The 114,595-nt window shown below is 45.1% G+C and carries 116 protein-coding genes, 1 pseudogene and 4 riboswitches (2 of these 121 running past the window's edge); of the genes and pseudogenes, 88 read left to right on the top strand and 29 right to left on the bottom strand.

Annotation, left to right across the window (positions count from 1 at the left end; translation table 11 throughout):
- The 3 genes in view from tsaB to tsaD are tightly spaced (each overlapping or abutting the next) and all read left to right on the top strand, a layout consistent with a single transcriptional unit that may run on beyond the window.
- Window positions 1–619, top strand: the 3' portion of a protein-coding gene (tsaB, locus tag LCL89_RS10415) for a tRNA (adenosine(37)-N6)-threonylcarbamoyltransferase complex dimerization subunit type 1 TsaB (protein ID WP_224810046.1). The gene continues 68 nt to the left of window position 1, outside the view; 619 of the gene's 687 nt are visible here — the last part of the coding sequence; the start codon falls outside the window, past its left edge; it ends in the stop codon at window positions 617–619.
- A complete protein-coding gene (gene rimI / locus LCL89_RS10410) occupies window positions 620–1,069 on the top strand; it encodes a ribosomal protein S18-alanine N-acetyltransferase (protein ID WP_224810045.1) in 450 nt (149 codons plus the stop codon). It begins immediately after the preceding gene.
- On the top strand, window positions 1,062–2,099 hold the full coding sequence (gene tsaD, locus LCL89_RS10405) for a tRNA (adenosine(37)-N6)-threonylcarbamoyltransferase complex transferase subunit TsaD (RefSeq protein WP_224810044.1): 1,038 nt from the start codon (window positions 1,062–1,064) through the stop codon (window positions 2,097–2,099). The genes rimI and tsaD overlap by 8 nt, the downstream gene beginning before the upstream one ends.
- A 325-nt stretch (window positions 2,100–2,424) precedes the next feature.
- On the opposite strand, the gene LCL89_RS10400 is transcribed toward tsaD, so the two are convergent.
- Window positions 2,425–4,359, bottom strand: a complete 1,935-nt coding sequence (locus tag LCL89_RS10400; protein ID WP_263620690.1) for an ABC-F family ATP-binding cassette domain-containing protein — start codon at window positions 4,357–4,359, stop codon at window positions 2,425–2,427.
- A 167-nt stretch (window positions 4,360–4,526) separates the two neighbouring features.
- On the opposite strand from LCL89_RS10400, the gene moaC reads away from it, so the two are divergent.
- From moaC to LCL89_RS10380, 4 genes are all read left to right on the top strand, one after another.
- The gene (gene moaC, locus LCL89_RS10395) at window positions 4,527–5,015 is read left to right on the top strand and encodes a cyclic pyranopterin monophosphate synthase MoaC (protein ID WP_224810043.1); all 489 of its coding nucleotides are present in this window, start codon (window positions 4,527–4,529) and stop codon (window positions 5,013–5,015) included.
- 14 nt (window positions 5,016–5,029) lie between these two features.
- Window positions 5,030–5,677 (top strand): redox-sensing transcriptional repressor Rex, encoded by a 648-nt coding sequence (locus LCL89_RS10390; RefSeq protein ID WP_197318160.1) that lies wholly within the window; start codon window positions 5,030–5,032, stop codon window positions 5,675–5,677.
- Window positions 5,678–5,910: 233 nt separating this feature from the next.
- A complete protein-coding gene (locus LCL89_RS10385) occupies window positions 5,911–6,291 on the top strand; it encodes a hypothetical protein (RefSeq protein WP_224810042.1) in 381 nt (126 codons plus the stop codon).
- Window positions 6,292–6,468: 177 nt separating this feature from the next.
- Window positions 6,469–7,869, top strand: coding sequence for an MDR family MFS transporter (locus LCL89_RS10380; RefSeq protein ID WP_224810041.1), 1,401 nt, complete (start codon window positions 6,469–6,471; stop codon window positions 7,867–7,869).
- 54 nt (window positions 7,870–7,923) lie between these two features.
- On the opposite strand, the gene LCL89_RS10375 is transcribed toward LCL89_RS10380, so the two are convergent.
- Both LCL89_RS10375 and LCL89_RS10370 read right to left on the bottom strand, forming a co-directional pair.
- Window positions 7,924–8,124, bottom strand: coding sequence for a YdiK family protein (locus LCL89_RS10375; RefSeq protein WP_197318157.1), 201 nt, complete (start codon window positions 8,122–8,124; stop codon window positions 7,924–7,926).
- A 1-nt stretch (window position 8,125) separates the two neighbouring features.
- Entirely contained in the window at window positions 8,126–8,836 is a 711-nt protein-coding gene (locus LCL89_RS10370; protein WP_197318156.1) for a CPBP family intramembrane glutamic endopeptidase, read from the bottom strand.
- 293 nt (window positions 8,837–9,129) lie between these two features.
- On the opposite strand from LCL89_RS10370, the gene groES reads away from it, so the two are divergent.
- From groES to LCL89_RS10355, 3 genes are all read left to right on the top strand, one after another.
- Window positions 9,130–9,414 carry a co-chaperone GroES gene (gene groES, locus LCL89_RS10365; protein ID WP_197318155.1) on the top strand — a complete coding sequence of 95 codons (285 nt, stop codon included), beginning with the start codon at window positions 9,130–9,132 and terminating at the stop codon, window positions 9,412–9,414.
- 54 nt (window positions 9,415–9,468) lie between these two features.
- Window positions 9,469–11,100 carry a chaperonin GroEL gene (groL, locus tag LCL89_RS10360; RefSeq protein ID WP_197318154.1) on the top strand — a complete coding sequence of 544 codons (1,632 nt, stop codon included), beginning with the start codon at window positions 9,469–9,471 and terminating at the stop codon, window positions 11,098–11,100.
- A 229-nt stretch (window positions 11,101–11,329) separates the two neighbouring features.
- A complete protein-coding gene (locus tag LCL89_RS10355) occupies window positions 11,330–12,079 on the top strand; it encodes an SDR family NAD(P)-dependent oxidoreductase (protein WP_224810040.1) in 750 nt (249 codons plus the stop codon).
- A gap of 75 nt (window positions 12,080–12,154) precedes the next feature.
- Here LCL89_RS10355 and LCL89_RS10350 read toward each other — a convergent pair whose 3' ends face one another.
- Together LCL89_RS10350 and LCL89_RS10345 are read right to left on the bottom strand one after the other, a co-directional pair.
- Window positions 12,155–13,597 carry a sodium:solute symporter family protein gene (locus tag LCL89_RS10350; protein ID WP_224810039.1) on the bottom strand — a complete coding sequence of 481 codons (1,443 nt, stop codon included), beginning with the start codon at window positions 13,595–13,597 and terminating at the stop codon, window positions 12,155–12,157.
- A gap of 33 nt (window positions 13,598–13,630) precedes the next feature.
- Entirely contained in the window at window positions 13,631–14,728 is a 1,098-nt protein-coding gene (locus tag LCL89_RS10345) for an NAD/NADP-dependent octopine/nopaline dehydrogenase family protein (protein ID WP_224810038.1), read from the bottom strand.
- A gap of 176 nt (window positions 14,729–14,904) precedes the next feature.
- Between LCL89_RS10345 and LCL89_RS10340 the strand changes: the two genes are divergently transcribed.
- Window positions 14,905–15,594: a FadR/GntR family transcriptional regulator gene (locus LCL89_RS10340; RefSeq protein WP_224810037.1), complete on the top strand. Its 690-nt coding sequence runs from the start codon at window positions 14,905–14,907 to the stop codon at window positions 15,592–15,594.
- A 96-nt stretch (window positions 15,595–15,690) separates the two neighbouring features.
- Here LCL89_RS10340 and LCL89_RS10335 read toward each other — a convergent pair whose 3' ends face one another.
- The 3 genes from LCL89_RS10335 to cudC form a co-directional block, all read right to left on the bottom strand.
- Window positions 15,691–15,888: a cold-shock protein gene (locus tag LCL89_RS10335; protein WP_197318145.1), complete on the bottom strand. Its 198-nt coding sequence runs from the start codon at window positions 15,886–15,888 to the stop codon at window positions 15,691–15,693.
- A 301-nt stretch (window positions 15,889–16,189) separates the two neighbouring features.
- Entirely contained in the window at window positions 16,190–17,089 is a 900-nt protein-coding gene (locus LCL89_RS10330) for a glycine betaine ABC transporter substrate-binding protein (RefSeq protein WP_224810036.1), read from the bottom strand.
- Window positions 17,090–17,250: 161 nt separating this feature from the next.
- Window positions 17,251–17,802, bottom strand: a complete 552-nt coding sequence (cudC, locus tag LCL89_RS10325; protein ID WP_224810035.1) for a choline uptake/conversion transcriptional regulator CudC — start codon at window positions 17,800–17,802, stop codon at window positions 17,251–17,253.
- A 321-nt stretch (window positions 17,803–18,123) separates the two neighbouring features.
- On the opposite strand from cudC, the gene betB reads away from it, so the two are divergent.
- Window positions 18,124–19,596, top strand: a complete 1,473-nt coding sequence (betB, locus tag LCL89_RS10320; RefSeq protein ID WP_224810034.1) for a betaine-aldehyde dehydrogenase — start codon at window positions 18,124–18,126, stop codon at window positions 19,594–19,596.
- A gap of 137 nt (window positions 19,597–19,733) precedes the next feature.
- Window positions 19,734–21,422 (top strand): choline dehydrogenase, encoded by a 1,689-nt coding sequence (betA, locus tag LCL89_RS10315; protein ID WP_224810033.1) that lies wholly within the window; start codon window positions 19,734–19,736, stop codon window positions 21,420–21,422.
- A gap of 140 nt (window positions 21,423–21,562) precedes the next feature.
- On the opposite strand, the gene ppdK is transcribed toward betA, so the two are convergent.
- The 3 genes from ppdK to LCL89_RS10300 form a co-directional block, all read right to left on the bottom strand.
- Entirely contained in the window at window positions 21,563–24,238 is a 2,676-nt protein-coding gene (gene ppdK / locus LCL89_RS10310) for a pyruvate, phosphate dikinase (protein WP_224810032.1), read from the bottom strand.
- Entirely contained in the window at window positions 24,238–25,056 is an 819-nt protein-coding gene (locus LCL89_RS10305) for a pyruvate, water dikinase regulatory protein (protein ID WP_224810031.1), read from the bottom strand. The genes ppdK and LCL89_RS10305 overlap by 1 nt, the downstream gene beginning before the upstream one ends.
- 404 nt (window positions 25,057–25,460) lie before the next feature.
- Window positions 25,461–26,876, bottom strand: a complete 1,416-nt coding sequence (locus LCL89_RS10300; protein ID WP_224810030.1) for a hypothetical protein — start codon at window positions 26,874–26,876, stop codon at window positions 25,461–25,463.
- Between the two features lie 234 nt (window positions 26,877–27,110).
- On the opposite strand from LCL89_RS10300, the gene LCL89_RS10295 reads away from it, so the two are divergent.
- From LCL89_RS10295 to rlmD, 4 genes are all read left to right on the top strand, one after another.
- The gene (locus LCL89_RS10295) at window positions 27,111–27,542 is read left to right on the top strand and encodes a MarR family winged helix-turn-helix transcriptional regulator (RefSeq protein ID WP_224810029.1); all 432 of its coding nucleotides are present in this window, start codon (window positions 27,111–27,113) and stop codon (window positions 27,540–27,542) included.
- A gap of 13 nt (window positions 27,543–27,555) precedes the next feature.
- A complete protein-coding gene (locus LCL89_RS10290; protein ID WP_224810028.1) occupies window positions 27,556–28,191 on the top strand; it encodes a nitroreductase family protein in 636 nt (211 codons plus the stop codon).
- A gap of 218 nt (window positions 28,192–28,409) precedes the next feature.
- A complete protein-coding gene (locus LCL89_RS10285; protein ID WP_224810027.1) occupies window positions 28,410–28,739 on the top strand; it encodes a hypothetical protein in 330 nt (109 codons plus the stop codon).
- Window positions 28,740–28,921: 182 nt separating this feature from the next.
- On the top strand, window positions 28,922–30,358 hold the full coding sequence (rlmD, locus tag LCL89_RS10280) for a 23S rRNA (uracil(1939)-C(5))-methyltransferase RlmD (RefSeq protein ID WP_224810026.1): 1,437 nt from the start codon (window positions 28,922–28,924) through the stop codon (window positions 30,356–30,358).
- Window positions 30,359–30,480: 122 nt separating this feature from the next.
- Here rlmD and LCL89_RS10275 read toward each other — a convergent pair whose 3' ends face one another.
- A complete protein-coding gene (locus LCL89_RS10275; protein WP_224810025.1) occupies window positions 30,481–31,044 on the bottom strand; it encodes a general stress protein in 564 nt (187 codons plus the stop codon).
- Window positions 31,045–31,351: 307 nt separating this feature from the next.
- Here LCL89_RS10275 and LCL89_RS10270 point away from each other — a divergent pair, with 307 nt between their 5' ends.
- Window positions 31,352–33,724 (top strand): DEAD/DEAH box helicase, encoded by a 2,373-nt coding sequence (locus LCL89_RS10270; RefSeq protein ID WP_224810024.1) that lies wholly within the window; start codon window positions 31,352–31,354, stop codon window positions 33,722–33,724.
- Between the two features lie 147 nt (window positions 33,725–33,871).
- Complete coding sequence (locus LCL89_RS10265) at window positions 33,872–34,501, top strand: 2OG-Fe(II) oxygenase (protein WP_224810023.1); 630 nt, start codon at window positions 33,872–33,874, stop codon at window positions 34,499–34,501.
- Window positions 34,502–34,939: 438 nt separating this feature from the next.
- On the opposite strand, the gene aceA is transcribed toward LCL89_RS10265, so the two are convergent.
- The 4 genes from aceA to LCL89_RS10245 form a co-directional block, all read right to left on the bottom strand.
- The gene (gene aceA / locus LCL89_RS10260; RefSeq protein WP_224810022.1) at window positions 34,940–36,235 is read right to left on the bottom strand and encodes an isocitrate lyase; all 1,296 of its coding nucleotides are present in this window, start codon (window positions 36,233–36,235) and stop codon (window positions 34,940–34,942) included.
- 13 nt (window positions 36,236–36,248) lie between these two features.
- Window positions 36,249–37,841 carry a malate synthase A gene (aceB, locus tag LCL89_RS10255; protein WP_224810021.1) on the bottom strand — a complete coding sequence of 531 codons (1,593 nt, stop codon included), beginning with the start codon at window positions 37,839–37,841 and terminating at the stop codon, window positions 36,249–36,251.
- 71 nt (window positions 37,842–37,912) lie between these two features.
- A complete protein-coding gene (yhfH, locus tag LCL89_RS10250) occupies window positions 37,913–38,032 on the bottom strand; it encodes a protein YhfH (RefSeq protein ID WP_197318128.1) in 120 nt (39 codons plus the stop codon).
- Window positions 38,033–38,411: 379 nt separating this feature from the next.
- Window positions 38,412–38,744, bottom strand: a complete 333-nt coding sequence (locus LCL89_RS10245) for a winged helix-turn-helix transcriptional regulator (RefSeq protein ID WP_224810020.1) — start codon at window positions 38,742–38,744, stop codon at window positions 38,412–38,414.
- A gap of 119 nt (window positions 38,745–38,863) precedes the next feature.
- Here LCL89_RS10245 and LCL89_RS10240 point away from each other — a divergent pair, with 119 nt between their 5' ends.
- The 3 genes from LCL89_RS10240 to LCL89_RS10230 all read left to right on the top strand — a co-directional run bounded on the left by LCL89_RS10240 (window position 38,864) and on the right by LCL89_RS10230 (window position 42,926).
- Complete coding sequence (locus LCL89_RS10240; protein WP_197318125.1) at window positions 38,864–39,358, top strand: lactoylglutathione lyase family protein; 495 nt, start codon at window positions 38,864–38,866, stop codon at window positions 39,356–39,358.
- A 123-nt stretch (window positions 39,359–39,481) separates the two neighbouring features.
- A complete protein-coding gene (locus LCL89_RS10235; protein WP_224810019.1) occupies window positions 39,482–40,666 on the top strand; it encodes an alanyl-tRNA editing protein in 1,185 nt (394 codons plus the stop codon).
- Window positions 40,667–40,784: 118 nt separating this feature from the next.
- Window positions 40,785–42,926 (top strand): type IA DNA topoisomerase, encoded by a 2,142-nt coding sequence (locus LCL89_RS10230; RefSeq protein WP_224810068.1) that lies wholly within the window; start codon window positions 40,785–40,787, stop codon window positions 42,924–42,926.
- A 59-nt stretch (window positions 42,927–42,985) separates the two neighbouring features.
- Here the strand turns inward: LCL89_RS10230 and LCL89_RS10225 are convergent, their stop codons facing one another.
- The gene (locus tag LCL89_RS10225; protein ID WP_206760757.1) at window positions 42,986–43,387 is read right to left on the bottom strand and encodes a cell wall hydrolase; all 402 of its coding nucleotides are present in this window, start codon (window positions 43,385–43,387) and stop codon (window positions 42,986–42,988) included.
- Between the two features lie 309 nt (window positions 43,388–43,696).
- Here LCL89_RS10225 and LCL89_RS10220 point away from each other — a divergent pair, with 309 nt between their 5' ends.
- From LCL89_RS10220 to LCL89_RS10200, 5 genes are all read left to right on the top strand, one after another.
- Window positions 43,697–44,347, top strand: coding sequence for an SDR family oxidoreductase (locus LCL89_RS10220; RefSeq protein WP_224810017.1), 651 nt, complete (start codon window positions 43,697–43,699; stop codon window positions 44,345–44,347).
- A gap of 136 nt (window positions 44,348–44,483) precedes the next feature.
- Window positions 44,484–46,112, top strand: coding sequence for an FAD-dependent oxidoreductase (locus LCL89_RS10215; protein WP_318245619.1), 1,629 nt, complete (start codon window positions 44,484–44,486; stop codon window positions 46,110–46,112).
- Between the two features lie 116 nt (window positions 46,113–46,228).
- Complete coding sequence (locus LCL89_RS10210; RefSeq protein ID WP_224810015.1) at window positions 46,229–46,654, top strand: hypothetical protein; 426 nt, start codon at window positions 46,229–46,231, stop codon at window positions 46,652–46,654.
- Between the two features lie 377 nt (window positions 46,655–47,031).
- Window positions 47,032–47,976: a ribose-phosphate diphosphokinase gene (locus LCL89_RS10205; RefSeq protein WP_224810014.1), complete on the top strand. Its 945-nt coding sequence runs from the start codon at window positions 47,032–47,034 to the stop codon at window positions 47,974–47,976.
- A gap of 123 nt (window positions 47,977–48,099) precedes the next feature.
- Window positions 48,100–48,828, top strand: a complete 729-nt coding sequence (locus tag LCL89_RS10200; protein WP_224810013.1) for a TspO/MBR family protein — start codon at window positions 48,100–48,102, stop codon at window positions 48,826–48,828.
- A 103-nt stretch (window positions 48,829–48,931) separates the two neighbouring features.
- Here the strand turns inward: LCL89_RS10200 and LCL89_RS10195 are convergent, their stop codons facing one another.
- Entirely contained in the window at window positions 48,932–49,474 is a 543-nt protein-coding gene (locus LCL89_RS10195; RefSeq protein WP_224810012.1) for a hypothetical protein, read from the bottom strand.
- Window positions 49,475–49,907: 433 nt separating this feature from the next.
- On the opposite strand from LCL89_RS10195, the gene LCL89_RS10190 reads away from it, so the two are divergent.
- Complete coding sequence (locus LCL89_RS10190) at window positions 49,908–50,324, top strand: hypothetical protein (RefSeq protein ID WP_224810011.1); 417 nt, start codon at window positions 49,908–49,910, stop codon at window positions 50,322–50,324.
- Between the two features lie 170 nt (window positions 50,325–50,494).
- Window positions 50,495–51,055, top strand: coding sequence for a CotY/CotZ family spore coat protein (locus tag LCL89_RS10185; protein WP_224810010.1), 561 nt, complete (start codon window positions 50,495–50,497; stop codon window positions 51,053–51,055).
- Between the two features lie 74 nt (window positions 51,056–51,129).
- On the opposite strand, the gene LCL89_RS10180 is transcribed toward LCL89_RS10185, so the two are convergent.
- Both LCL89_RS10180 and LCL89_RS10175 read right to left on the bottom strand, forming a co-directional pair.
- Window positions 51,130–51,498 (bottom strand): hypothetical protein, encoded by a 369-nt coding sequence (locus LCL89_RS10180; RefSeq protein WP_224810009.1) that lies wholly within the window; start codon window positions 51,496–51,498, stop codon window positions 51,130–51,132.
- A gap of 12 nt (window positions 51,499–51,510) precedes the next feature.
- A complete protein-coding gene (locus LCL89_RS10175; protein ID WP_224810008.1) occupies window positions 51,511–52,701 on the bottom strand; it encodes a ParM/StbA family protein in 1,191 nt (396 codons plus the stop codon).
- Window positions 52,702–52,833: 132 nt separating this feature from the next.
- On the opposite strand from LCL89_RS10175, the gene LCL89_RS10170 reads away from it, so the two are divergent.
- The 3 genes from LCL89_RS10170 (at window position 52,834) to LCL89_RS10160 (ending at window position 56,377) form a co-directional block, all read left to right on the top strand.
- Window positions 52,834–53,655, top strand: coding sequence for a CsxC family protein (locus tag LCL89_RS10170; RefSeq protein WP_449768876.1), 822 nt, complete (start codon window positions 52,834–52,836; stop codon window positions 53,653–53,655).
- A gap of 281 nt (window positions 53,656–53,936) precedes the next feature.
- A complete protein-coding gene (locus LCL89_RS10165; RefSeq protein WP_224810006.1) occupies window positions 53,937–54,698 on the top strand; it encodes a CsxC family protein in 762 nt (253 codons plus the stop codon).
- 71 nt (window positions 54,699–54,769) lie between these two features.
- Complete coding sequence (locus LCL89_RS10160; protein ID WP_224810005.1) at window positions 54,770–56,377, top strand: hypothetical protein; 1,608 nt, start codon at window positions 54,770–54,772, stop codon at window positions 56,375–56,377.
- 39 nt (window positions 56,378–56,416) lie between these two features.
- On the opposite strand, the gene LCL89_RS10155 is transcribed toward LCL89_RS10160, so the two are convergent.
- Window positions 56,417–57,169, bottom strand: a complete 753-nt coding sequence (locus tag LCL89_RS10155; protein WP_224810004.1) for a CsxC family protein — start codon at window positions 57,167–57,169, stop codon at window positions 56,417–56,419.
- 214 nt (window positions 57,170–57,383) lie between these two features.
- On the opposite strand from LCL89_RS10155, the gene LCL89_RS10150 reads away from it, so the two are divergent.
- The 3 genes from LCL89_RS10150 to LCL89_RS10140 all read left to right on the top strand — a co-directional run bounded on the left by LCL89_RS10150 (window position 57,384) and on the right by LCL89_RS10140 (window position 60,092).
- On the top strand, window positions 57,384–57,833 hold the full coding sequence (locus LCL89_RS10150) for a VOC family protein (protein ID WP_318245618.1): 450 nt from the start codon (window positions 57,384–57,386) through the stop codon (window positions 57,831–57,833).
- Between the two features lie 79 nt (window positions 57,834–57,912).
- A complete protein-coding gene (locus LCL89_RS10145) occupies window positions 57,913–58,527 on the top strand; it encodes a PH domain-containing protein (protein WP_224810003.1) in 615 nt (204 codons plus the stop codon).
- 575 nt (window positions 58,528–59,102) lie between these two features.
- On the top strand, window positions 59,103–60,092 hold the full coding sequence (locus tag LCL89_RS10140; RefSeq protein WP_224810002.1) for a ring-cleaving dioxygenase: 990 nt from the start codon (window positions 59,103–59,105) through the stop codon (window positions 60,090–60,092).
- Between the two features lie 31 nt (window positions 60,093–60,123).
- On the opposite strand, the gene LCL89_RS10135 is transcribed toward LCL89_RS10140, so the two are convergent.
- Complete coding sequence (locus LCL89_RS10135) at window positions 60,124–60,273, bottom strand: aspartyl-phosphate phosphatase Spo0E family protein (protein WP_224810001.1); 150 nt, start codon at window positions 60,271–60,273, stop codon at window positions 60,124–60,126.
- A gap of 551 nt (window positions 60,274–60,824) precedes the next feature.
- Between LCL89_RS10135 and LCL89_RS10130 the strand changes: the two genes are divergently transcribed.
- The 17 genes from LCL89_RS10130 to LCL89_RS10050 all read left to right on the top strand — a co-directional run bounded on the left by LCL89_RS10130 (window position 60,825) and on the right by LCL89_RS10050 (window position 74,753).
- A complete protein-coding gene (locus tag LCL89_RS10130) occupies window positions 60,825–61,790 on the top strand; it encodes an AAA family ATPase (protein WP_242057594.1) in 966 nt (321 codons plus the stop codon).
- On the top strand, window positions 61,787–63,052 hold the full coding sequence (locus tag LCL89_RS10125; RefSeq protein ID WP_224810000.1) for a DUF58 domain-containing protein: 1,266 nt from the start codon (window positions 61,787–61,789) through the stop codon (window positions 63,050–63,052). The genes LCL89_RS10130 and LCL89_RS10125 overlap by 4 nt, the downstream gene beginning before the upstream one ends.
- On the top strand, window positions 63,052–65,259 hold the full coding sequence (locus LCL89_RS10120) for a DUF4129 domain-containing transglutaminase family protein (RefSeq protein ID WP_224809999.1): 2,208 nt from the start codon (window positions 63,052–63,054) through the stop codon (window positions 65,257–65,259). The genes LCL89_RS10125 and LCL89_RS10120 overlap by 1 nt, the downstream gene beginning before the upstream one ends.
- Window positions 65,260–65,290: 31 nt before the next feature.
- A riboswitch (purine riboswitch) is annotated at window positions 65,291–65,391 on the top strand.
- A 339-nt stretch (window positions 65,392–65,730) separates the two neighbouring features.
- The gene (guaA, locus tag LCL89_RS10115) at window positions 65,731–67,269 is read left to right on the top strand and encodes a glutamine-hydrolyzing GMP synthase (protein WP_224809998.1); all 1,539 of its coding nucleotides are present in this window, start codon (window positions 65,731–65,733) and stop codon (window positions 67,267–67,269) included.
- A gap of 82 nt (window positions 67,270–67,351) precedes the next feature.
- Window positions 67,352–67,454: riboswitch (purine riboswitch) on the top strand.
- Between the two features lie 215 nt (window positions 67,455–67,669).
- Window positions 67,670–69,004: an NCS2 family permease gene (locus tag LCL89_RS10110; RefSeq protein ID WP_224809997.1), complete on the top strand. Its 1,335-nt coding sequence runs from the start codon at window positions 67,670–67,672 to the stop codon at window positions 69,002–69,004.
- A gap of 143 nt (window positions 69,005–69,147) precedes the next feature.
- Window positions 69,148–69,519 (top strand): VOC family protein, encoded by a 372-nt coding sequence (locus tag LCL89_RS10105; RefSeq protein ID WP_197318100.1) that lies wholly within the window; start codon window positions 69,148–69,150, stop codon window positions 69,517–69,519.
- 170 nt (window positions 69,520–69,689) lie between these two features.
- Window positions 69,690–70,034, top strand: a complete 345-nt coding sequence (locus LCL89_RS10100; RefSeq protein ID WP_224809996.1) for a hypothetical protein — start codon at window positions 69,690–69,692, stop codon at window positions 70,032–70,034.
- 644 nt (window positions 70,035–70,678) lie between these two features.
- Window positions 70,679–70,849, top strand: a complete 171-nt coding sequence (locus LCL89_RS10095; protein WP_224809995.1) for a hypothetical protein — start codon at window positions 70,679–70,681, stop codon at window positions 70,847–70,849.
- A gap of 121 nt (window positions 70,850–70,970) precedes the next feature.
- Window positions 70,971–71,135 carry a hypothetical protein gene (locus LCL89_RS10090; RefSeq protein ID WP_224809994.1) on the top strand — a complete coding sequence of 55 codons (165 nt, stop codon included), beginning with the start codon at window positions 70,971–70,973 and terminating at the stop codon, window positions 71,133–71,135.
- A 36-nt stretch (window positions 71,136–71,171) separates the two neighbouring features.
- On the top strand, window positions 71,172–71,480 hold the full coding sequence (locus LCL89_RS10085) for a hypothetical protein (protein ID WP_224809993.1): 309 nt from the start codon (window positions 71,172–71,174) through the stop codon (window positions 71,478–71,480).
- A 59-nt stretch (window positions 71,481–71,539) separates the two neighbouring features.
- A complete protein-coding gene (locus tag LCL89_RS10080) occupies window positions 71,540–72,016 on the top strand; it encodes a GNAT family N-acetyltransferase (RefSeq protein WP_224809992.1) in 477 nt (158 codons plus the stop codon).
- 33 nt (window positions 72,017–72,049) lie between these two features.
- Window positions 72,050–72,496 (top strand): hypothetical protein, encoded by a 447-nt coding sequence (locus LCL89_RS10075; RefSeq protein ID WP_224809991.1) that lies wholly within the window; start codon window positions 72,050–72,052, stop codon window positions 72,494–72,496.
- Between the two features lie 125 nt (window positions 72,497–72,621).
- Window positions 72,622–72,999, top strand: coding sequence for a VOC family protein (locus LCL89_RS10070; RefSeq protein ID WP_224809990.1), 378 nt, complete (start codon window positions 72,622–72,624; stop codon window positions 72,997–72,999).
- A 35-nt stretch (window positions 73,000–73,034) separates the two neighbouring features.
- Complete coding sequence (locus tag LCL89_RS10065) at window positions 73,035–73,613, top strand: type 1 glutamine amidotransferase family protein (RefSeq protein ID WP_224809989.1); 579 nt, start codon at window positions 73,035–73,037, stop codon at window positions 73,611–73,613.
- Between the two features lie 68 nt (window positions 73,614–73,681).
- Window positions 73,682–74,248: a DUF4256 domain-containing protein gene (locus LCL89_RS10060; RefSeq protein ID WP_224809988.1), complete on the top strand. Its 567-nt coding sequence runs from the start codon at window positions 73,682–73,684 to the stop codon at window positions 74,246–74,248.
- Window positions 74,249–74,320: 72 nt separating this feature from the next.
- Window positions 74,321–74,536 carry a hypothetical protein gene (locus LCL89_RS10055; protein WP_224809987.1) on the top strand — a complete coding sequence of 72 codons (216 nt, stop codon included), beginning with the start codon at window positions 74,321–74,323 and terminating at the stop codon, window positions 74,534–74,536.
- Between the two features lie 31 nt (window positions 74,537–74,567).
- The gene (locus LCL89_RS10050) at window positions 74,568–74,753 is read left to right on the top strand and encodes a hypothetical protein (RefSeq protein ID WP_224809986.1); all 186 of its coding nucleotides are present in this window, start codon (window positions 74,568–74,570) and stop codon (window positions 74,751–74,753) included.
- A gap of 61 nt (window positions 74,754–74,814) precedes the next feature.
- On the opposite strand, the gene LCL89_RS10045 is transcribed toward LCL89_RS10050, so the two are convergent.
- The gene (locus LCL89_RS10045; RefSeq protein ID WP_224809985.1) at window positions 74,815–75,243 is read right to left on the bottom strand and encodes an Hsp20/alpha crystallin family protein; all 429 of its coding nucleotides are present in this window, start codon (window positions 75,241–75,243) and stop codon (window positions 74,815–74,817) included.
- Between the two features lie 147 nt (window positions 75,244–75,390).
- Here LCL89_RS10045 and LCL89_RS10040 point away from each other — a divergent pair, with 147 nt between their 5' ends.
- The 14 genes from LCL89_RS10040 (at window position 75,391) to purD (ending at window position 89,088) form a co-directional block, all read left to right on the top strand.
- Window positions 75,391–75,969, top strand: a complete 579-nt coding sequence (locus LCL89_RS10040; RefSeq protein WP_197318090.1) for a DUF2179 domain-containing protein — start codon at window positions 75,391–75,393, stop codon at window positions 75,967–75,969.
- Complete coding sequence (locus LCL89_RS10035) at window positions 75,929–76,138, top strand: NETI motif-containing protein (protein ID WP_224809984.1); 210 nt, start codon at window positions 75,929–75,931, stop codon at window positions 76,136–76,138. The genes LCL89_RS10040 and LCL89_RS10035 overlap by 41 nt, the downstream gene beginning before the upstream one ends.
- A gap of 82 nt (window positions 76,139–76,220) precedes the next feature.
- A riboswitch (purine riboswitch) is annotated at window positions 76,221–76,321 on the top strand.
- A gap of 89 nt (window positions 76,322–76,410) precedes the next feature.
- Window positions 76,411–76,902: a 5-(carboxyamino)imidazole ribonucleotide mutase gene (gene purE / locus LCL89_RS10030; protein ID WP_224809983.1), complete on the top strand. Its 492-nt coding sequence runs from the start codon at window positions 76,411–76,413 to the stop codon at window positions 76,900–76,902.
- Window positions 76,892–78,016 (top strand): 5-(carboxyamino)imidazole ribonucleotide synthase, encoded by a 1,125-nt coding sequence (gene purK / locus LCL89_RS10025; RefSeq protein ID WP_224809982.1) that lies wholly within the window; start codon window positions 76,892–76,894, stop codon window positions 78,014–78,016. The genes purE and purK overlap by 11 nt, the downstream gene beginning before the upstream one ends.
- Before the next feature lie 21 nt (window positions 78,017–78,037).
- Complete coding sequence (purB, locus tag LCL89_RS10020) at window positions 78,038–79,330, top strand: adenylosuccinate lyase (RefSeq protein ID WP_224809981.1); 1,293 nt, start codon at window positions 78,038–78,040, stop codon at window positions 79,328–79,330.
- Window positions 79,331–79,411: 81 nt separating this feature from the next.
- Window positions 79,412–80,131: a phosphoribosylaminoimidazolesuccinocarboxamide synthase gene (gene purC / locus LCL89_RS10015; RefSeq protein WP_318245617.1), complete on the top strand. Its 720-nt coding sequence runs from the start codon at window positions 79,412–79,414 to the stop codon at window positions 80,129–80,131.
- A complete protein-coding gene (gene purS / locus LCL89_RS10010; RefSeq protein WP_197318084.1) occupies window positions 80,119–80,364 on the top strand; it encodes a phosphoribosylformylglycinamidine synthase subunit PurS in 246 nt (81 codons plus the stop codon). The genes purC and purS overlap by 13 nt, the downstream gene beginning before the upstream one ends.
- Window positions 80,365–81,048 carry a phosphoribosylformylglycinamidine synthase subunit PurQ gene (gene purQ / locus LCL89_RS10005; RefSeq protein WP_224809979.1) on the top strand — a complete coding sequence of 228 codons (684 nt, stop codon included), beginning with the start codon at window positions 80,365–80,367 and terminating at the stop codon, window positions 81,046–81,048.
- Window positions 81,032–83,260, top strand: a complete 2,229-nt coding sequence (purL, locus tag LCL89_RS10000; protein ID WP_224809978.1) for a phosphoribosylformylglycinamidine synthase subunit PurL — start codon at window positions 81,032–81,034, stop codon at window positions 83,258–83,260. The genes purQ and purL overlap by 17 nt, the downstream gene beginning before the upstream one ends.
- Window positions 83,236–84,648 carry an amidophosphoribosyltransferase gene (purF, locus tag LCL89_RS09995; protein WP_224809977.1) on the top strand — a complete coding sequence of 471 codons (1,413 nt, stop codon included), beginning with the start codon at window positions 83,236–83,238 and terminating at the stop codon, window positions 84,646–84,648. Before purL ends, purF begins: the two co-directional genes overlap by 25 nt.
- An 18-nt stretch (window positions 84,649–84,666) precedes the next feature.
- Window positions 84,667–85,689 carry a phosphoribosylformylglycinamidine cyclo-ligase gene (gene purM / locus LCL89_RS09990; protein WP_224809976.1) on the top strand — a complete coding sequence of 341 codons (1,023 nt, stop codon included), beginning with the start codon at window positions 84,667–84,669 and terminating at the stop codon, window positions 85,687–85,689.
- Window positions 85,686–86,264, top strand: a complete 579-nt coding sequence (purN, locus tag LCL89_RS09985) for a phosphoribosylglycinamide formyltransferase (protein ID WP_224809975.1) — start codon at window positions 85,686–85,688, stop codon at window positions 86,262–86,264. Before purM ends, purN begins: the two co-directional genes overlap by 4 nt.
- Window positions 86,261–87,793 carry a bifunctional phosphoribosylaminoimidazolecarboxamide formyltransferase/IMP cyclohydrolase gene (purH, locus tag LCL89_RS09980; protein ID WP_224809974.1) on the top strand — a complete coding sequence of 511 codons (1,533 nt, stop codon included), beginning with the start codon at window positions 86,261–86,263 and terminating at the stop codon, window positions 87,791–87,793. The genes purN and purH overlap by 4 nt, the downstream gene beginning before the upstream one ends.
- Before the next feature lie 17 nt (window positions 87,794–87,810).
- Window positions 87,811–89,088 (top strand): phosphoribosylamine--glycine ligase, encoded by a 1,278-nt coding sequence (gene purD / locus LCL89_RS09975; RefSeq protein WP_224809973.1) that lies wholly within the window; start codon window positions 87,811–87,813, stop codon window positions 89,086–89,088.
- On the opposite strand, the gene LCL89_RS16885 is transcribed toward purD, so the two are convergent.
- Window positions 89,053–89,157 carry an EYxxD motif small membrane protein gene (locus LCL89_RS16885; RefSeq protein WP_328515420.1) on the bottom strand — a complete coding sequence of 35 codons (105 nt, stop codon included), beginning with the start codon at window positions 89,155–89,157 and terminating at the stop codon, window positions 89,053–89,055. The two genes, purD and LCL89_RS16885, sit on opposite strands and share 36 nt — an antisense overlap.
- A 685-nt stretch (window positions 89,158–89,842) precedes the next feature.
- Window positions 89,843–90,103 (bottom strand): YgaP family membrane protein, encoded by a 261-nt coding sequence (locus tag LCL89_RS09970; protein ID WP_224809972.1) that lies wholly within the window; start codon window positions 90,101–90,103, stop codon window positions 89,843–89,845.
- A gap of 72 nt (window positions 90,104–90,175) precedes the next feature.
- Between LCL89_RS09970 and LCL89_RS09965 the strand changes: the two genes are divergently transcribed.
- From LCL89_RS09965 to LCL89_RS09925, 9 genes and pseudogenes are all read left to right on the top strand, one after another.
- On the top strand, window positions 90,176–91,921 hold the full coding sequence (locus LCL89_RS09965) for an adenine deaminase C-terminal domain-containing protein (protein WP_224809971.1): 1,746 nt from the start codon (window positions 90,176–90,178) through the stop codon (window positions 91,919–91,921).
- 39 nt (window positions 91,922–91,960) lie between these two features.
- Window positions 91,961–93,010: a DUF3048 domain-containing protein gene (locus tag LCL89_RS09960; protein WP_224809970.1), complete on the top strand. Its 1,050-nt coding sequence runs from the start codon at window positions 91,961–91,963 to the stop codon at window positions 93,008–93,010.
- 19 nt (window positions 93,011–93,029) lie between these two features.
- The gene (locus tag LCL89_RS09955) at window positions 93,030–93,332 is read left to right on the top strand and encodes a YerC/YecD family TrpR-related protein (RefSeq protein ID WP_197318188.1); all 303 of its coding nucleotides are present in this window, start codon (window positions 93,030–93,032) and stop codon (window positions 93,330–93,332) included.
- A 341-nt stretch (window positions 93,333–93,673) separates the two neighbouring features.
- Window positions 93,674–94,279: a YitT family protein gene (locus tag LCL89_RS09950; RefSeq protein WP_197318072.1), complete on the top strand. Its 606-nt coding sequence runs from the start codon at window positions 93,674–93,676 to the stop codon at window positions 94,277–94,279.
- 151 nt (window positions 94,280–94,430) lie between these two features.
- Window positions 94,431–94,835 carry an Hg(II)-responsive transcriptional regulator gene (merR, locus tag LCL89_RS09945; RefSeq protein ID WP_224809969.1) on the top strand — a complete coding sequence of 135 codons (405 nt, stop codon included), beginning with the start codon at window positions 94,431–94,433 and terminating at the stop codon, window positions 94,833–94,835.
- A gap of 15 nt (window positions 94,836–94,850) precedes the next feature.
- Window positions 94,851–95,078 carry a mercury resistance system transport protein MerF gene (gene merF / locus LCL89_RS09940; RefSeq protein ID WP_224809968.1) on the top strand — a complete coding sequence of 76 codons (228 nt, stop codon included), beginning with the start codon at window positions 94,851–94,853 and terminating at the stop codon, window positions 95,076–95,078.
- 17 nt (window positions 95,079–95,095) lie between these two features.
- Window positions 95,096–96,683, top strand: a pseudogene (gene merA / locus LCL89_RS09935) (mercury(II) reductase).
- Between the two features lie 282 nt (window positions 96,684–96,965).
- Window positions 96,966–97,265, top strand: a complete 300-nt coding sequence (locus LCL89_RS09930; RefSeq protein ID WP_197318068.1) for a rhodanese-like domain-containing protein — start codon at window positions 96,966–96,968, stop codon at window positions 97,263–97,265.
- Window positions 97,266–97,442: 177 nt separating this feature from the next.
- Window positions 97,443–98,228 (top strand): sulfite exporter TauE/SafE family protein, encoded by a 786-nt coding sequence (locus tag LCL89_RS09925; protein ID WP_224810065.1) that lies wholly within the window; start codon window positions 97,443–97,445, stop codon window positions 98,226–98,228.
- Between the two features lie 78 nt (window positions 98,229–98,306).
- Here LCL89_RS09925 and LCL89_RS09920 read toward each other — a convergent pair whose 3' ends face one another.
- A complete protein-coding gene (locus LCL89_RS09920; RefSeq protein ID WP_224809967.1) occupies window positions 98,307–98,765 on the bottom strand; it encodes a metal-dependent hydrolase in 459 nt (152 codons plus the stop codon).
- 282 nt (window positions 98,766–99,047) lie between these two features.
- Between LCL89_RS09920 and LCL89_RS09915 the strand changes: the two genes are divergently transcribed.
- Window positions 99,048–100,472 (top strand): sodium/glutamate symporter, encoded by a 1,425-nt coding sequence (locus LCL89_RS09915; protein ID WP_224810064.1) that lies wholly within the window; start codon window positions 99,048–99,050, stop codon window positions 100,470–100,472.
- A gap of 50 nt (window positions 100,473–100,522) precedes the next feature.
- On the opposite strand, the gene LCL89_RS09910 is transcribed toward LCL89_RS09915, so the two are convergent.
- Window positions 100,523–101,032: a DoxX family membrane protein gene (locus LCL89_RS09910; RefSeq protein ID WP_224809966.1), complete on the bottom strand. Its 510-nt coding sequence runs from the start codon at window positions 101,030–101,032 to the stop codon at window positions 100,523–100,525.
- A 246-nt stretch (window positions 101,033–101,278) separates the two neighbouring features.
- On the opposite strand from LCL89_RS09910, the gene LCL89_RS09905 reads away from it, so the two are divergent.
- The 3 genes from LCL89_RS09905 to LCL89_RS09895 all read left to right on the top strand — a co-directional run bounded on the left by LCL89_RS09905 (window position 101,279) and on the right by LCL89_RS09895 (window position 102,973).
- Window positions 101,279–102,067 (top strand): GNAT family N-acetyltransferase, encoded by a 789-nt coding sequence (locus LCL89_RS09905; protein WP_224809965.1) that lies wholly within the window; start codon window positions 101,279–101,281, stop codon window positions 102,065–102,067.
- Between the two features lie 90 nt (window positions 102,068–102,157).
- Window positions 102,158–102,261: riboswitch (guanidine-I (ykkC/yxkD leader) on the top strand.
- A gap of 56 nt (window positions 102,262–102,317) precedes the next feature.
- On the top strand, window positions 102,318–102,659 hold the full coding sequence (locus LCL89_RS09900) for a DMT family transporter (RefSeq protein ID WP_224809964.1): 342 nt from the start codon (window positions 102,318–102,320) through the stop codon (window positions 102,657–102,659).
- Window positions 102,659–102,973, top strand: a complete 315-nt coding sequence (locus tag LCL89_RS09895; protein ID WP_224809963.1) for a DMT family transporter — start codon at window positions 102,659–102,661, stop codon at window positions 102,971–102,973. Before LCL89_RS09900 ends, LCL89_RS09895 begins: the two co-directional genes overlap by 1 nt.
- 112 nt (window positions 102,974–103,085) lie before the next feature.
- On the opposite strand, the gene LCL89_RS09890 is transcribed toward LCL89_RS09895, so the two are convergent.
- Entirely contained in the window at window positions 103,086–104,081 is a 996-nt protein-coding gene (locus LCL89_RS09890; protein ID WP_224809962.1) for a DUF4003 family protein, read from the bottom strand.
- Window positions 104,082–104,564: 483 nt separating this feature from the next.
- Between LCL89_RS09890 and LCL89_RS09885 the strand changes: the two genes are divergently transcribed.
- The 3 genes from LCL89_RS09885 to LCL89_RS09875 all read left to right on the top strand — a co-directional run bounded on the left by LCL89_RS09885 (window position 104,565) and on the right by LCL89_RS09875 (window position 106,992).
- Window positions 104,565–105,335, top strand: coding sequence for a GNAT family N-acetyltransferase (locus LCL89_RS09885; RefSeq protein ID WP_224809961.1), 771 nt, complete (start codon window positions 104,565–104,567; stop codon window positions 105,333–105,335).
- 94 nt (window positions 105,336–105,429) lie between these two features.
- A complete protein-coding gene (locus LCL89_RS09880) occupies window positions 105,430–106,470 on the top strand; it encodes a serine hydrolase domain-containing protein (protein WP_224809960.1) in 1,041 nt (346 codons plus the stop codon).
- 84 nt (window positions 106,471–106,554) lie between these two features.
- Entirely contained in the window at window positions 106,555–106,992 is a 438-nt protein-coding gene (locus tag LCL89_RS09875) for a GNAT family N-acetyltransferase (RefSeq protein ID WP_224809959.1), read from the top strand.
- Between the two features lie 140 nt (window positions 106,993–107,132).
- Here LCL89_RS09875 and LCL89_RS09870 read toward each other — a convergent pair whose 3' ends face one another.
- Window positions 107,133–108,083: a glycerophosphodiester phosphodiesterase gene (locus LCL89_RS09870; protein ID WP_318245615.1), complete on the bottom strand. Its 951-nt coding sequence runs from the start codon at window positions 108,081–108,083 to the stop codon at window positions 107,133–107,135.
- A 469-nt stretch (window positions 108,084–108,552) separates the two neighbouring features.
- Here LCL89_RS09870 and LCL89_RS09865 point away from each other — a divergent pair, with 469 nt between their 5' ends.
- The 6 genes from LCL89_RS09865 to ligA form a co-directional block, all read left to right on the top strand.
- The gene (locus LCL89_RS09865; RefSeq protein ID WP_224809958.1) at window positions 108,553–109,386 is read left to right on the top strand and encodes an STAS domain-containing protein; all 834 of its coding nucleotides are present in this window, start codon (window positions 108,553–108,555) and stop codon (window positions 109,384–109,386) included.
- Window positions 109,387–109,533: 147 nt separating this feature from the next.
- Window positions 109,534–109,881 (top strand): DUF4260 domain-containing protein, encoded by a 348-nt coding sequence (locus LCL89_RS09860; RefSeq protein ID WP_224809957.1) that lies wholly within the window; start codon window positions 109,534–109,536, stop codon window positions 109,879–109,881.
- Between the two features lie 202 nt (window positions 109,882–110,083).
- Entirely contained in the window at window positions 110,084–110,539 is a 456-nt protein-coding gene (locus LCL89_RS09855) for a GNAT family N-acetyltransferase (RefSeq protein ID WP_224809956.1), read from the top strand.
- Window positions 110,540–110,790: 251 nt separating this feature from the next.
- Entirely contained in the window at window positions 110,791–111,486 is a 696-nt protein-coding gene (locus LCL89_RS09850; protein WP_224809955.1) for a heptaprenylglyceryl phosphate synthase, read from the top strand.
- 12 nt (window positions 111,487–111,498) lie between these two features.
- Complete coding sequence (pcrA, locus tag LCL89_RS09845) at window positions 111,499–113,733, top strand: DNA helicase PcrA (protein ID WP_224809954.1); 2,235 nt, start codon at window positions 111,499–111,501, stop codon at window positions 113,731–113,733.
- Between the two features lie 15 nt (window positions 113,734–113,748).
- Window positions 113,749–114,595: the start of an NAD-dependent DNA ligase LigA gene (ligA, locus tag LCL89_RS09840; protein WP_224809953.1), read on the top strand. The gene runs 1,157 nt beyond the window's last position; the window shows 847 of its 2,004 coding nt (coding positions 1–847); its start codon is at window positions 113,749–113,751; its stop codon lies beyond the right edge, outside the window.

Below are 114,595 nucleotides of genomic sequence, written 5' to 3'. Positions count from 1 at the left end.
AGCTGGTGAATATATCACCAATATCAAAAAAAATCATTCGATTCGTTTGATGCCTGCGATCGATCAAGTTATGAAAGAGACGGGTACGGTACCTGAAGACTTGGACCGGATCGCTGTTGCTCATGGTCCCGGGTCCTACACAGGGGTCCGGATCGGGATGACTACGGCTAAAACGATGGCCTGGACGCTGGGGATCCCTGTTGTCGGGGTATCAAGTCTTGAGGCTGTTGCCAGGCAGGGAGTATTTTTCAATGGATATGTCTGTCCATTTTTCGATGCGCGTCGTGGACTTGTTTACACAGGGTTATACGACTCTCAGATGGAACTGGTGAAAGAGGAGACCAATGTCTTGATGGAAGAGTGGCTGCATCAATTGAAAGCTTTGAGAAAGCCGGTCTTGTTCTTGAGTCAGGATATGCACGTCCACGAGTCGATGATCCGGGATATTCTTGGGGATAAAGCATGGATTCCTGATGGCCCCTACCAATATGCGAGACCATCTATCATCGCTCAAGTTGGTGAAACGATGAATCCGGATCCACTTCATGAATTGGTGCCAAACTACTTGAGAATACCAGAAGCTGAGGCTAAATGGCTGGAGCAGCAGGGGAAGAAGTAAATGCCACACGTACGTAAAATGGTCCGGGATGATATTGAAGACGTGATGTGGGTGGAGCGTGCTTCATTTGCCGTCCCCTGGACCGAAAAGACATTCATCAATGAAATTGAAGAAAATCCTTATGGGAATTATTATGTGATTGAAGTCGAAGGACAAGTGGTCGGTTACTGTGGATTATGGTTGATCATAGATGAAGCGCATGTCACAAACATCGCCATACATCCAGAGTATCGAGGAAACCAATACGGCGCAGAACTTTTCCGCTATGCCTGTAATCAAGCCATCGAGAATGGTGCAATCCAGTTGTCCTTGGAAGTCAGAGTATCGAATACGGCAGCGCAGCATTTATATCGGAAATTCGGACTGGTACCTGGTGGTGTCCGTAAAAGGTACTATTCCGATAATGGAGAAGATGCGTTAGTCATGTGGGTGGGTTTAAAAGATGAGTAATGATCAATATATTTTAGCGATAGAAACGAGCTGTGACGAAACAGCAGTAGCCATAGTGAAAAATGAACGTGAGTTGATTGCCAATGTGGTAGCTTCTCAAATCGAGAGCCATAAACGATTCGGTGGAGTCGTCCCGGAAATCGCATCCAGGCACCATATCGAGCAGATTACGATCACGCTGGAGGAAGCTTTGCAGCAATCCGGACTTACCATGGATGATATGGATGCCATTGCTGTAACCGAAGGGCCCGGCCTTGTAGGTGCGCTTTTAGTCGGAGTGAATGCAGCTAAGTCGATTGCCTTCGCAAATCAAAAGCCTTTGGTGGGCGTCCATCACATTGCAGGACATATTTACGCCAATCGTTTGGAAAAGGAATTTGAATTTCCTCTTCTTTCCTTGGTGGTCTCTGGAGGCCATACGGAGCTGATTCTGATGAAAGAACACGGTTCCTTTGAAGTGATTGGAGAGACGCGGGACGATGCAGCAGGAGAAGCTTATGATAAAGTCGCTCGGACTTTGAAGCTGCCTTATCCCGGTGGTCCACAAATCGACCGTTTGGCAGCGGAAGGTGAAGTGACGATCGACTTTCCTCGAGCATGGCTTGAAAACGGATCCTATGACTTCAGTTTCAGCGGATTGAAGTCCGCAGTTATCAACAGGCTCCATAATGCAAAGCAAAAAGGGGAAGTTTTACGCAATGAAGATGTAGCTGCAAGCTTTCAGGAGAGTGTCGTTGATGTGTTATCCACAAAAGCTTATCAAGCAGCGAAAGAATACGGCGTCAAACAGATGATTGTTGCTGGAGGGGTAGCTGCGAACAAAGGGCTTCGCGCTGCGCTTCAAGAGAAGTTTGAAGATTTAGATACAGAACTGCTTATCCCTCCGCTTCATTTGTGTACAGACAATGCCGCGATGATCGCAGCTGCAGGGGCTGTCGCTTACAATCAAGGGCACCGTGCAGGCTGGGATTTGAATGCAAACCCGGGGCTTGATCTTGAGATGTACGGAGCAAGAAAAAGGCCAGAGTGATTCAATAACCTTCTACCACTAACAGGTAGGAGGTGTTTTTTTGTCCAAAACTTATTCACAGATGTATAAACATACAGTGGATAAATTATAAACCTACCGTAAAAAAGGTAAAGAAATCGTTAACAAAAATGTGGATAAGTCTGTGGTCAAATGTGGATAATGTGAATAAACCTGTTAAGAACTGAAATAACGGTGCACAGGTTTTGGATAACGTGTGGATAGTGAATAGTCATATATACACCTATATGCAAGGATGATAAAGGAAAAATAGCACCTCAAGTTTTCCAGTATGTGGATAACTTGAGGTGCTATTAGATTCATTCATTTACTCATGCAGGGATTCCCATTCTTCCATGAGGGCTTCAATGCGTCGCTGGTTCTTTTCATTCGATTCTGTGAGTTCCAATGACTTTTCATGGTCCTGATAAATCTCAGGGTCACAAAGCAATTCATCGTTCTCTTCTAATTGAGCTTCAAGCTCCTCGATCTCAGCTTCGATTTCCGCAATTCGGCGGTTCTTCTTACGTTCTTCACGCTTGGCCTCTTTATCCTGTTGGAAACTATTTTTAGCTTGTGGTTCTTTATCCACAGACTGTTCTGCCTGTCTCTCCGCTTCTTCAATTTGCTGCAGTTCGTATTCCTCTTGTTTCTTTTGTGCGTAGTAGTCATAGTCTCCGAGGAACATGCGTGTCTCCTCAGGAAGCATTTCCACGACCTGTGTTGCAATTTTGTTGATAAAGTATCTGTCGTGGGAAACGAAAAGCAGGGTCCCCGGATAATCCACAAGGGCTGCTTCGAGCACTTCTTTACTATCGAGATCCAAGTGGTTGGTCGGTTCGTCCAAAATCAGGAAGTTCGCTTCCTGCATCATGAGTTTGGCAAGGGAGAGTCGAGCTTTTTCCCCACCACTGAGGGCAGATACCGGCTTCAACACATCTTCACCAGAAAATAAGAAATTCCCTAGCACGGTGCGGATATCTTTTTCGTTTTTCATCGGGTAGTCGTCCCAAAGTTCGTTGAGCACTGTTTTCTTGGAGTTGAGTTTCGTTTGTTCCTGATCGTAATATCCGATTTGGACGTTCGTACCGATCATCTTCGTCCCTTTGGATTCCTGTAATTCCCCGACGAGTGTCTTGAGAAGTGTCGTTTTTCCGACACCGTTCGGACCGACGAGAGCGACGGAATCGCCACGGCTCAAGTCGAGGTTCAAACCGTCGAACAGATATGGAGAACCGTCGGAGTACTGGAATGCAAAATCGCGGAGCTTCAACACATCGTTTCCGCTTTTCTTTGCCGTTTGGAAACTGAACTTCGCCGATTTGTTATCATCTTTCGGCTTATCGAGCTTTTCCATCTTCTCCAATTGTTTACGACGGCTTTGTGCCCGTTTACTAGTGGTCGCACGGACGATGTTTTTTTGGATGAAATCTTCCATCCGTTTGATTTCCTGCTGCTGCTTTTCAAACTGCTTCATTTCCTGTTCGAAGTCTTCTTCTTTCTTTTTCAAATAGTCACTGTAATTGCCGTGATATTTTTTCGACTGTTGAAAAGCGACTTCATAGACCGTGTTGACGATCTTATCCAGGAAGTAGCGGTCGTGGGAGACGATGACGACGGCACCCTGGTACCCTTGCAGATATCCTTCCAGCCAGGCGAGCGTGTCGATGTCCAAATGGTTGGTCGGCTCGTCCAAAATAAGGACGTCCGGTTTGGTCAACAACAACTTACCCAGAGCGAGACGGGTTTTCTGACCGCCGCTTAGAGATGTGATCGGGGTGTTCCAATCGAAGTTTTTGAAATTCAAACCGTTCAGGACCGACTTGATATCTGCTTCATACTGATATCCCCCAGCCGTCTTGAAGTATTCCTGTTTGCGGTCATATTCAGAAAGAAGCTGCTGGTACTTTTCAGGATCTTCCATCAACGCAGGATCGGCCATGTCTGTTTCCATGGAACGGAGTTCTTTTTCCAATCCTTTCAGATGAGAGAAAACCTGCTCCATTTCATTCCAGATCGTTTCGTCCGATTTCAACCCTGTATTTTGAGCGAGATAGCCGACGGTCGTTTCCTTCGGCTTGAAAATCTCCCCGGAGTCATAACTCATTTCACCGGCCATCATTTTCAGCAAGGTCGATTTGCCGGCACCGTTACGTCCGACGATGGCGATCCGGTCATTCATTTGTACTTCCAATTTGATATTCGATAAAATCAATTCCGCGCCGAAGCGCTTGGTCAATTGATTCAATTGCATGAGAATCATGTCGTTTCACCTCGATGAGATAAGTGTATCTTATAAAGGATTCCTCTAGCAAGACAGGCCTGTTCCTATGTGAAGGATTTAACGACTTCCATTTGATTTTCTGATAGAATAAGAGTAGTGTTTCAATCAGAAAGTTAGTGAATTTCCTTCCAAGAGGAGAGGAATCGATGGCAGAGTTTACACATTTCAATGAGCAGGGCCGGGCACGGATGGTCGACATCTCTGAAAAAGGGGAGACCGTCCGGACAGCGATCGCCCGGACTAGTGTCGAAGTCAATGAAGAAATTTACAATAAAGTAACCCATCAACAGATGGATAAAGGCGACGTATTGGGGGTCGCCCAGGTCGCTGGGATCATGGCGGCCAAAAATACGTCTGATTGGATTCCGATGTGCCACCCATTGTCCCTGAAGGGGATCGATGTTTCCTTTGAATGGAAGAGGGAAGAGGACACGTACCGATTGATCATCCATGCTTCTGTAAAAACGAAAGGGAGTACAGGCGTGGAAATGGAAGCGCTCACGGCCGCATCGGCGACAGCGCTCACCGTTTACGATATGTGCAAGGCGATCGATAAGGGCATCGTCATCGGTCCGACCTATCTGGTAGAAAAAACAGGTGGAAAAAACGGGGATTATCAACGGAGAAGTGAGTAAAGGAGGAAAGTCCCATGGATTTGGAACCAACGAAAATTCCACAAGCGACAGCGAAGCGTCTACCGCTGTATTACCGCTTTTTGAATAACTTACATAGCCAGGGAAAAATGCGTGTATCCTCCAAGGAATTGAGTGACGCGGTCAAAGTCGATTCCGCAACGATCCGCAGAGATTTTTCCTACTTCGGTGCCCTTGGAAAAAAAGGGTACGGCTACAATGTCGAGTATTTGTTGTCTTTCTTCAGAAAAACGCTCGATCAGGACGAAACGACGGATGTCGCCCTGATCGGCGTCGGAAATCTGGGGACGGCATTTTTGAATTACAACTTCACAAAAAATAATAATACGAAAATCAAAATCGCTTTTGATGCCAGCGAAGAACGGGTCGGCACAGAAGTCGGCGGGGTGAAAGTCGAGCATATCGATGATTTGGAAGAAAAGATGGGCGATCTAACTGTCGCCATTTTGACCGTACCGGCCAACGCTGCGCAGGGCATCGCTGATCGTCTCGTGAAAGCGGGGGTATCCGGGATATTGAATTTCACTCCTGCCCGTATTTCCGTGCCGCATCACGTACGTGTGCACCATATCGATTTGGCGATCGAGCTTCAAGCGCTCGTGTACTTCTTGAAGCATTACCCGTTGGAAGACGAAGAGTTTTAAAAGAGTGTCTGTAGAGGCACTCTTTTTGTTTTGAAAAAAGTTTGAGCTCATGGAATAGTGGGGAGCGGGCGGAGGAAATGGTCCGCTTTCCGCGGGCGGCGCTGAGCCTCCTCGTTTCACTGCGGGGTCTCACCTGGACCGCTATTCCCGCAGGAGTCTTCCCATTTCCTCCGCCCACTCTTCAAGAATGGGATGAACAAACTTTACCCTCTATCGAATTTAAAGGAGGAATTATGAATAAAAAAGAATTGATGACCATATTGTTCATCGTCGTAGGATTCATTGGGTTCTTTGTTTGGTACGCGGATGGGGAGTATACATATCGTGGTCAATCTTCTCATTGGCAAGGGGCGTATATGGCTTCAGAAGAACATGGAGTGAAGACTCAACAGATCACTCTTACTTATGAGGGAGAAAAAGGTGTGGAGGATATGCCTGTTTCTTATGAGGTTTCTGCGAAGGGTTTGGGTTTCAACAGAACAAGGCGTCTTCAAAATCATAAAATCCTGTTCGAATTCGAATGTTCACATTGTCGTGTTGCCCTGAAAGCGAAAGAGATCGTGATTGATTTGGAATGGGACAATAAAAAGGAAACGTTGGTATTAGAACCTTAGAAAATCGTTATGCTAAAGAGTAGAGAAGGGTTTCCTTGAAAAAGGAAGCTCTTATTTATTTGTGCGTTTTACGGACTATGCATCTGGCATACTTGTACAAGCAGTTCCGTGGTTAATCGTCTGTTCAGGTGGTATAGTGGTTAATAGTTCGAGTGTCGAAATAAAGGAGGGAAGTGGATGAGTAAATTACCGAATAAATGGCTCGTCGTCGTATCGGTGTTGTTCGGTACGTTCACGGTCATTTTAAATAACAGCATGCTGAACCCGATCCTTCCTCGATTCATTGAAATCTTCGATTCCAATGCCGTTGCGGTCGGGTGGATCCTTACCATCTTTATGGTCTCCATGGGAATGACGATGCCTTTGACCGGCTATTTCGGAGATCGTTTCGGTAAGAAGAAAGTTTACTTAGCAGGACTGAGTGTCTTCATTCTCGGATCTCTCTCCGGGTTCTTTTCACAAAAGCTTGCGATGCTCATCATCTCCCGTGCCATACAGGGGATGGCCGGCGGTCTGATGCTGCCGATTGCCATGGCTCTCATATTCAATTCGTTCCCCCGTCATGAAAGGGGACTTGCCGTCGGTGTTTATGGGGTAGCAGCAATGGTCGCACCTGCAATTGGTCCGACGGTCGGGGGCTTCCTCATTCAATACGTGGAATGGAACTGGTTGTTCGCCTTCAACATTCCATTCGGAGTGACCGGTTTAATTTTGTCTTCACGTTTCCTGGAGCGGACAGAAACCAATCCGGAGAAAAAATTCGATTTGATCGGTTTTATCATCGTCACATCTGGAATCGGTGCCATCCTGTTTGCGCTTGGCAGGGGAAGGACGCTGGATACGTTATTTGATCCATTGAACCTCTCGCTGATTATCGGTGGATTGATCGCCGTCATTCTATTTGTGAAGTTTGAAAATAAACAGTCCGATCCGCTGTTGAATTTGTCGGTGTTCAAAGTGCCGACGTATTCCGTTTCGATCCTCGTTACATCGGCGGCTTCGATCGGTTTGTTCTCAGGGATATTCCTGCTTCCATTATTGATTCAGAAAGTGTACGGACTCAATGAAGTGATGACAGGACTGCTGTTTTTACCGGCAGCGGCTGCAAGCGGAATCTTCATGTCCATCGGTGGACGGATTCTAGATAAAAAAGGACCGAAATACGTCGTGCCGCCGGGACTTGCCATCATGGGTGGTGCTACCCTCGGTCTCAGCTTTCTTCAGCTGTCCACCCCGTACTGGCTGATCTTGTTGTTGAACACCGTCCGTGGCTTGGGAATGGGACTTGGCAATATTCCGGCGACGACTTCAGGCATGAATGCCATTCCTGAACATCTCGTCGCGCAAGGGTCTGCGATGAACAATATCATCAGGCAGATATCATCTTCACTAGGAATCGTCTTTTTCTCGATTTATTATGAAGTGAGACGGGCGCAAGTAGCGGCTGCACCGGGGATCGATATGCAGTCGGCCACGCTTCAGACGCTGAACGAAGCGTTCCTCGTATCCGCCATCGTCATATTCATCGCGCTGCCTTTCTCTTTCATATTGAAAGGCGTCCAGGACGATAAAGAATAAAGCATAAAAAGAACGCAGGAGGTTTGATTTCAAATCCTCCTGCGTTTTTTATGCTCATTTCTTTTTTGAATTTTTGATACGGACGTGCAAATTGAATAAGCGAATCGATACGGCGATATTGAATGTCGCGACAACCGCCAAGATGATCGTCGTAGCATTCCAAACGGTCTCCTCTACGGCCTGGGTGGCGATGAACGTGAATGCCACACCCATGCCGAAATAAAGGACGGCCATGAAAAGTGGTGATGTTCTCATATTAAAAAATGCCTCCAATAAAAATGGTCTCGAATTGTTCCTGCATACGACGGATGTCCTCTTCATCAACGAAATACTGCGTCACTACGACGAAAGAGTTCATCGCCATATGGGCAATGATCGGTGTGATAATTCTCTTAGTTTTTACATATAGGAAGGCGAAGACGACTCCCATGGAGAAGTAAACTAACATGTGCTTAAAATCAAAGTGGAAGGCACCGAACACGAGTGCGGAAACGAGCACGGCAACCCAGAAGTTGGTTCGCTCATAGATTGAACCGAAAATCACTTTTCTGAAGATGATTTCTTCTGTAATCGGTGCAAAAACGACCGGCAGTAAAATGAACAATGGAGATTCACGCGCAATTTCCATCAAGTTCATCGTATTTTCAGAGCCGGGTGGAATTCCCAGCAGCTTGGATTCGATGGTGGCCGCAATTCCCTGAGCGAATAAGGCGAGAAACACGCCGATAATCGACCAGACGACTACGCCTCCGGCACTTGACCGGTCATTTCTTGTTGAAGCGGATTTCATTTCCGGTTTCAGCAGCCGCAGGATGATCAACGTCGCTACCGTAAAGCTTGCGACCGACCAGATGGCGATCGCGTCTGAATTGCTGAGTCCAGTCAGCTTCATAAGCGGTACACCGATGATTGCTGAAAGCTGAGCGGCGATGTACGCCGTTATGATATACCAATAGCGCTTAGGCATAATTTCATTGCTCCTTTTTATCTTTGTAACCAGAAAGACGGGTTCGGGAAACCCGCCTGTTTTCATGTTCATATCACATACTTTATGTATTTTATCATAGTTTCAAAACCACAAGTAAGGAAGACGGGCTGAGCGCCTTTTTTGTCGAAAAATAATGTAAAAAAATTCTTAGTTTTTCTCTTGAAAAATAGAAGTGAATTGATTATTATAAGAATTGTGTTAGCACTCATCATCAACGAGTGCTAATAAACGACAAAAAATTGGAAATGACCATATCAAGGAGGGTGTCCTAATTGTTAAAACCACTTGGTGATCGTATTGTAATTGAACTAATCGAAGAAGAGCAGACTACTGCGAGCGGTATCGTGCTTCCGGATTCTGCGAAAGAGAAGCCTCAGGAAGGTAAAGTCGTTGCTGTAGGTCCTGGCCGCGTAACGGATAACGGTGAAAAAGTTGCTTTGGAAGTTTCTGAAGGCGACCGCGTCATCTACTCCAAATTCGCAGGTACAGAAGTGAAGTATGAAGGAAACGAATACTTGATTCTTCGTGAATCCGACGTACTAGCTGTCATTCAGTAATCTGTTTGGTAAATACTTAGAATCGATACGATTTAATGAGGAGGGCATTTTTAAATGGCTAAAGAAATCAAATTTAGTGAAGACGCACGTCGCGCGATGCTTCGTGGTGTCGATACATTAGCAGATGCAGTAAAAGTAACACTTGGACCAAAAGGACGTAACGTCGTTCTAGATAAAAAATTCGGTTCTCCGTTGATCACAAACGACGGTGTAACGATCGCAAAAGAAATCGAGCTTGAAGATCACTTTGAAAACATGGGTGCTCAGCTTGTTTCTGAAGTAGCTTCTAAAACAAACGATGTTGCCGGTGACGGTACAACGACTGCAACGGTTCTTGCACAAGCAATGATTCGTGAAGGTCTTAAAAACGTAACTTCCGGTGCAAACCCGGTAGGTATCCGTCGCGGTATTGAAAAGGCGACTGCCGTAGCGACTGAAGAACTACGTAAAATCTCTAAGCCGATCGAAGGCAAAGAGTCCATCGCACAAGTTGCTTCCATCTCTGCAGCTGACGATGAAGTCGGTCAATTGATTGCAGAAGCGATGGAGCGTGTAGGTAACGACGGTGTTATCACAATCGAAGAATCCAAAGGTTTCAACACAGAACTAGAAGTGGTTGAAGGTATGCAGTTCGACCGCGGATATGCTTCTCCTTATATGGTTACTGACCAGGATAAGATGGAAGCGGTTCTTGAAGATCCTTACATCTTGATTACAGATAAGAAGATCAACAACATCCAGGAAGTTCTTCCTGTACTTGAGCAAGTGGTACAACAGTCCAAGCCTCTATTGATCATCTCTGAAGATGTTGAAGGCGAAGCGCTTGCGACACTTGTTGTGAACAAACTACGCGGTACTTTCAATGCTGTAGCTGTCAAAGCTCCAGGGTTCGGTGACCGTCGTAAAGCGATGCTTGAAGACATTGCTACAATCACTGGTGGTCAAGTCATTACAGAAGACCTTGGTCTTGAGCTTAAGAATACTACAATCGACCAACTTGGACGTGCGTCTAAAGCGGTTATTACGAAAGAAAATACGACAATCGTCGAAGGTAACGGAGATTCTGAGCAAATTGGATCCCGCGTTGCTCAAATCCGTGCCCAAGCAGAAGAATCCACTTCTGAATTCGATAAAGAAAAACTACAAGAGCGCCTTGCTAAACTTGCTGGCGGTGTAGCAGTCATCAAAGTCGGTGCAGCTACAGAAACAGAATTGAAAGAGCGTAAGCTGCGTATCGAAGACGCCTTGAACTCTACTCGAGCAGCGGTAGAAGAAGGTATCGTAGCTGGTGGTGGTACAGCACTGGTCAACATCATCAACTCTGTTCAATCTCTTGAACTATCAGACGACGAAGCGACAGGTGCTTCCATCGTTCTTCGTGCTCTTGAAGAGCCGGTACGTCAAATCGTACACAACGCAGGACTTGAAGGATCCATCATCGTTGAGCGCTTGAAAGGCGAAAAAGTCGGCGTCGGCTTCAACGCAGCGACTGGCGAGTGGGTCAACATGGTTGAACAAGGTATCGTAGACCCTACGAAAGTAACTCGTTCAGCTCTACAAAACGCAGCATCCGTAGCAGCTATGTTCCTAACAACTGAAGCTGTAGTCGCTGATCTTCCAGAAGAAGACAATGGCGGCGGCATGCCAGACATGGGTGGCATGGGCGGAATGGGCGGCATGATGTAATTCATCTGCCCCCAATATTAAAAGGTGGCGAGCATTATGCTCGTCACCTTTTTTAATTTGCCCCTAAAAAGATCTACACTTACTACGCTTCAGCTGAGCAGCGGTCAACCACTCCCTTTTTACTCAATGGCGGATTTCATATCTTATATTGCTGAAGAGAACGAGACGAAAGACTGTTTTCCTAACAGTGAAAGTTTATAATAAAAGAAACTGATGGAGGAGGTGGAATATGACTGACTTAACCAACCAAGTTATATTGATAACAGGAGCAAATCGTGGACAGGGAAAAGCGATGGCCGAACACCTTGCCTCACTCGGAGCGAAGGTTGTGGTAGGTGCCCGGAATGTTGAAAATGCTAAAGAACTAGCTGCAGCGATAGGGGAAGACCATGCCTACCCAGTTCAGCTGGACGTTACGAAACAATCTGATTGGGACGAAGCTGTTACCGAAGTCATTGAAAAGTTCGGAGCGATCGACGTACTTATAAACAATGCCGGAATCCTCATACGTAAACCATTTAATGAAATTTCTATTGATGAATATCAACAGATGATTGATGTGAACCAGCTTGGTGTCTTCCGGGGGATGAAGGCCGTAACACCACAAATGGAAAAGCAGGGGAGAGGTTCAATCATCAACAATCTATCTGTTTCATCGTTTGCTCCTATTGCCAATTCATCGGCTTATGCTGCGACGAAAGCATCTGTTGTTGCGATGTCCAAAGCGGCAGCGATTGAGTTAGGGAAAAAGGGGATACGTGTAAATATGATCCACCCAGGTGGAGTGGAAACAGAAATGGCTACGCAGGGCCAAGGGGTTCCATCGTATTACGATTCGATTCCTCTTGGACGTATTGGACAGCCGATTGAAATTGCTAGAGTAGCAGCATTTCTAGCATCTGATGAAAGTTCTTATTGTACCGGCACAGAAATTGTTGTGGACGGGGGCATGACATTAGGAGTTAAGGAAGGAGAATAGTCCTCAACATAAAAAGATGACGAGAGATTTGCTCGTCATCTTTTTTAATACAAGTATAGTCTCAAAAACTATGCCTTATCTTGAACTCACTTTTCTAGTTGGAATATCTCTCTCTTCATGACTTACTCTATTTTTATCCGAAGTCATGAAACTAACAACAACAAGCGCAACTACCGATAAAACAAGCCCGAAAATCACATAAGGAATTGTAGTGTTCATAGCATGAGCAACCCCCGTACCCAGGAGGCCGAAGATCATGCTGGCGACACCGCCCTGCATAGTAAGGAAGGATTTGTTCCTTAAAGCATAACCGACAAAGATGGGTGCTAACAAAGCTCCTGCTGAGTAGGCGTAGGTGGCGACGAGCCAGTTAAGAGCTCCTGAGAATTGCGTAGCCATTAGATAGGCAACACCGATGACAACTACCGAAAGCACCCTTGATAGATTAAGAAGCTTCTTTTCATTAACAGACGGATTAATGTAATTCTGATAAATGTCACGTGTAAGGTTGACGACAACGGATTGGACACCGCTGTTAACAGTAGACATGATGGTCGCGATAATGAAACTTGCATAGAGAGCAAGGAACCAGGTCGGGACTTGTGTCAAAAACCATCCGGCTGCTTGTTCTGGATTGCTTAAGCCTGGATTGATCGAACGGATGGACATTCCCATGATGGCTGCCCACACTTCAACGAGCAAAATAACAACGGCTGTGGAAATCAAGGATATCTTCACGTTTTTCGTGTTTTTGGAAGCGTAAATCCGTTGGTAATACATTTGGTTCGTCAATGTTCCCGGCAGGATGGACAGGGACCATAAGATAATGGTGACACCTCCGACTGCCCCCAGGCCATCAGGGAAGGACCATGAAGAACTTGGAACCTGGGTGGATACGGCGTTCATTCCACCTGCGATATCCAGCACCATGAAAATGGAAACAATGGACATGATGAGCATCCCTACGCCAAAAACGAAGTCTGTCCAGGCGATGGAGGTCAACCCGGCTGGAAGAATATAAACTAAACTTACCAACGCCAAGAAGAACATCAGTACACTGGAGTTGAGACCTGTTATTTCTTCCAGTAATGTACCGAAGGCCACGAGCTGTGTAGCGACCCACCCGAATGGGACAATGATGGTCATAAACGCTGTGATCGAAGTGAGGACAGGGTGTTCACCATATATTTTTCTGATTACATCAGGTAATGTAGTGAATCCTTGCTCTCTCAACCAGCGGGATATGAAGACAAGGACCAAGAGTCCTGCACCAATGATCAGGCCGTAGGTCAATGTGGACCAACCAGAAGAGTATCCAATTCCCACATGGGCTACCAACATGCCGCCACCCATAGCTGTAGCGAACTGTGTTCCTACAACTACATAGACAGGTAAAGATCTTCCTCCCACGGCCCATTGTTCATTCCCTTTCTTTTTCATTCCAATAAATAGTGAAAAAGCAGCTGACAAACCTACAACGACGATACTGCTAATCAAGATCGGTAAAAGGTTTCCCATGATCATTCTCCTTTTTAATAATTTTAAATTGGTTCAGCCGTTCATAACTTGGGATGATTCGCCTTGCTCAATCAGCTTGAGGATATGTTCTACGCTTTTATTTTCAAGGCCCATGGATTCCAGGGTCCTGGATGAAGAAGAAAAGTCGTCATCCAAAATGGAGGAGACGATATGTATGATGGAATCGATAGTAGGCGTCTGTACCCCTGCAGCTTTAGCTAACTGGCTCATCGGAATGAGTCCCATCGGTATATCTTCTGCGAAGTAACGATTGGATACCGTCTGTGCTCCTGCAATGGTCTGATAAGCTTGATTATTTCTCGTCAATTCGTCGATGGTTTCGCCTTCCACACCATAAAACTCACGCAATAGCTGTTTGGAAGAAGGGAGGTCCAGGCCATAAGCTTTACCTATGTTGATCCGCTCCTCATCCATCTTTTCAATGAAGTTAGCAACACTTGCTGTAATGCCATCCAAGTAATGAAGAAATTCTTGTTTTTGATCAATTTTAGTAAGGCTGCAGAGAGAAGGAGCGGGGTGAAGCATAGCGTTTAAATTCCCGAGACTCACTTCAAGTACATTCTCTCCTTTGACCCATTCAGTAAAAATGGGAGCGAGAATACGGTAAGCGCTTTCAGTTCTTTCGTTGGGAAAAGCGGCCATAGGAAGGTTCTCCTTGATGCCATAAATAGATACAGATCCGGGACTTTCCAAACGGCATGCGAACAATAAAGATTGTGTTTCTGCAATCGTAACATCTGCTGTACAATGATTGTTTTTCAATTCCTGGTAAAATTCTAAAGCTCCTCCTGTGGCTCCTGGGTTCAACACTATCATTTGTTTTTCCTTGAGGTGAGGGGAGCAGTTTTTTGCGATGACACGATGGGCATTTGCAGGTGCTACCACCATGATGATATTCGCCTGTTCAATTACTTCTTGAATGTGATCGGTTGCGTGCTTGATAGGCGCAAAGCCGTTCAATTTCCCATTTACGTAAACTCCGCCTTGCTCATTAAGTGCGTGAACGACATCTGAATCTATATCATACCAATACACTTCATGTCCTTTCAGACCTAAGTAAGCAGCAAAGGCATGCCCCCCGTTACCGGCTCCTATGATCCCGAATTTCATTTAATTTCCCCCTCGTATAATTGTTTTAATATCCTAATGTCCTACATTTTAACATTAGGTATTTTGGAAAGAAAGAGTATTCTGAAAATTTAACAAATAAAACCTCAATCATTAGAATTTGTAAACAGTTACGGTTATACTAAATGTAGGATATTTATACATTGAGGTGAGGGTATTTGTTCAAGCCAGTGTTAAAAAGCTCATTATATAAAGACGTGGTCAATCAATTGTTGGAAGAAATAAAGAAGGAAACATGGGGGCCGGGGGAGAAGTTTCCGGGTGAGTTGGAGCTTGCGAACGAGTTTGAAGTCAGTAGAAATTCCATTCGAGAAGCTCTGAAAAGTCTTCAACTTATGGGTGTCATTGAATCATTTCCCGGCAGAGGAACATTTGTCACAAAAGAAGCGGTACGTAAAATTCAAAACTCTGAATTGGTCAGCCTGCTTAGCGACAATGAAGGATCTTATATGGAATTACTGGAAGTGAGGATGGCGATCGAGGCTCAAGCTTCTTATCTCGCTGCGCAACGGGTCGATGATGAGGGGATAGTAAAGTTGGAAAATGCTCTTCGGGAACTGGAAGAGCGGATGAAAAAAAGAGAGGATTATGCGATGCAGGGCTTCCATTTCCATATGTGCATAGCTGAACTCTCACAAAATCAATACATCCTTAAATTTTTCCAGACGATATCAGAAGAATTGATTGCACAAAGAAATCTGCAGTATCAGGAAAAGATCGATACAGATAAATCATTGAAAGATCATATTGATATCTTTGAGGCTATCAAGAATCGTGACGCTGACAAGGCGAGAGAAGCGATGCATAAACACTTCATCCATGCGATGGGGGATGTTAAAGACCAATAAATGAGCAATGGTGGCAAATGTAATCACCATCCCCCCGTAATTCACCCATAAAAAAGAGACTTCCTAATTGGAAGTCTCTTTCATATCTAGTAACGCTTATTTTTGAACGTTAGCAGCTTGTGGTCCACGGTTACCTTCAACGATTTCAAAGGAAACTGTTTGATTTTCTTCTAGAGTTTTGAAACCTTCGTCTTGGATAGCAGAGAAATGAACGAATACATCGTCTTGTCCTTCTACTTCAATAAAACCGAAACCTTTTTCTGCGTTAAACCATTTAACATTACCTTGTAACATATATGTTACCTCCTGCGTGGAACAAATCCACAATGTATTACTATTATTGCTCTGTAAATTCATTCAAGACGAAAAGTTACTTACTAGGTACTTGCGCTTTCATTCGTAAACGAACAAGAATAATTAACTTTAATAATATCAACTGAATCTATATCTGTCAACATGAGAGTTTATTATTATATAATTTATAATAACTAATTTCTCATCTATCCAAAAAAAAGATAAAGGGCATGGGATGAATAAAGAAGCTGGTCTCCCCAATAAATGGGGACCAGCTTCTTTATTTCTTACCTCTATTTTTTTATTTCACCCATTCACCAATCAACTCTTTGTTCTCTTCAACCCATTTCTTCGCGCCATCGATAGGTTCTTCGCTGTTTTCTACATAGTTGATCAGCTCACCGATTTGTTGGTCGGTCATCTTCCAGTTCTTCAGCCATTGGCTGACATCTGAATAATCTTCGTCAAATCCGTGTCTTGTCGCGTGGTGGATTTTTTCTACTCCACCGAATGTCTTCTGTGGATCTTCGAGGAATTTCAAGTCATATTCGGAGAATACCCAGTGTGGACTCCAAAGCGGGGCTACGATTGGTTCTTCATTTTCAACAGCTTTTCCGATTTCAGCGATCATCGCTGGTTCAGAGCTTGAAAGCAGTTCGTAATCAAGACCGTAGTCTTTGATCATTTTCTCAGTGACTTCCATTGTACCTGCACCAGGGTCGAAGCCGACAATTTCGCTGTTGAATTTCTCTTTATGTTCATTCAAGTCCTCTATGCTATTCACATCTTCTACATAAGTTGGAACGACTAGTCCTACTTTTGCATTGTCAAACCACGTCGCGTCGGAGAAATTGACTTTATCCTGGTATTCCTCCAAGTAGTTGGCGTCCTGTACCGGCAGCCAGATTTCCAAGCTGGCATCCAAGTCCCCACTCTCAAGTGCTTTCATTGTTGCGCCCATGTTCAAGTTGTTCAGTTTAACTTCATAACCTTTATCTTCCAGGATCACTTTCCACATATTTGTCACGGCAATATTTTCAGCCCAGTTGATTTGACCGATCGTTAATTCCTTTTTCGTTTCTTCAGAATCTGTGGCAGATTGGTCACTTTCTGCTTCCTCACCACTGCCTCCGCAAGCGGCTAGGACAGTAACCATGAGTAGGACTGCCATAATGCCTAATGCTTTTTTCCAGTTGTTCATGTTGCAATCTTCCTTTCCCTATATTTTTTTATATTCCAATACATGTTAAATGTATTAAGAATTTAATTAACATAATTGCATAGTGAATCTATGTTTATTGTGTAATAGTGAAACTCTGGACCAGACCGTTTCTTTAAACGGCCTGATCACAGTTTGTTCATTTATTCTTTGGATTCTTTGGGTAAGAATTCAAAAATCTTTCCACTTCTTATACTGTCCACTAAATCATCCAACCAATAATAGTAAGTTTTGGATTCCTGCAATTGGTCATAATACTTTTTGGCTTCTGCCACAATATCAGGAGTACTGGTTGAATCTTTGATGACATTTATAAAATCTTCCTGTGCTTCTTCAATGGCTTCCAAATTCATTTTCACTTCTCGCTCCCACATCTGGCAGTAAAACGCCATGAAGGAACGGAAAAAGTTTTTTTCTGCTGCATACGTGTGTTTTCTGGAGCCACGCGTAAAAGTTTTTTTCACCATATCTATTTCCTGAAGCTTGCGGACACCTGTACTCATGCTTGGTTTACTCATTCCGAGTTCCTCACGCATTTCATCGAGCGTCATCTGATCTTTAAAGTACATTGTCGCATATAAGTTTGCTGCAGCAGGTGTTACCCCATATAAATCCATCGTCTCTGAAATAGCGCCAATGACTTTATCTTTGGCTTCTTCTAGTTTGAGTCTGGATCTCGTGTTGTTTTCATTCATATAGTCGCTCCTTCATTAAAAAGTAAGCCATATTAAATTTTTATCAAATTTTCTTTACGAACTTTATGTTAACGTCTTCATTTGAAATGTCAAATGTAAAAGGTGGATTTTAAAGCTCATTCACAACAATAAATTCAATGTTAACAACCGTTTAAGCTGCTATTTATCTTTTCCATTGCATCTAACCATGAAGGTTTTTGACAGCTTTCGTAAGACGTGTTAGTGTTAAAATTGTTAAATAAAAATTTAATAAACTTAATTCGAACAAAACACTTCAAAAATTATTCACATAAAAACACTTCAAAAATGGAGTTGATAAACTTGGATCTGAAATTGAAACAATACATTAATGGTAAATGGGTAGATGCAAACTCAGGAAATACACGGGATATCATTAATCCTTATAATCAGGAAATCATTGCGACGGTTCCTGAAGGGGATGAATCTGATGCAAAAGCAGCCATCGCTGCAGCAAGAGAAACTTTCGACCAAGGGGATTGGGCGACAACCCCTGCAACGGAACGAGGAGCGATCGTAACGAAGATCGCTGAATTGATTGAGAGAGATAATGAAGAACTTGCACATCTGGAATCCTTGGATACCGGTAAAACAATGGAAGAAAGTCGTGGAGACATGGAGGACATCGCGGGTGTGTTCCGTTATTATGGAGAACTTGCGGATAAAGAAGGCGGCGAGCTGATCGATTCACCAATTCCGAACTCAATCAGTAAGGTCGTTCGCGAACCTGTGGGTGTTTGTGGTCAGATTACACCTTGGAATTATCCTTTATTACAAGCGTCCTGGAAACTGGCTCCAGCACTTGCGACTGGAAACACACTAATTATCAAGCCTAGTGAAATTACGCCGCTTACTCATATCAAAGTATTTGAACTGATGGAAGAAGCAGGAGTACCTGCCGGAGTTGCAAACCTAGTTCTTGGTTCAGGTGCGACTGTTGGTGCTGAGTTGTCCAGCAACCAAGATGTGGACCTCATTTCCTTTACAGGCGGAATTGTTACAGGGAAGAAAATCATGCAGGCGGCAAGCTCGAACGTGAAGAAACTTGCACTAGAGCTTGGCGGGAAAAACCCGAATATCATTTTTGCTGATACTGATTTGGACTTGGCGGTCGATCAAGCGTTGAACGGAGTCTTTTTCCACGCAGGACAAATTTGTTCCGCTGGTACAAGACTGATTGTGGAAGAGAGCATCCACGATGAGTTCGTGAATGCGCTTGTGGAACGCGTCAAGAAGTTCAAGCTGGGAAGCGGATTTGATGAAGATACTCAAATGGGGCCGCTGATTTCAGCTGAACATCTAGAGAAAGTAGAGAAGTATGTGCAAGCAGGAATTGAAGAGGGAGCAACATTAGCTGTTGGAGGCAAACGCCCTGAAGATCCTGAATTGCAGCAAGGATTCTTCTTCCTGCCGACCATCTTCACTGACTGCACTACAGATATGACCATTGTTCAAGAAGAAGGCTTTGGTCCGGTGATTACAGTGGAGAAATTCACGAAGGAAGAAGAAGCGGTCAAGCTTGCGAATGATTCTATTTACGGACTTGCTGGCGGCGTATTTACGAACGATATTGCAAAAGCGGAACGCTGTGCAGCGAAAATGCGTATGGGTACGGTTTGGATCAATGAATTCAACCTTTACTTCCCACACGCGCCGTGGGGCGGATTCAAGCAGTCCGGAATCGGCCGCGAACTAGGGAAGCCAGGTATTGAAGAATATACGGAAACGAAGCATATTTTCCAAAACCTGAAACCTGAAACGATCAACTGGTTCTAATAGATTTTTCAGGCTGAGACCTGAGCAGCTGGAATTGGTTAATGAAAATAAACAACAACTAGATTTTATAAATGAAGAAGGGGTACGATCTGAACCCTTCTTCATGATTTCAACATAGCATCAAGGAGGAACAGAAGATGAAAGAATCATATGATATTGTCATTGTTGGTGGCGGTAGTGCGGGTTCTGTACTCGGTAACCGTCTAAGTGAAGATGGAACGAAAAGTGTACTCATCCTGGAGGCTGGACGCAGCGATTATTCTTGGGACTTGCTTATCCAAATGCCGGCAGCTCTGCCGTTCCCTTCAGGCAAAAATCTATACGACTGGCAGTATGAGTCCGATCCAGAGCCTTACATGAATGGACGCCGTATTGCGCATGCCCGTGGTAAGGTTCTTGGAGGTTCCAGTTCCATCAACGGAATGATTTATCAGCGTGGTAACCCGATGGATTATAACCGTTGGGGAGGCGATCCGGGTATGGAAAACTGGGATTGGAAACACTGCCTTCCATACTTCAAGCGTCTGGAGAATGCGCTTGGATCACCTGATGATGATCTACGCGGTCACGATGGCCCTATCAAGCTCGAACGTGGACCAGCTAAAAACCCACTATTCCAGGCATTCTTCGACTCAGCTGTAGAAGCTGGATACAACCGTACCCCGGACGTAAACGGATTCCGTCAAGAAGGGTTCGGGCCGTTTGATAAGCATGTTTACAAAGGGCAGCGTTTGTCTGCATCACGTGCTTATCTGCATCCGGTCATGGACCGCGAGAACTTGACGGTGAAGACGCGTGCTTTCGTTACGAACATCGATTTCGAAGGTACAAAAGCAAAAGGATTGACGTATAAGCGAAACGGAAAAATGCATCAAGTCGAAGCGGATGAAATCATCCTATCAGGTGGTGCGATCAACACGCCTCAGCTTCTTCAACTATCAGGTATCGGTGATGCGGAACACCTTAAGTCTGTTGGTGTTGACCCGATCGTCGACCTTCCAGGTGTAGGGGAAAACCTTCAGGATCACCTTGAAGTATACGTTCAACATGCATGCCCGGTACCGGTTTCCGAACAGCCGAACCTTCAGAAGCGCCGCATGCCTTGGATCGGCCTGCAGTGGATGCTTGGACGCACAGGTCCTGCAGCGACCAACCACTTCGAAGGTGGAGGGTTTGTCCGTTCCAACGAAGACGTGGACTACCCGAACTTGATGTTCCACTTCCTTCCGGTAGCGGTACGTTATGATGGACAGAAAGCGCCGACCGATCATGGTTTCCAAGTCCACATCGGACCGATGTACTCCGATGCGCGAGGATCATTGAAGATCAAATCGAAAGATCCGAAGCAGCACCCGAGCATGGTGTACAACTATCTATCAACAGAACAGGACAAGCGTGAGTGGGTCGAAGCAATCCGTATCACTCGTGAAATCATGAATCAACCAGCGATGAAACAATACAATGCTGGAGAGATTTCACCTGGACCTACTGTACAGACAGACGAAGAAATCCTTGATTGGGTCAAAGAAGATGCGGAGACAGCTCTTCACCCGTCTTGTACAGCGAAAATGGGACCAGAATCAGATCCTATGGCTGTTGTAGATCCAGATACGATGAAAGTTCACGGTGTCGAAAATCTGCGTGTCGTTGACGCATCCGCGATGCCATACGTGACAAACGGAAACATTCATGCACCTGTATTGATGTTGGCGGAAAAAGCGGCGGATCTTATCCTTGGCCGTAAGCCTCTTGATCCGATCGATGCTGATTTCTATCGTCATGGTGTACACCCGGCTGATGCAGGTACAGCTTCCAAATCTAAATAACTAGTAAATTCGAGAAGGTCTCGATCATCACACTTGCTGGTGATCGAGACCTTCTTTTTAGCTGTATATCTAAACGAAAAAGAACTCTAAACAGGATTCTGTTTAGAGTTCTTTTTAATTTATTTAAATCAATCGTGTCTTTAACTGTATTGAGGTTCTTTTATACCGTGCGTGCGCTCATGACGAATGGTAGCTTGAGCTGCTGCAAGTCTTGCAGAAGGCACGCGGAATGGGGAGCAGCTGACATAATCCATGCCAAGATCGAAGCAGAATTGGATGGATTCTTTTTCTCCACCATGTTCTCCACAAATACCTGTTTTCAATTCAGGTTTCGTGTCTCTGCCAAGCTTCACGCCACTCTCTACCAGTTTGCCGACACCTTCCTGATCTAATGAAACGAATGGGTTTTTCGGTAGTACTTCGCTTTCCACATAATGCTGAAGGAACTTACCTTCTGCATCATCCCGGCTGAATCCGAAGGTAGTTTGAGTCAGGTCGTTCGTTCCGAAAGAGAAGAAGTCTGCTTCTTCTGCAATTTTGTCGGCCGTCAGTGCGGCACGTGGGGTTTCGATCATGGTCCCCACCAGGTAGTCAAATTGTTGACCTGTTTCTGCCTGCAGTTGTTCACCGACACGGACGACTAATTGACGCATATCTTTCAATTCATTCACATGGCTGACCAAAGGAATCATGATTTCCGGCTTCACTTCGATTCCTTTCTTCATGACGTTGGACATGGCTTGGAAGATGGCCATGACCTGCATTTCGTATATTTCTGGATGAAGCATTCCGAGGCGGCAGCCGCGATGACCCAGCATCGGGTTCGCTTCTTCTAATATACGGACTTTCCGTAAAAGGTTCTGTTTTTCTTTTAATTCTTCTGAGTCCGGGTTGGTAATCTGCAGCTTGGTCACCGCAACCAACAGTTCTTCTTTGTCCGGCAAAAACTCATGCAGCGGTGGATCCAACAGACGTACAGTGATCGGGTATCCCTGCATCGTTTCGAAGATTTCTTCAAAATCCTGCTGCTGCATCGGCAGAAGCTCTTCAAGAGCTTCTTTTCGTTCTTCGATCGTTTCAGAAAGAATCATCTGTTGAACCGTCGGGATACGGGAGGCATCCATGAACATATGCTCGGTGCGGCAGAGTCCGATGCCGCCAGCTCCGAATTCCAGAGCTTTTTGTGCGTCCGTCGCATTATCGGCATTCGCTCTTACACCCATTTTCGTTTCTTCATCTGCCCAGCGGAGCAGCAGTTGGAATTCATCGGACAGTTCAGGTTCAATCATCGGAATTTCGCCAAGGAAAATCTGACCGGATGAACCATCGATGGTAATTACATCGCCTTGATTGACGACTGTAGAACCTACGTTGAATTGTTTCGCTTCTAAATGAATTTTTAATGATTCACACCCGCAGATACAGGCTTTCCCCATACCTCTGGCGACGACGGCGGCGTGGCTCGTCATTCCACCGCGGCTCGTAACCGTAGCTTGGGATGCTACGATTCCGTGTATATCATCCGGTGTAGTTTCCGGACGGACAAGAATGACCTTTTTACCTGCTTTGGATAATTCTTCGGCTTCATCTGCATCAAAGACGACCTCGCCTGTGGCGGCTCCCGGAGAAGCTGGAAGTCCTTTCGCCAGCTGCGTCATTTGATGGTCAGGGTCGATACGGTGATGGAGCAGCTGGTTGAGCTGGTCGGGATCGACACGTAAAAGGGCTTCTCGTTGATCCATGATTTCTTCTTTCACTAATTCAACCGCAATACGAATCGCTGCTTGAGCTGTTCGTTTCCCAGTACGTGTCTGAAGGATGAATAGTTTCCCTCGTTCCACTGTGAATTCAATATCCTGCATATCCTTGTAGTGACTTTCCAGTAAATCACACGTCTCCACTAGCTGCTGATAGACATCGGGCATGTCTTCCTGGAGTCTGGAGATCGGCTGTGGCGTACGGATCCCTGCGACAACGTCTTCTCCTTGGGCGTTGATCAAATATTCTCCGTAAAGTTTCGCCTCACCGGTGGATGGGTTGCGGGTGAAAGCGACACCCGTGCCAGAGTCATCCCCCATATTACCGAACACCATGCTTTGTATGTTTACCGCTGTACCGAGGTGGCCAGGGATATTGTTAAGGCGTCGGTAAAGACGTGCGCGCTGGTTGTTCCATGAATCGAACACGGCATTGATGGTAAGGAATAACTGTTCCTTTGGATCCTCCGGGAAACTTCTTTCTGCATTTGTAAGAACGATCTTCTTGAATTCCTCAATCACATGTTTCCATTCTTCGGCTGTGATTTCTGTATCAGAATGGTAGCCTTTTTCTTCGCGGATCGTTTCTAACTGATGCTCAAAGTGATAGTTGTCTACATCAAGGACGACATCACTGAACATCTGAATGAAACGGCGGTAGGAATCATAAGCGAAGCGGGGATTGTTGGTCAGTTCCGCCATCCCTTTGACGGTTTCGTCGTTCATTCCGAGGTTCAAAACGGTATCCATCATCCCGGGCATGGAATGGACGGCACCTGAACGGACAGATACGAGGAGTGGGTTGGAAGGATTCCCAAGCTCTTTACCTGTTTTCTCTTCTAATTTTTGAAGGGCTTCCAACACTTGAGTTTCGGCTTCAGCGGGAATCTTCTGTCCTGCATCGTAATAGGCATTACAAGCAGCGGTCGTAATCGTAAAGCCATAGGGTACTGGTAATCCGATTTTGGTCATTTCGGCAAGGTTCGCACCTTTTCCGCCTAAAAGTTCTTTCTTACTGCTACCTGATTGGTCAAACATGAAAACGAATTGGTTATCCATTATGCAAAGCTCTCCCTTTTATTAAATATGGCTAATATTTGATCGGCTGTCTCTTCAATGGCCTTATTGGACACATCAATGATGGGACATCCGATTTTTTTCATAATGTTTTCAGCACACGTTAATTCTTCAAGGATTCGATCTAATGAAGCATAATTGGCGGAACTTGTTAATCCCAGACTTTTCAATCGTTCTGTTCGTATTTCGTACAGTTTCTCAGGTGATATGATCAACCCGACACACTTTTTCCTGGGTATCGAGAAAAGCTCTTTAGGAGGTTGGATCTCCGGTATGAGGGGGACGTTGGCCACCTTGAACGTCTTGTTTGCTAAGTACATGGAAAGAGGGGTCTTTGATGTCCGTGAAATCCCGACGAGGACGATGTCCGCCTGCTTTAACCCCCGTACTTCCTGGCCGTCATCATATTTCACGGCAAACTCGATGGCTTCTACTCGTTTGAAATAGTTCTCATCCAACTTCCTCATCTGGCCCGGCTGACGATTCGGTTCCATGTTGAATTTTTGAGTGAATGCATTCATCAGCGGGTGCATCAAGTCGACTGCGATTACGCCTTCTTCTGCAGCTTTTTGATCGAGATAATGCTTAAGCTCTGGAACGACGATGGTGTAAGCGATGATGGAAAGGCTGTATTTGGACATCGTGATGACATTCGTAATGTCCTGTTTGTCTTCGACATAGGAAAAGTGCTTGATTTCAACTTCCTGCCCGAAAAATTGACTCGCGACAGCTTTTACCATTAATTCTGCTGTTTCCCCGACAGAGTCTGACACGACATATACCGTTTCTTTATTCGTCACTATTCATCTCCCTATCTTAAGATTATTAAGAGCAGCCGAGGCAGGTAAGGCCTGATATAGGTTTTCTGTCCGCATGGTCTGCTGTTTTAATGTGTCATACTATTAATTTTTAATAGCGTATTATGTCATACTATTTATTAGAATGTATCATTATTTAGCATTTGTGACAACTTAAAGTTTGATTTTATAGACTGGATTTGAAGATGAAAGACTTTGATAATAAAAAGGCGCTCTTTTACTTGGTGTTGTTATTTCACAGGTGAACTCGTATCAGCTCTTTTCGACCCGGGCTTTGTATGAGGCTGACTTTTAGAATGGCGAGACTCCTGGGGCGGTTTAAAAATCAATTAAAATAGAGCGAATAAAAAAGGTGAACCTATGGCAGGTTCACCTTTTTTTTTCGCTTATAAGAAAAACAGCACAAACAGCTGCAGATAAATCTGTACCATCACATAAAAAGCAATGGCGTACTTGAAGTTGAATAACAAACCGTTCTTGATGATGCTGAGACGGTTCACAGAACTTAAGATGATCGATGGTAAAATCAACGGTGATAGCATGATCGATATGACACTGCCGGATGTGATGCCGAGGACGACGATTTCCGGTGGGTAAGGCAGATCGATCCCTTGTAAAATCCCTGATACGAGGACGATCACCGTCAATGGACCAAGGCCGATAAAACCTAATAGGATGACGACGAAAGGGAGGACCCATAGGAAATTCAAGAAAGGGACGGCATCCGTAATATAAAAGAGACCATCAATGATATATTCCCCATATCCTGATTGGTTCACGGCATCGATTAAAAATCCGGCTGCCAATAGAATCGAGAACTGCTGCGCTTTGTCCGGGATATTTTTAGTGATATATATTTTTCCGTGGTCTTTGACTGCGCTAATCCTCTTACGGACGATAAAGTAGAGGAGGACCCACGCGACGATGACGATAGGAATGATGAGCAGCAGCTGGACGTCCCAAAACGCATTGAGAAGAAAGATGGAACCGAACAAGGTGACAAATAGAATGACAAACTCGACTGCCTCGCGGTTCCCTGCTGCAGCCTGCTTTTTCTCATCTTCAATTCTAGCGAGCTCCTCCTGGATACCTGCTGTAAGATCGACTCCATAATGGCGTTCTTGATAGTGAGAGAACACGACCGATAACAGGATGCCGGCAAAGGATATGAAAAACCCTTGTAAGATCGCTAAAGATAACGATGCATCAAGCGCCTGGACGGCGAAGATGAAACTCGGGATACTCACGACCCACATCGTCGTTAAGGAAAACGCCCGCAGTAAGGCTGTTCCTTTATAGTTCTCCCATACTTCTCCTTTTTGATTGCTTAAAAAATCGTTGATCATCCCGTAGACCATAGGAATCGAACCGAACAATAGAAAGTAGGAGATGATTTGAGTGATGACCATCATCCCGAAGTAAAATTTCCGGCTCGTATCAAGCAGATTCTGCGCGAAGTTGATGACGGATTTGATGTACGGTTTTTCTTCCAACACCCAGCTGATCGTAGGTACGATCAATAATAGTGCAATCAGTCCGCTCATGATCGTGAAGCCGGAGACACTCGCTTCTATGAGCGACGTACCTGCGGATGCATGAACAATCAAAGCGATGGCGAGCAGTAACAACGATATCGATGCCTGTTTGACTGGGAGGAAAACGTACCCGATCAAAAAAGCTGCGAGACCAAATAAAGAAAGGGTGGTCGACAATGTTTCTCCTTCTGTGAAAGAGACAATAAAATACATGATGACGTATATGCTGATGAACAAGGTATAGCCTCGTCTGGCTTGTTGTACCATGATTGATGCTCCATTTCTGTTTCAAACTTTTAACTTCATTATGGTATCACAGAGGATAGGAAATAGCTTGAACCGTGCATAAGGTGCTTCAACTCAACCTCTACGCTTCTAATTAATTGACTCTCAGCTTAAGAAGGGATAAAACCAATCCTTTGACGTGAAAACTCAAATCTACTATATTAGTTGACGGGTCAATGATTGATGCGTCAATCATTGATAGAAAAGGGGGATTTGATGACGGAATTCTACGATCAGGAACAGAAGATCATCCTGCAGCTGAATGAAATATATAAGCAGATGAGTCCGAAATTCGAACGCTGTACAGGAATCAGTCAATCGCGTTTGGAAATTCTGCACAAGTTGATGAAAGTGGATGAGATTACACAGACTGCACTGAAGCAGCAAGTGAATATTGATGGTGCTGCGGTAACCAGGCACTTGAAACAGCTGGAAGAGAAAGAGATCATTTCCCGTCGCAGAAACCCTGAAGATAACCGGGTAACCTTCGTTCAGTTGACAACGGAAGGGCGGAGGAAAATCGAGTGTTATTGTACTGAAAAAGAAAGTTTCATATCAAAAGTCTTTAACGGCTTTTCTGAAGAAGAACGGACGGTTTTATCAGAACTGTTAAATAAAGTGCAAAACAATGTGAAACAAATAGATTAAAGGAGAATGAGCCATGACACAAACAAGAATCAACGATTTTAATGAAATCCTCACGGGGCGACGCTCCATACGTAAGTATGATCCATCCGTGAAAATCAGCAAAGAAGAAATGACAGAAATGCTGGAGAAAGCAACACTCGCTCCGTCTTCAGTGAACCTGCAGCCTTGGAGATTCGTCGTGATCGACAGCGAGGAAGGGAAAGAGACGTTGAAGCCGCTTGCGATGTTCAACGAGACTCAAGTAGAAACATCTTCGGCCGTTGTTGCCGTCTTCGTGGATATGCAAAGCTTGGACTACCTGGAACCGATCTATAACCAAGCTGTCGAAGAAGGAAAAATGCCTGCTGATGTAAGAGACTATCAAGTGCCAGCCATCAGAGGTTTGATTGAACAGCTGACGGAAAGACAGTATCGAGAAATGAATCTGATCGATGCTGGATTAGTATCTATGCAGTTGATGCTTGTCGCACGTGAGTACGGCTATGATACCAACCCGATGGGTGGCTATGAGAAGGATAAAATTGCAGATGCTCTCGGCTTGGATGAAAATCGATACTATCCTGTGATGCTGTTATCGATGGGGAAAGCTGCAGACGATGGTCATGCGTCTGTGCGGTTACCTGTTGATGAGATTACAGAGTGGAAATAAAGATTAATGACAATGGTGATGTATTCGCTCGTCCCATTCACGAAAAGACTACTCCAACTTATCTGGGTAGTCTTTTTTGATTTCTGTTCAATTTTTCGATTGAGATTAAATTGAGGAAAAGTATTTGAAGACTGCAATGGAGATATGAAGGAGGGGAAGTATATTCTCCTTTCTTTTATTCATACTACTAATAAAAAGCATAATGAAGAAATGAATAGATGGACAGAGGGGGGGGGATTATATTGGAAGAATTTCCTATTATACATACAAATATTTGGGATGCTTTGATTGCTGTCCCGGTAATTTTGATTGTCACACAAATCATTAAATATATGCTCCCTGTAGCTAAAGCATCCGTTCCTTCAATTGCGAGTGGATTAGGGTTTATTATTTCCATTTTCATAGCTCACCCCAACAATTTGGCTTCAGGCATATTTATGGGAGCTTTTTACGGCAACGCAGCGGTAGGGGTATATGCTTCACTAAAGACCAATATACGTGCTTTTTTAGATAGAAGGAAAAAATCCAAAAAAACACGCTCTGGTTAAATAAACGAAAAATTATCAATACAAGATTATAGTACTTTTGATAGTTTTTCAATTCTTCAATTACATGCCGGGTAGTTTTCCGGCTGTCTATTTTATCGGCACCTATTACAATCGATCATTTTACCGTGAGCGACGGGTGGTTTATAATGAGGGGCATAGATTAAGAAAGACAGGACGTGCCTATGAGTAAAAGAAAGAACAAAACCTATAAGACCAACAAAAATAACACCAATCTTTCACGGAAAAGAAACACAAAGAACTCTCCTCCCGCTCGCAGCCGTGGGCAAAAAACCATGACGGCTGAAGTTACGTGCACAGGACTGACGAATGAAGGGAAAGGTCTTGCAGAGTGGCAGGGTAAACAGCTGGAGGTCCCGCAGCTTCTTCCAGGAGAGAAGGCGGAAGTGACGGTGACGAAGCAAGGAAAGTTCGAGAACGCAGAATTGAAGCGTGTGATCGAGTCGGCCGAAGGTCGAGTCGAGCCGCCTTGCCCTTACTATTATGAGTGCGGAGGATGTCAGCTTCAGCACATGAGTAACGACGCTCAAGCCCGTTTCAAGCAGAAAACCATTGATGCCCTCATGAAGCCTTTCGGGAAGCCGAATCCGATTTTGACGATGGATTATCCGTATGATTACCGGAACAAGAGCCACACGACGTTCGGTCAGAACCAGCAGCGCCAGGTCATCGGAGGGTTATACGCTCAAAACACACACGAAATCATCCCGATAGACCGCTGTCTGATCCAAGATCCAAAAGCGGATGAGATTGTAGAGACGATCAAAGACTATATGCGGAACTCCAAAATGCAGCCTTACAATGAAGACACCGGCAGGGGATTTCTGCGTCATGTGCTGATCAAAGTCGGCAAAGTGAGCGGGGAAATCATGGTCGTCCTGGTGGCGGCATCTTCTGAGTTTAAAGGGAAAAATAAATTCGTGAAAACAGTAAGAGCAGCGCACCCTGAAATTACGACGATGCTCCTGAACGTGAATAAACGGGATACCAGTGTCGTGCTCGGCGATCAGGAAAAAGTCCTGTTCGGAAAAGGGACTATTACCGATACTTTGTGCGGTTTGAAGTTCGAGATTTCAGCAAAGTCTTTTTATCAGATCAATCCATCACAAACGGAAAAATTATATGGAAAAGCGATAGAAATGGCTGAACTCACCGGGAAAGAAACGGTGATTGATGCCTACTGCGGCATCGGTACGATTGGACTTGTCGCCAGTAAAGAAGCCGGTAAGGTCATCGGGGTGGAACTCAATAAAGATGCGGTTAAGGATGCCATCCGAAACTCCAAGAGGAACGGAGTGAAAAACGCCCGGTTCTATCAGGGGGACGCTGGTGAGTTCATGGTCGAAATGGCAGCGAGAGGTGAGAAAGCCGAAGTGGTCATCATGGACCCGCCGAGAAGTGGAAGCGACGAAGCGTTCTTATCCAGCGTTGCGAAACTCAAGCCTGCGCGGATGGTCTATGTCTCATGCAATCCTGAAACGCAGGCACGGGATTTGAAGTATTTGGTGAAGCACGGGTATAAAGTTGAAGAGATTCAGCCCGTGGATATGTTCCCGCAGACTTATCATGTGGAGTCTGTTGCGAAATTGATTCGGAAATAAAATGTTCATGTTTAAATGGATAATGCCCTGCAAATGTCATGACATTTGCAGGGCATTTGATGTTCTGTTTGTCTTAAAAACGGCCATTGAATACTTGATGAGAGACAAGCGAAATTAATCAATTACCGGTAGGATTCTGAAACTACCCCTTTTGGATACATCGCAGAGTTTTCTGTTTTATTGTCAATAAACGTACGGTAAACTGCATTGTGTTTTTCTGCAGGTGTTTCAACAAGTACAATGACTTTCCCGTCTTTCAAATCTTTTTCATATTGTTTAGCCTGTTCTTCCGGGATACCTGCTCCAACCAGTGCACCTACGATACCGCCACTTCCTGCACCGACTCCAGCACCGGAAAGAATGGTTGCCAGTGGTCCGGCAGCTGCTACAGCGCCGACACCAGGGATCGTCAACAACCCGATTCCTGCAATCCAACCGGCAATTCCACCGAGAACTCCCCCAGAAGCTGCGCCATACCCGGCACCAAGTCCGGAATTTTTGCCTCTGCCGGTTTTATTTTTAGAAACATCTGTGTCTGTTTCTTCTTCAATTTCATGGATCTGATCTTTGTCTTTTGCGAAAACTGTCAGGTCTTCACTTCCGAATCCTTCATCTTTCAGTCCTCTAATCGCCTTTTCAGCATCATCAATCGTGTTGAATACGCCGCCGATAATTTTTTTATCCATTACTATTGTCTTCCTTTTAAAAAAGTTATAGTAACTCCTTCCCGCTCTTTTTTATAAAATAAACATAATAATCCATTAAAGGGTGTAAAAACCATTTAAATGAATTCATTTCATCAGAAACAAGTGCCCCTTATTTCCTGCCATCTCGCCTCCGTTTGTTACTACTTAAATGGTGATAGACCATTAAGGAGTTTCTTGAAGATTAAATATGGATACATAGAAGGTATGCATAATTTTTACTAGTTAAATAGTGTATATCGACTCCTAATCACCTAAGTCTTTAGGCATAAACGGAAGGAAGTATTAGATGGATTATACAAGTTATTTTCGCACGAGTCTGATTGATGCTGAGCGGTACGGAACACGGTATCAGGACATTTCTCATGGAGCTGTCCAACTTTCTATAGAAGATATTCGGTGTGGAGTTCTTCCATCGGGGGTTGTACAAAGGCTTTTCGATGGGAGGGAAGAAAAGGAGCTTGAGGTCCTCATCAACCCTCTGCTCCTCTGTAATAATGCTGAAGTTTATATTGCTCCCCTATGGATTCCTGCAATTCTTCACTCTTCTGGTTATCTTTCACCTCATGAACGGGATATACCATGGATGACCACATACTACCTTGCTCCTTCTCGGACAGGAGACCCCTCGATAGGGTATGTAGAGGATTATGAAGAATTTTATCAAGGAAGAAAGTTAACCTTTCCTACCTGGGATGATTATTGGACGTTTGCCTCGAGCCTTTTTAAGTATGTAAGTGGACAATCGTTGGAAACATTCCAACATGAGGACTTTGAAACGGTTGAACACTCATCCATTTCAATTAGGAAAGAAGGCCTTGGTAATAAAGGGGATTTGATATCCGTCCTGGATGATATGAGCCGAAAAGGGGAGGGGGAACTGCCTGAAATATATAGGCAGATGATTACCTATCAAGATGACTCTCCAATATCACTCCCGTGGGACGATTTATTCTTAGACTCCCACCCAAGACACCTGGGGCATTTTCCAGGGAATGATGCGTTGTCTACTTCACAACGTCAAGCGCTATATTATATTTTTGAAGAATATGAAGGAGGAGTGCTTGCAATCAATGGTCCACCAGGTACCGGAAAATCAATGATGTTGAATTGTATCGCTTCTTCTCTTTATGTGGAAAGCGCTTTGTTAGAACAAAAGAATCCACAAGTATTAACAGCGACAGCTCATGATCGCTTTACGTCTTTGGATATCGCGCAGGATTTTGAGTGTGCAGATTCATCTCTGATAGAAAAGAGGTGGATTCATTCTCTCGATCATTACGCATTGTATTTAGGAAACGAAGAAAGGGAAGACTCCTCCCTTAAGGGCGTGAATTTCTTAAATCATTTTAAAGAAACAATCAGTAACCCTGACATCCGGGCTAAGTCGAGAGAAGAATTCCTGCAAAACACAAATGCATATTTTATTCATCATTGCTCCTCCTTAAATGAAGCTGTTGAAGTGATTCATAACGAACTTTGGCATACCGTATCTGAAATCAAAGAGGCTGTGGACATACTTCAACAGGGTAATGAAGAAGAAGTGTTGAGGTGGTTGAGCTCGCACAATATTGACGATATAAATGAGAAAGTAAGGTCAGTGATGGCGAAAACGATCGATCTCAAGCTTCGCAAACGAGCTTTTTGTCTATCGGTAAAATATTGGGAAGCACGGTGGATCATGGATCAGGATGAAGAAGACATTCTGTCGTTTGGACCATCTCTAATGAAATTGTTTTCAATTTTAGTAGTGTCTGCTTTTGACTTACCAAAATTTTTCACAAAAGAGAATAAGGAACCAAGCTATGAATCTATAGACTTACTTATGATAGACGAGTCAGGGCAGATGTTACCTGAAATGGCTGCAGGTATTGTTCCTTTTGCCAAAAAAATAGTAGCTGTAGGTGATATTCATCAGGCAACACCTATTCGAAATATAACTAGAACCTTTGATTTAGCTAATCTTTTAAATCAAGGCTGGAATAAAGAATTAACAGAGGATATGGACCTGTTGGCAAGTGGTGGATCCGCCCTGCGTGTTTTCCAAAGACTCAGTTCCTTTCAAGTGCATCCTGATGTGAAAGGGATGTTTTTAACTGAACATCGGAGAAGCGTTCCAGAGGTGATCAATTTCTGCGACGAACTGGTTTATCAAGATTGGTTGATTCCTGTACGGGAAAGTTATCAAAACTATCCTTTTCATCACATGGGTTTCATTGATGTTGATGGGGAAGTCACAAAACACCACACAGGGTTGTCCAACACGGATGAAGCACAACACATTGTGGAATGGATTCTAGAGAATCAACAAGAGCTTCAATCTTTTTATGAGGAAGAAGATCTTTCTGTTTTGGTTGCAATAGTCACCCCTTTTACTGAACAAATGCACGAAATAAAAAAGATTCTAAAGAAAAAGGGGCTCAAGAACATTACAGTCGGTACTATTCACATGATGCAGGGATCTTCAAGCCCGGTCGTCTTGTTTTCCAGTGTCTATAGAAGAGGTTCATTTGAAGAATTGAACTTCGATGAAGATAAAACCCTGTTGAATGTAGCTGTTTCGAGGGCGAAAGATTCATTTATTGTTTTTGGAGAAAGTGATCTATTTAACGAGGAGGGAGACAAGCCTTCTAATGTCCTCAAGAGACATACCACTGACTAATAAACCTTACTTATATTCTATTCACTTTTATTTTGGGATTTTTATGAAAAATAAAGAAAAAATAGTAAATAGGTGATAAAATATGAGTTGTATCCTATCAATCTAAGAGGATATCATTAATATGAAAAGGTTGATGAAAAAGTGACCATGCAAGTGAAAGAAACTTCAATTTTCGACCACACGGGGAACAAGATTGTGACCGCAGACCGTGAGATTTCAATCATCGCTAAAATGGAAGATCCTAAAATTGTTGTGCTGGGAAACGTGGTAAGTGATGCGGAGTGTGAAGAACTGATCCGTCTTTCCAAAGACAGAATCAACCGTTCCAAAATCGGATCACGGCATGAAGTGAGCGATATCCGCACAAGCAGTGGCGCTTTTCTTCCGGAAGACGATATCACTTCAAGGGTTGAAAAGCGGATGGCACAAATTATGAACGTACCCGTCGAGCATGGAGAAGGACTGCACATCCTGAATTATAAACCCGGGCAAGAATATAAAGCTCATTATGACTACTTCAAACCAAAACACAATGGCACACATAATCCTAGAATCAGTACGCTGGTCCTTTATTTGAATGATGTAGAAGAGGGAGGGGAAACGTACTTCCCCAATATGAATCTATCCATCTCCCCTCAAAAAGGGATGGGAGTCTATTTTGAGTACTTTTATTCCGACCCATCCATGAATGAACGTACACTTCATGGAGGCTCCCCTGTAATAACAGGAGAAAAATGGGCAGCGACGATGTGGGTGAGAAGAAAACAGTATCGTTAAGTGTAATTGTTTTCTGTACTAGTACAGTCGTTTCTTAGATAAATAACGTATCAATGAAACACCTTCAATGTCGTCAAATGGATGATATTGAAGGTGTTTTTCTATGGATTTTTTTACGATTGTAAAACGGTTGAGTAGGAGTGGGCATTGATTTTAAGGCACCAAAAAAGCCACCGACAAAGGAGGCTTATTACAAAGTTCTGATTAGAAAAATATTATTCTTCGTCAATAAATGAGCTTGCATTCTCTGAAATATGAATGATGCACAGATTATGAGAAAGAGGCGGTGGAAATGGGGAGACTCCTGCGGGAATAGCGGAAGTGGTGAGACCCCGCAGTGAAACGAGGAGGCTCACCGCCGCCCGCGGAAAGCGGACCATTTCCTCCGCCTGCTTTCAATCTGCTTTTATATCAATCCTTTTTTATATGGGAAGTTCCTTAAGTTGTAGGAACCTTATCTTCGGTAAATTGTTCAGCTTCGGTGGAGCCTTTCAAAGCGACGGTAGAAGATGTACCGCCGGAAATGACTTGGGCGACTTCATCAAAGTATCCTGTACCCACTTCACGCTGGTGGCGTGTCGCTGAATAGCCGTGTTTTTCGCTTGCGAACTCTGCCTGCTGCAGTTCTGAATAAGCTTCCATGCCTCTGTCTCTGTACTGTCTGGACAATTCGAACATGCTGTGATTCAATGCGTGGAAACCTGCAAGCGTAACGAATTGGAACTTATAGCCCATCTTGCTCAGTTCTTGTTGGAAATGAGCGATCGTTTCATCATCGAGTTTTTTCTTCCAGTTGAAAGATGGAGAGCAGTTGTAAGCGAGTAATTTGCCTGGATACTCGCGGTGGATGGCTTCCGCGAACTGTCTTGCTTCCTCTAAATTCGGCTCAGATGTTTCACACCATACCAAATCCGCGTAAGGAGCGTAGGAAAGCCCTCTGGCAATCGCTTGGTCGAGTCCGGCGCGAGTTTTATAGAATCCTTCCGCGGTACGTTCACCGGTCAGGAATGGAGCATCAGCGGGATCGATATCGCTGGTGATCAAGTCAGCAGCATTCGCGTCTGTACGGGCGATGATGATTGTCGGAACGCCCATCACATCCGCTGCGAAACGTGCAGAAATCAAATTTCTCACAGCCGTTTGAGTAGGCAGCAGAACTTTACCGCCAAGGTGTCCACATTTTTTCTCGGAAGAAAGCTGATCCTCGAAGTGAACAGCAGAAGCACCCGCTTCAATCATTCCTTTCATCAACTCGAATACATTCAACTGTCCTCCGAAACCTGCTTCGGCGTCAGCCACGATAGGAGCAAACCAATCGATATCCGTTTTCCCTTCCATATGATGAATCTGATCGGCACGCTGAAGCGCCTGGTTGATGCGTTTCACGACTTGAGGCACACTGTTTGCCGGATACAAGCTCTGGTCCGGATACATGTGACCGGATAAGTTCGCATCCGCCGCCACTTGCCATCCGCTAAGGTAGATGGCCTTCAGTCCAGCTTTCACTTGCTGCATCGCCTGATTTCCGGTCAAAGCTCCGAGAGCGTGTACGTAGTTTTCTTCATGAAGGAGACGCCACAGTTTTTCGGCCCCTTTTTCAGCAAGGGTATGTTTAATATCCATTGAACCTCTGAGACGGATCACTTCCTCCGCTTCATATGGACGTGTCACATTTCCCCAGCGGTTTTCATCCTGCCATTCTTGTTTCAGTTTCTCTATACGTTCATTTGTCATTTCCGATTCCCCCTTAAGATAGTTGCCCATAGGCTTCAATTGTCAAAAACTCTGCAAAATCATCGTCACGGATCAGTTTTTCGAATAAAGCTTCCGCTTCTTTGTACGGGCCGTTTTCAAAGGTTTGATGACCCACTTCCTGTTGGATTGCGATCATTTCTTCCTGCTTCCACTGCTCGAACAATTCGAACGTGACTTTTCTGCCATCGTTCAAAATTCCTTGAGGATGACGGATCCACTGCCATAGCTGCGCGCGTGATATTTCTGCGGTAGCGGCGTCTTCCATCAGGTTGTGGATCGGAGCGGCGCCTCGTCCGGAAAGCCAGGAGGCCATGTATTGGATACCGACATTGATGTTCGTCCGCACCCCTTGCTCTGTGATCGATCCTTCAGGGACTTCCAGGAGGTCGTTTTCTGTGATGTGAAGGTCATTTCTTAGATAGTTGATTTGGTTCGGAGTCCGCATATTTTTGTTAAAAACATCCATCGCGGTCTGAACCATGCCCGGGTGGGCGACCCACGTCCCGTCGTGGCCATCCGTAACCTCGCGGAGTTTATCTGACGTGACTTTTTCAAAAGCTTCGGTGTTGCGTCGTTCATCGTTTTTCACAGGAATCTGTGCGGCCATTCCGCCGATAGCCGGGGCCCCGCGGCGATGACAAGTCTGAATCGTCAGGAGAGAGTACGCTCTCATGAACGGGCTGGTCATCGTGACTTCGGACCGGTCAGGCAGGATGACATTCGGATCCTGGCGGAATTTCTTTAAGTAGCTGAAGATGTAATCCCACCGTCCACAGTTCAATCCAGCCGAGTGTTCTTTCAACTCAAACAGGATTTCATCCATTTCGAATGCGGCGAGGATCGTCTCGAGTAAGACGGTAGCCTTGATCGACCCGGTCGGAATTCCGAGCGACTCCTGAGCGAAAATGAAGACATCATTCCAAAGCCTTGCTTCGTGATGATTCTCAAGCTTCGGAAGATAAAAGTAAGGGCCTGAGCCGTTTTCCAGAAGCTGTTTCGCATTATGAAAGAAATAAAGGCCGAAATCGATCAAGCTTGCTGAAGCGGGCTCGCCGTTCAGAGACATATGCTTTTCATCGAGATGCCATCCTCTCGGCCGGACCATCAGGGTGGCTGTTTCTTCTTTCAACTCGTAAGTCTTTCCTTGAGCATTTTGGAAGGTGATGCTTCTTCTGTTTGCATCTCGTAAGTTGATCTGCCCCTGGATGGTGTTGTTCCATGTAGGGGAGTTCGCATCTTCAAAATCAGCCATGAACACCTTCGCGCCCGAATTCAATCCATTGATGACCATTTTCCGGTCGACAGGTCCTGTAATTTCCACCCTGCGATCCTGCAGATCATGGGGGAGAGGGGCGATCCTCCAGTCTGTTTCTCTGATGTGAGCAGACTCTTTGGGGAAGGAAGGTTTGACACCTTGGTTCAACTGTTCCTGAACCTCTTTTCTGCGGTTCAGCAATTCTAATCTCGTGGGGTTGAAACGTTGGTGAAGCTGTTCAAGAAAATCAAGGGCTTCGGGGGTCAATATTTCTGCAAAGGAAGGGGATATGTCTCCATTCACCTTCCAATTGCTTGTTTTTGTTTCCATGTATCCGCCTCCTTTTGTTATAGTATATACTTAGAAATTAAAAACTGATATATAACAGTTGGTGCATAACTTTACTCATCTTTTTTGGATAGGCAGCGATCACATTCCATCATGTACGTATAAGCTTGAGACTTTACTTCTGATCCACATTGAGGGCAGGAAACGGTAAGCGTGTGATTTGATTTTTTCATTTTAACTCCTCCTTTGTTATAACAGAAATAATTTTTATTAACTGTTATGGAACAGTTTACGTTGACCTGGATAAAATTGCAACAACTTTTTCTAATATTTTTACAATTTAGGGAATTTGACCTTCTTGGGGAAAGGGGGAGGTGAATAAAGAAACGCGGTCTTCTGAAGAGTTTAGATGTCGTCCTAAGCTTATGACTGAGCCTTCAAACACTGCCGAAGAACTCATAGAAGTGTTGAATGTTTGCAGGACAAAAGTATTAGATGTGAAAAAATAAGCAAAAAAAATACACCCTCTAATCGGGGTGTTCCTCTAATGAAAGCAAGTTCATGCCCGCCTTGCTCAAGCAGGCCGTGAACTTGCTCGTTTACGCTTAGGTCTTAGGTGAGACCGTGTTCCGTTCCCCAAATGTGCATCTGTTCAAGGATCGGCATGAGTGTATTTCCAAGATCGGTCATTGAATATTCAACCTTTGGAGGAATCGTATTATACTGGACGCGGTTGATAAAACCATCCTCTTCGAGTTCCTTCAGCTGCTGGGTCAGCACTTTATGAGAAACACCAGGGAGCAGCCTTCTCAGTTCGTTGTACCTCAGGGTTCCATCGACCCCCAAATGCCATAGAATGACGGTTTTCCATTTGCCTCCGATTTTATTCAACGTATATTCAATCGAACATTTCAGTTTTCCTTCTCTATCGATCGGGGTATCCATACTATAACCACCTTTTCTTACCTTCAGGTTAGTGTCTTACAAAAAAGTGCATACTTACGTGATCTTTCACCAACAATTATAATGTCTGATGTAGAAATTAAAATCAAGGAGGAATAAAAATGTATCCTTATCCAAGAACATTTTCTCATATAGGACTTTCCGTACCAAATGTCGAGGAGGCTGTAAAATTCTATACTGAAGTTTTCGGCTGGTATGTCATCATGGAGCCTTCAGAAGTACAGAATGACGATACTCCGATCGGTCAGATGTGCCGTGACGTATTCGGCAATGACTGGGAGAAATTCAGAATCGCCCACTTGGCGACTGGTGATAAAATCGGAATCGAACTGTTTGAATTTCCTCATAATGAACAGCCTGAAAACAATTTCGAATATTGGAAGACGGGCATTTTCCACTTCTGTGTCCAGGATCCGGATATCGAAGGAATCGTTGAGAAAATCAAAGAGCATGGTGGGAAGCAGCGCATGCCGATCCGCGAGTATTACCCTGGTGAAAAACCATTCAAGATGGTATATGTGGAAGATCCTTTCGGCAACATCTTCGAAATCTATACGCACAGCTATGAATTGACTTATTCTGAAGGAGCTTACTAAAGGAAGCCCTCTGACGTTCAAAGGACGCACCACTTCGAGTGGTGCGTCCTTTTTTGTGCATTAGAATGCGGATGGAGGTAAACGTGTTACGATATGGTCAGACATACATAGGGGGAACAGACGATGACGCAAAAACTTTACTATGAAGATCCATATAAGATGACATTTGAAACGACGCTGGTAAAAACAGATCAGGATGCCCGCGGTCATTATATCGTGCTGGAAGAAACGGCCTTTTATCCGACAGGTGGCGGCCAGCCGCACGACACGGGTGTATTGAATGGAATGCAGGTCGTGGATGTGGAAGAAGTCGAGGGGGAGATCCGTCATTACGTAAGCGGAAAGCTTCCGGCCGATACAGAAAAATGGAGTGGAGAGGTCGATCGGGAACGACGCTTTGATCATATGCAGCAGCACACGGGACAGCACATCATCAGTGCGGTTTTTGATGATCGGTTCGGAATCCCGACGACCAGTTTCCACCTGGGTAAAGAGACCGTTACGATCGATTTGGATACCGACTACCTCTCTAATGACCTTTTGGAAAAAGCTGAACAACAGGTGAACGAAATCATTCTGGAGAATCTTCCTGTGGAAACGAAATGGATGTCTGTAGAAGAAGCGGGGGCGTATCCGCTTCGTAAGCAGCTTGCTGTCGAGGATGACGTTCGCCTAGTGATCATTCCGGATACCGATTACAATGGCTGCGGGGGCACACACCCGCATTCCACCGGCGAAGTCATGGCCGTCAAATTTTTGGGATGGACAAAGAGCAAAGGGCAGGTACGTCTGGAGTTCGCCTGTGGTCATCGGGTGCGACAAAAGCTTGGTGAGAAACATCAGGTTCTGACTGAAATGAAACAGTTGATTTCAAGACCGGAGGAACAGCTTGTCGAGGAAGTCTCGGCAATCATTCAGTCCAGCAAGGAAAAAGATAAGGAAATTGCGGAGTTGGAAGAGCGGCTGCTTCAATACGAAGCACTGGAAATCATATCAGAAATACCGGAAGACGGAGTGGTTCATCGCGTCTTCAACAACCGCTCGATCAAATCGCTGCAGTCTCTTGGAAAAACAATTATCGAAGAAGCACCGGATGTTTATTTAATCCTTGTCAGTGAACAGGAACATCAGCTTCAGTTCGTACTGGCTCATGGGGAGAATATTGAACGGAATATGAATGAAATCGCTAAGCAGACGATGCCCCTCATTGAAGGGAAAGGCGGTGGGAAACCGCATTTTGTACAGGGTGGTGGAAGGAACCTCTTAAATGGAGCCGATTTCGCTCAAAAGGTGAAAGAACTGTTATAATGATAGTTTAGAAAGTTGATATTTTTACCATATAAATCTTAGAGGAGAGTAAAGCCTGTCTTTACTCTCCTTTTCACCCCATAAACAGGGGGTGATGGATGAAGGGAGTGGAGGGACCATGCCGAACGTGGTCATCTTAGCCGAAAAACCCTCGCAGGCAAAAGCCTATGCAGAGGCCTTCACGGTTCAGGAAAAAACGAAAACCTACATACAATTGAAACCGGACGAAACATTTCCAAGTGGAGCGACGATCACCTGGGGCGTAGGCCATCTTGTTGAGTTGAAAGAACCTCATGACTATAAACCGGAGTGGAAGAGGTGGAAACTGGAGCAGCTGCCGATCGTTCCAGACCGCTTCCATGAAAAAGTGTCGAAGGGGAAGTGGGAGCAGTTCCAGGCGGTGAAAAAGTTGTTCCAGCAAGCGGATGTCATTGTGAATGCCGCCGACGTCGACCGGGAAGGATCCAATATATTTTACAGTATCCTCCGTTTGACAGGGGTAAAAGGGAAGCCGGTCCAGCGTCTATGGATCAATTCTCTTGAAAAAGATGAAGTTCGAAAAGGGTTTAAGAACTTGCGTGATAACGAAAAGGACCTGCGATTGTTCGATGAAGCGAAAGCACGGCAGATCAGTGATTGGCTTGTCGGCATCAATGCGAGCCGCCTTTTCACACTGCTTTTACAAAAAAAAGGGTTTGAGAGTCACTTATCGATCGGAAGGGTGCAGTCCCCGACGGTCTATCTGATTTATCAGAGGCACAAGGAAATTGAGAACTTCGTCTCCGAACCCTTTTATCAAATCGAAGGATTGTTCAAGGCGGAAAAAGGGACCTACAAAGGTCTGGCGAAAATCAAGGATAAAGATAAAGCCAAGGTGCAGGCGCTCATGGACGAGCATGGGCTGAAGGAAAAGGAAGACTTGACCGGGAATGTCCAAAAGGTCGACAAAAAAACGAAGTACCAGAAGTCCCCTAAGCTCCATTCCCTGTCCACTTTGCAGAGTGTGGCGAATAGACGTTGGAAATATAACCCTTCACAAGTTTTGAAGACGGTGCAGAAACTCTATGAAAAGCGATTGGTCACCTACCCGAGGACCGATTGTAATTACATTACAGAGAATGAGTTCGCGTACGTCGTGAATAACGTGAAGGGATACCAGGAAGCTTTGAACGTCTCTTTCACACCTGTATCTTTGAAACCGAACAAGCGTTATGTGAACAATAGTAAGGTTCAGGAACACTATGCGATCATTCCGACAAAGTCGGTCCCGACGCAGAAGAAGCTGAGCGGTTTGAGCCGTGATGAACAAAATATTTATAACGAGATTCTTGCTACGACTCTATCGATGTTCCACACGGATTATATCTATGAAGAGACCACTCTTTATACAAATGTGAACGATCTTCCTTTCAAATCTACGGGCAAAAGAGAAGTGAGCCAGGGATGGAAAGAGCTGTTTCCGAAACCGTCGAAATCGAAGGATGGAAAAGAAACTTTGTTACCGGAAGTCCAGCAGGGGGAAGAAGTCGGTGCACGAGTGGGGATCAAGGAAAGCATGACTCAACCGCCGAAACCTTATACCGAAGGGCAGCTCATCAACATGATGAAAACGTGCGGAAAGCTCATGGACGATGAGACTGATGTGGAGATTTTAAAAGAAGTCGAGGGGCTTGGAACTGAAGCTACCCGTTCGAGTATCATTGAAACCATCAAAGCCCAGAAGTATATCGAAGTGAAAAAGAACAACGTGTATGTCACAGCTAAAGGGATCATGCTCTGTGAGGCGATTGAAGGAACGTTGTTATCGAGTCCATCGCTTACAGCGAAGTGGGAGGCGTATTTAAGGAAAATCGGCAATGGTGAAGGGTCCAAGCAGGTATTCCTCAAGCAGACCGGTCAGTTCATCGAGAAGTTGATCCAGGAAACACCGGGATCGATCAAGGATGTACAAGTCAGGAGCACCGGAGAAAAGACGAAAAAGAACTGGAATCAACCGATTGCCAAATGCCCGCGTTGTTCCACGGGATCGATCATGGATCGATATAAATTTTACGCGTGTTCCGCCTATAAGGAAGGGTGTAAGGTGAGTTTTCCGAAGAGACTGGCTGGAAAGTCGCTCACGAACAACATGATCAAAACGTTGTGCGAAAAGAAACGTACGAAAGTGTTGAAAGGATTCAAAGGGAAGAAGCCTTTCAGTACCGCTTTGATGCTGGATGAAGAGTATAAGATCAAGTTTGATTTTCAAAATAAATCTTAAAGAGAAAGACCTTATGACGTGGAGGCTTCCATTGTCATAAGGTCTTTCTTTTATTGTGGTCACCATCGATAGGCTCCCGGGCACGTATTCGCCTGGGGTTCATAATAACAATGTTTTTTGTACTGCCCGGTAAAAGGCTGCCCATACCAGGTGTCAGGGCATGGGGCGTAAGGGTTGAAGTACCATAGGGCATACTTGGAAGGGTGCTGTCTCCAATATTTCAATGTTTGTTTGGCTAATCTTTTTTCCGCGCTTCTCGCGCGGTTATAAAACACATTTCCTTTCTGGACAGCTTCAAAGGAATAGTTTCCGCCCTGGACTTGATAAATCACATCCGGTACGGATCTTAATCCTTCAAAATCCAGGCAGTCGGCTTTGACTCGATTGACGATGACGTTTCCGACCATCAGCATCCCAAGCCGGCCTTCTCCTTCGGCTTCCGCCCTCATCATTCTTGCCATCAATGCAATGTCGCTGTTGTTATATTTTATTCTGGCCACTTATTTTCACCTCTATGGCAGTGTATGAATAATCTCTGAAGAAATGCTGTTTTTTGTTGAATTGTATGCAGGAAAAGGTGGGGAGGGAGGGGTGGTGGGGCTTTTATCAGCGGAATTTCTTATTTATCGGCGGGGATTTTTATTTATCAACCATTCTACCATGTTTTATCAGCGAGAATTTTTATTTATCGACCAAACTCATAAATGCACGGTTTTCTTCCCCGTGATTTTGGATACATAAAGGGTAGGAACGAAGAAAGGGATGAGAAGATGAAAGTACTTGTAATAGGTGCCAACGGTCAAGTTGGAAAGCACCTTGTGAAATTCATTCAGGAAAGTGACGATCTGGAAGCGAAAGCCATGATCCGGAAAGAAGAGCAGGCCTCCTACTTTAAGGATTTAGGGGCGGAGACGGTCGTCGTCGATCTCGAGGACGATCCGGATACGATTGCAAAGGCGTTTGAAGGTGTGGATGCTGTCGTATTCACTGCAGGGTCAGGCCCGAATACGGGACCGGATAAGACCATGCTCATCGACTTGGATGCGGCAGTGAAAACGATTGAAGCGTCGAAAGCGACAGGTGTGAACCGTTATATCATGATCAGCTCATTCGATACGACACGAGAAAAGATCCAGGAAGCTCCTCCTTCCTTTGCCCCTTATGTCGTCGCCAAGCATTACGCAGATGATTGGTTGAGAAAAACCGATTTGGATTATACGATCATTCACCCGGGCCGTTTGACGAATGAGGAAGGAAGCGGTCAGGTGAAAGCGGCTGAAGAAGTTGAACGAGGGGAGATTCCCCGCGAGGATGTAGCGAAAGTCATTTTAGCTTCCCTTCAAAATGATTCTACAATCGGCAAGGAGTTTCAAGTTGTCGGAGGAACCGACAAGGTCGAAGACGCCATTGCTGCATTATAAAAAGTACAAGGTGTAAAAGACAGTCCGGCCGCCGGGCTGTCTTTTTATTCACCTTTAATATGTCTACAGATGCATGTTTCAAGTGAAGAAGGGTATCGTATGGTAGATTCGTCTCAAGATCGAGCTGGAAAAAGGAGTGTCTAAGATGACTTCCGTAATCGAAACCGATGTATTGATTGTAGGAGCGGGGCCGGCTGGTCTTATGGCGGCCAACGAATTGCAGAAAAGAGGTGTGGACGTCACTTGCATCGAGAAGAATGCCGAGCCTTCGACTTTATCGAAAGCGCTGGGTATCCAGGCGAGGACGCTTGAAATGTTCGAACTTCTTGGCGTACACAAACCATTTCTGGAGCGGGGGTACCCCGGTCCTGGTGCCAAACTGCATTTGGGTGGAGACAGCCCTTCCATCGTCGAACTCTATCATATCCAAAGTCGATATCCATACATGCTGGTCATTCCTCAGAGTGAAACAGAGGAGATCCTGGAAGAGCACTTATCTTCCTTGGGAGGGAAAGTGAACAGGGAGCATGAAGTCACCGAGTTGGAGGATACAGAAAAAGGGGTGTTTGTGAAAGCTGATTTCAAAGGGGGAAAGAAACAGTATTTTGCAAAGTACTTACTTGCCTGTGACGGAGCCCACAGCCCGGTGCGGAAAGCTTTAGACGTGGATTTTGCTGGTGAGGATGAGGGATACACGTTTTTCCTGGGAGACGTGGACATTCCTGAAATGAAAGAGATTTACATTCAAATGCACTTGAACGATCGGGGTGCTGTAGGTTTCTTCCCTTACAAAGATGGCAGTTACCGGGTGGTGGGGCTCGACCGTTCCAAGCAGGGGCTGCCGCACAAAGATGAGCCGACGCTGGATGAAGTACAGGAAAGTATGGATACGATTCTGCCTACATCTTATGAAATCCGGAACCCAAAGTGGCTGTCCAATTTCGGAACAGCCCATCGCCAGGTGCCCAACTACCGGAGCGGACATGTGTTTTTTGTCGGTGATGCAGCGCATATCCACAATCCGATGGGAGGACAGGGGATGAATCTTGGCTTACAGGATGCAGTGAATATTGCATGGAAGCTGGAACTCGTCCTCAAAGGGTATGCAGGTGATGCTTTTTTGAATACTTATCACGAGGAGCGCTACCCGATCGGAAAGGATGTCCTGAAGGAAACATCCAGAATGCTGAAAGTCGTCACCATGAAGGGGGCGAAAGGAAAGCTGAGGAATTGGACAGGGAAAGCGGCGTTAACTCAAGGCTGGGTCCAAAAGAGAGTCGCCAACCAAATGTCCCATATCCAAAATGATTATGATCACACCTCCTGTAACCGGTCATTGAAAGATTCTTCCCTTCCAAAACGAGCCGTCCAGGCGGGAGAGCGTGTCCCTGATTATTTGATGTTTTTTGATGGGACGACAGATGAACGATTGTATCCTCTCATTTCAAGGTATGGCCACCTGTGCCTCATTTACATCGATTGCCAGGAAGAACATGTGATAGATGAAGCTTATTCTTTTTATGAGGCAGTCAACGAAGCCTTCCCTGATCTCCTTCAAGTAATTCTGGTTGCAAGAGGTGGGACAGTGACGACTAGAGAAAAAGACCTCCCGATCATCTATGATGTACACCGTCACTTGGAGAAAAAGCTCGGAATGAAAAAAGGACATATTCTCTTCATTCGCCCGGATGGTCATGTGGCGTTCCATGATGCGTCTTTGGATTCTGTTCAGACACTTGAAAGAATTAAAGATTTTTTCAACTAATCGATTAATATAGCTTTTCGGAAGCAGACATTTTGGTTGGTGAATATTTCAAGTAGTGTACTTACAAGCATCGTTCTATAATGAGTACAAATGGACAGAACCGGGGGCGTACAACTATGAATTGGTTTGAATTGAACAGAAAATACCAGCTGGATCTTCTGCGAGACGCCTATATAAAAGAACCACCTGAACTTCTGATCAATCATGAGTTTGAAGTATATTCGGTTGGAGCGCTTGGTCCGGGGAAAGAAGAAATCTATCAGGAAAAAATGTCTGATCGGTTGAAGCATATGATGGAAGACCCTGATGTCATCCCGCCCCACGCAGCTTTGGAAGTCGTACGCGAAGGTCATTCGTTGCGAAATCTCACATTGCAGCAATGGGATGGAGATGAATTGATGAAAACAGAGCCCATCCAAGAGAACACAATCAAACTCCCTGGTGAACAGGGAGTCTATGTCTTTGATGTACTTATTGAAGACGAGGAAGGTTTTGAAAGCTATGCATTTGTGGTGGAAGTCCATGGAGGTATGGAAAAATAGTTTTTTAAACAAATTTGAAAGCCAACCTTCTGCATAAGAGGTTGGCTTTGGTCATTGTCATAAAATCGTAGTGGACAGGTCCGGCAGCGACAGATGCATTTTCAAGGTGTATACGATCTTGTAATCTGGTAGAAAGCAGTCCCTGAAACTCCCTATCGTAGGAAGTTCTTTTTGTAGAAGAGGGTAGCAACGTTTTTTCCTGGTCACTTTTGTGAATAGTACTAAAGGAGTCGTGAGCTTGAACATCCTTCCAACCCAACCTGAATAACCGTTTATGATATAATGATTTCAATATCCTCCTGTTTATTTTGGAGGCATGGCTCGTGAAGATTCTTGGTACATAGGAGTCTGAATCGGAAAAGAGAGGAGAGGTCGAAATGCGATCCAAATCACAAATGAAACTGTTTGCATTGAATTCCAACGTCCCTTTAGCGCAGGAAATCTCTGAAAAGTTGGAGGTTCCCTTAGGAGAAAGCTCGGTTGTACGTTTTAGTGACGGTGAAATTCAAATCAGAATTGAAGAGAGTGTCCGAGGTACGGATGTTTATCTGATACAAACTACATCACAGCCTGTAAACGAAAACCTGATGGAGCTTCTGATAATGATCGATGCGATGAAGAGAGCTTCAGCCAGGACGATCAATGTGGTCATCCCTTATTACGGGTATGCCCGTCAGGATCGAAAAGCCCGCGCCCGGGAACCGATTACGGCGAAACTGATCGCTGATTTGCTGGAAAAATCAGGGGTTTCAAGGGTCATCACCCTGGACATGCATGCTCCGCAGATCGAAGGCTTTTTCAATATTCCAGTCGATCAGCTTCAGGGCATTCCGATTCTGGCTGATTACTACAAAGAAAAAAATCTCGATGATGTAGTGGTCGTTGCGCCGGCGACGAGTGGATTGAGTCGAACTAGAAAAATGGCCAATTACCTGGATGCCCCGATTGCATTCATTGATAATCGAAAAGCTCATCCTGACAGCGATGAAGTGATGAATGTGGTAGGGTCGATTGAAGGAAAGAATGCCATCATCGTGGATGATATGATCGATACGGGTAAAACCATCACTCTGGCAGCGAAAGCACTCGTAGAAAATGGAGTTCGTGACATCTATGCCTGCGGGACACACGCTGTTTTATCCGATCCTGCAGTTACAGAGATTGATAGCTCACAAATCAAAGAGCTGGTCGTGACCAATTCTATCCTTCTGCCTGAAAATAAAAAGATTGAAAAAATCACTTCTCTCTCCGTAGCGCCGCTTTTTGCGGATGCTTTATTGCGGGTTCAGCATGAAGACTCTGTCAGTGTGCTGTTTGATTAAGTAAAAAAGGCCGATGAGAAATCCATGGATTTCTCATCGGCCTTTTCTTGTGGGGTGAATGTTTTTAAAAGTGTAGAGAAGGAATACTATAAATCATAGTTGCTATTAGCTGGGGGTGGTGAAATGAGGAAGTTTATAATCAATACAGCAGCGTTGCTTCTCGTTGTAGTTGTGAATGGATTGGCGAATGCTCTGCCTTTGAACGGGAAAACCACGGGAGAGATATCGAATCAGTTGAATGTCTTGTTCACACCGGCGGGCTATGTGTTCAGTATCTGGGGGTTGATCTACATTCTTTTAGGTATTTGGGTGCTTCGTCAATTACCATCGAGCCGTAGAGACCTTCCCGTTTATCAATCGACCCACGGACTTTTTGTATTGAGCAGCCTTCTTAATATTCTCTGGATTTTTATGTGGCATTACGAGCTCTTCGGTCTGTCAGTCATTGTTATGGTGCTGTTACTCCTAAGTCTCATCCGGCTTTATGGAAAGTTGAAAACGGTGGACGCCTCATTTTTTGATACTCTCCCATTTTCCATTTATTTAGGATGGATCAGTGTGGCAACCATCGCAAACATCAGCTATTACCTCACTTATACAGGATGGACTGGGTTTGGAGTGTCAGATTCAGTATGGACTTTCATCCTTTTGGCAGCGGGAACAGGGTTGGCACTATATTTCCTGAAAAATGAGCAGGACTGGATATATCCACTTGTGTTTGTCTGGGCATTCATTGGAATCGGTGTGAAAAATCAGAATGTAGATGTCCCTCTGGTGGTGTACAGCTCGTATATTCTGGCGGGGGTTGTTTTTTTATTTACCCTTTTCTATGTAATTAATAGGAGTAAATGATACTCACTGAAATTAAAAGCCCCTGGTCTGCCTGACCAGGGGCTCAAACTTATTGGGGGGTATTGTAATGGAAGCGTCATGGTGTATCAATATGGGACTGTTCTCAAGTCCAGTATGAGCAACCTTCAAAGAATGCATCTTCAAGGCAGGACTGCAGAATTTCAGGCAGGCGGGCATCAATTTCATTCGGTTCAATGATTTCAATTCGATTACCGCCAACGAGTCCTTTGAACGTAATCTTCTTGTCTTTGTTCACATACAGACGGCCGATTTCCTGCTCGATTCCAAGAGAATCATGCTTCGATTCAAATACGATCAGACCTGTGATATATTCATTTCTTCCTTCCTGGAGCGCAACCTTCTTCCAGTTCGTTGTTTCCTCTAAGGCTTCAATCCCGGATTCCGGAATCAAGTCAGAATCACGGAGAATGGACACATCTTCTATTTTGGTCGCACCTAACATGCTGTTGTAAGCGGCGACGGAAATTGTATTTCCTTCAAGGTTCAAAATCGCATCAGGCTGGCCGGCACATAATTGATTCGTCAAGTCTTTGATGTAGTCAAAAACTTCCTGTGTGTTCCTTTGGATTTCGTTTTCCAGTTCAAATACAGCTCTTTTTTCATCAAGCAATTCGCGGATATCCATTTGATATTCCCTCCTAAATAATGGGTTATGGTACTATTTCCATTTAATGTATGGAAGAAACGTCTTTTTACCAGATAAAGGTGAATTTCACACAGAAGACTATGATTGGTTCCTAAGAATTGAACTTGAGAGAGGAGGATTTTTCTCTGGCTTAAAAGGGTAGAAGTTGATCTCCTCCGCGGGAAGCTTGCCGGTTTGCCCGCAGGAAAGCGAACCCTCCCCCACGCCCCAATATTTTAATAACATTCCGAAATCAAGTCCATAAGAGCAGACCCATGGAGCAAGTAGAGAAATGAACATAACTATGACTATGAAGACACTTTAAAAGTTGTTAATTTGGAAATATAATCCTTGTGATGTTGGAATTACCATAGATAGGAGTAGTTTGCCCGCTTACAATGAGGGATGGACTGAATTGGGTAAGGAGGAAACTATGGAATTTCTATTTTTATTGGCCAGCGTCATTGCTGTCATCGGAATTGCTTTCGTATCCAGTAAAATGATGACGAGGCTCTCAGAAAGCAAATTGGACGAAAATTTAATACAGAAGGAGCAGACGAAATTTTTCATATCGTCAGCCATTGTAGAAATCGTTCCCATCGTATTGATCGTAGTGGCGTTTGCGAGTTTGGAAAACAGTACACTCTCTACAGGTGCGGTGTATATATCTATCGGACTAATGGTCATCGTATGGCTCACGGTGTTAGCCAAGGTGTTCATGAAGGGACAGGAAACGGTTCAATCGGTTGAGGAGAATTACAAGCAGCAAGTCAAGGGAGTTGTTTTTATATCTCTCGCTTTCCTAAGCGGGATTCCTTTGGCGTCCATTTTCATGTTGTTCAATTTATAAAAAGAAAGGTGACAGGACTTGAGCTTGTCACCTTTCTTTTTGGTTGAATAAAGAGTTGTCTCGATTTTTTCCTTCTCATTAATCTTATGAACTGGGCATTCTTCTCAATCAAAAAAGGTACGATTACGTATAATGTTTTGAGCCATTAATCGGAGGAGTGAAAAAATCAAATGAGTTTCAACGAATATTTAAGTGAGAGTTACGACTACGAATCTAAAGACGATTATAAAAATGACTGTGGCAAAACGAAACATTATAAAAACTGTGTAGAAGATGTTCTGGATGCGATTCTATATGCACAGGAAGCAGCAGAAAAACATAATGACTGCCACACGTCCTGCAAAAGATCGATTGAAGATTTGTTAGGCGAAAAGAAGAAGGTAAAGAAAAACACGGTTCCGGTCATGTTATATTGCGGATGTCACCCTTATAAAGGGACTGGAGTTACCACCTACACATGCCACTCTAAGAAAACGAAGTTCAAATGCGTCGAGACATTCATATTCAAAGTGAAAGACTTGGATAAAAAATGTGCTGTCCTCGAATTGCTTGTGTTCAAATCTGACTTGAAGCATGAAAAAGGTAAGGATGGAAAGTGCCCGAAACGTTCCGCCTGCGACCAAGTAGATCACAAATACTTGGATGATTTAGTAGGTACAGGAATCTGCATCAATGTCGATCTATCTTGTTTTTGTGCGGTCACTTGTCTTCCTGCCGTATATTTGTGCTAGTCTTCTCGTCGGAATTATTTACGAATCAACAAAGAAGGCAGCCTGCATCCACCAGGCTGCCTTTGATACATAAGTTATCCCCCGAATGCTTCGAGAAGGTCCTCGATCTCTTTCAAATCCACCTTTTCAGACACAGGTGGTTTTTCATGTGTTCTTTTACTCACTTCGTGAGGATTCCCGCCTCCACCATTCAACATTCTTTTTATTTCCAACAACTGGAGCAGTACGTCACTCGTAGCTACGGACGTATTCCGTTTCTCATAGAGATAACTCTGAAGAGCAGAGAAGATCAGGTGCTGCAGTGTATTGTTCTTGGAATGGTATTCGATCTCCTCTATGACTTTAGGGGCGACAGTCTGGGAATCCCCTGTCTTGACATCGATGAACGTGTCAGGAATTGTGAGTAGAGTATGACTGAAGTAATCCCTGTAAATTCTTGACATAATACTCACCCTTTAATTTTTTGACAGCACAAATTCAGTTTCATTGTTCTTTTCTTTCTTCAGTTGATTCATTTTAGCTAAGATGAATAACCCTTGGACGTTCAGTTTTGCCATGTTTTCAGGGAAATACAACTCGATCGGGCGTCCCCGTTCACTCCATTTGACCGCCGCTTCTTTGATCTGCCTCATGGCAATTTCGGCAGCACCTCCAACAGCGATATACTGAACAGCTCCGTTAATTTCATTCGAGCTGCTCCTGACCCGGTCGAAGTGTTCCAGGTACTTGATGGCCATTGCTTTCAGCTGAGGGATGATGTATTTGCTTATATCCTTCTTCACACCTGCAAATGGCTCTACATACCATTCAGATTGACCAGCTGCCAATTTCTCCTCAAGCTCGGATCTGGAGTTGAATTTGTAGAGTTCATTTTTACTGACTTTTTGAATGATATTATCTAAAAATTGATTGATGCCGAATTGTTCCCCTTCCACAGAGGCAACGGGCTTGTTGTTCTTGATCCCGACAAAGTCGACTGAATCCCCGCCTAAATCCCCGATGATGATTCCTTTCCGTGAGTCTTTGACCAGATCATCATTATAGACGTTCAACGTATCAGGGTCCCGAGTAAGGCTCAAGTAAGCTAGAGCCCCTTCTGCACCGATGATGACATCATCAATGTGGATTTTCACAGCAATTTCTTTAGGATCCTGGATCCCAGGTGCTTTATGGAAGATGACGGTGTGCACGCCTTTCAAGCGGTCTTTGAAAACGGATTTCTTCTCTTTATATTGGGTTGTGGGAAGGGAGACAGCTAATTGATCGATGTAATAATTGATTTCGGTTTCCGACGGGCTGGAGAGAGCTGCATGATACGCGATGATCGAATGTAGAAGGATATAAGTCCGTTCTTCATCAATTTTTTGGTTATTGAAAGCAGTGAGGCTGACATTGCGTTGTCTCATCGCTGCCTTCCCGATGTAATAGATTTCACGCCGGTCTTTGACAGACGCACTTTTCACTTCGACGATCAAGTTTTCTTCAAAGTCTATATCTTCGTCGTCATATGGTTTTTCGTAAAATTCTTCATCAAATAAAGCGATGGCATTCGGGAGTTGATATTCCACCAACTCGCCTTCGTCGGAAGCGATGACTTTATACCAGCTGTTTCCGACGTCCACAGCAAAAATGTTGTTCTTTGACATGTTGATCGACCTCCTGATGAATTAGCCTATGCAAAATGGGCGGATTTGTGTGCTGGTCCTTCTCAAACTTGATGGAAAAATGAGAAAAGGCGTTTATTATAAAAATCCGCTATTGTTCTAATACATATAACTATGCACGGCATTTCAGAACGCATAACATACAGGGAGGTTATTTCAAAGGAGGAAAAACTCATGAGTAACGAAAATAAACAATGTGTCAATTTGAATACGTCCGCCAATGTTGAACAATGCCGCGGAGTAGAAATTACTAGTCCACCGACTACAATCGGAGCTGGTGTGCCGGTAAAACTTCCAGTTGTATTGGGTAACTTTACTATTACAAGCCATTTAGTAGCGAACATTGAATTTGAACACCCTGTGTTGGAAATCAAAGATATCAAGAAGAGAGTCGTCCTCACTCAGTGCCGTCTTATGACACCGTCTTCGGATTCCGATAACGACCGTTCCACAGGACCGTTCCCTCTGTTCATCAAAGGGTTCGTAAGGAAGAATATTCAATACGCTTCTCCTACTCACAATGAAAAAGGGGAATGCATCTCTTCTGAAATGAAATCTTTGACTACAAACATTCCTTTTGAATGTATGGCTACGGTCGAATTGGCGAATGAAGTTTTATTACCGACCCGAAACACAAGAAGAGAGTTCGACTTCTTCCGTTCACAGGATCTAGGTAATGGGTTCCCTGAAAAAGATAAGTATTTATCTAGCGATCTTTCTCAGTTCCACCAGCAGAGTTCTCAACATTACAACGATCTTCCATTCTGCGAACTTGTTTCCAGTGAAATCATCGAGTGGGATGAGGCTACTGACAGACGAAGCCTTGGAGATGGTCCTGAAGATGAAGGCTACTTCCATCACGTGCTGGAGAAGATGATGTTGTCATTCCACATCAGAGTGTTGCAAAGTCAGCAAGTAAGCTTCGGAGTATTTTAAATCAGGCATAACCACCTCGGATGTATGGGGTGGTTTTATTTTAGGACATTTTTAAAGGTGAGATGATTTTCATATGAAAAAGGAGTGTTTTCTTACAAGTAGGACGAGTCATCAAGCAAGTCCTGGCGCTGGGACATCCTTAATTCAAAATATTTCTTTTCAAGAAAACCCTACACACACCAAGGGCTAACGCCCTTATGCCTCCTTGAAGACAATTATTTTAAGTAACATAGACGTTTATCCCTCATACGATGAAGTATAATTTTTGAGGGGGAAAATAAATGACTCAAAAAGATTTGCACAAGTTCGACTGCAAAGGTACAGCGAACCTTCATCATTGTGATAATACACCGGTGAAGCCGGCAGTAAGTATCGGGAAAATCATTTCTAAAGTGCCTGTCGTCCTGGCGGAATTGGATTTACAAATCAATTTGGATGAAACCATCAAGTTCCCTGAACCTGTCCTTGAAATCAAAGACATCAAGAAAAGAGTGGCTTTAACTCAATGCCGTTTGCTGCTTCCTACTCATAAGCTCTTCATCAAAGGGTTTGTGAGAAAAAATATTCAATACGCAAGCCCTGCTCATGAAATCGAGGAGAGTACACCGAAATCTGTCACTTCAGATCTGCATTCTTATACTGTTGATATTCCTTTTGAATGCGTAACGGAAATCAGAGACTTTTTATCTATGCCGGTTATGCCGCATCATAACAGCAGAGAAGAATTCGATTTTGCTGTGTCTAAATCGCTTCCGTCCGGATTCCCTGAGAAAGATGAGCTCATTTCAAGCGACCTTTCCCAATTCCATCAGGAAAGCCGTCAGTTTTACAATGAGCTGCCGTATTGTGAATTGATCTCAAGCAGTATTATTGAATGGGATGAAGCGCTCGATCGTGTACCGCTCCCGGGGCATGCGCCTTTCCATGAGGGTTACTTTACAAAAGTGGAAGAAAAAATGGTGCTTGATCTCCGTTTGAAAGTGCTGCAGGATCAGCAAATCCGTGTGGCTTCTACGACGAATGATTGTGAATATGACGATTAATTGAATTTTTATATTCATGAGGAAAGGGGGAGAGAAAGGATGTTTTTTGGAAAAACACCTTTCGAAGGATGATGAAAAAAGATAAAAACACATTCATTCAAACTCGTTGGAGCAACCGTCAATCGTCCAGCCGCGCCCCATCTGCCAAAGCCGGCAGGAATGATTCTGCAAGCTTTACAATGCCTTCTTCTATTCACCAGGAACATATTGAAAATATTGATCGAGCGGAAAAGAAGCGTGTCTATACCCCGGAGAGGTCCAGAGAAGGGGGGGGTTCTATCGTCATCCCGCCAGCACCGGATCAAACCAATCATTTCTATGACTCCAGCCATAAATATAGAGAAGAAATGATTGACGGTGCTGGTAGAAAAGATGATCAATATATAAAAAAAGATACTTTATTCGGTGAAATCCTATCTTTGTTTGAAGATCCTTCTTCTGACAGGAGTATTTATGACCGTGGGTTGGAGAATTTAGGTAGAAATAGAGAATCTTCATCCTCTTATATTGAAGAGGATGGAGAAAGCCCTGGTTTTACTGCGGGCTACGGCGGTGGTTCGGATGATTTTGGATTCTTAGCTGACATCGCCTCCTCGTTTGAGAGTACTTCATCGATAAAATATGATGGGATTAAAAGTTTTTATTCTGTACAAGGGAAAGAATATGTAGCTGGTACAGAAGGGGAAGTCGATGACAGTGAAACGATTTATGAGGAGATTTCCTCGATGTTGGAAGAATCACCATCCGCATCTCCTGACTCGTATGGAGATCCGTCACCAAGTTCCGATGCTTTTGAAGAAAGATATGAAAAGCCTTCAACTGAGAGTGGAGAAGTAGATTATTATGAAGAATCTTCTTCGATTATAGAGGAATCTTCCGCATTCTATGATGAGTCGTCACACAGTGTTGACAGCTCTCCAGAATTCTATGAGGAGTCTTCTTCATTTGTAGAAGAAACTATTGACTCCTTCGAGGAATATCAAGAGTCATCAAGTGATCGTTGTAACGCTGATACCGTATCTTCCCACAAATTCCCAGAGCTCCTTGAGGAAATCATGTGCTCATCGGAGTCTTCCTCTTATGAGGCAGCATCTTCGGATGACCCATGCTGTCCATCCAATGAACATTGTGATGAAGATGATTCTTATGAGGAATGTTGTGAAGAAAAAGAAACTTCTATAATCAAGGTTCCCGTTCTTTTAGCTCGCCTCCAAGTGGAAATCGACATTATAGAATCGTTAAGCATGGAAGGATTGTGTGAACTATCAAAGATAGAGTGGGAGGTCCTTTCCGTTCATGCGAAAACAGCAGCTCCTTCATCCAAGGTTTTTATCAGCGGGATCTTTCAAGTTGACATCGAGTATGTCAGTAAACATGGGAAAGGGTCCGTTCATACGAAAAAGTTCCCGGTCTATTGGGAAAAAGTCGTAAACGTCAATTGGAAGACGCTTCCTGATTTCCCGAAAAGCCATCATAACGAATATATATTCAAAGAGTCAGAGGGTTTCCACCTTGAACAGTTCCAAAAATACTCTCATCCAATAACAAGCGATTTGAAATCTTCGGAATTAGTTTGGAATGGCAGCGTGGAGGAGAAAGACAGCAGTGTCCACCTGCAAGGCTGCGCCGGTTTATGTATCGATCTGTTGCAGGAACAATATATAAGATGTTTAGAATAAGATAAAGACGACTCTAATCAGAGTCGTCTTTATTTCTTATTAGATACCCAATCTTCTTCTGAATTCTTGTGCAGCAGTTGATTGTGAGCCTTCGCCATTTTCCTCATCAGCACCGCCGCTGGAGCGTTGCTGTAACTGGGTAAGTTTGACCAGAAGGATGATATCCATCTTTTCTGTCACTTTTCTGAAACGTCCCCAGTTATCAAAATCGCTGACAATATCAAGCTGGTTGACAGCTGATGCCAATAGTTTGCATTGGATTGGCTCGTTATTGATTTCGAATGTCAATGATCCGAATTCGCAGCGATCCGCGCCCATACCATCATCAGCAAGCTCTCGGTATTCGAATGTGTTGCTGTTTTTCGAGCTGTAGAACCTCTCAGTTATTGGCTTTGCCAATGTAACTTTGTGATATGCTCTGAATGGAACATCGATGCTGTAATCTTTCACATTACCTGTTCCATCTTCGACGTACTGGATATTTTTGTGCACGATACCCTCAACGAATAGTTTGACAGCTAGATTGTTGTCAATAACCGGAATCGCTTTACATTGTGTCAAGCGCACGTTTTTACGGATCGTTTTAATATCCGTTGCGTGTGTAGGCAAGTGGAAGTCTGCCTCAGTCAAAGACTGAATAAAGACATCTTGAAGAACGACTGTTTTTTCTTCATCGCCGAAAGGCTGTACATAAACTTCCGTCTGTAAGCTCCTGGAGTTTTTGGCTACGTCATTCTTCGGGTGGGGAGGACATTTGTCGTGTCCACGTCCACAACCTGTATTTTTTCTCATCTATTTCACTCCTTGTGTATTTTTTGTCAAAAGCGCAGAGATTCCTTTTGACTCAATAGTAATATATGTCCAACAAGTGGCAATGGAATGGACGGGTGTCGGTACTCTAGCGGAATTCAACAGCCTATTGTTAGTTTTGTAGAAGATACTAGGACGAAAAACGATGAATACAACGGTTTAGACGAGTCAATATAGGAGCATTTGTTGGTTCCTTGTGAATGAAAGCTATATAATAGAAGAAACGAGAACGGCTGGTTATGAATGTACTCAATTTAATGAAGGGAATGATTTCATGTACGCAGGAATTCATCATGTGTCTCTGTTGGTGACTGACATTGAAAAAGCGAAGCATTTCTACGGGAGTGTCTTAGGATTTGAAGAAAGTGATGAGCGGCCGGGCTTTGATTTTCCGGGAGCCTGGTATCAAGTAGGAAACACGCAGATTCATTTGATCGTCCACGAAGAAGGGAAGACCCTCCGGGGCACGACGGCACTGGATTCACGTGACGGACATTTTGCAATTCGAGTATCTGATATAGAAAAATTCATACATAGAATGGAAGCCTATGAAGTAGAAATTTTGGATAAACCTAATAGTAAGACCGGCTGGCACCAGGTATTTATCAGTGACCCTGATGGGAATTTGATTGAATTCAACAGCTGATAAAGGTTTTTTGGGAGGATTCTGCCTTATGGCATAGAAACCTTAAAAGGTGAGCGATTAAGACAGGGGGAATGAAGCAATGTTCAAGAAAATTGCCAGTGACGCGTTAGGTCTGAGCGACATCGGCCGGATCATCAGTAAAGAAGATTTTGATAAGACCCAATCCGATGATTTCGTTTTGACGGAGGATGGAGAGAAGATTCACTTTCTGATCAAGTCGAAATCGGATGAGTATTGCTTTACGAACCGGGCGCTGATTCACCTGGACGGAGAAAAGGCGTCAAGCAGCAAATGGAATATTTACCGCTATGATTATTACCAAAACCACATCAAAGATGTATCCATTGAAACTGCAGGCACAATCGATTTGGATTTGGAAATCAAGTTCACCATGGGGAATAAAGTGTTCAGCATCGATATCGCCAAGGACGAGGGAGAAGTGATTGCTGATTTATACAAGTCTCTTCTTGCCATTTCTCACATTCAGGAAGAAAACCGTCTGCATAGTGAGTTTGCAAAAGACAGTATAGGAACGGCAACAGGACTGATCAAAGATAATCGTTTCCATGACAATGATATTTCAAATGAGTTTGAACAAATTGCAACGTTCGCGTACAAGTGGTTCGAAGAAAAGCATCAGGAGCACACACAGAAAGACTTCAAAGACGTATTTGAAAAGTATATACAAAATTAATCAAACGCTTGTTTGATAGTTTATAAAGAGAGGTTCCTATGAAAGGAGCCTCTTTTTTACTGAAGGCTCTGTTATTGCTTGGTGTTGTTATTTCACCTTGAAGCTTGTATCCCCTCGTTCTGTCTTGAAATTTGTATGAGGCGGCCTTTTAGAATGACTCCCTTTCCGTGGGGTGCCGTGAGCCTCCTCAGGCTACGCCTTCCGGGGTCTCACGATGTACCTTTATCCCACAGGAGTCTCGCCATTCTAAAAGGCCGCCTCTTCAAAGTAGGAGGGTCGGAAAGGTCATTACCAAAGTCCGGTACACTAACTACGGACTGTTTTCCCTGCCATCCCATGCTCTGAGTTAATAACAAATCGGACCCCTAATTCCAGACGGTGACGATTTAGTAATCGTTTAAAATATCAACAACAGACTTTAACAGAGCCTTACTGAAAAGGAGATTTGATAATCTCTTGAAATGGCTGAAAAAGTCTCGAATTGACAATATTTCATACTTATTATACAATTATCTTGAATTCGAGATAAATAATTGCATTCAATATAGAAATACTAACTCACGGAGGGATCGAACATGAAAAACGGACTGAAGGGTATTCACCACGTAACTGCGATTACAAGCAGTGCTGAAAAAAACTATGAATTTTTCACGTATGTGTTGGGGATGAGACTGGTCAAAAAGACGGTCAACCAGGATGACATCGAGACGTATCATTTGTTTTTCGCCGATGACAAAGGGAGTGCTGGTACCGATATGACGTTTTTTGATTTTCCGGGAATTCCGAAAGGGGCACACGGAACGAATGAAATTTCCCGGACGTCTTTCCGAGTACCAAGTGACGCAGCTCTTGAATACTGGGTGAAGCGGTTCGATCGGTTGGACGTGGATCACAGGGGTATCCAAGAACGTTTCGGTAAGCAGGTGCTTCCGTTCTTTGATTTTGACGGCCAGGCTTACGAACTGGTGTCCGATGAAAACGACCAGGGAGTCCCAGCAGGTACACCATGGCAGAAAGGACCGATTCCGCTGGAGTACGCAATTACAGGCCTTGGTCCTCTTCATGTACGCGTGGATGAAATCAAGTACTTCAAAAAAATGATGGAAGAAGTTCTTTTGTTCAAAGAAATCGACACAGAGGGAGTATTCCATTTGTTCGAAGTGGGAGAAGGAGGAAACGGAGCGCAGGTCATCGTTGAGTTCAACAACGTACTTCCACCTGCTCGTCAAGGATTTGGAACTGTCCACCATGCGGCATTCAGGGTGGAGGATCGAAATGCACTGGAAGAGTGGATCGAGCGGCTGCCGAAATTCGGATTCCGGACTTCCGGGTATGTGAACCGTCACTACTTTGAATCTCTCTATGCGAAAGTCGCTCCACAAATACTATTCGAATTCGCGACGGATGGTCCTGGTTTCATGGGGGATGAGCCTTACGAAACACTGGGAGAAATGCTTTCGCTTCCACCGATGCTTGAGCCGAAGCGGAAAGAAATCGAAGACTACGTCCGCCCGATTGATACGGTCAGAAGTACGAAAACGTTTGAAAAAGAATATGAAAACTAAAAAAAAGCCCTTCAAGAGGGCTTTTTTTCATTTATACACACACCTGCTTCGTCAAACCTTCAAATTCATTCAAGAGCTCGTCCAGTTTTTGAGAGAGTTTCAAGGCTTGTTCATAAGCATTTTCCTGTTTATAGGCTTCATACATTTGACTTCGAACCGACTCGATTTGTAATTCTAACATGTGAGATTCCAGCAAGTTGGTCCCCTCCGTTGTACTTTGGTTAGCTAACGAATACCCGAAAAATACATCTGTGAAACATATATTTACAAAAATACATGCATTTAGTATGTTATTTTAAATATTTTTTAAGAAAAAAAGGTATATTTTGCTAAAAATAGTGGGAAAAGAAGAATGGTTATGATATTTTAGAACTAAGCCATCCGTAATAGATAAAGAACATAAGAGACGAAGGTTTGTATAGGTATAGGATTAGGAGGGCGGAGAGTCTTGGTGGTGCACCAGGGCTCTTTTTTGTGTGGTGAAAAGTGTTTGAGGGTGAAAGGAAAGAGGATGGAACGCGTTCGTACTATGAACACCTCCTGCGTTGTTTTATTTCTTTATGATTATACCTAATTTTTTACAAAAAGTATACGATAATGAACACTAATTCAAAAAACGTTTCAATTTCTATCCATGGAATTACATATTTTGTCCCATAAGCGTGGATGTAGTATAGTTAGGATATGAGTGAGTATTCTGAAAATGGAGTGTTAAAGAGAGGAGAACATCGATTGACGCAGCATACTTTTTTATTTCAACCTAAGATATCTGAAGTGATGAAAAATATCAATAAAGTGATGATCGGAAAGGAAGACGCGGCCTTACTCAGTCTTGTCGCTTTGCTGGCGAGAGGGCACGTTCTACTGGAAGACGTCCCGGGGGTCGGAAAGACGATGCTTGTGAAGACTCTGGCAAAATCATTGGATTGTGATTTTAAACGGATTCAGTTCACACCCGACCTGCTTCCTTCTGATGTCACAGGTGTATCTATATATAATCCGAAAACGCTGGAATTCGAATTCCGTCCAGGTCCTATTTTAGGGAATATCGTCCTTGCAGATGAAATCAACCGGACATCTCCCAAAACGCAGTCGGCACTGCTTGAGGGGATGGAAGAAACAAGTCTGACTGTCGATGGAAATACAGTTTCTTTAAGTGATCCGTTTTTCGTTATGGCGACGCAGAACCCGATTGAATATGAAGGGACATACCCGCTGCCAGAGGCTCAGCTGGATCGTTTTTTGATTAAAATGAAGATGGGGTATCCGACAGCGAAGCAGGAGATGGAGATGCTTTCGAAGACATCTGGGAAGCATCCGATTCACGAAATCACTTCTGTTTTGACCCGTGATGAGCTCGTCGATTTACAAAAAGAAGTGGAAGATGTTTATGTCGACCGTACCATCAACCATTACATCGTCGAACTGGTGACTGGCACGAGAAATCATCAAGGAGTCTATCTCGGTGTCAGCCCTCGTGGATCGATCGCATTGATGAAGGCTGCAAAAGCTTATGCATTCATCCATGATCGTGATTATGTCGTCCCTGATGATGTCCAATACATGGCTCCTTTCGTATTATGTCACCGGATGATTCTGACATCAGAAGCCAAGTTTGAAGGGACTACACCAGAAAGTGTTGTTCAGGAGCTGTTGTCTACGACGTCAATTCCTGTCCAGAGGAATATCAGTGAATGAGACAGTCCATCAGCTTCATCGCTAAACTGATCGTCGTAAGTCTGTTGTTCGGCGTTTTATTTTCTTATGCGATGTTTCAAGGAGGCTTCGTAAGCTGGTTTCTTTTTTATGCCTTTTTACCCTTTTTACTCTATATGATCGGTGTACTCCTGTATCCGATGAACAATTGGAAAGTGGAGCGTAAGTTGTCCAAAAGAGTAGCCACAGCAGGAGAAACGGTCGATGTCGAGGTCACGCTTACACGACGTTATCCGTTTCCTATTCACTATTGTGTCATAGAAGAATTCTTTCCCGACTCTCTGCAGAGACAGGATACACACGTGGAAAAATTCCGATATATGAATGACCCCGAGTCCGGACGGTATATAAGGAAAGTGAAGCGGGTCGTTTTTCCTTGGTTCAAAACGAAAATCCGCTATCGATTTTCTGTGGATAAGCTTCCACGCGGAGAACATATCCTCCAGGCTGTGCGGGTGAAAACTGGAGACTTTTTCGGCTTTGTCAAAAAAGAACATGTGTATCATCATGACACGTCCCTGCTCGTTTTTCCTTATCAGCGTCCTGTTCATCTGCACGAGCGTGTGTACAGTTTTGAACAGGGATCGAGTCCTTCTTTCAAACTGAATGAAAAAAATACGAATATCGTCACAGGGGTACGTGAGTATATGCCTGGGGACCGGTTTGCCTGGGTCGACTGGAAAACGACAGCACGTAAAAATGAAATGATGACCAAAGAGTTCGAGCAGGAAAAAAGTGTCGACATGTTGATCATCTTGAATGCTGTATATGATCCGGTTATGAGCCCGCTCAGCTTTGAGGGAGCGGTGGAGTTCAGTGCGTCGCTGCTTGATGAACTTCATCAAACATCGTCTCAGTTAGGATTCTTGACTCTGGGGGATCAGCGCAGTTATTTTCCTTTTCAAAAAGATTACTCCCATAAACAAAGAATTCAAGGGCAGCTGGCTAAAATCCGCCCCATCGGCCGGACACCCTTTGCCCAGCAACTGGACAGAGAGCGCACTCAGCTGCCGTCAGGGATCATTTCAATGGTTGTCAGTCATCAGTTGAACTCGGACATCCATCAATCGCTGTTGAAACTGGCGAAGAAATGCCGGAGGTTGATATTTTTCTATATCCGGCCGCAAGAGCAGATGTCGTTTCAGGATCATCAGCTGATCAAACAGCTTAAGAATCATGGAATACTTGTCAATGTCCTTTCAGAAGAACAGCTGACGCAGCGAGAATTTGAGGTGAATACATGATGGATGGACACAACCAAGGGAGGATGACGTTCATCTACCGTTTCGTCATCTACGCCATCGGTTTTCTTTTGTTTTGTGAGTGGCTGAGACCGCTGGAAACCGTTACCGAGACCGAAGATGTATCTGTATTTTATATCTACGGTGCCTTTTGTTTCTTCATCTCTTTCCTTCAGGTTCAATGGTGGCTGTCCATGCCTTTGAAGCTGATCGGAATGGCCTTCATCATTGATGGCTTGTATATCGGAGAGCGGATTTTCAGTATGGAATGGATGACGATCGTCTATGAGCAGATCCTTTTCAACGCCGAGGTGATTCAGACGAGGGAATGGTGGCAGATGACGCCGTTGTTCAGAAGTCTGTTGTTCTTGATTCTGCTCTGGCTGATGAGTTATCTGCTTTATTATTGGTTCGTCATCGCAAAGCGCATGTTTTTATTCGTCGTCATGACGATCGTCTATGTCACCGTCCTTGATACGTTTACGGTGTATGACGGTCAGTGGGCGATTGTACGTACGTTTGTGTTAGCGATGCTCGCACTCGGCTTATCAAGTTTCTTAAAGGAAATGGACAAAGAGTCCATCTCTGTCTCGAATTTCAGAAAAGCGCATATATGGGTGCTTCCACTCGTCCTGATCACTTTGTTCTCGACCATCGCTGGTTACGCCTCACCCAAACTGGATCCGCAATGGCCGGATCCTGTACCTTACATTGAAAGTGCAGCGGGAGGAGCAGGAGCTGGTCCAGGCGGCGGTGGAGCGATTCAAAAAGTCGGTTACGGTGAAAACGACAGCCGGCTGGGCGGATCGTTCGTCCAGGACGACACCCCTGTTTTCAAAGCACTTGCGGATGGACGAAGGTATTGGAGGATCGAATCGAAAGACACCTATACCGGAAAAGGGTGGGAAGATACCCTTGCACAGCCGGTCAATGACGTAGGCAATGTGGAGTATAAAACCTTCACAGACCAAGTGGAAACAGAAGAGAAGTCTTCGTTCATCCGTATGGAACGAGGGGCTTCATTCAATAAGCTTGTCTATCCTTATGGTTTATCTTCGTTGAATGAAGAGATCATTCCACCTGGCTATCGTTTCCGGGTCCATGAAAATACAGGGGAAATCGATACGGTCAAAGGGGATTCGCCTGGGCGTCTCGGGGAGTATGTCGTTCGCTATGATTTTCCTTCTTTTGAATACCAGCAGCTCCGCGCGGCGGACTCCGAAGATCCTGAGGAAATTCAGGGAAAGTACTTGCAGCTTCCGGACAGCCTGCCGAACAGGGTGAAGAATCTCGCTGGGCAAATCATGAAAGATAAAGAGAACCGGTACGATCGTGCAAAAGCGGTCGAAACCTATTTTTCTGCCAATGGGTTCGAATACACGACCGATAATGTCCCGGTTCCAAAGAAGAATCAGGATTATGTCGATCAGTTTTTGTTCGAGACGCAATATGGGTATTGTGATAATTACTCCACTTCAATGGTCGTCATGCTGCGCTCGCAGGGGATTCCTGCGCGCTGGGTAAAAGGATTTACAGGTGGAGAAAAAATCGATACGACAGCAAATGGCGACGGGGATATACAAAACCTTTATCAAGTGACAAGTTCGAATGCCCATTCCTGGGTCGAAGTGTATTTCCCGGACATCGGCTGGGTTCCATTCGAGCCTACCCAAGGGTTTACGAACAATGCTGATTTTTACAGTGATATCAATGATGAAGACGAAGATGGAGCAGCCACTGAAGAGGATGATTCCACAACGGATTCAGAGATCGGTAATCCACAGCAAGTCGAAGACAGTGCATCAAACGGATCCGATGCTGCGCTCGGAAGTGCTTCAGACCGCAGCTATGCATGGGTGTGGTGGACGTTGGCAGGAGCCGCAGCCGCAGGCCTCGTTCTGTATTTCACCCGGTACCGTTGGATGACCGCCTGGTTGATTTGGCGGTACCGCAGAAATAAAGATGAAAAGACTTATGAAAAAGCCTACACGTACTTGTTGACGGTGCTCAACCACAAAGGTATCAAGCGGAATCCCGATCAAACGCTCAGAGAGTATGCCCGGATGGTCGACACTCATTTCCAGACCAATGAAATGAGGCGTTTGACGAATTCCTATGAGCGGACCTTGTACCGAAATGAAGATCAAAGCAAAGAATGGGGTAAGGTTACTGAATTATGGGAAAATTTAATTAAAAAAGCATTGTCTTGATTCCTGCACATACGGTTGATAGAATGGATGACAATCAAATGCATTCTTCCTTCGTATATCCTCGAGAATCGGCTCGAGAGTCTCTACCGGGGCACCGTAAATGCCCTGACTATGAAGGTGGGAATCACGAGACGTGTATCGACATGACTGGATTTCTGCCTTCGTTTTTCGTTTTACGGGAAAGTAGGCAGGAATCCATTTTTTGTTTTTTTATTATCCAAGGATCGACGCCAGGTATAAAGTGAGTCAATAATAAAGAAGGAATTGCTTTACTTTTTTCTATACAGTTAAGGAGAAGAGGTGGCTGTGGAAATGGGGAGACTCCTGCGGGAAAAACGGTCCAGGTGAGACCCCGCAGTGAAACGAGGAGGCTCATCGCCGCCCGCGGAAAGCGGACCATTTCCACAGCCGCCTCCACCACTATTATTGTACAAGGTATAGTTAGAATAAGTTATGAAGGAGTGGACATAAATGGAACAAGTACAAGGCATGATTCTCGTGCTCGATTTCGGCAGTCAGTACAACCAGCTGATCACACGCCGTATCCGTGAATTCGGCGTTTACAGTGAACTGCATTCACATAAGATGAGCATCGAGGAAATCAAAGAACTGAACCCGAGCGGAATCATTTTATCCGGAGGGCCGAACAGTGTGTATGGGGAAAACAGTTTCCGCTGCGATGAAGAATTGTTCGAGCTGGGCATCCCGGTACTTGGTATCTGCTATGGTATGCAGCTGATGACGCACCACTATGATGGAAAAGTCGAACGTGCGAAAGAGCGTGAATATGGAAAAGCGGAGATCAAAATCGCAGAAGACCCGTTGATTTTCAGCAAGACACCGAAAGATCAAACGGTCTGGATGAGTCACAGCGATAAGGTCATCGACCCGCCGGAAGGCTTCCAAATCGATGCGACGAGCCCGTCCTGCCCGGTTGCGGCGATGAGTCATCCCGAGAAGAAGATGTATGGCGTGCAGTTCCACCCGGAAGTCCGCCACTCCGAATACGGTAATGATATTCTTCGCAGTTTCGTCTTCGATGTATGTGAAGCGAAAGACGATTGGACGATGGAACATGTCGTCGAAATGGAAGTTGAAAAAATCCGTGAACAGGTCGGCGACCGTAAAGTATTGTGCGCATTAAGCGGAGGCGTCGACTCTTCTGTCGTTGCAGCTTTGATCCATAAAGCGATCGGAGATCAGCTGACGTGTATTTTCGTCGATCACGGTCTGCTTCGTAAAAATGAAGCCGATGACGTAATGCGAACCCTTGGCGATGGATTCAATATGAACATCATCAAGGTCGATGCACAGGAGCGTTTCATGAATAAACTTGCCGGGGTATCCGACCCTGAAGAGAAACGAAAAATCATCGGGAACGAATTCATCTATGTTTTTGATGATGAAGCCGAGAAATTGAAAGACATCGATTTCCTTGCTCAAGGAACGCTTTACACGGATATCATCGAAAGTGGTACAGAAACAGCGCAGACAATCAAATCTCACCACAATGTCGGTGGTCTTCCGGAAGATATGGAGTTCCAGCTGATCGAGCCGTTGAATACGTTGTTCAAAGACGAAGTGCGTGCACTCGGTACAGAGCTTGGGGTGCCGGAACATATCGTCTGGCGTCAGCCATTCCCTGGGCCGGGACTTGCGATCCGTGTACTAGGAGCGATCACGGAAGAGAAGCTTGAGATCGTCCGTGAATCCGATGCGGTTCTGCGTGATGAAATCAAAAAGGCGGGACTCGACCGTGACATTTGGCAGTACTTCACGGTACTACCGGACATCCGTTCCGTAGGTGTCATGGGTGATGAGCGTACGTATGATTACACGATCGGCATCCGTGCGGTAACATCCATCGATGGAATGACTTCGGATTGGGCACGTATCCCATGGGACGTATTAGAGAAAATCTCCACGCGGATCGTCAATGAAGTCGATCACATCAACCGGGTCGTTTACGATGTCACGAGTAAGCCGCCTGCAACCATCGAGTGGGAATAAACGAACGATTATTGAATAATTCAACTTTAATGTTCGGAAACAGGGTTGACGAAACGAGTTGAATTATGTAGTATAAAAGAAAATTCAATATCCGAAACACCTTCGTATAATTTTGGGAATATGGCCCATGAGTTTCTACCGGACTACCGTAAATTGGTCCGACTACGCAGGTGAATGAGCTATATACCGGGGGATTCGTATCCCTCCGGTCCGTTCATTCTTCCTTTGCATAGATTCGTAGACACTCCTGGAGCTTATTCCAGGGGTGTTTTTTTGTTTGTTTTGTAAATAATGTACCCATCTTGTAAAAGTCATCCGCTTCAGGATGCACATAGAGAACAGAAGGGTACGAGATAAAAAGAGACAAAGGCTGTTTCAACTTAGGGGAGGAAATGGAATCATGAAAGAATTTTTTGAGTTCAAGAAGTTTGGGACCAACTACCGGACAGAGTTTATGGCAGGTTTGACGACGTTTTTGGCGATGGCTTACATCCTGTTCGTCAACCCATCGGTACTAGCGCTTGATGGAATCGAGCAGCTTCCGGAAGGTGTGACAAGGATTGATAAAGGAGCCGTCTTCACGGCAACAGCGATTGCAGCGGCAGTGGGTACTTTGATCATGGGGTTATTCGCGAGATACCCGATTGCGCTCGCACCAGGTATGGGATTGAATGCATTCTTCGCTTACACGGTCGTATTAGGGTACGGCATTCCTTGGCAGACGGCGCTTGCAGGCGTTTTGGCATCTGGACTTATTTTTATCGTATTGACAGTGACCGGCCTGCGCCAAATGATCATCGATGCCATACCGGCGAACTTGAAGCTTGCGGTAGGAGCTGGAATCGGCTTGTTCATCGCTTTCATCGGCTTTCAAAATTCAGGAATCGTACAGAACAGTGACGCAACACTCGTCCAGCTCGGCGATCTGACGGCAGGTCCGACACTGCTTGCCATCTTCGGGTTGATCGTATCCGTGATGCTGATGGCTGTCGGAATCAAAGGCGGTATTTTCTACGGAATGATTTTGACTTCCATCGCTGGTATGATCACAGGACTGATTGCACCACCGACAGGTTTCGGTGACGTCGTTTCACCAGCACCAAGTGTAGCTCCCACGTTCGGGGCGGCATTGACGCACTTCGGGGATATTTTCACTATTGAAATGCTCGTGGTCATTTTGACTTTCTTATTCGTCGATTTCTTTGATACAGCAGGAACGCTCGTAGCCGTGTCTACACAGGCAGGATTCATGAAAAACAACAAACTGCCACGTGCAGGTCGTGCCTTGTTCTCAGACTCTGCAGCGACAGTTGTAGGTGCAGTAGTCGGAACTTCCACGACGACTTCTTATATTGAATCGACAGCTGGTGTAGGAGCGGGTGGACGTACCGGTTTCTCTTCCATTGTAACGGCAGGATTCTTCCTGCTCGCACTGTTTTTCTCACCGCTACTTGCGGTCATCACAGCAGAAGTGACGGCACCAGCATTGATCATCGTCGGTGTCTTGATGGCTTCGACATTAAAAAACATCGACTGGGATCAGTTTGAAATCGGTGTGCCGGCGTTCCTGACGATCGCTGCGATGCCACTCACGTACAGCATCGCAACAGGGATTGCGATCGGCTTCATCTTCTACCCGATCACGATGTTATTGAAAGGGCGCATCAAGGAAATCCACCCGATTATGTATGGTTTGTTCTTTATCTTCATTCTGTATTTCGTTTTCCTGGCTTAAGAAGTTTATAAGATAGATAGGGCGGCGTTGCTGGTGCAGCGTCGTCTTTTTATTTTTATTAGTTCGAAATAGATAGAGAGGAATCTTGTTAATAAGAAGCGAACAAGTAATTAAGGTGAAGTATATTTTAAGGAGGAGAGCGTATGGAACTTGGTGCTTTTTCTGTAAGTTTAAATGTGGAAGACATAAACAAATCCAAAGAATTTTATGAGAAATTAGGGTTTGAACCTCTAGGAGGCGATCCTGCTCAAAACTGGCTCATAATGAAGAATGGAAACAGTGTGATTGGACTTTTTCAAGGTATGTTCGAGAAAAACATCCTGACTTTCAATCCTGGGTGGGATCAAAATGCGGAGAATCTTGAGTCTTTTACAGATGTTCGGGAACTTCAAAAACAACTTGAAGAAAAAGGCATCAGTATCCTGACTAAAGCAGATGACAATAGTGAAGGTCCGGGAAGCTTCACCATTGAAGATCCTGATGGAAACCCTATTCTTATTGATCAACACAGATAATGGTGGGTGTATTGTGATAAACACTGCTAAGGAGCGGCTAATCTCAAATAGAGGTTAGTCTTTTTTCTTGAAAAAGATTGAGATTGCATGTGTGTTTTGAAATAATTGGTATTTGAATGTTTGAATACTTGTATTCATATGTTCAAAAATCGAAATCTAAGGGAGGCCTCATGAAAAAAGCAATCGCAGCAATCGTTCTTGCATTAATGTGTACATTCTTCTCTGCAGCTTTTGACAGAGAACTTATTGAAACGAGGCAGGATACAAGTGAACTGGGCGGGCTGGCGTTAGGGTATCCTTTTACGTATGTCCATCAGAAATCTTCCTTACGTGAACCACCTCTACCAGCCTATTTCGGCTTGGAGCCGCAACGAGTGGAAAGGGTTGATGCTGGTATGCTCAGCCTAAATTTTTTGTTTTATCTAGGAGTAGTACTTGGTGCATTTTATAGCTTTCAATTAATGCGCTCCTTATATCTTCGTGTAAAGAGAGGAAGATCTGAGCGTGTTTTATAAGTTGGTGGCTGCCTTATTCTCAACCATTTCCTTAGCTATAGTCATTAATTTGTTAAGTAGAAGCGGATTCGATAGCTCGAGCATGATTTTCATCATCTTTTTTCCTCTATACCTTTGTATAGGTATCCCGACAGCGATTCTCATTGAATGGTTCCTTAAGGAGAGAGCAACGAACAGGCTTTCGTTTTTATTAGAACTTTGTATGTACATTAGCGCAGGAGGACTTCTTGGAGGGATATTGATTTTGACGGAATTCTTCAAAGGGGATGATCAGCTTTTCGCCATAATTCTCACTACAGTGTGTTCCGTCTTGTATTACATAATACTAAAACTAGTTTACATGTTTAAATGAAACCCGGGTTCTTAATGATAGGGTGTTTAATGGTTGAAGGAGGGGTGAAATGTCGGACGAGCTTGGAAGGGAAATCCTGAGGGAATTGAAGAGTATGAATGGTAAGCTGGATAAATTAAATGAGTCAAAATCAATGAGCACACCTTTACTAATTGTTCTGGGCGTGTTTGTGTTCTTTTTGGTGGCACCTTTTTTTGTGGATGTTTTTGTTTCATTAGTAAATTAATGTGTAGGGTTATCATCTAATCTACTAAATAGTGAGGAGAAGGGACATGGATTTCTATTTCTACTTATGCTTTGGAACATCATCGTCACGTTTTTCCAGCATGGTGTCTGGGTGGTTGGATTTTTTTATCTTTTGAATAAAATGTATGAAAACAAAATGGTAAGTCGTATTTCTAATGTCATTTTAGTCATTAGTTTATTCATATTATTTGTCCGTTCATTTTTAACAAGCTTGTAGTATGTGATAAATTTGTCCGATCTAATGAGGCAGGTTATAGACTTGTGAGAAGTGAAATGAATAAAAGTAAACCTTCTTATAAGTGAAAAGTATACATATAAGGCATAGAGGGGGTGGACTGATGTTCATGATCGGCGCAGCAATTAATTTGTTACTTGTCATTCTGGTGGCACTTGTAATTCGATGGATTCAAATCATAAAAAACAACTCTGAACAGCAAGTGGCACAAAATGAAGAAATCATAAAGTTATTAAAGAGTGTGAAGGAAGGTAGTACGTTCAACTAACTTCATAGCAGCAACATACAACGAAGGAGATTAGTTATGATTGATTTCGGCTGGTTGAATATTGGAAGCCTTGTGTTAGGGATAATTGCATGGGGCGTCCCTGTAGTCAGTCTTATGAAAGATAAGAAACGAGGCAGCAGGCATTGGATGGCTGTGTCTATTCTCAGTTTCAGTGCCTGTGGCATTTCACTTTGTTTTCAACTTTTTTATACATATCATAAGGTAGTAGTTCAGGACTGGGCAGCTCTTATGGACACGATGTATGCTGTTTCTGCCGCTTCAGCAGTGCTTCTGATTGTAACTATTCTATTGAACGCAGTCACTTTGAAGTATACCGCAGCATAAGTCCAAGCTGTGTTTTCAATAAATCTCATAATACATTACTAAATAAGGAGTCTGATCCAATGGATATTACGCTCAGAGAAGCAAGATTAGCAGACTACCAAAATATGCTGGGGTTATATAAAGAACTGGATGACATGCACAGAATGGAATATCCAGAGTTATTCATCGAGCCTGAGGGTGAGGTAAGACCTTTCGAGTACATCCAAAAGCAAATCGAAGAAGATGATAAATATTTAGTTGTGGCTGAAACTGCAGATCGCATCATCGGTTTTGCGGAATGTGCCGTAATGGAATCGAGTTCTTTTCCGGTCCTTAAGAAAAGGAAATGGGTCGAGCTGAACAGCTTGGTGGTCAGGAAAGGTGACCAAGGCATGGGAACAGGGAAAATGCTTCTCGATCGCGTCGTCATGTGGAGTCGTGAAAGAAAGATTTATAGAATTGAACTGCAGGTGTACACATTCAATTCAGGCGCATTGGATTTTTACAAAAAGAAAGGTTTCCAAAACCTTCATTCCAGAATGTACTTAGATATGTAGCGGAATGAGTGAAATAGATGTGGGGGTGATGGAATGAAAAGATTTATGGCCGTTTGTTTCCTATTCTTATTCGCTCTGATGGTTCATCCGATATCGAGCGGTGCGACGAGCTGGGCATATCACTTTGTCGTCTGGGATGGTTATGTGTACGAGATTACTGAAGAGCCGGTGTCAGAGGTTGAAGAGGAAATAGGTGAAGTTACCGCATACAATGATATGGCGCAGGAACGTGGTAATTACTCTAATACACTGCAGGAAGGAACCTCTTACTATAAGATTAGTGGAGTATCTTCAGACAAAGCCATTGCAGTAAAAGATCGCGACGGGACGCTGGTAAAAGCAGTAAGACTTAAAGAATATACATATGGAGGTATGCCCTATCATACTGACTCCAATGAAGAGGTATATGTCTTCTTAGGAATCGGAGCATTGATAGGCATATTGATCTTATTTAGGATTCGAAGCTTGAAAAAGGCATAAACACCTATAAACTTCACTCCCTCTATGTGATTCCTATGAGATATTGCGCATTTCATATTATAGAGGAGGGTTCTCCACCCCGATAACGAATACTAGAGTATAACTCATTCGAGAGGGGAAAAATGATGTTCACTCAATTAGGACAAGTGATGTTGTATGTCGATAATCAGGATGAATCTGTGAGGTTTTGGACGGAAAAGCTGGGTTTTGTGGTTGTTGATGAAGCGAATGATGGTATGAGGTGGATTGAAATAGCTCCAAGTAAAGAAGCAGAAACGACAATCGTACTTCACGATAAGAAAAAGGTTGCCGAAATGTCTCCGGAATTGAATCTTGATACCCCTTCTTTGATGTTTTTCACTGAGGATCTGAATCAGCTGCATGAAGAGTTGAAAAGTAAGAATGTAAAGGTCGGTAAGATTGTCCAAATGCCGATAGGGAAAGTCTTCAATTTTTCCGATGATGAAGAGCATTACTTTGCGGTAATGGAAGGAAGTAAATAAACGATGAATTCTCATTTCGTCGGAAGGGGCATGGAATGAAACAAGTTTTGGTGTTTGTTACGGATGGTTTTGCTGATTGGGAAGCAGGTTATGTGACTGCAGAGATCAATAAACATGGGACAGGCTATCAGGTGAAGGCCGTAGCGATTGACGATCAACCTAAGATATCTATGGGTGGGCTGACTGTTCTGCCGGATTTCTCAATGGAAGACGTTTCTTTAAAAGAAATTGCGATGTTGATCATCCCTGGTGGAACCGGCTGGAGAGAGGAAAAGAATCAGAAGGCAGTGGAGCTTGTCGGTGCCTGTATGGAGCGGGATATTCCTGTAGCGGCGATTTGTGATGCAACGACCTTTTTAGGGAAGCATGGGTTTCTGGACGATCATGAACATACAGGCAATTCGCTGCCTTACCTGAAAGAGAGTGCGCCTGAATACCGTGGAGATGAAAACTATATAAATGCACAGTCCGTAAGTGATGGATTTCTGATCACAGCGAACGGTTCGGGAGCATTAGAATTTTCAAGGGACATATTGGAGGACCTGCATGTGTTGGAAGGTGAAGGTTTAAAGGAATGGTATGGTTTGTTCAAAGAAGGATTTGTGAAGAGCTAGCCAAGATTCGATTATCTCCTTGTAAGTCAGTTTTACAATCGTAACCCTTGAAAAAGGAGAGAGTTCCTATGGGAAAAGAAAATGTGAGTCTGTCATCTGCACAACGTGGCGAACTTCTGAATACGTTGAAAGCCCGTTTTGAGAAAAACATGAACCGCCATCCGAATATCGAGTGGGAAGATGTACACGCTAAACTCGAATCGAATCCTGCAAAGCTATGGACCCTGCATGAGATGGAGAGAACAGAAGGAGAACCGGATGTGGTGGGGCAGGACGAACAGTCGGGAGAGTACATATTTTTTGATTGTTCTGCTCAAAGTCCAAAGGGCCGGAGAAGTGTCTGTTACGACCGCGAAGCGCTGGAATCAAGAAAGAAACACAAACCGGAAAACAGCGCGGTCGATCTGGCGGAAGCGATAGGCGTTGAAATTTTGACGGAACAACAATACCGTGACCTTCAGGAACTTGGAGAGTTCGATACGAAAACTTCGAGCTGGGTGCAGACACCTGATATGATCAGGAAGCTTGGCGGGTCGCTCTTTTGTGACCGCCGCTATGATACGGTGTTTGTTTATCACAACGGAGCAGAATCCTACTATGCGGCAAGAGGCTTCCGAGGTTCGCTCAAAGTGTGATAGACGTATTCTATGAAACGAAAGTATATTCGAATCGTATACAGGGTATAGGTAGAGGAGAGGTGATGTATTTTGAACAGTAAAAACAAAAGTCGTCTGAGCGAAGAAAAACTCCACTATATCATTGCAGCGACAGCGCTCATTTCCTGGTTATTGTACTTCGCTGCATATCAGGACTTATATGATAAGAAAAAGATATACCAAGGCATCATATTCATCTCCATCCTCGCACCTCTGTATGCAGGTTGTGTTTTTGCCTTTTTCCATTTCAATAAGAACAACAAGTAGTTAAGAGTAATATCTGTCAGGAAGGTTTTGTATGAGTACAGTCATAAGCATTTTCATTTATATGGTTCTATGGATTGTGGCCTCCGTGCTGGTGTTTGCAGCGGTCACTTCCATATGGGGTACAGGTGAGCCGGGCATCCTTTTTGTTTTGTGCCTCATCTGCTGCCAATTGTTATTGAGCCATTTGGCAAAAATTGATTCAAAGAAACATACATGAATACGTGGATCGTACTATTTACGGTTCCAATACACAAAAAGGCAGCCATCATGGCTGCCTTTTATTCATCTTCAAGATGACGTATTTGAACCGGGTTCTGACGCGTATGATCAGAGATATACCGATGAAGCTGGACAATCAACAAGCCGTTCTTATACGTCGCATCGATCTTGTCGCTCCTTACAGGGAAAGGCAGGTCGATGGTCCGTTCAAACGTTCCATCCGCGATCTCAGCTTTGATCTGGTGACCGCCGCGATGGTTGATTTCGATTTTTCCTTTCAACGTAAGTGTCGCATGATCGACGAACACTTCAATGTCTTTAGGGTGGTTCATCCCTGGGATACTCGCATAACATAACACTTCATTATCATACTGATACATGTTGATGTAGGGAATCGAAGGTTTCATCATCCCTTCGAAATCTCCCCAGAAATCATGCCCGAAAAATCGGTCCAAATTCGACTTCCAATCCTTGAATTGGTTGTTCATCACATACCCCTCCATATTATGTCAGTTTTTGCGGTGAAAATTCATTGTCGTTCGACCTATCATGGTTTATAGTGTATGCAAGAAAAGGGAACTGGGTGAATATCCTGGTTCGACTTGGCAAGCAGCTTAGGTTAGGAGGGTGCATGCATGTTAGAAAACCCATGGTTGGTGATTGCCATCATTTTGGTGGTCAACATCGTTTATGTATCGTTTTTTACATTGCGCATGATTTTTACGTTAAAAGGGCAGCGTTATTTTGCTGCATTCATCAGTATGTTTGAGATTGTGACGTACATTTTTGGTCTTGGTCTTGTACTCGACCGGCTCGATCAGATTGAGAACGTCATCGCGTATGCTGTCGGTTACGGAACAGGTGTCATCGTCGGGATGAAGATTGAAGAGAAGCTCGCTCTGGGTTATATTACGGTTAACGTAATATCTTCAGACCCGGACATCCAATTCACCAAACAGCTTCGTGATAAAGGGTATGGTGTGACGAGCTGGTATGCGTACGGAATGGAAGGCGACCGTTTGGCAATGCAGATTTTGACACCGCGGAAATATGAGCTTTCCTTATATGAAACGATCCGTAACATCGACCCGAAAGCGTTCATCGTAGCGTATGAACCGAAGCAGATCCATGGTGGATTCTGGGTGAAATCCGTCAAGAGAGGAAAGATTCGAGATGCCCAAAAAGAACAGCAGGAACAGCAAGAAGCGTTTTGAAGTCCAAGAGAATGAAACGATCGATCAATGCCTCGATCGGATGAAGAAAGAAGGGTACATGCCGATTCGTCGTGCAGAGGAGCCCGTATTCCGTGAAGAGGTAAAAAATGGTGAAAAAGTGATGAAACCTGTAGGGAAAACGATCGTTTTTCATGCTGTAAAGCAATAAACACGAACAATCAATTGTAAATTATTTTTTAATGTTCGTATTCGCGTTGACATCGTAGAGTGCGTATTGATAAGATGTAGATAGAAATTGCATAGACCATCCTCATATAAGACGGGAATAGGGCCCGTTCGTCTCTACCTGGAAACCGTAAATTTCCGGACTATGAGGAGAGTGCGCGCATGTCCATTTTTTCGTGGATACAGGTATGCCTGTTCATCTCTCCTCATTTATGAGGGAGTTGAGCAGGCTTTTTTAATGAAGGAAGTGATAAAATGGCTGAAGTTGGTGTCATCATGGGTAGTATATCGGACTGGGAAACGATGAAACATGCCTGTGACGTCCTGGAAGAATTGCACATCCCTTTTGAAAAAGAAATCATCTCCGCGCACCGGACGCCGGAGGATATGTTCTCATATGCAGAAGAAGCGAGAGGGAAAGGGCTGAAGGTGATCATCGCAGGTGCAGGCGGAGCCGCTCATCTGCCAGGGATGGTCGCATCCAAAACGACTCTTCCAGTCATCGGTGTACCGGTCCAGTCGAAAGCGCTGCAGGGACTCGATTCTTTATTATCAATCGTCCAGATGCCTGGAGGGGTTCCGGTCGCGACGGTTGCGATCGGAAGTTCCGGCGCGAAGAATGCCGGACTTCTGGCAGCGGAAATGCTCGGTGCTTTTGATGAAAAGGTAGCACAGAGTCTTGAAGACTATCGGTCTCGCATGGTAGATAAAGTCGAAGGAATGAGGAGCGATTTACGTGAGTCATGAAATCATACGACCTGGACAGACGATAGGAATTCTTGGTGGAGGACAGCTAGGAAGAATGATGGCCGTAGCGGCCCGTCACATGGGATATCGGATTGCGGTCATGGATCCGACGGAAGATTGTCCATGTGCTCAAGTCGCCGATGAACATATCGAAGCGGCTTATGATGATGTGGCAGCTGCTGAAAAGTTGGCGGAGATCAGCGACGTCATCACGTATGAATTCGAAAATGTCGATCTCGAAGTCGCGCGTTCGTTCGAAGCGGCTGGAAAACTTCCACAAGGGGCTTACTCTTTGGAAGTGACGCAGAACCGTTCGAAGGAAAAGCAGGTGGCGGTTGATGCGGGGCTGGAAGTTCCACCGTTTGAAATCGTCCATTCCTATGATGAATTGGTCCGCGCACTGAGAGCGATCGGATACCCGTCCGTCATCAAGACGATCAGTGGCGGCTACGATGGGAAAGGGCAGCTGAAGCTCGAAGGGAAGGACTACCTGGAGCAGGCGGAAGCTTTCATTAAAGAAGGCGGCACGTACATCGTCGAACAATGGCTGGAGTTCGACTTGGAAATATCCCAAGTGTTCACGAGAGGTCTCGACGGTTCGATCAGCTACTTCCCGATCGGGGAAAACATCCATAAAAATCACATTTTACACGAAACACGTGTACCGGCCCGTATTTCTGATTATGTCGGAGATCAGGCACGCGAAGCGGTCAAAGCTTTGGCAGAAAAAATCGGTGTCGTCGGTACATTCGCTGTGGAAATGTTCGTCCGGGATGAAAAAGTGTACATCAACGAAATGGCACCAAGGCCGCACAATTCAGGTCACTACACGATTGAAGCGTGCAGCGTTTCCCAATTCGAACAGCACGTGCGAGCCATCTGCGGCATACCGTTGTTGACCGTCCACACCTTACCGGCTGCGGTCATGGTCAACGTCCTTGGGAAACACCGCGGTTATCTGCTGGATCATTTGGAGACATTACGGGATATCCATCTCCATGACTACGGGAAAAAAGAAGCCCGCACCAACCGGAAAATGGGGCACATCACAGTAGTAGGCAACTCCCTTGAAGAAATCGATCAAACATTCAAAGACAATCATATTCATTTTTAGGAAACAACGAGGAGGAAGACGATGATAGAACGTTACACCAGACCCGAAATGGGCGCGATTTGGACAGAAGAAAACCGATACCAGGCATGGCTTGAGGTAGAACTGCTTGCCTGCGAAGCCTGGAGTGAGCTTGGAGTGATCCCGGCTGATGATGTACAGAAACTTCGTGAAAAAGCTTCGTTCGATGTCGAGCGTATCCACGATATCGAAGCGGAAACGCGTCATGATGTCGTCGCCTTCACCCGTGCCGTATCGGAAACGGTCGGAGAAGAGCGGAAATGGGTCCACTACGGCCTGACATCAACGGACGTCGTCGATACAGCTCTTTCCTACCAACTCAAGCAGGCGAACGAAATCATCCGTAAAGATTTAGTCAACTTTATCGAAATCCTGGGTGAAAAAGCCCGTGAACATAAACATACCGTCATGATGGGGCGTACCCACGGTGTGCATGCTGAACCGACGACATTCGGTTTGAAACTGGCTCTTTATTATGAAGAGATGAAACGTAACCTGGAACGTCTGGACCTTGCGATACAGCACATCCAAGTCGGGAAGCTCTCAGGTGCCGTCGGAACATACGCCAACATCGATCCATACGTAGAAGAATATGTGTGCGGAAAACTCGGTCTTGCGCCTGCGCCTGTATCCACACAGACGTTACAGCGTGACCGTCATGCGCATTACGTATCCACGCTTGCCTTGATTGCGACGTCGATTGAAAAAATCGCTGTTGAAATCCGCGGCCTTCAAAAAACGGAAACCCGCGAAGTGGAAGAGTTTTTCGCAAAAGGACAGAAAGGGTCTTCAGCCATGCCTCACAAACGGAATCCGATCGGGTCTGAAAATATGACCGGAATGGCCCGGGTGCTGCGCGGGGAAATGATGACCGCTTTTGAAAATGTGCCTCTATGGCATGAACGTGACATCTCGCACTCCTCGGCTGAACGCATCATCTTGCCGGATGCGACGATTGCGATCAACTATATGCTGAACCGTTTCGGGAACATCGTGAAGAACTTGACGGTCTTCCCTGAGCGTATGCAGGAAAATATGGAGAAAACGTACGGCCTGATTTTCTCCCAGCGTGTATTGCTGACGCTGATCGATGAAGGGATGGTCCGTGAAGAAGCGTACGACCTCGTCCAGCCGAAAGCGATGGAAGCTTGGGAACGCGGTGTTCCTTTCCGTGACTTGATCGAAGCGGACGAGCGTATCACAGAGACCTTGTCTGAAGAGCAGCTTGACGCATGCTTCGACTACAAGCACCACTTGAAAAACGTCGACCGTATCTTTGACCGAATCGGACTTTAATCATTTTTGACATTGTGATGACCTGGGTGGAATCCGTTTCTGCTCAGGTCATCGATAAACTATCTATGCGAGGTGTTCTTGATGAAAGGTTCTTTGTTGTATGAAGGCAAAGCGAAACGTGTCTACCGCACCGATCAAAACGATCGTTTGATTTTATCCTATAAGAATGATGCCACCGCTTTTAATGGCAAGAAAAAAGATCAGTTCGAGGGCAAAGGACGCCTGAACAACTTGATTACCTCGAAGGTATTCGATTACCTGAAGCTCCACCAGATCGACTCCCACTTTATAGAAGCTTTGAATGATACAGAACAGCTGGTCAAACAGACGACCATCATCCCTCTTGAAGTCGTCGTCAGAAACGTCGCGGCCGGAAGCATTACACGCCGCCTCGGTATCGAAGAGAAAACAAGCTTCACCCCGCCGATCATTGAATTGTTTTATAAAGAAGACAGATTGGATGACCCGCTCATCAATGACGTCCATGCCTACCATCTCACAGACATCACAGAAGACGAACTCACCCACATCAAACAAATGGCTTTGAACATCAATGAACACCTCATCCAGCTTTTCAAGGAAGCAGACCTGCAACTGGTCGATTTCAAATTGGAATTCGGACGTCTGAAGGACGGAACCATCGTGCTCGCCGATGAAATTTCACCGGATACGTGCAGGCTTTGGGACATCCACAGCGGTGAAAAAATGGATAAAGACGTGTTCCGTGAAAATATCGGAGATTTGATTTCTACGTATGAAACGATTTTACAACGACTGGAGGAAAACACATGCGCAAAGTAAAAATTCACATCACATTGAAAGAAGGGGTCCTCGACCCTCAAGGAAAAGCGGTCCAGAATTCTTTACGTTCCCTGGAGTATGACAACGTCAATGAAGTCCGCGTCGGCAAATACATGGAAGTGATGATGGAAGATACGGCCGATATCGAAAAGCAGATCGACCGGATGTGTGATCAACTGCTCGCTAACCCTGTCATCGAAGATTACTCGTACACGATCGAGGAGGTTGTTTAATTGAAGTTCGCAGTCGTCGTATTTCCAGGTTCCAATTGTGATCGTGACATGTACTTTGCGGCCAAGGACGCATTAGGGGAAGAAGCGGATCTTGTCTGGTATCAGGAAGCGGATCTATCAGACTATGATGCCATTCTCCTTCCCGGCGGATTCTCTTATGGGGATTACCTGCGCTCGGGCGCGATCGCCGCTACTTCACAAGTGACTGAGCAGATCCGCGCGGCAGCGGAAGCAGGAAAGCCGATACTTGGTGTCTGCAATGGATTCCAGGTGCTGCTCGAGACGGGGCTTTTACCAGGAGCGATGCTTTCCAACGTCAATCAAAAGTTCATGTGCCACTATGAAACTCTGATTGTGGAAAACAACGAGACGATGTTTACGAGTCACTATGAAAAGAAGGAAAAGATCAGCATTCCGATTGCCCACGGGGATGGAAACTATTATTGCGATGAAGAAACGTATCAGACATTGCTGGAAAACGATCAAATCGCCTTCACATACGAAAACAATCCGAACGGTTCTGTCGGGGATATCGCTGGGATTACCAATGAAGCAGGGAACGTGCTTGGCATGATGCCGCACCCGGAGCGTGCCGTTGAGAAACTGATCGGAAATGAGGACGGTCTACGTCTGTTTCAATCCATTTTGACACACTGGAGGAATAACCATGCCATCAACGCTTGAAATCAGTCCAGAGCAAATCGAACAACAACGTCTCTATCGTGAAATGGGTTTGAGCGACGAAGAATTCAAATCGATCACGAAAATTCTCGGCCGTCGCCCGAATCATACAGAAACAGGATTGTTCTCGGTCATGTGGTCCGAGCACTGCAGTTATAAGAACTCCAAACCTTTATTGAAAAAGTTTCCGACGGAAGGTCCGCACGTCCTGCAGGGGCCGGGCGAAGGCGCAGGAATCATTGATATCGGCGACGATCAGGCGGTCGTTTTCAAGATCGAAAGCCACAACCACCCGTCCGCCGTCGAGCCTTATCAAGGCGCAGCGACCGGTGTCGGAGGCATCCTTCGTGACGTCTTTTCGATGGGCGCCCGTCCGATCGCTTTATTGAATTCGTTACGATTCGGGTCTCTCAAGCACCCGCGCGTGAAGTTTCTGTTTGAAGAAGTCGTAAATGGCATCGCCGGATACGGCAACTGTGTAGGTGTTCCTACGGTGGGAGGAGAAGTTCAATTCGATGACGCCTACAACGGCAACCCGCTTGTCAATGCGATGTGTGTCGGACTCATCGACCATAAAGACATTCAAAAAGGAATCGCAGCCGGAATCGGCAATACGGTCATGTATGTCGGTGCCAAAACCGGACGGGACGGCATCCACGGGGCGACTTTCGCATCGGAAGAACTTTCAGAAGAGTCCGAAGAAAAGCGTCCATCCGTCCAGGTCGGTGATCCGTTCATGGAAAAACTGTTGATCGAAGCGTGTCTCGATGTCATCCAGCATGACGCTCTTGTCGGCATTCAGGATATGGGAGCGGCTGGTCTGACTTCATCCGCCAGTGAAATGGCGAGTAAAGCCGGGACCGGAATGACGATGAACCTGGATTTGATTCCACAGCGTGAATTGAACATGACGCCATACGAAATGATGCTGTCAGAATCCCAGGAGCGTATGCTTCTCGTCGTTGAAAAAGGACGTGAAGAAGAGATCGCTCAGGTGTTCAAAAAATACGACCTCGAAGCGGTCGCAGTCGGTGAAGTGACAGACACGAAACGCTTCCGTCTCACACACAAAGGCGAGACCGTTGCGGATGTACCAGTCGATTCTCTTGCCGAAGACGCACCGGTGTACCACCAGCCGTGGAGAGTACCTGCGTATTATAAAGAGTTCCAGGCGATGGACAACTACATTCCGGATGTAAGTGATTATCGCAAGACACTCCTCGATCTGCTTAAACAGCCGACGATCGCAAGCAAAGAGTGGGTTTATGATCAGTACGATTCCATGGTCCAGACCAATACTGTCGTGAGACCGGGATCGGATGCAGCGGTCCTGCGCGTACGCGGTACGGATAAGGCGCTTGCGATGACGACCGATTGCAACTCCCGCTATATTTACCTCGATCCGGAAACGGGCGGAAAAATCGCTGTCGCAGAAGCGGCTCGCAACATCGTCTGTTCCGGTGGACGGCCGCTCGGATTGACGGACGGCCTCAACTTCGGTTCTCCGGAGAACCCGGAAATTTTCTGGCAGATGGAAAAAAGCGTGGAAGGGATGAGCAGTGCCTGTACGAAACTCGGCACACCGGTCATCAGCGGAAACGTTTCTCTATACAATGAATCGTTCGGCGGTCATGCCATTTACCCGACACCGATCGTCGGAATGGTAGGATTGATCGAAGAAACGAAACACATCACGCAGTCGCATATGAAAAAAGCCGGCGACTTGATTTATATCATCGGTGAAACCTATCCGGAATTCGGTGGCAGCGAACTGCAGGGAATGCTTGAAGGGAAGCATTTCGGCAAAGCACTCCGCATCGATCTGGACATAGAAGCGAGTCGTCAAAAGCAGTTGCTGAAGGCAATTCAATCAGGTTTCGTCGCATCTGCGCATGACTTGTCTGAAGGTGGACTTGCAGTCGCGCTGGCAGAAAGCCTGTTTGAAAATGAACTAGGCTGTGATGTCGCTTTGGAAGGCGACCTTACGACGGCACTATTTTCTGAAACGCAGTCCCGTTACATCGTCTCGGTGAATCCTGAACATCAAGAAGCCTTCGAGGGTGAGGTGAAGGATGCCCGCTGTATCGGAACCGTGACGGATGACGGAGTATTGCGTGTGAAATCAGGGGAACAACCGGTCTTGGAAGAGCAGACGACAACATTGAAGGAGACTTGGAAAGGAGCTATTCCATGCTTGGTGAAATCAAAGGTTTAAATGAAGAGTGCGGCATCTTTGGTGTCTGGGGTCACCTGGATTCCGCCCAATTGACGTATTACGGGCTGCATGCCCTCCAGCACCGCGGACAGGAGGGTGCTGGAATCGTCACGACAAACGGAGAGGAATTGAAGCTCGCCAAAGGGCACGGACTCATCAACGAAGTTTTTTCCCAACAGCAGTTGGATGATCTCGTAGGACATGCATCCATGGGTCATGTACGTTATGCGACGGCAGGGGACGGCGGCTATGAAAACATCCAGCCCCTTTTGTTCCGCTCGCAGACCGGCGGGCTCGCGCTCGCCCATAACGGCAACCTCGTCAACGCCCAGGCTTTGAAAAGCCAGCTCGAGGCGCAGGGATCGATTTTACAGACGACATCGGATACAGAAGTCGTCGCTCACTTGATCAAACGCGCGCGTCACCTGCCTTTGGATGAGGCAATCATGGAAGGACTGTCGATGATTAAAGGGGCGTACGCCTTTTTATTGATGACAGAAGACCGCATGTATGTCGCCAACGACCCGCGTGGTCTTCGTCCGTTGAGCCTCGGCCACCTCGGGGATTCATGGATGGTTTCATCCGAAACGTGTGCCTTCGATGTCGTCGGTGCGACGTATGAAAGGGAAGTGAAACCGGGGGAACTGCTGATCATTTCTGATGACGGCATCGAATCCAAGCGCTTTTCAGCACCGATCCAGCGTACACTCTGCTCGATGGAGTACGTGTATTTTTCCCGTCCTGACAGTGATCTTGATGGGAAAAACGTCCATGCGTCCAGAAAGCGGATGGGCAAAGCACTCGCGAATGAAGCTCCAGTCGAAGCGGATGTAGTAACCGGCGTTCCTGATTCCAGCATTTCTGCCGCCATCGGGTATGCAGAAGAAGCGGGCATCCCTTATGAGCTCGGATTGATCAAAAACCGCTATGTCGGCCGAACATTCATCCAGCCTTCCCAGGAGCTGCGGGAGCAGGGTGTGAAAATGAAGTTGTCCGCTGTCCGTGGAATCGTTGATGGAAAACGTGTCGTCATGGTCGATGACTCGATCGTACGGGGAACGACCAGCCGCCGGATCGTGAAAATGCTGAAGGAAGCGGGAGCGAAGGAAGTCCACGTCAGGATTGCATCGCCACCGATCAAAAATCCTTGCTATTACGGAATCGACACCTCCAACAGCGGGGAGTTGATTGCCGCGAACAATACAGTCGAAGAAATCGAACAGCAAATCGGTGCTGACAGTCTTTCATTTTTATCGACAGAAGGGCTGAATGATGCCATTTATCAAGGGGAGGAATCGATGGAGCACGGAGGCTGTATGGCGTGCTTCACCGGCAACTATCCGACTGAAATTTATCCGAACACGGTACATCCATATGAAAAAGCGTAACGCGAAGGAGGGAGAGCGATGAGTCAATCGTATAAACAAGCGGGGGTCGACGTCGAAGCCGGGTACGAAGCGGTCGACCGCATGAAAAAACACGTATCGAGAACGATGAGGAAAGAAGTTCTCGGAGGTCTCGGGGCTTTTGCAGGACTGTTCGATATCAGCGGGATGAGCTATGACCACCCCGTACTCGTCACCGGAACGGACGGTGTCGGAACGAAGCTGAAGCTCGCTTTTTTGATGGATAAGCACGACACGATCGGGGTGGACGCTGTGGCGATGTGCGTCAACGATATCGTCGCACAAGGTGCAGACCCGCTTTTGTTTTTAGATTATATCGCCTGCGGAAAAAATAATCCCGAGCGTATCGAACAGATCGTCAAAGGCATCGCGGATGGCTGTGAACAATCCGGAGCTGCCCTTGTCGGTGGCGAAACGGCGGAAATGCCGGGCATGTATGAGCTGGATGAATATGACCTGGCCGGTTTCGTCGTCGGGATGGCCGATAAAAACGACATCATTACCGGAGAGTCGATCCGACCTGGCGACGTCCTGATCGGCCTTTCCTCTTCAGGCGTCCATTCCAATGGGTTTTCGCTCGTTCGCCGGATCGTGGAAGAAGAAGGTTTGGATTATAAAGAAACCTATCCTCCATTCGATCGTCCACTGGGAGAAGAACTGCTTACGCCGACGAAGATTTACGTCCGTGCGATTCAACGATTGAGACAAGCGGTATCCATCAAAGGTCTTGCACACATTACCGGCGGCGGTTTTTATGAAAATATTCCGCGTACTCTTCCGGAAGGTCTTGGGGTGTCTATCCAACAGGGAAGCTGGGACATTCCTGACGTATTTCGCTTTTTACAACAACAAGGGAGCTTGACGGGAGAAGATATGTACGGCGTATTCAATATGGGCATCGGCATGGTCGCAGTCGTTCCAGCTCAGGAAGCGGACGAAGCCGTACGCGCGTTGAATGAGGCAGGAGAACAAGCCGGGATCATCGGCGAAGTCACAGCCAATGAAGGGATCCAGTGGATATGATGAAGTTAGCTGTTTTTGCATCAGGTACGGGTTCGAATTTTGACGCGATCGTCCACGCCATCCAAAAAGGGGAGCTGGATGCTGAAGTGACGCTGCTTGTGTGTGACAGAGTCGGGGCTCCTGTCATTGAAAAAGCTCAGAACTATGAAATCGATACGATCGTTTTCAGTGCCAATGTGTATGAAAATAAGGTCCAGTATGAAGAAGCGTTATTGAAAGATTGCCGGGAGCGGGGGATCGATTACATCATTCTCGCAGGCTTTATGCGCCTGATCGGACCGACGCTTTTGGAACCTTACCGCAACCGGATTCTCAACATCCACCCGTCGCTATTGCCTGCGTTTCCTGGGAAAGACGCTATTGGTCAAGCGTTTGATCAACAAGTGAAAATCACAGGTGTGACGGTCCACTTCGTCGATGAAGGCATGGACACGGGGCCGATCATCGAACAGGAAGCGGTCCGGATCGAGGACGGAGATACGAAAGACGATGTCGTCCGTAAAATCCAGGCGATTGAACATAAACTTTATCCGAGTGTCATCCGAACATTGAAGATCAAGGAGGAATCCATATGACAAAACGAGCGCTGTTGAGCGTATCCGATAAACAAGGACTATCAAATTTCGCAGCAGAACTACATGAGCTTGGATACGAATTAGTATCCACAGGCGGAACGAAACGAAGCATCGAAGAAGCGGGGATTCCTGTACGATCGATTTCTGAGATCACTGAATTTCCGGAAATCATGGATGGACGCGTCAAAACGCTCCACCCGGCTGTCCATGGCGGACTGCTCGCAAAAAGAGATAACAGCGGCCACATCAGTCAGCTGGAAGAACTGGATATCGAGACGATCGATCTCGTCGCTGTAAACTTGTATCCGTTCAAAGAAACGATCGCGAAAGAGGATGTCACCGAAGCGGATGCCATTGAAAACATCGACATCGGCGGACCGACGATGCTTCGCGCCGCTGCGAAAAGTTTCGAAGACGTCGCAGTCGTCGTCGATCCAGCTGATTATGAAAAAGTCATCGAAGGGCTGAAGGCAGATAACTTGAGTTACGAGACGCGCCGGCAGCTTGCGGCGAAAGTCTTCCGCCATACCGCCAATTACGATGCGATGATCGCGGAATATTTCACGACACTGACTGAAGAAGCTTACCCTGAGACGTACACCGTCACATATGAAAAGGTCCAATCCCTGCGTTACGGGGAAAACCCGCACCAGACGGCTTCTTTCTATAAAAAAGCGAACTATGAAAGTGCTTCGCTTGCGAGTGCGGAACAGCTGAATGGAAAAGAGCTTTCCTACAACAACATCCAGGATGCGAACGCAGCGCTTGAAGTGGTGCTGGAATTCCATCAACCGGCGGCAGTCGCCGTGAAGCATATGAACCCTTGCGGCGTCGGAGTAGGAGAAAGTCTATATGATGCTTACGTAAAAGCTTACGAAGGCGATCCAGTCAGCATTTTCGGTGGAATCGTCGCCTTGAACCGCGAAGTGGACGAAGAGACAGCTGCGAAGCTGAAAGAAATCTTCCTTGAAATCATCATCGCACCATCCTTCAGTCAGGAAGCGCTGGACATTTTGACACAGAAGAAAAACCTGCGCCTGCTGACGGTCGAGATGACGAAGCCGGAAACGCAGATGCACAAACTGACAAGCGTGAACGGTGGGCTACTCGTTCAGGATACAGATGAAGGATCCTTGGATGGTATTGAGCTTGAAGTAGCGACGGAGCGCGAGCCGAGTGAACAGGAACTTCATGACTTGAAGCTTGGTTGGAAAGTCGTGAAGCACGTGAAATCGAACGCCATCGTCGTAGCGAAAGGAGACCGCACCCTTGGCGTGGGAGCCGGTCAGATGAACCGTGTCGGTGCAGCGAAAATCGCATTCGAACAGGCGGGTGAAGAAGCTGAAGGCAGCATCATGGCTTCTGATGCGTTCTTCCCGATGCCGGATACAGTTGAAGCGGCTGCAGCAGCAGGCGTGACCGCCATCATTCAGCCGGGTGGTTCCAAGCGCGATCAAGATTCGATTGATGCCTGTAACAAACACGGAATCGCGATGGTCTTCACACGTATGCGTCACTTCAAACACTAAGAAAGGAGCGGGTCGGAATGAACATTCTTGTCATTGGCCGCGGAGGTCGTGAACACAGCCTCATCCGGAAGCTGGCTGAAAATGAACAGGTGGAAACTATTTATGCAGCCCCTGGGAATGCGGGGATGGAAGGTCATGCGGAGCGTGTCGCGATTGAAGAAACGGACTTGGATACGCTGGTCTCTTTTGCCAAAGAAAAACAGATCGGGCTCACGATCGTCGGTCCTGAAAATCCATTGATGGATGGCGTGGTCGATCGTTTTGAAGCAGAAGGGTTGAAGGTTTTCGGCCCATCAAAACAGGCGGCCGTCATCGAAGGAAGCAAACATTATGCAAAGAGTCTGATGATGGAGTACGGCATCCCGACAGCGGATTACCGTGCATTCACGGATCTTGCGGAAGCAAAAGACTACATCCGTGAACAAGGAGCTCCTATCGTCGTGAAAGCGGATGGTCTGGCAGCCGGCAAGGGCGTCGTCGTCGCGGAAACATTGGATGAGGCGTTATTGGCTGCTGAAGATATGCTTGAAAAAGGACAGTTCGGGGAGGCGAGCCGGGAAATCGTCGTCGAACAATTTCTGCAAGGGGAAGAGTTTTCCTTGATGGCATTCGTCAACGGCTCGAATGTTTATCCGATGATCCCGGCCAAAGATCATAAGCGTGCCTACGAAGGGGATCAAGGTCCGAATACCGGTGGCATGGGGGCGTTCGCTCCGGTTCCTGATTTGAAAGAATCATCCTACGATACGGCAGTGACATCGATATTGAAACCGACGGCAGAAGCGATGATGCAGGAAGGGCGTTCCTTTACAGGTATCTTGTATGCAGGATTGATCGAGACGGTCGAAGGACCGATGGTGATCGAGTTCAATGCACGGTTCGGAGACCCGGAAACGCAGGTCGTCCTGCCAATGCTTGAAAATGACCTCGTGCAGGTTTTCCTCGATGTACTGGACGGGAAAGACCCGGGATTGTCATGGTCAAAAGACACCTGTGCAGGAGTGGTCGTCGCATCAGACGGGTATCCGGGGGGATACGAGAAAGGGCGGCCGCTGCCGGAGCTGGATGAAACCGACGGTGCATTTGCGATTCATGCGGGTACAGAGAAGAAAGGTGCACGCTATGTATCCAGCGGCGGGCGTGTGTTGCTTGTCGGGGCGAAACAGGAGAGTCTTGCCCAGGCGCTGGAAGTGGTTTATGACAAGCTTCAGGTGTTCGAAGACAACGAAGACTTTTTCTACCGAAGGGATATCGGCCGGTCATCGATTGCGTCGTCGGAGTCCCACATAAAATAAAGCGGCGATCGTTCCGATGATGGTGACGAGGACAAAGCCGACATCTGTGAAATATTCCATGAAATCCATTATTGAATCATCCTTTTGTAAGGACGGGGACTGCCCCGTCCTGTTATTTTTTTGCTCTTATTTTTAAGGAGACCGGGTCGTTCATAGTTGTGAGTGAGGGTGGGAAACGACTCCCTTTCCTGCGGGCGACCTGGCAAGCTTCCTCGGGCTGCGCCCTGTGGGATCTCGCCCAGCTCTTTCTCCCGCGGGAGTGTCGCCGTTTCCCACCCCATCCGCTGAATCGTGCCGCGTAAAGCGAGTGATTTCCCAGACCTCCAACTATTATTTAGGATCTGTTAAATTCGATCCGTTATTTACTAAGAGCACGGGATGGCAGGGAAAACAGTCCGCTTTCCGCGGGGAACGCTTGAGCCTCATCGAACTTCGTTCTCCGGGGTCTCACCTTGTTCCTTTTTCCCGCAGGAGTCTACCTGTTTTCCCCTGCCATCCCGTTCGTAATTGGTGTAACGGACTTCGGTAACGGCCATTCTTACCCTCCTACTTTGAAGAGGCGGCCTTTTAGAATGGCGACACTCCTGTGGGATAAAGGTACATCGTGAGACCCCGGAAGGCGCAGCCTGAGGAGGCTCACGGTACCCCACGGAAAGGGAGTCATTCTAAAAGGCCGCCTCCGCTATGTCCTTAGTTTGAGACTAAATATCAACAATCAACTTTAACAGAGCCTATAAGAAAAGGAAGCACCAGTCTATATCTCAAACTCGGTGAAATCCTGTTCCCAATCTTCTTCTTTTCCATCCGACTCATACATCAACTCTTCACAAACGGCGGTCAGTGGACAGTAGCGGGTGATGCCTTCCGCGACTTTCAAAGCCCCGATTACCACCATAATTGGGTGCATCGACGAATCTTCGCCTCGCTTGGCGGCACGGATCGTCGCAAATGTAAGCATGCTGAGTCCGGCTGTAATCCGAAGCATCGCATTGATTGTTCCAATATTTGATTTCAAAGCATTTCCTCCTTCGTAAACGTGATCGTCATGTGTTACGATAGTAGATATTGAATTAAGGGAGGACTCCCCATGAATGAAACACGATTCCGTTGGCGTAACCGTCAGCTGCGTGTCCATGCATCCGTGCTGGACGGAACGCATGCGCCGACCAAATTAATTCAAAATACAACTTACTTGAACGTCTATTTGAAAAAATGGATGTCAGGACATATATGGATTTACGAAGACCGGATTGTTTATACAGGTCCGAACCTACCACCGAATACAGAAGGAACGGAGATCATCGACGGCTCAGAGAGCTATATCGTACCCGGCTACGTTGAACCTCATGCCCATCCGTTTCAGTTATATAATCCCCGAAGCTTAGCGGAATATGCAGCTCGGACAGGAACCACAACGTTGGTGAATGACAACTTGATGTGGCTTTTTTTAACCGACAAAGAGAAAGCGTTTTCTTTACTGGAAGAATCGATGAAACTGCCTGCGACAATGTACTGGTGGGCACGTTTCGATTCACAGTCTGTGCTTCGTGAGGAAGACCGGAGGAAGTTCGAGGACCAGGTGCCGGATTGGATCGAGCATGATGCTGTAATCCAGGGCGGCGAACTGACCGCCTGGACGGATGTCCTTTATGGCGGTGATGAGCAGATGCTTCACCGCATGCAGGAAACGAAGCGTGCGCGCAAGCCGCTTGAAGCCCATCTGCCTGGAGCTTCTGAAAAAACGCTTGCGAAAATGCGCCTGCTCGGTATGGATTCCGATCATGAAGCGATGACGGCAGACGATGTGTTGAACCGGCTGGAGATCGGCTACAATACCGGACTTCGTTACTCATCGATCAGACCGGACCTGCCTGAGATTTTAAAAGGCCTGCAGGAAAAAGGGCACACACACTTTGATCACCTGATGTTCACGACCGACGGGTCTACGCCTGGCTTTTATCGTGAAGGACTGATCAATCCATGCATCAAAATCGCGATGGAAGCAGGTGTCCCGGAAATTGATGCGTATATGATGGCGACGTATCAGCCGGCGCGTCATTTCGGAGTGGAAAACCGGGTTGGAAGCATCAACGTCGGCCGTGTCGCCCACTTGAACTTTTTGACCGACCCGAAAGATCCGACGCCGCATTCGGTCATCGCCAAGGGTGAATGGGTGAAGCGTGATGGTGAGGAAATCCCACCTTCCACGACGATCGAATGGGAGAAAAACGGCATCAAGCCGCTTTCCATCGATTGGGAGATGAGTGATCGCGATCTGCAGTTCTCGATGCCGATCGGAATGGAGATGGTCAACGATGTCATCATGAAGCCGTACGCGATCGATATCGATCCTTCCGTTTATCAGCTGCCGGAAGACAGTGATGAAGCGTTTCTCATGCTGATGGACCGCGAAGGAGAATGGACGGTGAATACGTTCTTGAAAGGGTTCACCCATTCCCTCGGCGCGCTTGTCAGCTCCTATTCCAACACGGGTGATTTGATTTTAGTCGGAAAATCCCGTGAGGATATGAAAACAGCGTTCAAGCGGATGAAGGAAATAGGAGGAGGTATCGTACTCGTCGATGACGGGGAAATCATCTTTGAGCTGCCTCTTCCGCTCGGTGGTGTGATGTCCGATCTGCCTCTCGAGAAATTGATCAAAGAGGAAGAGGAACTGAAGAAGCTGTTGAAAGGGTACGGATTCCCGTTCGGTGATCCCGTTTATACGCTGCTTTTCCTTTCTTCCGTACATCTGCCTTACATCCGCATCACACCGATGGGGATCATGGATGTGAAAAAGAAAGAGGTACTCTATCCTTCGATCATGCGTTAATATAAAAGAGAGAACAATATAGAATGGGGAAATGCTTGAATGAGAAAGCTGGCTTTATTTTTAATTGTCCCTTTTCTCATCCTGATGGCCGCCTGCTCCAGTGATGCAGGTACAGAGAAAAAATCGAAAGAAGCCTCTGAAAAAGAGACGACTGTAGAAGAGAAAGAAGCCGTGGAACAGGAAGAAGAGGAGCCCGAGTTTGAGAATGTCTATCCTTTGACCGGAGAACCGACCGATGAAGAGGTCGATCACCGCGCGATTTCCGTGATGGTCAACAACCATACAAGAGCCCGGCCGCAATCGGGGCTGAGTGAGGCGGATGTCGTCTATGAAGTATTGGCAGAAGGGCAGATCACCCGCTTTTTAGCTTTATTTCATAGTCAAATTCCTGATACAATAGGACCGGTAAGAAGTGCACGACCTTATTACTTCGAATTGGCTGCAGGGTATGATGCCGTTTATGTTTATCACGGTGCTTCTGCCGCAATCAATAATAAAGTACAATCGAGCGGCATCGATTTCGTGAACGGAGCCAAGTATGACAACAATGGCTGGCTGTTCATGCGTTCCAATGAACGGAAGGCGCCGCACAATTCGTATTTACTTTCGGACGGATTGGATCGTGTCCTTGAACAAAAGGGCTATGACACCGATATGACGATTGAAGCACTGCCTTTTGCTGAAGAAAGTTCTGGTGAAGGACAGGCGGTGAATGACGTGAAAATCACGTATTCCGAAAGACCACAGGAAACCGTTACGTATACGGTCGATCAGGAGAATGGTACGTTCCTTCGCTCTAGCGACGGACAACCATCCAATGATAGCAACAACGGTGAGCGACTGGAACTCGAGAACGTCTTCATCGTAGAAACGAATCACAAAATCATCGATAACGTCGGCCGCCGTGACGTAAATTTAACAGCCGGCGGAACCGGGTATCTTTTACAAAATGGAAAGATGCAGGAGGTCGAATGGCAAAGTGAAAACGGCCGTATCCTGCCCTATAAAGACGGCGAACCGCTCGCATTCACACCAGGTCAGACTTGGGTGAACGTCATACCGGCGAATGCAACCGTCGAAGCCAATTAAGTCAGGAGGGATGGAGAGTATGCAAATCGATAAACTTCGGGGCAAGACCCTCGATCAATTGTTCGAAGCGATCCTGTCACTGCAAAGCGTCGAAGAGTGTTACGAGTTCTTTGATGACTTAGCGACGATGAACGAAGTCCAGTCGCTGGCTCAGCGCCTTGAAGTGGCGCGCATGCTGCGTGAAGGCTTCACCTATCATAAAATAGAAACGGAAACGGGCGCATCCACGGCGACGATTTCCCGCGTTAAGCGCTGCTTGAACTACGGGAATGACGCGTATACGCTGGCGCTTGATCGTGTGCAGGAAAAGAAGGAAGGCTGACTCATTGGGAGTCGGTCTTTTTTTTGTGGAAATTATCAGGCAGAAGGTCGAGGTGGCGGTGGAAATGGTCCGCTTTCCGCGGGCGGTGCTGAGCCTCCTCGTTTCACTGCGGGGTCTCACCTGGACCGCTTTTCCCGCAGGAGTCTCCCCATTTCCACCGCCACCTCATCAATGAGTGTGCTAAAGGTCACTTCATTGTGTCTTTACCCACACCTAAACACATTTATTAAAATAGAAAGGATATAGTTGGTAGCCAAGCAACTCATCAACCTCTGATTCTATTCCCCCTCAGACGAGCATAGGATGAAGTAAAACTTGTCCTGACAGAAAGGGATGACCTGATGAAATCGTTTGTGAAAAAAGGCGTCTCGATCTTGTTCGGAAGCATTCTTTTATCGCTCGGCATCAACTTTTTCCTCATCCCGGACCATGTTCTTGATGGCGGCATGATCGGTCTTGGAATGATAATGAATTATATTTGGGGATTGAAAGTCGGTTTCACGATCATCTGCTTCAGTATCCCGATTTTCACCCTCGCCTGGTTTCATTACCGCGCCTACTTTTACAACAGCCTCCATGGGCTGCTTGTTTCCTCCTTTTCTATTGATATTTTCCACGGACTGCGCGACTACCATTTAGCGCTCGATCCTGCGATCAGCTCCATTTTCGGCGGTGCGCTCGTTGGAGGAGGTATCGGTCTCATGCTCCGCAATCAGACGAGCACTGGGGGGACGGACCTTCTTGCGCAGATGATCGCTGATTGGGTTAAACTGAATGTCGGGTTTGTGATTTTCGCCTTCGACCTCCTCATCATCGCTGCGAGCGGGTACCTTTTCTCAACGCAAACTCTTCTTTTGTCCACGATCACCATCTTAAGCGTAGGACTTGTAACTATGCTGCTCACTTCTTCAAGAGGTGGCGGGCATATATCAATCATTGAAAAATGAATGTCCAGATCAATAGGTCTGGATATTTTTTGTAAGTTACATTTTTCCTTGAAACACTCCATCTTTTGCCCCTAAAAAAGAATAATAAACCAATCATTACTTGACCCTGTACCATGGTACAGGGTTTATATTATGTATAGAGGTGATTCATTTGGAGATTAGAATTAGCGAATTAGCTGAGAGGTGTAACGTGAACAAAGAAACCATCCGTTACTATGAACGGAAATCATTAATACCAGAACCATACCGTAACAGCTCAGGGTACCGTATATATGGAGCGCAAACAGTAAAACGCGTTCATTTCATTAAAAAAATGCAAGATCTGGGCTTTTCACTAAGTGAAATACACAAACTGTTAGGGATAGTCGATAAAGATTCAGGTCGTTGTGAGGATATGTATCAATTCATTTCAGAAAAACAGCAGGATGTCGAAAAGAAAATTAAAGATTTACAACACATACAAAAAGTATTGGATGATTTGAAGAATTGTTGCCCGAATGAAAGAGACTTATATGCTTGTCCAATTATCGAGAATGTTCTTGGAGATGATAGTTAGAAGGAGGGTAGTAAGATGAGAAGAAATAAGTGGTTTATTGGAAGTGTGGTTGGATTTTTCATCACTCTCCTTTGCTGTGCGACTCCATTATTAGTAATCTTTTTAGGTTTGCTCGGGCTAGGAGCCTGGGGAGGGTACTTGGATTATATTTTACTTCCGTTGCTGGCTGTATTTTTCATCCTTGCAGTAAGTACTTATAAAAAAAGCAAACCATCATCAGCCAATAGGGGCTGTTGTTCTTAGTAAAGGAGGAGAACTACATGCGAACAATTCAGTTGAGTATCAAAGGAATGACATGTACAAATTGTGAAGAACATGTTCGACATACTCTTCAAAAAAGTGGTGCTGAAAACATTCAAGTGGATTATCAAAAAGGAAAAGCGGAATTTCAATTTCCTGAAGGTCTTAAGGAAGGTACCATACGGGAATCACTTCAGCAGACCCCATATCAACCAGGGGAAATGATTCATATAACCACAGCTGATAATAATGAATTATCGGCAACGGCCTACGATTATGATTTCTTAATTATAGGCTCAGGGGGAGCTGCTTTTTCTGCAGCTATACAGGCATCTGATAATGGACTGCGTACCTTCTAAAACTCTCCTCCGAGCAGGGCACATTCAATTTCAATCCGAGCATCAACCATTCGAAGGTTTATCGACTTCAGTTAAGAAGCCAAATATGGAGAATCTGCAAAAACAAAAAGAGAAGTTGGTCCAACACTTGCGAAAAGAGAAATATGAAGATCTGATCAATGAATACGGATTCGATTTTATTAAAGGAGAAGCTCACTTCGTTGATTCCAACACTGTATCCGTCGAGGGAAAGAATCTGAGTGCCTCATCCTTTCTAATTGCCACAGGGGCCTCCCCTTACGTCCCGGATATCCCTGGGTTGAAAGATGTATCTTATTTGACAAGCACGTCCGCTTTAGAGTTGAAGGAAGTTCCAAAGCATCTTGTTGTCATAGGATCGGGATACATCGCTTTGGAATTAGGACAAATGTATCGGCACCTAGGAGCGGAGGTAACGCTTATGCAACGGAGTTCAAGGCTTTTGAAACAATATGAACCTGAGATCTCCGAAACCGTTGAAGAGTTGTTGAAAGAAGAAGGGATTACCTTGATGAAAGATGTCCATTATCAAAAAGTCGAGGAGAAAAACGGTCAAACATTCGTACATGTGAAAGTGGAAGGGAACGAAAAGATTATTGAAGGTGATCAGCTGCTCGTTGCAGCAGGAAGGAAGCCCAATACTGATAAACTCCAAGCACGTAACATCGGTATAAAATTAGGGGATTATGGAGAGGTCCTTATCAATGACTATCTGCAAACCAATCATCCCCATATCTATGCAGCTGGTGATGTAACCCTGAGCCCTCAATTTGTATATGTGGCAGCACATCAAGGAGGCATCGTTGGGCACAACGTATCTCATCAAACGAACAAAACACAAAACTTGGAACATATACCCGCAGTGACGTTTACAACCCCTTCTATCGCGTCTGTTGGATGGATAGAAAGCCAGGCCCATCAAGCTGGATATGATGTGAAGACGTCCGTCCTTCCATTAGACTCGGTTCCAAGAGCATTAGTGAATCATCAAACTCAAGGTGTGTTCAAATTGATCATGGACGCCGAAACGAATCAGATTATTGGTGCTCACGTGGTGGGTGAAAACGCCGGGGATGTCATTTATGCAGCTACCCTTGCTGTGAAATTTAAATTGACCGCCGAAGATCTTCAAGAGACTATGGCTCCCTATCTAACGATGGCGGAAGGGTTGAAGTTAGCGAGTTTGACGTTTGATAAAGATGTTTCCAAATTGTCCTGCTGTGCAGGTTAGCACGTAGACCACTGAGAGCTGACTATCAGAATCCTTGATCAAGCAATTAAATAGGAAGGCTGAAAATGAATGTTTAACTTTTTACGTTAACTGGTAATAGTATTCATGAAAATGATTTGAAAAGGTTCAGTTTCTTCATCCCTTACTCACTGTAACCCAGGGTATGTTGAGTAAGGGTGGATGACAAATTGATCCTAAAATTTTTATCCGCCTATATACCCCGTTATGTATTGGTAGGGGTGAGTATACAGGAGGATAACATTACTTAAGGAGGTCATGAACATGAAGGAAATCAAACCGGAAGAAGTAGCAAAGAAAGTAAAAAGTGATGAAGATGTAAGTGTGATTGACGTGCGTGAGGATGAAGAAGTCGCAGAAGGGAAGATACCAGGTGCCACTCACATTCCTTTAGGAGAACTGCCGGACCGATTAGATGAAATCGATCAATCCAAAGAACATATCATGGTTTGCCGCTCTGGAGGCAGAAGCGGAAAAGCTTATCAATTGTTGGATGAAAAAGGCTATAAGGTACGGAATATGAGTGGCGGCATGCTTGAATGGAAAGATGATGTAGAAAAGTAAAGGACGAATTGAGGTGAGGACCTTGAAGTGCACGGACACCGGAGGAGCCTCGCATACTGGGTGAAATCGGATGGTATGAACTTCTTTAAATTCACGAAGGAGATTCTGGAAAAAAGGATAAGTCTAAATAAGGGCCCCCGGGGTCCTTATTTAAATGAGAAGGTGAAAACGATGGAAATGGACTATAGCATATACTTTTTAACTGTAATCTTTCTAATTGGATTCGTTGGTTCCTTCGTATCGGGAATGGTGGGCATTGGTGGTTCGATCATAAAGTACCCGATGCTTCTGTATATTCCAGCATTACTCGGCCTGTCAGCCTTCACTTCTCATGAAGTGGCAGGAATTAGTGCCGTTCAAGTCCTCTTCGCTACAATTGGTGGCGTTTGGGCATATCGAAAAGGTGGATATTTAAACAAGACATTAATACTTTACATGGGGATCAGCATTTTAATCGGTAGCTTTATCGGTGGATTCGGCTCGAAATTCATGACAGAGGAAGGCGTAAACCTCGTCTATGGAATTTTGGCGACGATTGCAGCGATTATGATGTTTATCCCTAAAAAAGGCATTGATGATCAACCGATGGATCAAGTCACCTTTAACAAGTGGTTGGCTGCGATCTTTGCATTTCTTGTCGGGATCGGAGCTGGTATTGTTGGTGCAGCCGGGGCGTTCATTCTCGTACCGATCATGTTGTTGGTCTTGAAGATACCGACTCGTATGACCATCGCATCATCGCTTGCGATTACATTTATTTCTTCCATAGGTTCCACAGCAGGAAAGGTATTTACCGGGCAGGTATTGTTCATTCCAGCAGTAGTGATGATCGTCGCAAGCCTGATTGCATCACCACTAGGTGCGAATGCAGGAAAGAAAGTAAATACGAAGATTCTCCAAATCATACTCGCTCTATTGATTTTAGGAACAGCTATCAAAATATGGGTGGAGATTTTAGGATAATTTCTATTGAAGCATTAAACCCTCTGCATTTTCGATATAGAAGATGCAGAGGGTTTTTAGGGACGTTTTGTAACTTAATTAGTTCTTTTTATGGAATAGGAGTAAGCGTAAGGCAAGGATGACCCCCAGAACTACGACCAGCTCAAACTCACTCCTTACAAGGGAGTAGGAGAAATTCCTATCGGTAATAGGATAGAATAAATGAGCTCCATTCCCAAGAAAGTCTACCAAGATACCTCCGAAGAACAACACGCACATAATTCCGGACCAAAGCTTGATAAGAGGTTCTGATACCAGTTTTTTCATCAACAAAGCAAGTCCTGCACCAATAATGGGGACAAAAAGCAGAGAATGAGTAAAAATGAATCCGAACAGTTTAGGAATATCTAATGTGAAAACCAATAGAACCCCTGAAAAGAGCAGAGATAAACGTTTTTTAAAAGGATATCTACTGCCGAAGAAAAGATCTATGATTAAGGCTCCTGCCAGTGCATGGAGTAAGCTTGATGGAATATGATCGATGATGGTCTGGAGCATGTTTTCACCCTTCTTTCATACATAGGAATCACAGTTTTAATTTACTTCAGGAGAGACTCCTAAACATGCTTTGTACATGAAGAGCGGGTTAGCAGGTGAAAAAGATTGATTTACATTCTACATATCTATCTGGAAGACTTTTCATTGGAGAATTTTGAAAAGTCTTTTTTCTTTGATTTACGTTTGAAAAACTTTTTTGGGCGGGTAGTGAGGTTAGAGGTTGTTGAAACGAGAGAATTTTTACAACAGCTTAGAATCTAAATGCAACGAGGTGGTGTAGTGATGAGTCCGGAACAAATAGGTTTTGCGCTATTATATATAGGTGTATTTCTTATCATCGGAAAACTCATTCGTGTGAAAGTGAAAATATTTCAGGATCTCTTTCTACCAGCATCGATTATCGGTGGCTTTATCGCGTTATTATTAGGGCCGCAGGTGCTTGGTAAAATCGTTTCTCCCTACGTTTCACAGGGGCATTTCTTATCGAACGGTGTAATGACAGATACGATCATCCAAGTGTGGTCGGCCCTTCCTGGCTTGATGATCAATGTCGTGTTCGCTTCGTTATTCCTTGGAGCGGCGATGCCGAAGCTCAAGGATGTCTGGACTTATGGTGGACCACAACTTGCTTTCGGCTGGGCGATCGGCTGGGGGCAGTATGTGATCGGATTGTTGGTCGTGTTATTGATTCTCACCCCATTTTTCGATATTCCAGCGATGGCAGGTGCTCTGATTGAGGTTGCCTTCGAGGGTGGACACGGTACAGCTGCCGGAATGGCGAGCACATTTGAAGAACTCGGTTTTTCTGAAGCCTTCGATTTAGCGATCGGACTTGCGACCGTAGGTGTTTTATCCGGGGTGATCTTCGGTATAATTCTGATCAACTGGGCTGTCCGAAATAACAAAACGGAAGTCATCAAAGACGTGGACGGATTCACTGAACTTCGAAAAAGCGGGATCATGGAGTTCCAGAATCGGGAACCTGCAGGAAAGATGACGCTTCGGCCTGAATCGATCGAGCCATTATCTTTCCATTTATCCATCATCATGCTTGCCATCTTGATCGGCTGGGGAATCCTGCAAGGCTTAATCGCACTGGAAAGCGTGACAATCGCACAGTGGACTGGCTCAAACTTCATGACGTATATTCCGCTATTCCCGATCGCTATGTTCGGTGGTATTATTCTGCAGACTTTCTTCAATAAAAACGATAAATACAATTTAGTCGATCGCAGGATGATCAACCGTATCCAGGGTCTTGCACTCGATATCCTGATCATATCTGCGATTGCGACAGTGTCACTTGAAGTGATCGGTGACTACCTCGTACCATTCTTGATTTTAGCTGTGGCAGGAATTTCATGGAATTTATTCGGGTTCCTTTTCCTCGCACCGAAAATCATTCCGAATTACTGGTTTGAGCGAGGTATCGGTGATTTTGGTCAATCGATGGGTGTAACGGCAACAGGACTGCTGTTGATGCGTATCGTCGATCCGGAAAATGAATCTCCAGCGTTCGAAGCGTTCGGTTACAAACAGCTTGTGTATGAACCTTTCTTAGGAGGAGGTCTGGTCACAGCGCTCTCAGTACCGTTCATCGCAGGTGTCGGACCTTGGGCTGGGCTCATACTCTCGCTTTGTATGACCGCGCTTGGAATCTTGTCCGGAATCTTCTATTTCGGGAGAGGAAAGCATAAGGAAGGATAGGTTATTTTTATGAAAGGGAAGTTGTCTTAATGGACAGCTTCCCTTTTTTATTAATTCTGGCTGGCATTTTGGGTTTTTCTTAAAAGGTTGGTTGTATGGTCAAGCAGGGGTTTCAAGTAATAATCCATCCCGAATCGACCAGCATTCATCCCACTATAAAGAATGAGGAATTCGATGATAATGAGGTTAGGGTTAATGCTTATAGTACCCGCAAATAAAAAGCTGAAGTTCAGAAATGCACCCATCAAGCTTGAGAACCTCGTAAATAAACCAAAGACCAATCCAATTCCAACCAGGACTTCTCCAACAGGTATCAGGAAGTTGATAAGTTCGACATTCGGTAAGACGAAACTTTCTAGAAAACTTGCGTACCACTGTTGTACGGAGGGGCGTTCTCCACTTGATTTACTAATAGCTCCTTTCAGGAACCCAGTTGCATCAAAAGGTCCCTCCCCGAACATTTTCCCCCATCCTGCTGATAGAAATTTCCAACCTACGTATACTCGTAATACAGTAAGTAAAGCAGCTGCGATTTTACTCGAGCGTAGCCAAGTAGACATACCATCATCCTTTCATAATATTAAAGATAGTGAATACCATCTATTTTTCACCATACAACAAAAAGTTTACCTAGGGAAACTTTTTGTTGTATGGTAAATACTAAGACGAAGCAGAGGGATATGTCAAATGAATGATTAAGGGAAGGTTTTTTTGCACATAAGTCCATAAACGAAAAATCTTGTTGTGGTTTGAAACGTAGCTGGCAAAATGAAAGAATATAGAAAACAAGAGTAGGTGGAAAAACGATGAATTTGATGAAGCAGATAGAAGAACTTGAATTCGCCCTTTTGCAGTCCTTTTCAAATAAAGAAGACCGGGCATGGGGGACTTTGTTTTGGAACGAGAATCAACCGGACTATTATGATGCCAACCATGCTCATGTGAGTGAACAGCCTGCCCACCCGGAGCAGGTGATTGATGAGGTGAAGGCCTTTTATAAAGATTTGAATGTGATACCTCGATTTTATTTATATAACGTAGAGGCTTTGAAGAGCTTCATCGCCCTGTTAAAGGAAAAGGGCTTTCAGTATGAAAGTCATGCCCAGCCGATTCAGTTGTGGAACGGGGAGATTACACAGTTTCCGTCAGATGCCAACATTACTATCGAGGAAGTGACCACAGAGAATTATGATGAAGCTTTAGGGGTGGAGTGTCAGATCAAAGAATTCGGTGGAAAAGAAGTACGGGAAAAAGCATTCCAATCTGAATTCAATGATCCTCGTTATACGCATTACCTATTGAAATACAAGGGGACACCTTGTTCTACAGCCTGCTTGTTTGTTCATGGCAATCAAGGAAGAGTGGAAAGTGTCGCCACCATCGAAGGATATCGGGGAAAAGGATTGATCGGAAGGGTGCTTGAGCATATCCAAAGAGAAGCTCAAAGCCTGGACCTCGAAAAACTATGGGTGCACCCGATCAATGAGCGAGCAGAAAAGGTGTATGGTCGCTGTAATTTCAACACGATCCTCACCTTGCAGACCGGGCATGCTTATGCAGGTGGAAAAAGCATTCAGGAAATACAGGGGAGTTAGGCGACAACAAAAAGCATGATATCCCATGTAAAGTGAGACCCCTTGTTTCTCCGTTTGTGATAATGTTAAGTTAGACGCAATTGAATGAAAGCGAATGTTTTCTAGGGTTCCGCAACTTTGTGTGGAGTTGGTCTGGTCCGAGAGAAAACACACAGTTTCATACTGTGACACGGAAGGACAAAAGCCTGGGAGATCCTGTTTTAACAGTGGTCTCCCATTTTTTTATGAATGATGTTGGAGGTGTAGGGAAATGGATAGGAATTGGCTCAGTGTATTCATTGCTGCTTTCTTTGAAGTGTCGTGGGTGATCGGTCTAAAGCATGCCGATGATTTTTGGACGTGGACGGGAACGGTGATTTCGATTGTCATCAGTTTCTATTTGATGATCATGGCCGGACGGAAATTACCCGTAGGGACGGTGTATGCCGTTTTTGTAGGAATCGGTACAGCAGGAACAGTCGTTTCAGAAATCCTGTTTTTCGGAGAACCTGTTAAACTTGGAAAAATTCTTTTGATTGCTGTTTTGCTGGTAGGTGTCATTGGATTGAAGACAGTGACTGTAGACGAGAGTGAAGGAGGGGGACATTCCTGATGGCGTGGATATCTTTAATCTTGGCAGGCTTGTGTGAAATGCTTGGCGTCGTGATGATCAACAAACTGCATAAGGACAGGAATTGGCAGGCTCTCACTCTTTTGATTCTCGGATTTGGAGCAAGCTTTCTTTTTCTTTCTATTGCCATGGAAACTTTACCTATGGGTACGGCTTATGCTGTGTGGACTGGAATTGGAGCTTCCGGCGGGGCTATATTAGGAATGCTTTTTTACGGGGAATCCAAAGACTGGAGAAGGCTCATCTTCATCGGTATGGTTTTAGGGGCAGCGATTGGTTTGAAGTTGATTTCATGAGTAGAGCGAAAAAGTGGAGACGGTGCTGTTCAACGCTTCATTATACGCATTTTAGTAAGTGGTAAAGAAGAGACAGCGATTACTCCAAGGAATAATCGCTGTTTTTATTGGATTAGTTTGCTCCCCCTCCGCCATCACCAGCAGAAACAGCAGCCATCGTTCCGGCATAGACCGCGACTTGCTGTGCTTGTAAGAGGGTCTCAAGTGAGGTGAACAATCCGGTCTGGAACGTGTCGGAATCCTGTAAGCGTGAACTGACTATAATGTTGGCTGCTACTTTTCCGTTGAGGTCTTTGTGCCATCTGAACGATGACTCTTGATCGAGAGCTGTCTTGAAATCTTCCCATTCATTGATAGTTCGATCCGCGTCACCGATCAAAGCTAATAGTCCAGCTTCTGGATACAGCATGCGTTTAAAACGGATGGAGGATTTCTTCATCATATCTGCTGCATGGATGGTGCGTTCCACCAGCTCGTCAGCGGTGTGAGTCTCATCCAAGGACAGCATGTGACTTAAAAATTGAAGTTCATTACTTTTACTGAATCCGTTTCGGTCAAGCGATCGGTAGAAATATTCTACCTGATCAATGACGGTTTCTATTTCTTCCTCCCGTTCCGCTAACAAAGCTGCGAGAGGATAGTCGTCCTGGGAGGTCAGGAAGGGATGTTCCTGTTTCATAGACTTGTGGATCGCAACTGCCCGGCGGACTTTGTTCTCCATCTCAGGTCCATCCAAATCTTCCCGCAGCATGGCGGCTGCAGCGAGGTAGGTGAATGGGGAGCGGTTGAATCCATTCTCTATCATAGAGTCGTACACCTTCATCATGTTATGAAATGCGGCCAATGAATCGTCAAAGCGTAAGTCCAGCATGGCAGCAACGGAATAACGAAGTGGAGATTTCAAATAGGAGAACAAACCTGCTTCGCTTTTAATGGCATCACATAGTTTCTCATACCGGTGAATATCAAATACCTTCTCACTTGTTACATAGACGGAGGCTGTCATCATCAATATTTTCTTATCGGTCCATCGGTTTTCTTTTCTTAACTGATCGTATATGTCGATATAGGTTTCTTTCAATGGGAGTAGATTCTGTGATAGCGGCATGTGGATCCCCTTTCTTTATGTCTGATACTCCTTTCTACGGACGAAAAAGGAAAAGGTTTCCTTATAGATTAAATAAAGGTCTTGCTCTGTTTTTCTAGAATATAGAAAAAAGACTGTTGAGCTTGATGTGCATGATCATACCCAGGCTGAGATTACTCGATGAAAGAGAAGTTGTCTGAAGAACAGCCTTCTTAGTACTCAACACTTCCATGGAGGTGACGAAGGATATGAGCTATGGAAACCAAAATAAACCTTTTAACGATGTTATCGCTCATAAACAAAAGATTGAAGGTTATCCAACAACAACTGGAAAACTACCATTCCTCGTAAAGTGGGTAATGGTCGTTCTGCTGGGAGGAACTTTTTTACTAAGTATATTTCGAATAGTAAGCTATCTCATTAATTTTTGAGGCTTATTAAAATAGTGGGGCGGTTCTAGTTTGCATATGTGAACCTTCCTTGGACGGAAGAAAGGTGTGCGTGATGAAAGAATATGAACATCATGGTGAAATTAAAGAGTTTATACAAAGAGAAAAGATGACGGTGCCCACCTTCGTTGACGCTGTATTGGATGGATCGATTGGAGGAAAAGTTTATACCTATAACAGTTCCCGGACCACCATCTTTGTAGAAACGCATAATGGAATCTATTTTGTCGGAGGCAGCGCACAAAACACGTCTTTTAATGACGAGCTTGTAAAGCTGTATAAAACAAGGAAGTCTGATCAACGGAGGTTCACTTTATTCAGTTTTTCAAAAGAGTGGGTTAGGACACTTCGTAAAACGCTTGGTGATGAAGTGAAACAAATGCAGCGATACAGTTATGAGTTAAGCGGTGGAACCATAAACGCAAATGTTCGAGAACTACCAAAAGACTATGTCATAGAATCGATCACTCCCAAACTGATCAAAAAGAGTGCGGAATTTACGGAGGACTATTACGAAGAATACTGGGGGAATGTGGCAAACTTTTTGAGAAATGGATTCGGATACTGCATTTTACATAACGGGGAAGTAGTGAGTGAATGCACGTCGATTTTCTGTTCGAATGGTTATGCTGAGATTGATATTGCGACCGCTCAAGAATATAGAGGCAGGGGCTTCGCGAGCATAGCTGCCCATGCGTTCATTTTACATAGCTTAGAAAAAAATATGACTATTCGATGGGACTGCGATATATCCAATCCATCATCGGTGAGGTTGGCGGAGAAGTTGGGTTTCAGAGATCCGGTTGAGTATTCTATTTTTTATTAGAGGCAGGGATGTTTTCATGTAAAATAAGCGTCTATCGGACACTCGCAAAAGTGAGGGGACAGGTACATAATCAAAGTTGAAAGGTAGTCCGATCATGGTCCTTAATAAGAACGATAAAAGAAGCTTCTCTCCCATATTAGACCACGTTAACAGGACTTTTAATCATGTAGTCTGCTCAGGGGCATCCACTCTGGTCATTCACAATGATTCAGTCGTGTTAGAAAAGTACATAGGGAGACAGGCAGATGAAGAAGAATCTAGATTAGTTCAAGCTGATACTCAATTTCATGTAGCTTCAGTAAGAAAAAGTTATATCGGCTTTGCAGTTGCTTATGCGGTATTTTATGGGTACATCAACGACATCGATGATTGCGTTTTGACCTATCTGCCTGAACTTGAAGAAACGATCTGGAAAGATACGACGATAAGACATCTGCTTACTCATACACATGGATTAAAACAAGAGAGCGATCGAGACGTACGGGATTTTGTTCCTGGCTCAAGCTGGTCTTATAAACAAATAGGGATTGATGTGCTGACTCAGATTGTTAAACGAACGACAAATATGACAGTTTCAGAGATTATCCATGAGAATGTTTTTATCCCTCTAGGATTTAAAGAATCCAATTGGTATTCAAAGAAAAACAAACATCTCGTTGATGTGATGCTGCGTTATGAAGGTGATGAAGATTGGAGGACGAGCGATAGCACGGAAGGCGATAAAATGAATATGTATGTGTCAACGAGGGAGTTAGCTTATTGGGGATACCTCCATTTAAAAAGAGGAAAAATAAATGGAAGACAGATTGTTCCCGCTGAAATCATTGATTTAGCCACTTCCCTCCAAAGTCCACCCACACTTCACAAAGACTTGCCACAGAATGGTTTTTTGTGGTTCGTCAAACATTTACCTGCAGAAAAAACAGAGATAGGTCAACAAGTTCCTGAAGGGTCCTACCAAATCCTTGGATTTACAAACGCGACCTTACTTGTAATTCCCGACGAAGACATCGTCGCTGTTCGAATGTTCAATAGCTTTGGTTCTCCAGAAGGTTATGACTATTTAGCTGATGTCCGATCATTCGGTGATACTGTTATGCAGTGTTTAGCATGTGAAAAAGAAGAAAATCGATAGGCGGTTAAGTTTGATAGAATATCTTACAGCTGTTACACAGGTCCATTTTTCTTAGCGCAGTATTTGGAGGAGGCAGGAGATTGTATGGATGATCAGACAGTAAAAGAACTAAATTCCAAAGATGAAATCCGAAAAGCATTTCCCGTAATGAAAGAGTTACGAACGCATTTAGATGAAGATACATACTTGGAATTAGTTTTCGAAGCGAAAGAAATAGATCGATATAGAATGTTTGCATTAATGAATGGAGAAGAAATCGTAGCAGTCACTGGTATAAAGCCCATGACTACTCTCTACTATGGAAGGTTTGTGTGGGTTTGTGATCTGGTTACCAGTCAGAAACATCGCTCAAAGGGGTTCGGTGAAAAATTGCTTTCTTATGTGAATGATTGGGCAAAGGAGGCAGGTTTTGAAAGTGTGGCTTTGTCATCCGGGTTAAATCGTACAGATGCCCACCGTTTTTACACTGAGAAAATGGACTTTGACCAGGTAAGTTATGTATTTAAAAAAACACTGGAATGAGATAAAGGTGAAACGTGCTGGCTCCAACTCATCGTCTTTTATTAAATAAACATTATAAGCGTCTGCCCCTTAACGGGATCAGACGCTTATAATAGTAGGTTTCTAAAAACATATAAATGTAGCTTTGATAGTCTTATCCTTTAGTTATCGTCATGAGTGACATCATGAAGCTTTCCGGCGTAGTTCGTGAACATCCCCGTAACTCCCCAATCAAGAAGCAGATCCATATCTGATTTTGAGTTCACAGTGTAAGGGTGGACAAGCAAGTCCAGTTCTCTGGCTTCCTCAATGAAATCCTCATCGTAAAAAAGTTCTCCATCATAGCGGTAATTCATGCCAATGCCGACTGCATAACGATCGATCTCTTCCAAGTCCTCTGATGTTACGTCAGATGGAGAAGGGGTGACCCCGCTATATTCCTCGTATTTGCCATTTTCACCTGGTTCATACCAAAGCAGCTGCACAAGAGGAAGATCCGGGTCCATCTCGTGCACTTTGAGTAGGCTTTCCTGACTGAAGGATTGGATGATCACTTTGCTGGAGCGCTCGTTTGCACCGTCAAGGTTGTATTTCTCCAATAGTTCAAGAAGTTTCTCTTCCATGCCTGGATAGACATCCGGAGATTTCGTTTCAATATAATACTTGGTGTCTTTTCCGTAACGTTGGAAGACTTCTTCAAGCGTCGGGACTTCCAGACCTTCGTAGGATTCGTCTGCCTTCTCTGGGTAAGCTTCATTGAACCATGAGCCTGCATCGAGCTGTTTGATTTCTTCAAGGGTGTGGTCACGTACTTCACCAGTCCCGTTCGTTGTTCGATCGAGGGTCGTATCGTGCAGCGCTACAAGTTTCCCATCCTTGGTCATCTGGATGTCCACTTCGATATAGTCTCCTTTTTCTTCTTTGACACGGTCATAAGCGGGAATCGTATGTTCAGGGGCTAATCCACTGACACCTCTATGTCCAATCACTAAAAAACGTTCATCATTCATTGTCGGGTCCTTATCTTTGTTTGCTGCCAGGGTGGTTGCTGGAGCTATTACCACACTCAAAGCAACGGCAAACAAGGTGGCTTTTTTAAGAAATTTTTTCATTTGTAATGTCCTCCTTTGGTAGATTTCTGTTTAACCCACAACAATAGTAATGGGAGAGTGATTGATTTTGTAGACCATTCACCCAACTTTAACCAAATGTTAACACGAGGATTATAAAATGAAAGGCTGCCTTAACATTTGTAATAAGAAACAAAAAAAGTTCAACGGAGGGATCATTTTTTACTGGGTAGGTATATTGAACGGAGTAATCCAGGGTCGTTCAGGAAAATTAACGTGTGTTGTGTATCGAAATAGAATGAAAAAACGGTTTTTCATTTCTACATAACCTATCAATATTTACAAATCTAGTAGGGAAATTTCCCTTTTTGTAGAATTTATTACAAAAGAGATTACGGTCTCACCATTGAAGGTGGAAAATGATCTCTACACACCGACCGGCAATCTACTAATGTTGATTTTTAACCTTTACGAAAAATAGTGATTACAATACGAGAAAGGGGCAGGACCTTTGGAACAGTCTTACGGGTATTCCACGAAGTTCAAGTATTTCTTTAAGGAAAATAGTAAGCCCTTTGAACAAGCTCTTTTATCTGAGGCGGTGAATGTCAAAGACAAGATTAATGAGATCTTGCGGGTGGGAAACATCGACCTTGTAAACAATGCGCATACCTTAGTGATGTATATCATTGATGGGGAAGACGAATCTTTGAAGAAATTCGCTGAACAAGAAGGGGTGGCATGGGCTACTCACTCCATAGATCTATCCTTTAAGTTGGAGTGGGTTCACTCTATACGCAGAACCCTGTGGATATTTATTGAGAAATATTATAAGGAGGACGGGAATAGTGGCATGGAGGATTTCTTCAAGCTGGAAACGGAAATCAATAATCGAGTTGATGACTTTCTGAATACATTTTTCATCCGTTATTCCACCTATAAAGATGCATTGATCAAGGCTCAGCAGCAAATGGTTGAAAACCTCTCTGTACCAATCATCCCTATCAATGACTCCATTTTCGTGCTCCCTCTAATTGGCACCATCGATACGAGCCGCGCAGAAATCCTGGAAGAAAAAGTACTGACCAAGGCTTCAGAATTAAGGATATCAACGTTGATTCTGGATTTGTCCGGAGTCGCAACAATGGACCGGGAATCAATCATTGAATTGAAGAAGAGCATGGATGGTTTAAGTATGATGGGCTGTAAAACGGTCATTACCGGGTTAAGGAAAGAAATCGTTCGAGAGGTATTGAATGCCGGGTTTGCATTCAATGATCAGACCGAAACCTTAGCTACTCTGCAACAGGCGTTGAGCAAATATTTCCTTCCTCAAGTGGATTAGTGTAAAAGAGGATACATTCTAAGTTCCATAAAAAAATAGCTTGAATCTGATCATTCAATTGAAAAAACGGAGGGACGGTTCCACAAATGAAAGGACCGTTCCTCTGTTATATGGTTGGATTGCTTTTGTTTTATGAGGGGGGTTTTGATGACGAAATTGTTGTTACATATTGAAGGGTTGTTCGTGTTCCTTACTTCTGTTTATTTTTACGCCCAAACGGATGTAACTTGGTGGTTATTCTTCCTTTGTTTCCTTCTTCCTGATGTATCTATGTTGGGTTACGTGATTAACAATTCAATAGGTGCAGTGATTTATAATGTGGGACATACGTATTTCATTCCGTTAGTAGTCATCATTCCAAGTGTCATTTTACAACAGGACTTACTGTTGGCATTAAGTATTATTTGGACTGCACATATAGGGATGGATCGGGCAATCGGGTATGGGTTGAAGTATCCGAGTAATTTTAAAGATACACACTTACAAAAAGTTTAGACCCGATATGTTCATGTAGAAACAAGGTTAGAGACTCTTCCTGAGAGCACAATTGAAGGGCATGAACTTTTTTTCCTGTGATATTATGAGAAAGGGATGCCAGCTTAAGCAATAAGCAGGTCAACGTGAAAGATTAATGGCAATCACATCGAATTGACGAAGTTGTGCAGCGTATTCCTGAATATTGGAAGGGGGAACATTCATGAATGTAGAAAACGTGAAACTTGTAGAACTGAATGAAGAAAATTGGTATGAATGTTGTGAATTGGAATTAACCTCAGAACAAGAAGGGTATATGGAATCAAACGCAGTTTCAATAGCTCAATCAAAGTTCGTGCCTACATTGAAACCTTATGCCATATATTTCGAAGACAGAGTAGTGGGTTTCTTAATGTACAATACGGTGAAAGAGGAACTTGATGGTCACTGGGTATACAGAATAATGGTTGATAAAGAATTCCAAGGCAAGGGGATAGGAAGAGCAGCAACGAAATTAATGATTTTAGAAATAGAAAAGATGCGGAATGCGGAGAAAATTGTAGTAGGCTATCACCCGATGAATCCAGGTGCACATAAGCTTTACTCCAGTTTAGGGTTTGTGGACAATGGAGACAGGTTTGGTAAAGAAATGGCTGTAGTTAAATATATTAACCAGTAATACATAGACAGATGGGCGGCGCTCTTGTATTGTGTGAAATCACAAATGAGAGTGCTGCTCTTTCTTTATTTGTACTCCTTGAAGCCTGCAAGCGAATTGATCCCCACCCGATTTCATTACGAATCAATTAATTTCTTCCGCCATCGCCCATTCATACAATCCTCACTTTTTCTCCCCCTTATCCATTCAATCCACACAGCAAAGTTTGCTATAATGAGTGAATGGATATCTGTTTTTTTTGGAGGACGGACATGGAAAAGTTCAACGAGTGGGATCACATCTTCAAGGTCGATCCCAATAAGCATCTGTCAGACGACAACTTAAGACTAATCTGCACCTCAGGGACGGATGCCATCATCGTCGGCGGGACTGACGGCATCACATTTGAAAATGTCCTCGATCTGCTGGAACGCATCCAGGAATATGACGTTCCTGTCCTGCTGGAGATTTCGGACATCGAAGCGATCGCGCCAGGTTTTGACGGCTATTTGATACCGCTCGTGTTGAACAGCCGTGAGAAAAAGTGGATGCTCGATGCCCAGCATCATGCCGTGAGAGAGTATGGCGATGTGATGGACTGGGATACGGTGCTCACCGAAGGCTACTGTGTGTTGAATCCTGAAGCGAAAGTTTTTCAACATACGAACTGTGCCCTTCCGGATGAAGAGGACGTACTTGCGTATGCCCGGATGGCGGAGCATATGTTTCAACTGCCCGTTTTTTACTTAGAATATAGTGGGACGTACGGGAGCCCGGAGCTCGTTGAACGGATCTCCGAAGAACTTCAACAGACGACACTCGTTTACGGAGGTGGCATCCGTTCTGCGGCTGAAGCCGAAGAGATGAGCCGCTTTGCGGATGTCATCGTCGTTGGAAATATCATTTATGAAAGAATCGACGCTGCCCTGGAAACGGTCCGGGCAGCGAAAGAATCAAAAATGGACTAAGGATGGTGTACCATGACACAAGCGATGAATGCTTTGATCAAAGGCTTGAATGAACAACAACGAAATGCAGTGACCCATACCGAAGGACCGCTATTGATCATGGCCGGTGCAGGAAGTGGGAAGACGCGTGTCTTGACCCACCGCATTGCTTATTTACTGAGCGAAAAAGACGTATCCCCGAGAAACATCCTGGCGATTACGTTTACCAATAAAGCGGCACGCGAAATGAAAGATCGTGTCGAATCACTCGTCGGCAAAGACGGGGAAAAAATCTGGATGTCGACGTTCCACTCGATGTGTGTGCGTATTTTGCGACGCGACATCGACCGGATCGGCTACGACCGCAACTTCTCGATACTGGATTCCAGTGACCAGCTTTCAGTCATCAAGCAGGTACTGAAAGAATTCAACCTCGATCCGAAAAAGTGGGATCCGCGGGCGATGCTCGGTGCGATCAGTAATTCGAAGAACGAACTGATGACCGCTGAAGATTACGAGAAGCAGGCGGGCAACATGCACGAAGAGCAAATCGCGAAAATTTATAAAGGCTACCAGAAGAAACTGCGCAAAAACCAGTCACTCGACTTCGATGACTTGATCATGCAGACGTTATCTCTGTTCGATCAGGTGCCGGAAGTGCTCGAGTACTATCAGCGCCGTTTCCAATACATTCACGTCGATGAGTATCAGGATACGAACCACGCACAGTACCAGCTCGTCAAACACCTGGCGAGCCGTTATCAGAACCTGTGTGTCGTCGGTGACTCGGACCAGTCCATCTACGCATGGCGCGGAGCGGACATCCAGAACATCCTGAACTTCGAAAGTGACTACCCGAAAGCACGCACGATTCTGCTTGAACAAAACTATCGTTCTACAGAACTGATTTTGAATGCCGCCAACAACGTCATCGACAACAACAGCGGCCGTAAGCCGAAGCGCCTGTGGACCGATAATGCCGGTGGAGAGAAGATCCACTACCACAAGGCGGGCACGGAACGCGAAGAAGGTCTTTTTGTAACGGAAAAAATTGAAGAGCTTGTCCGTCAGGGGCGCTTCAAATATGAAGATATTGCGATTCTTTACCGTACGAACGCCCAGTCCCGTACGATCGAGGAAACGTTCGTCAAAGCGGGCGTCCCTTATCAGATGATCGGTGGCACGAAGTTCTACGACCGTAAAGAAATAAAAGATATGCTTGCGTACCTGCGTCTGATCGCCAACCCGAACGACGATCTCAGCTTCCAGCGTGTCGTCAACGAACCGAAGCGTGGCGTCGGTAAGACGAGCATGGATAAGATGATGGCTTATGCAGCCGATCATGACATTTCCTTATATGAAGCGGCAGCGGAAGTCGATTTTGTGGGTGTCAGTGCGAAAGCGTCAAAATCGATCATGTCGTTCCGTAAAATGATCCAGAACTGGACCGAGCAGCAGGAGTTCTTATCTGCGACCGACATGGTCCAGGAAGTCATCGATAAAACCGGCTACGAAGAGATGCTTATGAACGAGAAAAGCATCGAAGCACAGAGCCGTCTCGAGAACATCGAAGAATTCAAATCCGTAACGAAAAACTTCGAAGAGAACAGCGAAGATAAAACATTGATCGCCTTTTTGACCGATCTTGCCCTGATTGCGGATATCGATTCGATGAATGAAGACCCTAGTAATGACGATACAGTGACGTTGATGACGCTGCACTCCGCCAAAGGTCTTGAGTTCCCGGTCGTCTTCCTGATCGGTATGGAGGAGAGCGTCTTCCCGCACAGCCGTGCGCTGCAGGATGAGGAAGAGATGGAAGAAGAGCGCCGTCTTGCGTATGTCGGCATCACCCGTGCCGAAAAGCAGCTGTTTTTGACCAACGCGAAAATGCGTACGCTGTACGGACGCACGAACATGAACCCGGAAAGCCGCTTCATCAACGAAATCCCGGATGACCTGGTCGAAGGGAAAGAGGAAAAAGAGGAACTGCCTTTCTTCAATAAGAAGAAGCCGCAGAACACCGCGTTCCCGAACCAGAAGCAGCAGCCGAAGAAACGCGCCGCGAAGAAGATGGAGCCGAAACCATCGACCGGCGGCGAGAAAATCGGCTGGCAGCCCGGGGACAAAGCGGTCCACAAGAAGTGGGGCGAAGGGACAGTCGTCAAGGTGCAGGGTGAGGGTGATGCGATGGAACTCGACATCGCCTTCCCATCCATGGGCATCAAGCGTCTGCTCGCCCGTTTTGCTCCGATTACGAAAGCGTAAGGAAGTGAAAAGCCAATGAACAGAGCGGAAGCACAGCAACGAATCGAAGCGCTGAAAAAAGAACTCGAACAATACGGCTATGAATACTACACGTTGGACGCTCCGAGTGTGTCCGACTATGAATATGATCAGAAACTGCGTGAGCTGATCGACCTTGAGGAGGAGTTTCCGGACCTGCAGACGCCGGATTCCCCTTCCCAGAGGGTCGGCGGCAAACCTCTTGATGCTTTTGAAAAAGTCGAACATGACATCCCGATGCTCAGTCTCGGGAATGCATTCGATGATCAGGAACTCCGCGATTTCGACCGCCGTGTACGCAACGGTACCGATGAAGATGTCAGCTACGTGTGCGAGCTGAAGATCGACGGCCTCGCCGTATCCCTGCGCTATGAAGACGGCGTATTCGTCCGCGGAGCGACCCGTGGTGATGGAACAGTCGGTGAGGACATCACAAAAAACCTGCGTACGATCCGTAACATCCCGTTGCGGCTGAAGAAGCCGGAGACGATCGAAGTGCGCGGGGAAGCGTATATGCCGAAGCCGTCGTTCATCAAATTGAACGAAGCGCGGGAAGCGAAGGAGGAAGAACCGTTCGCGAACCCTCGGAACGCAGCGGCAGGATCGCTGCGCCAGCTCGATCCGAAAATCGCCGCCAGCCGGAACCTCGACATTTTCACGTACGGCGTCGGTCTGTGGGAAGATGACCCGGCCGAGTCTCATAGTGAACATTTGGAGACATTGAAAGAGCTTGGTCTGAAGACGAACCCGGAGTGGAAACGTTGCAAGGACATCGAAGAAGTCATCGAATACGTCCACAGCTGGGTCGAGCGCCGTCCGGATCTCGATTATGAAATCGACGGCA

The organism is Halobacillus yeomjeoni (assembly GCF_020171525.1).
Taxonomy (GTDB): Bacteria; Bacillota; Bacilli; order Bacillales; family Halobacillaceae; genus Halobacillus; species Halobacillus yeomjeoni.
Note: the sequence above shows the minus strand (reverse complement) of the source record. Positions and strands in the feature narration are given on the sequence as shown.

What these genes read in the sequence shown, in the direction of transcription:
- rimI (WP_224810045.1), top strand. Translation starts at nt 620, where the DNA reads ATGCCACACGTACGTAAAATGGTCCGGGATGATATTGAAGACGTGATG.
- tsaD (WP_224810044.1), top strand. Translation starts at nt 1,062, where the DNA reads ATGAGTAATGATCAATATATTTTAGCGATAGAAACGAGCTGTGACGAA.
- LCL89_RS10400 (WP_263620690.1), bottom strand. Translation starts at nt 4,359, where the DNA reads ATGATTCTCATGCAATTGAATCAATTGACCAAGCGCTTCGGCGCGGAA.
- moaC (WP_224810043.1), top strand. Translation starts at nt 4,527, where the DNA reads ATGGCAGAGTTTACACATTTCAATGAGCAGGGCCGGGCACGGATGGTC.
- LCL89_RS10390 (WP_197318160.1), top strand. Translation starts at nt 5,030, where the DNA reads ATGGATTTGGAACCAACGAAAATTCCACAAGCGACAGCGAAGCGTCTA.
- LCL89_RS10385 (WP_224810042.1), top strand. Translation starts at nt 5,911, where the DNA reads ATGAATAAAAAAGAATTGATGACCATATTGTTCATCGTCGTAGGATTC.
- LCL89_RS10380 (WP_224810041.1), top strand. Translation starts at nt 6,469, where the DNA reads ATGAGTAAATTACCGAATAAATGGCTCGTCGTCGTATCGGTGTTGTTC.
- LCL89_RS10375 (WP_197318157.1), bottom strand. Translation starts at nt 8,124, where the DNA reads ATGAGAACATCACCACTTTTCATGGCCGTCCTTTATTTCGGCATGGGT.
- LCL89_RS10370 (WP_197318156.1), bottom strand. Translation starts at nt 8,836, where the DNA reads ATGCCTAAGCGCTATTGGTATATCATAACGGCGTACATCGCCGCTCAG.
- groL (WP_197318154.1), top strand. Translation starts at nt 9,469, where the DNA reads ATGGCTAAAGAAATCAAATTTAGTGAAGACGCACGTCGCGCGATGCTT.
- LCL89_RS10355 (WP_224810040.1), top strand. Translation starts at nt 11,330, where the DNA reads ATGACTGACTTAACCAACCAAGTTATATTGATAACAGGAGCAAATCGT.
- LCL89_RS10350 (WP_224810039.1), bottom strand. Translation starts at nt 13,597, where the DNA reads ATGGGAAACCTTTTACCGATCTTGATTAGCAGTATCGTCGTTGTAGGT.
- LCL89_RS10345 (WP_224810038.1), bottom strand. Translation starts at nt 14,728, where the DNA reads ATGAAATTCGGGATCATAGGAGCCGGTAACGGGGGGCATGCCTTTGCT.
- LCL89_RS10335 (WP_197318145.1), bottom strand. Translation starts at nt 15,888, where the DNA reads ATGTTACAAGGTAATGTTAAATGGTTTAACGCAGAAAAAGGTTTCGGT.
- LCL89_RS10330 (WP_224810036.1), bottom strand. Translation starts at nt 17,089, where the DNA reads ATGAACAACTGGAAAAAAGCATTAGGCATTATGGCAGTCCTACTCATG.
- cudC (WP_224810035.1), bottom strand. Translation starts at nt 17,802, where the DNA reads ATGAATGAAAACAACACGAGATCCAGACTCAAACTAGAAGAAGCCAAA.
- betA (WP_224810033.1), top strand. Translation starts at nt 19,734, where the DNA reads ATGAAAGAATCATATGATATTGTCATTGTTGGTGGCGGTAGTGCGGGT.
- ppdK (WP_224810032.1), bottom strand. Translation starts at nt 24,238, where the DNA reads ATGGATAACCAATTCGTTTTCATGTTTGACCAATCAGGTAGCAGTAAG.
- LCL89_RS10300 (WP_224810030.1), bottom strand. Translation starts at nt 26,876, where the DNA reads ATGGTACAACAAGCCAGACGAGGCTATACCTTGTTCATCAGCATATAC.
- LCL89_RS10295 (WP_224810029.1), top strand. Translation starts at nt 27,111, where the DNA reads ATGACGGAATTCTACGATCAGGAACAGAAGATCATCCTGCAGCTGAAT.
- LCL89_RS10290 (WP_224810028.1), top strand. Translation starts at nt 27,556, where the DNA reads ATGACACAAACAAGAATCAACGATTTTAATGAAATCCTCACGGGGCGA.
- LCL89_RS10285 (WP_224810027.1), top strand. Translation starts at nt 28,410, where the DNA reads ATGGACAGAGGGGGGGGGATTATATTGGAAGAATTTCCTATTATACAT.
- rlmD (WP_224810026.1), top strand. Translation starts at nt 28,922, where the DNA reads ATGAGTAAAAGAAAGAACAAAACCTATAAGACCAACAAAAATAACACC.
- LCL89_RS10275 (WP_224810025.1), bottom strand. Translation starts at nt 31,044, where the DNA reads ATGGATAAAAAAATTATCGGCGGCGTATTCAACACGATTGATGATGCT.
- LCL89_RS10270 (WP_224810024.1), top strand. Translation starts at nt 31,352, where the DNA reads ATGGATTATACAAGTTATTTTCGCACGAGTCTGATTGATGCTGAGCGG.
- LCL89_RS10265 (WP_224810023.1), top strand. Translation starts at nt 33,872, where the DNA reads ATGCAAGTGAAAGAAACTTCAATTTTCGACCACACGGGGAACAAGATT.
- aceA (WP_224810022.1), bottom strand. Translation starts at nt 36,235, where the DNA reads ATGACAAATGAACGTATAGAGAAACTGAAACAAGAATGGCAGGATGAA.
- aceB (WP_224810021.1), bottom strand. Translation starts at nt 37,841, where the DNA reads ATGGAAACAAAAACAAGCAATTGGAAGGTGAATGGAGACATATCCCCT.
- yhfH (WP_197318128.1), bottom strand. Translation starts at nt 38,032, where the DNA reads ATGAAAAAATCAAATCACACGCTTACCGTTTCCTGCCCTCAATGTGGA.
- LCL89_RS10245 (WP_224810020.1), bottom strand. Translation starts at nt 38,744, where the DNA reads ATGGATACCCCGATCGATAGAGAAGGAAAACTGAAATGTTCGATTGAA.
- LCL89_RS10240 (WP_197318125.1), top strand. Translation starts at nt 38,864, where the DNA reads ATGTATCCTTATCCAAGAACATTTTCTCATATAGGACTTTCCGTACCA.
- LCL89_RS10235 (WP_224810019.1), top strand. Translation starts at nt 39,482, where the DNA reads ATGACGCAAAAACTTTACTATGAAGATCCATATAAGATGACATTTGAA.
- LCL89_RS10230 (WP_224810068.1), top strand. Translation starts at nt 40,785, where the DNA reads ATGCCGAACGTGGTCATCTTAGCCGAAAAACCCTCGCAGGCAAAAGCC.
- LCL89_RS10225 (WP_206760757.1), bottom strand. Translation starts at nt 43,387, where the DNA reads ATGGCAAGAATGATGAGGGCGGAAGCCGAAGGAGAAGGCCGGCTTGGG.
- LCL89_RS10220 (WP_224810017.1), top strand. Translation starts at nt 43,697, where the DNA reads ATGAAAGTACTTGTAATAGGTGCCAACGGTCAAGTTGGAAAGCACCTT.
- LCL89_RS10210 (WP_224810015.1), top strand. Translation starts at nt 46,229, where the DNA reads ATGAATTGGTTTGAATTGAACAGAAAATACCAGCTGGATCTTCTGCGA.
- LCL89_RS10205 (WP_224810014.1), top strand. Translation starts at nt 47,032, where the DNA reads ATGCGATCCAAATCACAAATGAAACTGTTTGCATTGAATTCCAACGTC.
- LCL89_RS10200 (WP_224810013.1), top strand. Translation starts at nt 48,100, where the DNA reads ATGAGGAAGTTTATAATCAATACAGCAGCGTTGCTTCTCGTTGTAGTT.
- LCL89_RS10195 (WP_224810012.1), bottom strand. Translation starts at nt 49,474, where the DNA reads ATGGATATCCGCGAATTGCTTGATGAAAAAAGAGCTGTATTTGAACTG.
- LCL89_RS10190 (WP_224810011.1), top strand. Translation starts at nt 49,908, where the DNA reads ATGGAATTTCTATTTTTATTGGCCAGCGTCATTGCTGTCATCGGAATT.
- LCL89_RS10185 (WP_224810010.1), top strand. Translation starts at nt 50,495, where the DNA reads ATGAGTTTCAACGAATATTTAAGTGAGAGTTACGACTACGAATCTAAA.
- LCL89_RS10180 (WP_224810009.1), bottom strand. Translation starts at nt 51,498, where the DNA reads ATGTCAAGAATTTACAGGGATTACTTCAGTCATACTCTACTCACAATT.
- LCL89_RS10175 (WP_224810008.1), bottom strand. Translation starts at nt 52,701, where the DNA reads ATGTCAAAGAACAACATTTTTGCTGTGGACGTCGGAAACAGCTGGTAT.
- LCL89_RS10170 (WP_449768876.1), top strand. Translation starts at nt 52,834, where the DNA reads ATGCACGGCATTTCAGAACGCATAACATACAGGGAGGTTATTTCAAAG.
- LCL89_RS10165 (WP_224810006.1), top strand. Translation starts at nt 53,937, where the DNA reads ATGACTCAAAAAGATTTGCACAAGTTCGACTGCAAAGGTACAGCGAAC.
- LCL89_RS10160 (WP_224810005.1), top strand. Translation starts at nt 54,770, where the DNA reads ATGAAAAAAGATAAAAACACATTCATTCAAACTCGTTGGAGCAACCGT.
- LCL89_RS10155 (WP_224810004.1), bottom strand. Translation starts at nt 57,169, where the DNA reads ATGAGAAAAAATACAGGTTGTGGACGTGGACACGACAAATGTCCTCCC.
- LCL89_RS10145 (WP_224810003.1), top strand. Translation starts at nt 57,913, where the DNA reads ATGTTCAAGAAAATTGCCAGTGACGCGTTAGGTCTGAGCGACATCGGC.
- LCL89_RS10140 (WP_224810002.1), top strand. Translation starts at nt 59,103, where the DNA reads ATGAAAAACGGACTGAAGGGTATTCACCACGTAACTGCGATTACAAGC.
- LCL89_RS10135 (WP_224810001.1), bottom strand. Translation starts at nt 60,273, where the DNA reads ATGTTAGAATTACAAATCGAGTCGGTTCGAAGTCAAATGTATGAAGCC.
- LCL89_RS10125 (WP_224810000.1), top strand. Translation starts at nt 61,787, where the DNA reads ATGAGACAGTCCATCAGCTTCATCGCTAAACTGATCGTCGTAAGTCTG.
- LCL89_RS10120 (WP_224809999.1), top strand. Translation starts at nt 63,052, where the DNA reads ATGGATGGACACAACCAAGGGAGGATGACGTTCATCTACCGTTTCGTC.
- guaA (WP_224809998.1), top strand. Translation starts at nt 65,731, where the DNA reads ATGGAACAAGTACAAGGCATGATTCTCGTGCTCGATTTCGGCAGTCAG.
- LCL89_RS10110 (WP_224809997.1), top strand. Translation starts at nt 67,670, where the DNA reads ATGAAAGAATTTTTTGAGTTCAAGAAGTTTGGGACCAACTACCGGACA.
- LCL89_RS10105 (WP_197318100.1), top strand. Translation starts at nt 69,148, where the DNA reads ATGGAACTTGGTGCTTTTTCTGTAAGTTTAAATGTGGAAGACATAAAC.
- LCL89_RS10100 (WP_224809996.1), top strand. Translation starts at nt 69,690, where the DNA reads ATGAAAAAAGCAATCGCAGCAATCGTTCTTGCATTAATGTGTACATTC.
- LCL89_RS10095 (WP_224809995.1), top strand. Translation starts at nt 70,679, where the DNA reads ATGCTTTGGAACATCATCGTCACGTTTTTCCAGCATGGTGTCTGGGTG.
- LCL89_RS10090 (WP_224809994.1), top strand. Translation starts at nt 70,971, where the DNA reads ATGTTCATGATCGGCGCAGCAATTAATTTGTTACTTGTCATTCTGGTG.
- LCL89_RS10085 (WP_224809993.1), top strand. Translation starts at nt 71,172, where the DNA reads ATGATTGATTTCGGCTGGTTGAATATTGGAAGCCTTGTGTTAGGGATA.
- LCL89_RS10080 (WP_224809992.1), top strand. Translation starts at nt 71,540, where the DNA reads ATGGATATTACGCTCAGAGAAGCAAGATTAGCAGACTACCAAAATATG.
- LCL89_RS10075 (WP_224809991.1), top strand. Translation starts at nt 72,050, where the DNA reads ATGAAAAGATTTATGGCCGTTTGTTTCCTATTCTTATTCGCTCTGATG.
- LCL89_RS10070 (WP_224809990.1), top strand. Translation starts at nt 72,622, where the DNA reads ATGTTCACTCAATTAGGACAAGTGATGTTGTATGTCGATAATCAGGAT.
- LCL89_RS10065 (WP_224809989.1), top strand. Translation starts at nt 73,035, where the DNA reads ATGAAACAAGTTTTGGTGTTTGTTACGGATGGTTTTGCTGATTGGGAA.
- LCL89_RS10060 (WP_224809988.1), top strand. Translation starts at nt 73,682, where the DNA reads ATGGGAAAAGAAAATGTGAGTCTGTCATCTGCACAACGTGGCGAACTT.
- LCL89_RS10050 (WP_224809986.1), top strand. Translation starts at nt 74,568, where the DNA reads ATGAGTACAGTCATAAGCATTTTCATTTATATGGTTCTATGGATTGTG.
- LCL89_RS10045 (WP_224809985.1), bottom strand. Translation starts at nt 75,243, where the DNA reads ATGAACAACCAATTCAAGGATTGGAAGTCGAATTTGGACCGATTTTTC.
- LCL89_RS10040 (WP_197318090.1), top strand. Translation starts at nt 75,391, where the DNA reads ATGTTAGAAAACCCATGGTTGGTGATTGCCATCATTTTGGTGGTCAAC.
- LCL89_RS10035 (WP_224809984.1), top strand. Translation starts at nt 75,929, where the DNA reads ATGCCCAAAAAGAACAGCAGGAACAGCAAGAAGCGTTTTGAAGTCCAA.
- purE (WP_224809983.1), top strand. Translation starts at nt 76,411, where the DNA reads ATGGCTGAAGTTGGTGTCATCATGGGTAGTATATCGGACTGGGAAACG.
- purB (WP_224809981.1), top strand. Translation starts at nt 78,038, where the DNA reads ATGATAGAACGTTACACCAGACCCGAAATGGGCGCGATTTGGACAGAA.
- purC (WP_318245617.1), top strand. Translation starts at nt 79,412, where the DNA reads ATGAAAGGTTCTTTGTTGTATGAAGGCAAAGCGAAACGTGTCTACCGC.
- purS (WP_197318084.1), top strand. Translation starts at nt 80,119, where the DNA reads ATGCGCAAAGTAAAAATTCACATCACATTGAAAGAAGGGGTCCTCGAC.
- purL (WP_224809978.1), top strand. Translation starts at nt 81,032, where the DNA reads ATGCCATCAACGCTTGAAATCAGTCCAGAGCAAATCGAACAACAACGT.
- purF (WP_224809977.1), top strand. Translation starts at nt 83,236, where the DNA reads ATGCTTGGTGAAATCAAAGGTTTAAATGAAGAGTGCGGCATCTTTGGT.
- purM (WP_224809976.1), top strand. Translation starts at nt 84,667, where the DNA reads ATGAGTCAATCGTATAAACAAGCGGGGGTCGACGTCGAAGCCGGGTAC.
- purN (WP_224809975.1), top strand. Translation starts at nt 85,686, where the DNA reads ATGATGAAGTTAGCTGTTTTTGCATCAGGTACGGGTTCGAATTTTGAC.
- purH (WP_224809974.1), top strand. Translation starts at nt 86,261, where the DNA reads ATGACAAAACGAGCGCTGTTGAGCGTATCCGATAAACAAGGACTATCA.
- purD (WP_224809973.1), top strand. Translation starts at nt 87,811, where the DNA reads ATGAACATTCTTGTCATTGGCCGCGGAGGTCGTGAACACAGCCTCATC.
- LCL89_RS16885 (WP_328515420.1), bottom strand. Translation starts at nt 89,157, where the DNA reads ATGGATTTCATGGAATATTTCACAGATGTCGGCTTTGTCCTCGTCACC.
- LCL89_RS09965 (WP_224809971.1), top strand. Translation starts at nt 90,176, where the DNA reads ATGAATGAAACACGATTCCGTTGGCGTAACCGTCAGCTGCGTGTCCAT.
- LCL89_RS09960 (WP_224809970.1), top strand. Translation starts at nt 91,961, where the DNA reads ATGAGAAAGCTGGCTTTATTTTTAATTGTCCCTTTTCTCATCCTGATG.
- LCL89_RS09955 (WP_197318188.1), top strand. Translation starts at nt 93,030, where the DNA reads ATGCAAATCGATAAACTTCGGGGCAAGACCCTCGATCAATTGTTCGAA.
- LCL89_RS09950 (WP_197318072.1), top strand. Translation starts at nt 93,674, where the DNA reads ATGAAATCGTTTGTGAAAAAAGGCGTCTCGATCTTGTTCGGAAGCATT.
- merF (WP_224809968.1), top strand. Translation starts at nt 94,851, where the DNA reads ATGAGAAGAAATAAGTGGTTTATTGGAAGTGTGGTTGGATTTTTCATC.
- LCL89_RS09930 (WP_197318068.1), top strand. Translation starts at nt 96,966, where the DNA reads ATGAAGGAAATCAAACCGGAAGAAGTAGCAAAGAAAGTAAAAAGTGAT.
- LCL89_RS09925 (WP_224810065.1), top strand. Translation starts at nt 97,443, where the DNA reads ATGGACTATAGCATATACTTTTTAACTGTAATCTTTCTAATTGGATTC.
- LCL89_RS09920 (WP_224809967.1), bottom strand. Translation starts at nt 98,765, where the DNA reads ATGCTCCAGACCATCATCGATCATATTCCATCAAGCTTACTCCATGCA.
- LCL89_RS09915 (WP_224810064.1), top strand. Translation starts at nt 99,048, where the DNA reads ATGAGTCCGGAACAAATAGGTTTTGCGCTATTATATATAGGTGTATTT.
- LCL89_RS09910 (WP_224809966.1), bottom strand. Translation starts at nt 101,032, where the DNA reads ATGTCTACTTGGCTACGCTCGAGTAAAATCGCAGCTGCTTTACTTACT.
- LCL89_RS09905 (WP_224809965.1), top strand. Translation starts at nt 101,279, where the DNA reads ATGAATTTGATGAAGCAGATAGAAGAACTTGAATTCGCCCTTTTGCAG.
- LCL89_RS09900 (WP_224809964.1), top strand. Translation starts at nt 102,318, where the DNA reads ATGGATAGGAATTGGCTCAGTGTATTCATTGCTGCTTTCTTTGAAGTG.
- LCL89_RS09895 (WP_224809963.1), top strand. Translation starts at nt 102,659, where the DNA reads ATGGCGTGGATATCTTTAATCTTGGCAGGCTTGTGTGAAATGCTTGGC.
- LCL89_RS09890 (WP_224809962.1), bottom strand. Translation starts at nt 104,081, where the DNA reads ATGCCGCTATCACAGAATCTACTCCCATTGAAAGAAACCTATATCGAC.
- LCL89_RS09885 (WP_224809961.1), top strand. Translation starts at nt 104,565, where the DNA reads ATGAAAGAATATGAACATCATGGTGAAATTAAAGAGTTTATACAAAGA.
- LCL89_RS09880 (WP_224809960.1), top strand. Translation starts at nt 105,430, where the DNA reads ATGGTCCTTAATAAGAACGATAAAAGAAGCTTCTCTCCCATATTAGAC.
- LCL89_RS09875 (WP_224809959.1), top strand. Translation starts at nt 106,555, where the DNA reads ATGGATGATCAGACAGTAAAAGAACTAAATTCCAAAGATGAAATCCGA.
- LCL89_RS09870 (WP_318245615.1), bottom strand. Translation starts at nt 108,083, where the DNA reads ATGAAAAAATTTCTTAAAAAAGCCACCTTGTTTGCCGTTGCTTTGAGT.
- LCL89_RS09860 (WP_224809957.1), top strand. Translation starts at nt 109,534, where the DNA reads ATGACGAAATTGTTGTTACATATTGAAGGGTTGTTCGTGTTCCTTACT.
- LCL89_RS09855 (WP_224809956.1), top strand. Translation starts at nt 110,084, where the DNA reads ATGAATGTAGAAAACGTGAAACTTGTAGAACTGAATGAAGAAAATTGG.
- LCL89_RS09850 (WP_224809955.1), top strand. Translation starts at nt 110,791, where the DNA reads ATGGAAAAGTTCAACGAGTGGGATCACATCTTCAAGGTCGATCCCAAT.
- pcrA (WP_224809954.1), top strand. Translation starts at nt 111,499, where the DNA reads ATGACACAAGCGATGAATGCTTTGATCAAAGGCTTGAATGAACAACAA.